General features: G+C 57.8%; 109 protein-coding genes, 1 tRNA gene, 1 pseudogene and 1 riboswitch (1 of these 112 cut by a window edge). Of the genes and pseudogenes, 48 read left to right on the top strand and 63 right to left on the bottom strand.

Annotated elements, in window-relative coordinates; genetic code table 11:
• The 4 genes in view from nrdF to nrdH are tightly spaced (at most 7 nt apart) and all read right to left on the bottom strand, a layout consistent with a single transcriptional unit that may run on beyond the window.
• Positions 1-379: the start of a class 1b ribonucleoside-diphosphate reductase subunit beta gene (gene nrdF, locus C8N42_RS14335; protein ID WP_107817258.1), read on the bottom strand. The gene continues 593 nt to the left of window position 1, outside the view; the window shows 379 of its 972 coding nt (coding positions 1-379); its start codon is at positions 377-379; its stop codon lies off the left edge, out of view.
• A gap of 7 nt (positions 380-386) precedes the next feature.
• Entirely contained in the window at positions 387-2,510 is a 2,124-nt protein-coding gene (gene nrdE / locus C8N42_RS14330) for a class 1b ribonucleoside-diphosphate reductase subunit alpha (protein WP_107817257.1), read from the bottom strand.
• Complete coding sequence (nrdI, locus tag C8N42_RS14325; RefSeq protein ID WP_107817256.1) at positions 2,492-2,947, bottom strand: class Ib ribonucleoside-diphosphate reductase assembly flavoprotein NrdI; 456 nt, start codon at positions 2,945-2,947, stop codon at positions 2,492-2,494. Before nrdI ends, nrdE begins: the two co-directional genes overlap by 19 nt.
• A 4-nt stretch (positions 2,948-2,951) precedes the next feature.
• Positions 2,952-3,173, bottom strand: a complete 222-nt coding sequence (gene nrdH / locus C8N42_RS14320; protein WP_107817255.1) for a glutaredoxin-like protein NrdH — start codon at positions 3,171-3,173, stop codon at positions 2,952-2,954.
• Between the two features lie 83 nt (positions 3,174-3,256).
• Positions 3,257-3,447, bottom strand: a riboswitch (cobalamin riboswitch).
• 139 nt (positions 3,448-3,586) lie between these two features.
• Between nrdH and C8N42_RS14315 the strand changes: the two genes are divergently transcribed.
• The 7 genes from C8N42_RS14315 (at position 3,587) to C8N42_RS14285 (ending at position 8,378) form a co-directional block, all read left to right on the top strand.
• Positions 3,587-4,198: a ribonuclease D gene (locus C8N42_RS14315; RefSeq protein ID WP_107817254.1), complete on the top strand. Its 612-nt coding sequence runs from the start codon at positions 3,587-3,589 to the stop codon at positions 4,196-4,198.
• A 27-nt stretch (positions 4,199-4,225) separates the two neighbouring features.
• Positions 4,226-5,188 carry a KpsF/GutQ family sugar-phosphate isomerase gene (locus tag C8N42_RS14310; RefSeq protein WP_107817253.1) on the top strand — a complete coding sequence of 321 codons (963 nt, stop codon included), beginning with the start codon at positions 4,226-4,228 and terminating at the stop codon, positions 5,186-5,188.
• 9 nt (positions 5,189-5,197) lie between these two features.
• Complete coding sequence (gene lptC / locus C8N42_RS14305; protein WP_107817252.1) at positions 5,198-5,797, top strand: LPS export ABC transporter periplasmic protein LptC; 600 nt, start codon at positions 5,198-5,200, stop codon at positions 5,795-5,797.
• A gap of 17 nt (positions 5,798-5,814) precedes the next feature.
• On the top strand, positions 5,815-6,321 hold the full coding sequence (gene lptA / locus C8N42_RS14300) for a lipopolysaccharide transport periplasmic protein LptA (protein WP_107817251.1): 507 nt from the start codon (positions 5,815-5,817) through the stop codon (positions 6,319-6,321).
• Positions 6,318-7,049, top strand: coding sequence for an LPS export ABC transporter ATP-binding protein (gene lptB / locus C8N42_RS14295; protein ID WP_107817250.1), 732 nt, complete (start codon positions 6,318-6,320; stop codon positions 7,047-7,049). Before lptA ends, lptB begins: the two co-directional genes overlap by 4 nt.
• A 246-nt stretch (positions 7,050-7,295) precedes the next feature.
• On the top strand, positions 7,296-7,871 hold the full coding sequence (hpf, locus tag C8N42_RS14290; protein ID WP_107817249.1) for a ribosome hibernation-promoting factor, HPF/YfiA family: 576 nt from the start codon (positions 7,296-7,298) through the stop codon (positions 7,869-7,871).
• A 42-nt stretch (positions 7,872-7,913) separates the two neighbouring features.
• Positions 7,914-8,378 carry a PTS sugar transporter subunit IIA gene (locus C8N42_RS14285; RefSeq protein WP_107817248.1) on the top strand — a complete coding sequence of 155 codons (465 nt, stop codon included), beginning with the start codon at positions 7,914-7,916 and terminating at the stop codon, positions 8,376-8,378.
• A 9-nt stretch (positions 8,379-8,387) separates the two neighbouring features.
• Here the strand turns inward: C8N42_RS14285 and C8N42_RS14280 are convergent, their stop codons facing one another.
• The 8 genes from C8N42_RS14280 to cysQ all read right to left on the bottom strand — a co-directional run bounded on the left by C8N42_RS14280 (position 8,388) and on the right by cysQ (position 17,481).
• On the bottom strand, positions 8,388-9,812 hold the full coding sequence (locus C8N42_RS14280; protein ID WP_107817247.1) for a nodulation protein NodH: 1,425 nt from the start codon (positions 9,810-9,812) through the stop codon (positions 8,388-8,390).
• Positions 9,813-9,830: 18 nt separating this feature from the next.
• Entirely contained in the window at positions 9,831-11,528 is a 1,698-nt protein-coding gene (locus C8N42_RS14275) for a DUF5927 domain-containing protein (protein WP_107817246.1), read from the bottom strand.
• Positions 11,525-12,511: a glycosyltransferase family 2 protein gene (locus tag C8N42_RS14270; RefSeq protein WP_107817245.1), complete on the bottom strand. Its 987-nt coding sequence runs from the start codon at positions 12,509-12,511 to the stop codon at positions 11,525-11,527. The genes C8N42_RS14275 and C8N42_RS14270 overlap by 4 nt, the downstream gene beginning before the upstream one ends.
• A 164-nt stretch (positions 12,512-12,675) precedes the next feature.
• Positions 12,676-13,602 carry a glycosyltransferase family 2 protein gene (locus C8N42_RS14265; protein WP_342747974.1) on the bottom strand — a complete coding sequence of 309 codons (927 nt, stop codon included), beginning with the start codon at positions 13,600-13,602 and terminating at the stop codon, positions 12,676-12,678.
• Between the two features lie 186 nt (positions 13,603-13,788).
• The gene (galE, locus tag C8N42_RS14260; RefSeq protein ID WP_107817243.1) at positions 13,789-14,775 is read right to left on the bottom strand and encodes a UDP-glucose 4-epimerase GalE; all 987 of its coding nucleotides are present in this window, start codon (positions 14,773-14,775) and stop codon (positions 13,789-13,791) included.
• Positions 14,776-14,784: 9 nt separating this feature from the next.
• Complete coding sequence (gene galU / locus C8N42_RS14255) at positions 14,785-15,681, bottom strand: UTP--glucose-1-phosphate uridylyltransferase GalU (protein WP_107817242.1); 897 nt, start codon at positions 15,679-15,681, stop codon at positions 14,785-14,787.
• 201 nt (positions 15,682-15,882) lie between these two features.
• Positions 15,883-16,683 (bottom strand): 3-deoxy-manno-octulosonate cytidylyltransferase, encoded by an 801-nt coding sequence (locus tag C8N42_RS14250; RefSeq protein WP_107817241.1) that lies wholly within the window; start codon positions 16,681-16,683, stop codon positions 15,883-15,885.
• On the bottom strand, positions 16,684-17,481 hold the full coding sequence (cysQ, locus tag C8N42_RS14245) for a 3'(2'),5'-bisphosphate nucleotidase CysQ (RefSeq protein ID WP_107817240.1): 798 nt from the start codon (positions 17,479-17,481) through the stop codon (positions 16,684-16,686).
• A 129-nt stretch (positions 17,482-17,610) separates the two neighbouring features.
• Between cysQ and C8N42_RS14240 the strand changes: the two genes are divergently transcribed.
• A complete protein-coding gene (locus tag C8N42_RS14240) occupies positions 17,611-18,426 on the top strand; it encodes an ABC transporter permease (protein WP_107817239.1) in 816 nt (271 codons plus the stop codon).
• A 6-nt stretch (positions 18,427-18,432) separates the two neighbouring features.
• Here the strand turns inward: C8N42_RS14240 and C8N42_RS14235 are convergent, their stop codons facing one another.
• The gene (locus tag C8N42_RS14235) at positions 18,433-19,011 is read right to left on the bottom strand and encodes an alpha-ketoglutarate-dependent dioxygenase AlkB family protein (RefSeq protein WP_425430527.1); all 579 of its coding nucleotides are present in this window, start codon (positions 19,009-19,011) and stop codon (positions 18,433-18,435) included.
• A gap of 256 nt (positions 19,012-19,267) precedes the next feature.
• On the opposite strand from C8N42_RS14235, the gene dnaK reads away from it, so the two are divergent.
• The 3 genes from dnaK to radC all read left to right on the top strand — a co-directional run bounded on the left by dnaK (position 19,268) and on the right by radC (position 23,270).
• Positions 19,268-21,193 (top strand): molecular chaperone DnaK, encoded by a 1,926-nt coding sequence (gene dnaK, locus C8N42_RS14230; protein WP_107817237.1) that lies wholly within the window; start codon positions 19,268-19,270, stop codon positions 21,191-21,193.
• Positions 21,194-21,266: 73 nt separating this feature from the next.
• On the top strand, positions 21,267-22,421 hold the full coding sequence (gene dnaJ, locus C8N42_RS14225) for a molecular chaperone DnaJ (RefSeq protein ID WP_107817236.1): 1,155 nt from the start codon (positions 21,267-21,269) through the stop codon (positions 22,419-22,421).
• Between the two features lie 81 nt (positions 22,422-22,502).
• Entirely contained in the window at positions 22,503-23,270 is a 768-nt protein-coding gene (radC, locus tag C8N42_RS14220) for a RadC family protein (protein ID WP_107817271.1), read from the top strand.
• Here the strand turns inward: radC and C8N42_RS14215 are convergent.
• Together C8N42_RS14215 and secA are read right to left on the bottom strand one after the other, a co-directional pair.
• Positions 23,261-24,826 (bottom strand): phosphate ABC transporter substrate-binding/OmpA family protein, encoded by a 1,566-nt coding sequence (locus C8N42_RS14215; RefSeq protein WP_107817235.1) that lies wholly within the window; start codon positions 24,824-24,826, stop codon positions 23,261-23,263. The two genes, radC and C8N42_RS14215, sit on opposite strands and share 10 nt — an antisense overlap.
• Before the next feature lie 107 nt (positions 24,827-24,933).
• Positions 24,934-27,636 carry a preprotein translocase subunit SecA gene (gene secA, locus C8N42_RS14210; RefSeq protein ID WP_107817234.1) on the bottom strand — a complete coding sequence of 901 codons (2,703 nt, stop codon included), beginning with the start codon at positions 27,634-27,636 and terminating at the stop codon, positions 24,934-24,936.
• Between the two features lie 180 nt (positions 27,637-27,816).
• On the opposite strand from secA, the gene C8N42_RS14205 reads away from it, so the two are divergent.
• The 4 genes from C8N42_RS14205 to C8N42_RS21640 all read left to right on the top strand — a co-directional run bounded on the left by C8N42_RS14205 (position 27,817) and on the right by C8N42_RS21640 (position 30,619).
• Complete coding sequence (locus C8N42_RS14205; protein ID WP_107817233.1) at positions 27,817-28,659, top strand: peptidylprolyl isomerase; 843 nt, start codon at positions 27,817-27,819, stop codon at positions 28,657-28,659.
• A gap of 23 nt (positions 28,660-28,682) precedes the next feature.
• A complete protein-coding gene (gene argJ, locus C8N42_RS14200) occupies positions 28,683-29,930 on the top strand; it encodes a bifunctional glutamate N-acetyltransferase/amino-acid acetyltransferase ArgJ (RefSeq protein ID WP_107817232.1) in 1,248 nt (415 codons plus the stop codon).
• Entirely contained in the window at positions 29,927-30,325 is a 399-nt protein-coding gene (mutT, locus tag C8N42_RS14195; protein WP_107817231.1) for an 8-oxo-dGTP diphosphatase MutT, read from the top strand. The genes argJ and mutT overlap by 4 nt, the downstream gene beginning before the upstream one ends.
• A gap of 153 nt (positions 30,326-30,478) precedes the next feature.
• Complete coding sequence (locus C8N42_RS21640) at positions 30,479-30,619, top strand: hypothetical protein (protein WP_170109308.1); 141 nt, start codon at positions 30,479-30,481, stop codon at positions 30,617-30,619.
• A 90-nt stretch (positions 30,620-30,709) separates the two neighbouring features.
• On the opposite strand, the gene infB is transcribed toward C8N42_RS21640, so the two are convergent.
• From infB to pip, 5 genes are all read right to left on the bottom strand, one after another.
• The gene (gene infB / locus C8N42_RS14190; protein ID WP_107817230.1) at positions 30,710-33,241 is read right to left on the bottom strand and encodes a translation initiation factor IF-2; all 2,532 of its coding nucleotides are present in this window, start codon (positions 33,239-33,241) and stop codon (positions 30,710-30,712) included.
• The gene (locus tag C8N42_RS14185; RefSeq protein ID WP_107817229.1) at positions 33,238-33,870 is read right to left on the bottom strand and encodes an RNA-binding protein; all 633 of its coding nucleotides are present in this window, start codon (positions 33,868-33,870) and stop codon (positions 33,238-33,240) included. Before C8N42_RS14185 ends, infB begins: the two co-directional genes overlap by 4 nt.
• A 28-nt stretch (positions 33,871-33,898) precedes the next feature.
• Complete coding sequence (gene nusA / locus C8N42_RS14180; RefSeq protein ID WP_107817228.1) at positions 33,899-35,509, bottom strand: transcription termination factor NusA; 1,611 nt, start codon at positions 35,507-35,509, stop codon at positions 33,899-33,901.
• Positions 35,510-35,522: 13 nt separating this feature from the next.
• Entirely contained in the window at positions 35,523-36,110 is a 588-nt protein-coding gene (gene rimP, locus C8N42_RS14175) for a ribosome maturation factor RimP (protein WP_107817227.1), read from the bottom strand.
• Between the two features lie 155 nt (positions 36,111-36,265).
• Positions 36,266-37,234, bottom strand: a complete 969-nt coding sequence (gene pip / locus C8N42_RS14170) for a prolyl aminopeptidase (RefSeq protein ID WP_107817226.1) — start codon at positions 37,232-37,234, stop codon at positions 36,266-36,268.
• Positions 37,235-37,303: 69 nt separating this feature from the next.
• Between pip and ubiG the strand changes: the two genes are divergently transcribed.
• Positions 37,304-38,038: a bifunctional 2-polyprenyl-6-hydroxyphenol methylase/3-demethylubiquinol 3-O-methyltransferase UbiG gene (gene ubiG / locus C8N42_RS14165; protein ID WP_107817270.1), complete on the top strand. Its 735-nt coding sequence runs from the start codon at positions 37,304-37,306 to the stop codon at positions 38,036-38,038.
• 3 nt (positions 38,039-38,041) lie between these two features.
• Here ubiG and C8N42_RS14160 read toward each other — a convergent pair whose 3' ends face one another.
• From C8N42_RS14160 to C8N42_RS14140, 5 genes are read right to left on the bottom strand one after another with little or no spacing between them, the layout of a single operon-like run.
• Positions 38,042-38,839 (bottom strand): GNAT family N-acetyltransferase, encoded by a 798-nt coding sequence (locus tag C8N42_RS14160; RefSeq protein ID WP_107817225.1) that lies wholly within the window; start codon positions 38,837-38,839, stop codon positions 38,042-38,044.
• Positions 38,826-39,278 (bottom strand): MarR family winged helix-turn-helix transcriptional regulator, encoded by a 453-nt coding sequence (locus C8N42_RS14155; protein WP_066703388.1) that lies wholly within the window; start codon positions 39,276-39,278, stop codon positions 38,826-38,828. The genes C8N42_RS14160 and C8N42_RS14155 overlap by 14 nt, the downstream gene beginning before the upstream one ends.
• Positions 39,275-40,111 carry a carbon-nitrogen hydrolase family protein gene (locus tag C8N42_RS14150; RefSeq protein WP_107817224.1) on the bottom strand — a complete coding sequence of 279 codons (837 nt, stop codon included), beginning with the start codon at positions 40,109-40,111 and terminating at the stop codon, positions 39,275-39,277. Before C8N42_RS14150 ends, C8N42_RS14155 begins: the two co-directional genes overlap by 4 nt.
• A gap of 3 nt (positions 40,112-40,114) precedes the next feature.
• Positions 40,115-40,372 (bottom strand): glutaredoxin 3, encoded by a 258-nt coding sequence (gene grxC, locus C8N42_RS14145; protein WP_107817223.1) that lies wholly within the window; start codon positions 40,370-40,372, stop codon positions 40,115-40,117.
• A gap of 38 nt (positions 40,373-40,410) precedes the next feature.
• Positions 40,411-41,124 (bottom strand): ComF family protein, encoded by a 714-nt coding sequence (locus tag C8N42_RS14140; protein ID WP_107817222.1) that lies wholly within the window; start codon positions 41,122-41,124, stop codon positions 40,411-40,413.
• A gap of 55 nt (positions 41,125-41,179) precedes the next feature.
• Between C8N42_RS14140 and C8N42_RS14135 the strand changes: the two genes are divergently transcribed.
• On the top strand, positions 41,180-42,004 hold the full coding sequence (locus C8N42_RS14135) for a methyltransferase domain-containing protein (protein WP_107817221.1): 825 nt from the start codon (positions 41,180-41,182) through the stop codon (positions 42,002-42,004).
• A gap of 58 nt (positions 42,005-42,062) precedes the next feature.
• Positions 42,063-43,148: a ferrochelatase gene (gene hemH / locus C8N42_RS14130; RefSeq protein ID WP_245890149.1), complete on the top strand. Its 1,086-nt coding sequence runs from the start codon at positions 42,063-42,065 to the stop codon at positions 43,146-43,148.
• A gap of 134 nt (positions 43,149-43,282) precedes the next feature.
• Here the strand turns inward: hemH and C8N42_RS14125 are convergent, their stop codons facing one another.
• Positions 43,283-43,468, bottom strand: coding sequence for a hypothetical protein (locus C8N42_RS14125; RefSeq protein ID WP_066703401.1), 186 nt, complete (start codon positions 43,466-43,468; stop codon positions 43,283-43,285).
• 123 nt (positions 43,469-43,591) lie between these two features.
• Positions 43,592-44,185: a L,D-transpeptidase gene (locus C8N42_RS14120; RefSeq protein ID WP_107817220.1), complete on the bottom strand. Its 594-nt coding sequence runs from the start codon at positions 44,183-44,185 to the stop codon at positions 43,592-43,594.
• A gap of 166 nt (positions 44,186-44,351) precedes the next feature.
• On the opposite strand from C8N42_RS14120, the gene dalA reads away from it, so the two are divergent.
• Complete coding sequence (gene dalA / locus C8N42_RS14115; protein ID WP_170109307.1) at positions 44,352-44,888, top strand: divisome-associated lipoprotein DalA; 537 nt, start codon at positions 44,352-44,354, stop codon at positions 44,886-44,888.
• 34 nt (positions 44,889-44,922) lie between these two features.
• Here the strand turns inward: dalA and C8N42_RS14110 are convergent, their stop codons facing one another.
• From C8N42_RS14110 to hslO, 5 genes are all read right to left on the bottom strand, one after another.
• Positions 44,923-45,423 (bottom strand): L,D-transpeptidase family protein, encoded by a 501-nt coding sequence (locus C8N42_RS14110; RefSeq protein WP_107817219.1) that lies wholly within the window; start codon positions 45,421-45,423, stop codon positions 44,923-44,925.
• 72 nt (positions 45,424-45,495) lie between these two features.
• Entirely contained in the window at positions 45,496-46,713 is a 1,218-nt protein-coding gene (locus C8N42_RS14105) for a class I SAM-dependent RNA methyltransferase (RefSeq protein WP_107817218.1), read from the bottom strand.
• The gene (locus tag C8N42_RS14100; protein WP_107817217.1) at positions 46,713-47,864 is read right to left on the bottom strand and encodes a CCA tRNA nucleotidyltransferase; all 1,152 of its coding nucleotides are present in this window, start codon (positions 47,862-47,864) and stop codon (positions 46,713-46,715) included. The genes C8N42_RS14105 and C8N42_RS14100 overlap by 1 nt, the downstream gene beginning before the upstream one ends.
• The gene (locus C8N42_RS14095) at positions 47,861-48,466 is read right to left on the bottom strand and encodes a CoA pyrophosphatase (RefSeq protein WP_107817267.1); all 606 of its coding nucleotides are present in this window, start codon (positions 48,464-48,466) and stop codon (positions 47,861-47,863) included. The genes C8N42_RS14100 and C8N42_RS14095 overlap by 4 nt, the downstream gene beginning before the upstream one ends.
• Complete coding sequence (gene hslO, locus C8N42_RS14090) at positions 48,450-49,448, bottom strand: Hsp33 family molecular chaperone HslO (RefSeq protein ID WP_107817216.1); 999 nt, start codon at positions 49,446-49,448, stop codon at positions 48,450-48,452. The genes C8N42_RS14095 and hslO overlap by 17 nt, the downstream gene beginning before the upstream one ends.
• Positions 49,449-49,527: 79 nt before the next feature.
• On the opposite strand from hslO, the gene C8N42_RS14085 reads away from it, so the two are divergent.
• Positions 49,528-49,959, top strand: a complete 432-nt coding sequence (locus C8N42_RS14085) for an NUDIX hydrolase (RefSeq protein ID WP_107817215.1) — start codon at positions 49,528-49,530, stop codon at positions 49,957-49,959.
• On the opposite strand, the gene C8N42_RS14080 is transcribed toward C8N42_RS14085, so the two are convergent.
• Positions 49,944-51,200: a PP2C family protein-serine/threonine phosphatase gene (locus C8N42_RS14080; RefSeq protein WP_245890146.1), complete on the bottom strand. Its 1,257-nt coding sequence runs from the start codon at positions 51,198-51,200 to the stop codon at positions 49,944-49,946. The genes C8N42_RS14085 and C8N42_RS14080 overlap by 16 nt on opposite strands.
• Before the next feature lie 175 nt (positions 51,201-51,375).
• Between C8N42_RS14080 and C8N42_RS14075 the strand changes: the two genes are divergently transcribed.
• On the top strand, positions 51,376-51,696 hold the full coding sequence (locus C8N42_RS14075) for an Hpt domain-containing protein (protein ID WP_107817213.1): 321 nt from the start codon (positions 51,376-51,378) through the stop codon (positions 51,694-51,696).
• A gap of 9 nt (positions 51,697-51,705) precedes the next feature.
• Here the strand turns inward: C8N42_RS14075 and ilvA are convergent, their stop codons facing one another.
• Positions 51,706-52,956 carry a threonine ammonia-lyase IlvA gene (gene ilvA / locus C8N42_RS14070; protein WP_107817212.1) on the bottom strand — a complete coding sequence of 417 codons (1,251 nt, stop codon included), beginning with the start codon at positions 52,954-52,956 and terminating at the stop codon, positions 51,706-51,708.
• The gene (locus C8N42_RS14065; protein ID WP_107817211.1) at positions 52,949-53,701 is read right to left on the bottom strand and encodes a hypothetical protein; all 753 of its coding nucleotides are present in this window, start codon (positions 53,699-53,701) and stop codon (positions 52,949-52,951) included. The genes ilvA and C8N42_RS14065 overlap by 8 nt, the downstream gene beginning before the upstream one ends.
• 136 nt (positions 53,702-53,837) lie before the next feature.
• On the opposite strand from C8N42_RS14065, the gene C8N42_RS14060 reads away from it, so the two are divergent.
• Positions 53,838-55,061: an argininosuccinate synthase gene (locus C8N42_RS14060; RefSeq protein WP_107817210.1), complete on the top strand. Its 1,224-nt coding sequence runs from the start codon at positions 53,838-53,840 to the stop codon at positions 55,059-55,061.
• A gap of 47 nt (positions 55,062-55,108) precedes the next feature.
• Here the strand turns inward: C8N42_RS14060 and C8N42_RS14055 are convergent, their stop codons facing one another.
• The 3 genes from C8N42_RS14055 to C8N42_RS14045 all read right to left on the bottom strand — a co-directional run bounded on the left by C8N42_RS14055 (position 55,109) and on the right by C8N42_RS14045 (position 58,730).
• Complete coding sequence (locus C8N42_RS14055) at positions 55,109-55,288, bottom strand: YegP family protein (RefSeq protein WP_107817209.1); 180 nt, start codon at positions 55,286-55,288, stop codon at positions 55,109-55,111.
• Between the two features lie 267 nt (positions 55,289-55,555).
• Positions 55,556-56,431, bottom strand: coding sequence for a ribokinase (locus tag C8N42_RS14050; protein WP_107817208.1), 876 nt, complete (start codon positions 56,429-56,431; stop codon positions 55,556-55,558).
• Between the two features lie 34 nt (positions 56,432-56,465).
• Positions 56,466-58,730 carry an NADP-dependent malic enzyme gene (locus C8N42_RS14045; RefSeq protein ID WP_107817207.1) on the bottom strand — a complete coding sequence of 755 codons (2,265 nt, stop codon included), beginning with the start codon at positions 58,728-58,730 and terminating at the stop codon, positions 56,466-56,468.
• A 129-nt stretch (positions 58,731-58,859) separates the two neighbouring features.
• Between C8N42_RS14045 and mutS the strand changes: the two genes are divergently transcribed.
• A complete protein-coding gene (gene mutS / locus C8N42_RS14040; protein ID WP_245890144.1) occupies positions 58,860-61,517 on the top strand; it encodes a DNA mismatch repair protein MutS in 2,658 nt (885 codons plus the stop codon).
• Here the strand turns inward: mutS and C8N42_RS14035 are convergent.
• Together C8N42_RS14035 and hrcA are read right to left on the bottom strand one after the other, a co-directional pair.
• On the bottom strand, positions 61,514-62,089 hold the full coding sequence (locus C8N42_RS14035) for a nucleotide exchange factor GrpE (protein WP_107817206.1): 576 nt from the start codon (positions 62,087-62,089) through the stop codon (positions 61,514-61,516). The genes mutS and C8N42_RS14035 overlap by 4 nt on opposite strands.
• Before the next feature lie 11 nt (positions 62,090-62,100).
• Entirely contained in the window at positions 62,101-63,165 is a 1,065-nt protein-coding gene (gene hrcA, locus C8N42_RS14030) for a heat-inducible transcriptional repressor HrcA (RefSeq protein WP_107817205.1), read from the bottom strand.
• A 121-nt stretch (positions 63,166-63,286) separates the two neighbouring features.
• Between hrcA and rph the strand changes: the two genes are divergently transcribed.
• Genes rph through hemW form a run of 4 tightly spaced genes read left to right on the top strand, consistent with a single transcriptional unit; the run spans position 63,287 to position 66,160 of the window.
• Positions 63,287-64,000, top strand: coding sequence for a ribonuclease PH (rph, locus tag C8N42_RS14025; protein ID WP_107817204.1), 714 nt, complete (start codon positions 63,287-63,289; stop codon positions 63,998-64,000).
• Positions 64,000-64,620 (top strand): RdgB/HAM1 family non-canonical purine NTP pyrophosphatase, encoded by a 621-nt coding sequence (rdgB, locus tag C8N42_RS14020; RefSeq protein ID WP_107817203.1) that lies wholly within the window; start codon positions 64,000-64,002, stop codon positions 64,618-64,620. Before rph ends, rdgB begins: the two co-directional genes overlap by 1 nt.
• A complete protein-coding gene (locus tag C8N42_RS14015; protein WP_107817202.1) occupies positions 64,617-65,000 on the top strand; it encodes a RidA family protein in 384 nt (127 codons plus the stop codon). The genes rdgB and C8N42_RS14015 overlap by 4 nt, the downstream gene beginning before the upstream one ends.
• Before the next feature lie 2 nt (positions 65,001-65,002).
• Positions 65,003-66,160 carry a radical SAM family heme chaperone HemW gene (gene hemW / locus C8N42_RS14010; RefSeq protein ID WP_107817201.1) on the top strand — a complete coding sequence of 386 codons (1,158 nt, stop codon included), beginning with the start codon at positions 65,003-65,005 and terminating at the stop codon, positions 66,158-66,160.
• Here hemW and C8N42_RS14005 read toward each other — a convergent pair.
• From C8N42_RS14005 to hemJ, 7 genes are all read right to left on the bottom strand, one after another.
• Positions 66,157-67,065: a ParB/RepB/Spo0J family partition protein gene (locus C8N42_RS14005; RefSeq protein WP_107817200.1), complete on the bottom strand. Its 909-nt coding sequence runs from the start codon at positions 67,063-67,065 to the stop codon at positions 66,157-66,159. The two genes, hemW and C8N42_RS14005, sit on opposite strands and share 4 nt — an antisense overlap.
• Positions 67,066-67,068: 3 nt before the next feature.
• Entirely contained in the window at positions 67,069-67,869 is an 801-nt protein-coding gene (locus C8N42_RS14000) for a ParA family protein (RefSeq protein WP_107817199.1), read from the bottom strand.
• Positions 67,862-68,479 carry a 16S rRNA (guanine(527)-N(7))-methyltransferase RsmG gene (rsmG, locus tag C8N42_RS13995; protein ID WP_107817198.1) on the bottom strand — a complete coding sequence of 206 codons (618 nt, stop codon included), beginning with the start codon at positions 68,477-68,479 and terminating at the stop codon, positions 67,862-67,864. Before rsmG ends, C8N42_RS14000 begins: the two co-directional genes overlap by 8 nt.
• Entirely contained in the window at positions 68,479-70,347 is a 1,869-nt protein-coding gene (gene mnmG / locus C8N42_RS13990; protein ID WP_107817265.1) for a tRNA uridine-5-carboxymethylaminomethyl(34) synthesis enzyme MnmG, read from the bottom strand. Before mnmG ends, rsmG begins: the two co-directional genes overlap by 1 nt.
• A gap of 16 nt (positions 70,348-70,363) precedes the next feature.
• Positions 70,364-71,659, bottom strand: a complete 1,296-nt coding sequence (gene mnmE / locus C8N42_RS13985) for a tRNA uridine-5-carboxymethylaminomethyl(34) synthesis GTPase MnmE (protein WP_107817197.1) — start codon at positions 71,657-71,659, stop codon at positions 70,364-70,366.
• Positions 71,660-71,686: 27 nt separating this feature from the next.
• Complete coding sequence (gene rho / locus C8N42_RS13980; protein WP_107817196.1) at positions 71,687-72,958, bottom strand: transcription termination factor Rho; 1,272 nt, start codon at positions 72,956-72,958, stop codon at positions 71,687-71,689.
• A gap of 128 nt (positions 72,959-73,086) precedes the next feature.
• Positions 73,087-73,539, bottom strand: coding sequence for a protoporphyrinogen oxidase HemJ (gene hemJ / locus C8N42_RS13975; protein ID WP_107817195.1), 453 nt, complete (start codon positions 73,537-73,539; stop codon positions 73,087-73,089).
• Positions 73,540-73,935: 396 nt separating this feature from the next.
• On the opposite strand from hemJ, the gene C8N42_RS13970 reads away from it, so the two are divergent.
• From C8N42_RS13970 to dnaQ, 4 genes are read left to right on the top strand one after another with little or no spacing between them, the layout of a single operon-like run.
• Positions 73,936-74,541 (top strand): Maf family protein, encoded by a 606-nt coding sequence (locus C8N42_RS13970; RefSeq protein WP_211309196.1) that lies wholly within the window; start codon positions 73,936-73,938, stop codon positions 74,539-74,541.
• Positions 74,538-75,368, top strand: coding sequence for a shikimate dehydrogenase (locus C8N42_RS13965; RefSeq protein WP_107817194.1), 831 nt, complete (start codon positions 74,538-74,540; stop codon positions 75,366-75,368). The genes C8N42_RS13970 and C8N42_RS13965 overlap by 4 nt, the downstream gene beginning before the upstream one ends.
• On the top strand, positions 75,365-75,964 hold the full coding sequence (gene coaE, locus C8N42_RS13960) for a dephospho-CoA kinase (protein WP_107817193.1): 600 nt from the start codon (positions 75,365-75,367) through the stop codon (positions 75,962-75,964). The genes C8N42_RS13965 and coaE overlap by 4 nt, the downstream gene beginning before the upstream one ends.
• A complete protein-coding gene (dnaQ, locus tag C8N42_RS13955; protein WP_107817192.1) occupies positions 75,957-76,697 on the top strand; it encodes a DNA polymerase III subunit epsilon in 741 nt (246 codons plus the stop codon). The genes coaE and dnaQ overlap by 8 nt, the downstream gene beginning before the upstream one ends.
• A 9-nt stretch (positions 76,698-76,706) precedes the next feature.
• Here the strand turns inward: dnaQ and secB are convergent, their stop codons facing one another.
• Together secB and C8N42_RS13945 are read right to left on the bottom strand one after the other, a co-directional pair.
• Positions 76,707-77,222 carry a protein-export chaperone SecB gene (secB, locus tag C8N42_RS13950; RefSeq protein WP_107817191.1) on the bottom strand — a complete coding sequence of 172 codons (516 nt, stop codon included), beginning with the start codon at positions 77,220-77,222 and terminating at the stop codon, positions 76,707-76,709.
• A 57-nt stretch (positions 77,223-77,279) separates the two neighbouring features.
• Positions 77,280-77,780 carry an FxsA family protein gene (locus C8N42_RS13945; protein ID WP_107817190.1) on the bottom strand — a complete coding sequence of 167 codons (501 nt, stop codon included), beginning with the start codon at positions 77,778-77,780 and terminating at the stop codon, positions 77,280-77,282.
• 107 nt (positions 77,781-77,887) lie between these two features.
• On the opposite strand from C8N42_RS13945, the gene C8N42_RS13940 reads away from it, so the two are divergent.
• From C8N42_RS13940 to C8N42_RS13930, 3 genes are read left to right on the top strand one after another with little or no spacing between them, the layout of a single operon-like run.
• Complete coding sequence (locus C8N42_RS13940) at positions 77,888-78,553, top strand: Tim44/TimA family putative adaptor protein (protein ID WP_107817189.1); 666 nt, start codon at positions 77,888-77,890, stop codon at positions 78,551-78,553.
• Positions 78,553-79,593, top strand: coding sequence for a murein transglycosylase A (gene mltA, locus C8N42_RS13935; RefSeq protein WP_107817188.1), 1,041 nt, complete (start codon positions 78,553-78,555; stop codon positions 79,591-79,593). The genes C8N42_RS13940 and mltA overlap by 1 nt, the downstream gene beginning before the upstream one ends.
• Positions 79,590-80,189 carry a Smr/MutS family protein gene (locus C8N42_RS13930; RefSeq protein WP_107817187.1) on the top strand — a complete coding sequence of 200 codons (600 nt, stop codon included), beginning with the start codon at positions 79,590-79,592 and terminating at the stop codon, positions 80,187-80,189. Before mltA ends, C8N42_RS13930 begins: the two co-directional genes overlap by 4 nt.
• Positions 80,190-80,207: 18 nt before the next feature.
• On the opposite strand, the gene hslU is transcribed toward C8N42_RS13930, so the two are convergent.
• The 9 genes from hslU to regB all read right to left on the bottom strand — a co-directional run bounded on the left by hslU (position 80,208) and on the right by regB (position 93,733).
• Positions 80,208-81,509, bottom strand: a complete 1,302-nt coding sequence (hslU, locus tag C8N42_RS13925) for an ATP-dependent protease ATPase subunit HslU (protein WP_107817186.1) — start codon at positions 81,507-81,509, stop codon at positions 80,208-80,210.
• Complete coding sequence (hslV, locus tag C8N42_RS13920; RefSeq protein WP_107817185.1) at positions 81,506-82,063, bottom strand: ATP-dependent protease subunit HslV; 558 nt, start codon at positions 82,061-82,063, stop codon at positions 81,506-81,508. The genes hslU and hslV overlap by 4 nt, the downstream gene beginning before the upstream one ends.
• Positions 82,064-82,188: 125 nt before the next feature.
• The gene (trxA, locus tag C8N42_RS13915; protein ID WP_107817184.1) at positions 82,189-82,509 is read right to left on the bottom strand and encodes a thioredoxin; all 321 of its coding nucleotides are present in this window, start codon (positions 82,507-82,509) and stop codon (positions 82,189-82,191) included.
• A 56-nt stretch (positions 82,510-82,565) separates the two neighbouring features.
• A complete protein-coding gene (gene addA, locus C8N42_RS13910; RefSeq protein WP_107817183.1) occupies positions 82,566-85,946 on the bottom strand; it encodes a double-strand break repair helicase AddA in 3,381 nt (1,126 codons plus the stop codon).
• Entirely contained in the window at positions 85,939-88,911 is a 2,973-nt protein-coding gene (gene addB / locus C8N42_RS13905) for a double-strand break repair protein AddB (RefSeq protein ID WP_107817182.1), read from the bottom strand. The genes addA and addB overlap by 8 nt, the downstream gene beginning before the upstream one ends.
• Positions 88,911-89,534, bottom strand: a complete 624-nt coding sequence (locus C8N42_RS13900) for a nucleotidyltransferase family protein (RefSeq protein WP_342747973.1) — start codon at positions 89,532-89,534, stop codon at positions 88,911-88,913. The genes addB and C8N42_RS13900 overlap by 1 nt, the downstream gene beginning before the upstream one ends.
• A gap of 26 nt (positions 89,535-89,560) precedes the next feature.
• Positions 89,561-90,595 carry an aminoglycoside phosphotransferase family protein gene (locus tag C8N42_RS13895; protein ID WP_107817180.1) on the bottom strand — a complete coding sequence of 345 codons (1,035 nt, stop codon included), beginning with the start codon at positions 90,593-90,595 and terminating at the stop codon, positions 89,561-89,563.
• Between the two features lie 72 nt (positions 90,596-90,667).
• Positions 90,668-92,257, bottom strand: a complete 1,590-nt coding sequence (locus C8N42_RS13890) for a PAS-domain containing protein (protein ID WP_107817179.1) — start codon at positions 92,255-92,257, stop codon at positions 90,668-90,670.
• An 81-nt stretch (positions 92,258-92,338) separates the two neighbouring features.
• Entirely contained in the window at positions 92,339-93,733 is a 1,395-nt protein-coding gene (regB, locus tag C8N42_RS13885; protein ID WP_107817178.1) for a sensor histidine kinase RegB, read from the bottom strand.
• A gap of 91 nt (positions 93,734-93,824) precedes the next feature.
• Between regB and C8N42_RS13880 the strand changes: the two genes are divergently transcribed.
• The gene (locus C8N42_RS13880) at positions 93,825-94,454 is read left to right on the top strand and encodes an SCO family protein (protein ID WP_107817177.1); all 630 of its coding nucleotides are present in this window, start codon (positions 93,825-93,827) and stop codon (positions 94,452-94,454) included.
• A 76-nt stretch (positions 94,455-94,530) separates the two neighbouring features.
• Positions 94,531-95,085, top strand: coding sequence for an ActR/PrrA/RegA family redox response regulator transcription factor (locus tag C8N42_RS13875; RefSeq protein WP_107817176.1), 555 nt, complete (start codon positions 94,531-94,533; stop codon positions 95,083-95,085).
• On the opposite strand, the gene C8N42_RS13870 is transcribed toward C8N42_RS13875, so the two are convergent.
• On the bottom strand, positions 95,082-95,975 hold the full coding sequence (locus tag C8N42_RS13870; RefSeq protein ID WP_107817175.1) for a LysR family transcriptional regulator: 894 nt from the start codon (positions 95,973-95,975) through the stop codon (positions 95,082-95,084). The two genes, C8N42_RS13875 and C8N42_RS13870, sit on opposite strands and share 4 nt — an antisense overlap.
• Before the next feature lie 279 nt (positions 95,976-96,254).
• Positions 96,255-96,845: an HD domain-containing protein gene (locus C8N42_RS13865; RefSeq protein WP_107817174.1), complete on the bottom strand. Its 591-nt coding sequence runs from the start codon at positions 96,843-96,845 to the stop codon at positions 96,255-96,257.
• A gap of 156 nt (positions 96,846-97,001) precedes the next feature.
• Between C8N42_RS13865 and ahcY the strand changes: the two genes are divergently transcribed.
• Together ahcY and C8N42_RS13855 are read left to right on the top strand one after the other, a co-directional pair.
• A complete protein-coding gene (gene ahcY / locus C8N42_RS13860) occupies positions 97,002-98,396 on the top strand; it encodes an adenosylhomocysteinase (RefSeq protein ID WP_107817173.1) in 1,395 nt (464 codons plus the stop codon).
• Between the two features lie 161 nt (positions 98,397-98,557).
• Positions 98,558-98,899, top strand: a complete 342-nt coding sequence (locus C8N42_RS13855) for a DUF2853 family protein (protein WP_107817172.1) — start codon at positions 98,558-98,560, stop codon at positions 98,897-98,899.
• 267 nt (positions 98,900-99,166) lie between these two features.
• Here C8N42_RS13855 and C8N42_RS13850 read toward each other — a convergent pair whose 3' ends face one another.
• The 3 genes from C8N42_RS13850 to C8N42_RS13840 are packed head-to-tail and all read right to left on the bottom strand — an operon-like array spanning position 99,167 to position 100,833.
• A complete protein-coding gene (locus C8N42_RS13850) occupies positions 99,167-99,589 on the bottom strand; it encodes an EVE domain-containing protein (protein WP_107817171.1) in 423 nt (140 codons plus the stop codon).
• Positions 99,589-99,861, bottom strand: coding sequence for a YciI family protein (locus C8N42_RS13845; protein ID WP_107817170.1), 273 nt, complete (start codon positions 99,859-99,861; stop codon positions 99,589-99,591). The genes C8N42_RS13850 and C8N42_RS13845 overlap by 1 nt, the downstream gene beginning before the upstream one ends.
• Positions 99,862-99,864: 3 nt before the next feature.
• Positions 99,865-100,833: an NAD(P)H-dependent glycerol-3-phosphate dehydrogenase gene (locus C8N42_RS13840; protein WP_107817169.1), complete on the bottom strand. Its 969-nt coding sequence runs from the start codon at positions 100,831-100,833 to the stop codon at positions 99,865-99,867.
• A 100-nt stretch (positions 100,834-100,933) separates the two neighbouring features.
• Between C8N42_RS13840 and C8N42_RS13835 the strand changes: the two genes are divergently transcribed.
• The 10 genes and pseudogenes from C8N42_RS13835 to C8N42_RS13790 form a co-directional block, all read left to right on the top strand.
• Positions 100,934-101,617: a uroporphyrinogen-III synthase gene (locus C8N42_RS13835; RefSeq protein ID WP_170109306.1), complete on the top strand. Its 684-nt coding sequence runs from the start codon at positions 100,934-100,936 to the stop codon at positions 101,615-101,617.
• An 82-nt stretch (positions 101,618-101,699) separates the two neighbouring features.
• Positions 101,700-102,878 (top strand): COG4223 family protein, encoded by a 1,179-nt coding sequence (locus C8N42_RS13830; protein WP_107817167.1) that lies wholly within the window; start codon positions 101,700-101,702, stop codon positions 102,876-102,878.
• Between the two features lie 12 nt (positions 102,879-102,890).
• The gene (locus C8N42_RS13825; protein WP_107817166.1) at positions 102,891-104,381 is read left to right on the top strand and encodes a heme biosynthesis protein HemY; all 1,491 of its coding nucleotides are present in this window, start codon (positions 102,891-102,893) and stop codon (positions 104,379-104,381) included.
• Between the two features lie 73 nt (positions 104,382-104,454).
• Positions 104,455-104,530: transfer RNA gene (locus C8N42_RS13820), tRNA-Thr, on the top strand.
• Between the two features lie 237 nt (positions 104,531-104,767).
• Positions 104,768-109,000 carry an ExeM/NucH family extracellular endonuclease gene (locus C8N42_RS13815; RefSeq protein ID WP_211309195.1) on the top strand — a complete coding sequence of 1,411 codons (4,233 nt, stop codon included), beginning with the start codon at positions 104,768-104,770 and terminating at the stop codon, positions 108,998-109,000.
• 153 nt (positions 109,001-109,153) lie between these two features.
• Positions 109,154-110,002 (top strand): flagellar motor protein MotB, encoded by an 849-nt coding sequence (locus tag C8N42_RS13810; RefSeq protein ID WP_107817165.1) that lies wholly within the window; start codon positions 109,154-109,156, stop codon positions 110,000-110,002.
• A gap of 91 nt (positions 110,003-110,093) precedes the next feature.
• Positions 110,094-111,389 carry a flagellar hook protein FlgE gene (locus tag C8N42_RS13805; RefSeq protein WP_107817164.1) on the top strand — a complete coding sequence of 432 codons (1,296 nt, stop codon included), beginning with the start codon at positions 110,094-110,096 and terminating at the stop codon, positions 111,387-111,389.
• 34 nt (positions 111,390-111,423) lie between these two features.
• Positions 111,424-112,881 (top strand): flagellar hook-associated protein FlgK, encoded by a 1,458-nt coding sequence (flgK, locus tag C8N42_RS13800; RefSeq protein WP_107817163.1) that lies wholly within the window; start codon positions 111,424-111,426, stop codon positions 112,879-112,881.
• Between the two features lie 2 nt (positions 112,882-112,883).
• Positions 112,884-113,891: a flagellin gene (locus C8N42_RS13795; RefSeq protein ID WP_107817162.1), complete on the top strand. Its 1,008-nt coding sequence runs from the start codon at positions 112,884-112,886 to the stop codon at positions 113,889-113,891.
• Positions 113,891-114,277: pseudogene (locus tag C8N42_RS13790) on the top strand (flagellar basal body P-ring protein FlgI); the annotation flags it as partial. The gene C8N42_RS13795 and the pseudogene C8N42_RS13790, both read left to right, overlap by 1 nt.
• Positions 114,278-114,373: the final 96 nt, after the last annotated feature.

Here is a 114,373-nt window from a genome sequence, read left to right as displayed (position 1 = left end):
GGAAGGCCTCGTCCACCTCTTTCATCGAGCAGAGCGTCGAGAAGATCGAACTGTAGCTGCGCGCATGCACCGCCTCCATGAAAGCGATGTTCGTAAGCACCGCCTCCTCATGCGGTGTCACCGCATCGGGCATCAGAGAGGGCGCGCCAACGGTGTTCTGGATCGTGTCCAGAAGCGTCAGCCCGGTGAACACGCGGATGGTCAGGCGTTGCTCCTCCTCGGTCAGGGTCGACCAGCTCGGAATGTCGTTCGAGAGCGGCACTTTCTCCGGCAGCCAGAAGTTCACCGTCAGACGGTTCCAGACCTCAAGGTCCTTGTCGTCCTGAACCCGGTTCCAGTTGATCGCGCGCGGGATGCGGATGTCGGTCATGTCTTTCATCGGGGCCTCACAATGTGCAGGAAACGCAGCCCTGCACCTCGGTCCCTTCAAGGGCCGCTTGGCGCAGACGCACATAATAGATGGTTTTGATGCCTTTCTTCCACGCGTAAATCTGCGCGCGGTTGATGTCGCGCGTGGTGGCCTCCGCCGGGAAGAAAAGCGTCAGGGACAGCCCCTGATCCACATGCTCGGTCGCCGCCGCATAGGTGTCGATCAGGGCTTCCGGCCCAATCTCATAGGCATCGCGATAGTATTCGAGATTGTCGTTGTTCATGAAGGCGGCCGGATAATAGACACGACCGATCTTGCCCTCTTTGCGTATCTCGATCTTCGACACGATCGGGTGGATCGAAGAGGTCGAGTTGTTGATATAGCTGATCGACCCGGTGGGCGGCACGGCTTGCAGGTTGCGGTTGTAAAGCCCCTCCTGCATCACTGCTTCTTTGAGCACGGCCCAATCGTCACGGGTCGGCAGGTCTATTCCCTCGAATAGCGCCTTGACCCGCTCGCTTTCCGGCAACCAATCGCGGTCGGTGTATTTGTCGAAGAAGGCGCCATTGGCATAGTCGGAGGTCTCGAATCCTTTGAAACTTTCGCCATGTTCGCGGGCCAGAGCATTGCTTTCCCGGATCGCATGATAGGCAACGGCGGCGAAATAGACGGAGGTGAACTCGATACCTTCCGGGGAACCATAATGAATATGTTCGCGCGCCAGAAACCCGTGCAGGTTCATCTGGCCGAGACCGATGGCGTGGCTTTCGTCATTGCCGCGACGGATCGACGGCACCGAGTCAATCGCCGACATTTCCGACACGGCGGTCAGCGCCCGAACCGCCGTTCCGACCGTCTGACCAATATCCTTGCCGTCCATTGTTTTCGCGATATTCAGCGAGCCGAGGTTACAGGAAATATCCGTGCCGAGATGGCGATAGGACAGATCGTCGTTGAACTCGGACGCCTCGTTGACCTGCAAAATCTCGGAACACAGGTTCGACATGTTGATGCGCCCCGCAATCGGGTTCATCCGGTTCACCGTGTCCTCGAACATGATGTAGGGATAACCGGACTCGAACTGAATCTCCGCAAGTGTCTGGAAGAACGCACGGGCGTTGATCTTTTTCTTGCGGATGCGTTTGTCGTCCACCATCTCCTCGTACTTCTCGGTGACCGAAATCTCGGAAAAGGGCACACCATAGACTTTCTCGACGTCATGTGGGGAGAACAGGTACATTTCATCATTGCGCTTGGCGAGTTCGAACGTGATGTCCGGGATCACCACACCGAGCGACAGGGTCTTGATGCGGATTTTCTCGTCGGCGTTTTCGCGTTTGGTATCGAGGAAGCGCAGAATATCCGGATGGTGGGCATTCAGGTAAACCGCACCCGCGCCCTGACGCGCGCCAAGTTGGTTGGCGTAGGAAAAGCTGTCTTCCAGAAGCTTCATCACCGGGATCACGCCCGAAGACTGGTTCTCGATGCCTTTGATCGGTGCGCCATGTTCGCGGATGTTGGTGAGCAACAGGGCCACGCCACCGCCGCGTTTCGACAGTTGCAGCGCGGAGTTGATCCCCCGCCCGATGCTTTCCATGTTGTCCTCAAGCCGCAGCAGGAAACAGGAAATCAGCTCGCCACGGGACTTCTTGCCGGCGTTCAGGAAGGTCGGCGTCGCGGGTTGGAACCTCCCCGAAAGCATCTCTTCCATGAAGGACATGGCAAGCGCCTCATCACCTCGCGCAAGCGCCAGCGCACACATGACAACGCGGTCTTCGTAACGCTCCAGATACCGCTGCCCGTCGCGGGTTTTCAGCGTGTAGGACGTGTAATATTTGAACGCACCGAGGAAGGTCGGAAACCGGAACTTCCTAGCATAGGCTGCGTCCCAGATCTTGCGCATGAAGTTCTTGGAATACTGGTCCAGAACCTCCGCCTCGTAATAGCCTTCCTCCACGAGATAGCCGAGCTTTTCGTCGAGTGAGTGAAAGAACACGGTGTTCTGGTTCACATGCTGTAGAAAATACTGACGCGCGGCCATGCGGTCGGCCTCGAACCGGATATGTCCATCCGCGTCATAGAGGTTCAGCATGGCGTTCAACGCGTGATAATCGAGACCGTTCAGGTCGCTGTCGAGCATGGCTCCATCCCCAATTTTTCCAATCCCGCACGCACACGGGCGATGTCCCTGTCAAATCCCGCCAACTCGAATTTATAGAGCAGCGGGACATTGCATTTGCGGGCGATGATGTCACCCGACATGGCAAACAACGTGCCGAAATTCCGGTTGCCCGTTCCGATCACACCCAAAAGCTGTGCCCGGTTCGCCGCATTGTTGAGAAAACGGATCACCTGTTTCGGCACAGCCCCGCGCCCCTCCCCGTCCGCGTAGGTCGGACAGATCAGAACGAAAGGCCTCTCAATCCCGGGCATCGCCTCCTTGGGGGAAATCGGAATGCGTTTGGCGGAGAGACCAAGCCGCTCCACGAACCGCACCGTGTTGCCCGAGGCGGATGAGTAGTAAACGATGTCCGGGACGCTCTCTGGGGCGCCAGGCGCAAATGCCTCCGCACCCATCGGATCAGGACAGGCGCGCGATCATATCCGGGCGGAAACCGGACCAATGAGCCTCGCCCGCGACCACCACCGGCGCCTGACGATAACCGAGGCCCGTGACATGGCTCATCGCATCGTCATCCTGCGTCAGGTCGATGATGTCATAGGAAATGCCCTTCGCGTCGAGCGCGCGGGTCGTTGCGGTACATTGCACACAAGCCGGTTTGGAATAGACGGTGATGCTCATTTTGTCCTCTCGCTTTTTTAAATTCAGCCGAGGACGCGCAGGGGCAAAAGCCGCTTGTCACGCCCCCGAACCCTCCGTTCGTGGTCATTGTCATGCTTGCGGCAGGTCTCCTGACTTTGCGGGTCGCAGCTCTGGCTGGCCTTCCCGGACAGGCGCCCAGTGGCACGTTCAGCCTTGCTCACCGCTTACAGTTGCGGGGGCAGCGCCGGATTTTCACCGGCTTCCCTCTTAGCCTTCGAGGCGACTCGAAAGAACCGAAGCAACATCATATAGATGCCCTTGGGGTTTTGCTGTCAATATATTGAATGCACTTGACAGGGCTTTCATGACCCTCATCGCCTTCCCTTGCCCCGGCACGTTGGAAGGCTTATGCACACTCGCACAGTCGGATTTCAACGCGAAGGGCCGCAACCATGGCGAATTTTCTGTATCAAAACGACCTCCCCGACGATCTCGATCTCGGGCCTGTGGTGGCGATTGATTGCGAAACCATGGGGCTGAACCCGCATCGCGACCGGCTCTGTCTTGTGCAAATGTCCGGCGGCGACGGTAACGCGCATCTGGTACAGGTGGCGCGCGGCCAGACCGAAGCCCCGAACCTCTGCAAAATGCTGACCGACCCGAATGTGCTGAAACTCTTCCACTTCGGTCGTTTTGACATCGCAGCGATGTATCACACCTTCGGCACGTTGGCCCAACCGGTCTATTGCACCAAGATCGCCTCGAAACTCGTGCGGACCTTCACCGACCGTCACGGGCTGAAGAACCTGCTTGAACAATTGCTCAAGGTCGACATTTCCAAATACCAGCAGATGAGCGACTGGGGCGCCGAGGAACTGACCCCGGCCCAACTCGATTACGCCGCTTCCGATGTGCTCTACCTGCACCAGTTGCGCGACAAGCTGAACGCCATGCTCGAACGCGAGGGCCGGATGGAGATTGCGCAATCCTGCTTCGATTTCCTGCCGACACGCGCGCAACTCGATCTCGAAGGCTGGCCCGAAATCGACATCTTCTCCCACTGACATTTTCTCTGACCGGAGCGGCGCAATATGACAGAGCCCGTCACTTTCCTTGACACAGCCCGCCGTGTGATCCGGCAGGAGGCCGACGCACTCAGACTTCTGACCGACAGCCTCGGTGCGGAATTCACCGAAGCTGTGGAGGTGATTCTCGCCGCCAAGGGCCGTACCATCGTCACAGGCATGGGCAAATCCGGCCATATCGCGCGCAAGATCACGGCCACCTTAGCCTCCACCGGCACGCCCGCGCATTTCGTCCATCCGGCGGAAGCGAGCCACGGCGATCTCGGCATGATCGGCGATGGGGACGTGTGCCTCGTACTGTCGAATTCCGGGGAAACGCCGGAACTGGCGGACGTGATCGCCTACACCCGCCGCTTCAAAATCCCGATGATCGGGGTCGCCTCGAACCCCGAAAGCTCGCTCATTCGCGCCTGCGATGTGGCTCTGATCCTGCCGAAAGCGCCGGAGGCCTGCGGTCATGGCATCGTTCCGACCACATCGACCACGATGACGCTGGCGCTCGGTGACGCCATTGCCATCGCGCTCATGAAGCACCGCGCTTTCACCGCCGACAATTTCCGGGTGCTGCATCCGGGCGGCAAGCTTGGCGCGCGCCTCACGAAAGTGCGGGCATTGATGCACACCGACATGCCGCTCGTGACGGCCGAAACACCGATGCGCGAGGCACTTTCCGTGATTTCGGAGAAAGGTTTCGGCGTGGTCGGTGTGGTGGACGCAGACGGGCAGTTGATCGGGATCATCACCGACGGCGACCTGCGCCGCCATATCGACGGGCTTCTGGACAAGACCGCCGGAGACATCATGACCAAAGGGCCGATGACCATCGCCGCCGATGCGCTGGCCGAAAAGGCAGTGGCACGGATGGACGAGCGTGCAATTACCTGTCTCTTTGTGCGGGAAACTGCCGATGACGGGCGTCCTTGCGGCATTCTGAAAATTCAGGACTGTCTTCGCGCCGGGGTCGTGTAAGACGTCTCCATGGCGCGGTTCGACAACACCTATTCCAAATTCGTGGCCTTTGCGAAGGTCGCCTTGCCGCTGGCGAGCCTTGCGCTTTTGGCGACGCTCTTTCTGTTTGCCCGCGGCAAGGAGATTGGCCTGTCGATCCCCTATGCGGAGGTGGATCTGGAAACGCTGGCCCGCGAACAACGTATCGAGGCGCCCTCCTTTGCGACCGTCACCCGCGACGGAGCGGAGCTTGAAATTTCCGCCGATATCGTGCGTCCCGATCTCTCAACCCCGGATGTGGTCAATTCCACCATCGTGCACGGCGCGCTCAGAATGCCCGGCAACGGCTCCGTCACACTCAAGGCCGATGACGGCGTGATCGACGGCCCCGCTCAGATCGCCGAGCTGTCCGGCCATGTGGAGATCGAAACCTCCACCGGCTATACGATCACCTCCGACCGGGTCGCCACACTTCTCGATGTGTCGAAGATCGAAAGCCCCGGAACCGTCGAGGCGGACGGGCCTGCGGGCGAATTGACCGCAGGCGCCATGGAAATTTCACAGGATCCGGACACGAACGCCTACCTTCTGGTTTTCAAGAACGGGGTGAAGCTGATATATCAGCCCTGATTTTCGAGGATTTGCACGTGTCCATCATCCGTACCCTTTCGCTCAGTTGCGCTCTGGCCTTTGCGCTTTCCCTTCCCAGCCTGCCCGTGATGGCGCAGGGCACGCAGATTGCCTTCGGCGGCCTCAAGCACGACAGCGCCCTGCCCGTCGAGATCACTTCCGATCAGCTCAGCGTCGACCAGAACACCGGCAAGGCGATCTTCACCGGCAACGTCGTGATCGGCCAGGGCACGATGCGGCTCGCGGCGAAAACCGTCGAGGTGATCTATGGCAGCGACACCAGCCAGATCGCCCGGCTTCTGGCCTCCGGCGGAGTGACGATCACCAACGCCGGCGAAGCGGCTGAGGCCCAGAACGCCGAATACAACCTCGAATCAGGCACCGTAACCCTGACCGGCAATGTGCTTTTGACCCAAGGCAACAGCGTGATGTCAGGCGAACGCATGGTGATCGACCTGAACACCGGCACCGGTCGCATGGACGGACGGGTCAAGACCATCCTGCAATCCGGGAAGGATCAATGAGTGACACCACCGGGCTGAAGGTCCGTAATCTGCGCAAGGGCTATCGCAAACGGACCGTGATCCGGGACGTGTCGCTCGATCTCGAACGCGGCGAAGTGGTCGCGCTTCTGGGGCCGAACGGGTCGGGGAAAACCACCTGTTTCTATTCCATCGCCGGACTTGTGATGCCCGAGGGCGGAGATGTCACGGTGGACGGGCGCAACATCACGCTTTTGCCGATGTATCGCCGCGCCAAGCTCGGCATCGGCTACCTGCCACAAGAGGCTTCGGTGTTCCGCGGTCTCTGCGTCGAGGACAACATTCTCGCCATCCTTGAAGTCTCCGAAAAGGACCCTCTGCTGCGACGGGAAAAGCTCGAAGATCTTCTGTCGGAGTTCTCCATCGCCCATCTGCGGCGCGCGCCCGCTCTGTCGCTTTCGGGCGGGGAACGGCGCCGAGTCGAAATCGCCCGCTGCCTCGCTTCCGATCCCTCCTATGTGCTGCTCGACGAACCCTTCGCAGGCGTCGATCCGATTGCGGTGGCGGAAATTCGCGGGCTGGTTTCCGATCTCAAGACGCGCGGCATCGGCGTTCTGATCACGGACCATAACGTACAGGAAACATTGGGAATTATCGACCGCGCCTATATCCTCCACGATGGTCATGTGCTGATGTCCGGAACCAAGGAAGATATTGTCGCCGACGAGACAGTCAGGCGCGTTTACCTCGGCGACAATTTCCGGATCTGAGGGCGGGTTTCGATTGACATTCACCCGCTTTCTGACGCCTTATAAGTATCCAATGCGTGACCTGAGGATAAGAGTCTGGGCCATGGCACCAAAGAGCCACAGAGCGCCGGAAAAACACCCCGACAAATTGTCCGGGTTCCTCATCCTTGCCATGCATTGTATTCCCGCTTTTAACAAAAACCCAGGACCTCGCATCCACGCCGGAGGAGGCGTTCAGGCGTAGGTCAAACAAAGAAGGAGGTATCTATGCGGTACCAAATCAGCGGAAAACAAATCGACATCGGTGAATCGCTTCAAACGCATGTGAAAACCGAGCTTGGCGCCGTTCTGGACAAATACGGTCAACGTCCGACCGACGCGAATGTCGTGTTTTCCAAATCTGGGGCGGAATATGTTTGCGAGGCCGTGGTGCACCTGTCCTCCGGCCTGAACGCACAAGCCAGCGCAAAGGCTCATGAAATCTATGCCGCCTTCGACGCCTGTGCGGAGAAAATGGACAAGCAGCTGCGTCGTTATAAACGCCGCCTGAAAGATCACCACAAGGAGCGCACCGAGCCTGTTGAACTTTTCGGCGCTTCTCAGTATATCCTCGCCGCGTCGGAACACGATGAGGATAAGGAACCGGAAACCCTGCAACCGATGATCATCGCAGAGATGGAAACCAAAATTCCGACTCTGACGGTGGGCGAAGCGGTGATGCAGATGGAGCTTGCCGGAGCACCTGTTCTTGTGTTCCACAAAGAAGGTAAAAACGGTGTAAACGTGGTCTACCGCCGTGCCGATGGCAACATCGGTTGGGTCGACCCTGACAACGCGAAATAATGAAACCGGCCCGCCTCGACGGGTCGGGGCGGGTAGTTTCAAATGGATATCGCAAAGATCTTGGATCCGCAGGCCATCAAGGTTGTGGGTAAGATGACGAGCAAAAAACGTCTGTTTCAGGATCTCGGCGAGATCGCTGCAAGCGCGTATGGTCTGTCGGAAAACGGCACGATCGACGCGCTTCAGGCCCGCGAAAGCCTTGGCCCCACCGGTGTGGGCCATGGCGTCGCGCTTCCTCACGCCCGTATCGAAGGATTGGACCGCGTCGTCGGTGCCTTCATGCGTCTGGAAAGTGCGATGGATTTCGATGCGGTGGATCGCCAACCCGTCGATCTGGTCTTTGCCCTGTTCGCCCCCGCCGAATCCGGCGTCGATCACCTCAAGGCGCTGGCGCTTGTCTCCCGCACGATGCGTGACACCGACATCTGTGCCAAGCTGCGCGCCAATAACGATCCGGCAACGCTACACGCCATTCTGACCGAAGGCCCGGCGATCAAGGCCGCCTGATCGCCCGCATCAGCCCCAAGGTTTGAACCCGAACATCATGTAATCGCGCTGATAGGCCGTGCGCACGGCCTCCTCGACCTCTTCGTTGTAAATCTCGGCGAGGGTGATCGGCGAATCCTGCGGCTCCTCCTCGACCAGAGGCGGCAGCTTACCCAGCGCACCGGCGAGATGCGTGAGGTCTTCGGCAAGACTCTCTTCGCGCAACACCATGTCCGGCAAGGAGAAATCGGCGAAGCCCTTGATCACCTCGGATTGCGAAGCCCATGTGCCATCGACGCGGATCGAGGTCTGACCGTTCAGGTTGCCGCGCACGAAATCCGCGAATTTGATGAAAGCCTCACGATGCTGATCCCGGTCGTAGCCTGCATCCGGGCCACTGATCGGCAAAGGCAGCTTGTAGGTCGCCCGTAGGGTTTCGCGAATATCACCATAGGTCTGGCTACTGAGGTTCAGGATATACTGGCAAAACGTCCGGTGCAGCCGTTGCACCGGGTGCGAAATCACCGTGAAACTGCGGTGCCCCTTGTTCTGCCGCTTCCATTGACGCAGGGATTTCTGCGTGAACCCTTGCGTCAGTTCCTCAGGCGTCACCTTGTCGAGCGCGGCCATCCAGGCCTTCACCGCCGTCTCCGGCCCGCTGCGTACCGGCATGTAGAGCACGGGCGCCGCCTGCCCCGCCACATAGGTCGGCACCGCCGGATGCCGACGCGGCTCAAAATTCGGCGTGTTCGACAGGTTGAAATGGTCGATGTTCGACAGATCGGAGACCATTTCGGCGTAGTTCACCACCTTGTCTTCAAGCCGCGCGGGATTCTGAACCTTGGTCTTCTGATTGGTCTTCGCCCGCTCTTCGGTCACCCCAAGGAAACGCGCCAGACCATTCAGAACCTCGATGTCCTGAATATCCTCGTAATTGATGTAAAAGGCCGTCTGCCCCGTGGTCTGCAATGTGCGTTGCAAAAAAATCTGAAATTCCTTCAGTGCGTCGAGCATTTCCTGGAACTCGCGCCGCTCGAAACGTACCTTCGCCGATTTCGCATCTTTCAGATCGCCAAGCCGCCATTGCCCGGTCGCTCCGGCGATTTTACGCGACACATAACTCTCCAGTGGATTGCGCGTGAGAATGATCTTGGCGCAACGCGGGTCTTTCAGCACATGGGACAGGATGCGCGGATCGTGATCGTGGAAGAACCGAAAACCGGCAAGTCCCTCGGTCTCCGCACGCATCTTGCCCAGCAACACGGTCGGATCCGCCTCCCGCATCGCCATGGTGAAACCCAGCATTTCCTGTTGTTTCGACTGGCCGATGAAGGCCGGGTTGAACACCTCGCCCCAGCATTTCAGACCCGGATAGGAGTTGACGTTTTCCTCCAGAAAATTGGACCCGGTCCGCATCTCGGCGAAAATCACGAAATAGTCGAAAGGCTTGGCCATGTGTTTGTTTTACCAACGTTACTTTACAAGATAGGGCCGTTTATGTTCCCGCGTCCGCATGTCGGGTTCATTGCTCATTGGAAAATCGCCCATGAGATGCGGCTTCATCCCCTGGTTCTTGAGATTTTGCAGGAATTGCCCGAAGCCCGTCAGATCCCGCATTCGCGGCGCCTCCGTCAAACGACGGACATTGCGGGGACCGATCTCGTCGATGATCGCCTGCAAGGGCTCCATCTGGCTTTCGATGAAATCCGCCATGGTCCATATCCGCACCCGCGCTTTGATATGCTGAGATCGCAGAATCTCGATATGCTTGGCCTCGATCCTCTGCAGGCGCGCCGCTTCGCGACGAATCTCGGAAAAGCTCTTGTCCGAGCGGAACAGAGTGACCGCCCAGGCGCCGGAAATCACGGAAATCTGCGCATTGGGATCTGTGGCAATGAGCCAGTTGATCGCCTGATTGTCACGCGGACCGTACATGAAACATTGTCGCTCGCCCCGCGTATTCCAGATTAGCGAGGTGAGAAAACCACAGGGATTATAGTCGCGCAGAGCTGCGTGATTGGAAAGCGCGCCGGAAAAGACCTTTTGCCCGCCGGAAAACTCCACCTCATCCGGCGCGAAAAGATGGCCATGGACACGCGCACCTACGGCCCGCGACAGCCATTCGTCGAAATTCTCGAACAGGTCCGAGAAGCCTTCGAAAACCGAATAAGGCGCGCTGGTCTTGCCGTGTCCCTTGCCTTGGCCGGGCATCCGACTTTGCATGTAAAGCCCTTCGCGCCCCATGACACGCCGCTCCACCGCCTTTGAGAAAATCCGGTCGATCTTGCCCGGATTGGGCTCAGTCCCCTTCATCGGATTGCTGTCCAGATTGAGAAAGGTCGCATAAAGCCGTTCCGCCTTTGGCCAGATTTTGCGCGCCACAAAACAGTCGGAGCGCCGCAGAAGCTGCAAATGATCGTCGTAGAAAATATGCGGCTTGCCCTGATAATCGAATTTCGACAGCGTCAGAGAGCGGCTTTCGATATTGTTCGAGTAGAGCCGCACAAGGGTCTGGTAATAACTTTCGTCCGGAATCCAGACCCTTTTGAAATAGCCATCGTAGAGTTTGCGATCCGGGTCTTCGAGGATGGCGGACAGGGTCTGACGCGTCAGGCACCACCATTGCGATCCAAGATGCGGCACCAGGCCGTCGGGGATCTTGCGCTTGTAGCCGAGTGTGCGCTGGAGTGATACGTAGCGGTCGAACAACCGCCGTTGCTTTTTCCAGGAGAACGGAAAACGCAGGGTGAAGCGTTCGGCATCGAGCCCTCCAACGGTCCAGGGCACGTCCTCTGTTGTCACGCTTTCGATGAAATTCGTCATCGGCCGCGCGGCGAGGTAGCGTTTCAGGTCCTCAACCGGACGCAGCGGCAGGCAGGCACCGGACGACAGATAGACGTGACGCGCTTCCGGAAAGCGAGACAGCATCAATTCCGATGCATCCTGAGACGCCGCCACCAGAGACCACGTCCCCCATTCACAGGCATGACGTTTCGAAAACACCACATTGTCGAGATCGGAAAGACTGTCGACAAAAGGTTGATAAACCTCTTTCTTCACCCGCCGGTCGACATGGATCACCACCGGACAACCATGCGTCGCCCAGTGGCGTGCCACCTGTTCGGCCCGGTGCAACGCGGTATGAACCAACATCACGAACCCGACCGTCATGCCCAGTTCCCCTTGGACATGAGGCCCAGAATTTCAAGCTGACGCCAGTTGATGTATTTCTCGGACCAATTACACCAAAGCTCCGGATCGTCCTTGATCCGGTTGTGATAAGCGAGATATTCGCGAGACCCCGCGTAATGCTGGCGGCGTTTCAATTCCTCTTCGGTCTTCTGAACGAAGGTGTTGAGGAACTTCGCATGTAAAAGCGCACCAGAGGCCTTTTCCCCACCTTCCGTCTCATAGACGAAATTGAGCCCGCGTGGCAAAAGCATATGGGTCGAATGCATATAGGCATAATTGCGATGCCATTTGACCAACGGAATCTTGTTCAGCGACGGTGCGTTGAACGGATCGTCATTGAAGAACAGCCGCGCCCGCGGCCCGCCCTGAATCCAGAGATTGTGATACTCCGGGTTGGTCGAGATCATGTAATTACCGCTGTCGAACCATTCCGCGATCTCAAAAGGATTCTGCCCCTCGCGATAGGGCTGCGCGTCGATCGGTCCCTTCGGGTACATGTCGATCAGCATCGCGGAGAAACTGCGGAGGCCGGAATTGTCGAGCCAGTCCGTAAGCGCCGGAATCGGGCGGGTGTCGCAGAAGGGAAAGACGAGAAACTCGTCCACATCCACGGTCAGCGTCCAGTGGTCATGACAGTATTTCCGCGCAAGCCAGTTCATCCAATGCACACCGAACAGCGATTTGCGATAGCTCGCGGTGGTGTGCCAGATCGAAACGTCGTCTTGCCCGATAAGGAAATCGCGCGACCCGTCATCGCTGTCATTGTCGACGAACAGGAAATGGCTAACCCCCATACTCCTGTAATATTTGAGAAAATACGGAAGCCGGATGCGTTCGTTGCGCAGGGTGCATATGACGAGAATATCGTCCGGGCGAATACGGGACGTGTTGTTCTGAACAAGCGTTAGCTCCCGGCGCGCCCGAAAAGCTCGCCAGAGCGCCTGTTTGCGCCTTAGCCGCATCCTATATTGCAACAGCCTGCTCACCGATCAGCCTTAAATTTCCCGAGATCGACTATGACATGCGCCGATGATTTGACACGGTCTTAATCGTGTATTTTACGATCCAATCTACGGGTTTACGCCGAAAACGTAAACAATTCATACTGAATGGCAAAACTGTCTTTTTAGACTTTCCAATCGCCGCGGCTCATCAACCCCAACATTTCAAGTTGCCGCCAACCCTCATAGGCCACTGAAGATTCATGCCAAAGTGTAGGACCGGCAATCAGTTCATCGTAATATGCGCTGAACAAGTCGGGATCACTGAAATGTTGTCGCCGCTGCTTTTCTTCAGCAGATTTCTCCACCACGATCGACAGGAATTTCGTATGCAGAAGGACGCCCGACAAATGGACCTGCCCCGGGCCGTCGTAAGCCAGATTCAACTTCTGCGGCAGCATCGCATGGGTTGAATTGACGTAGGCGTAGCGCCAATGCCACTTCACAAGAGGCAGCTTGTTGAGTGTGGGCCCACGCCGACGATTACGGGCAAAGAAAACACGCTCCCGGACGCCCCCCTGAACCCACAGATTGTTTTTCGGCTTCTGTCGCTCACTTCGATAAGGGCCTGAATCGAAATAGCGCAAGATCTCAAGAGGATTCTGACCCGGCGCATATTCAACCTGATTGATGCCTTCTTTCGGGTAAAGTTCGAGCATCAAGGCCCCCATGGCCCGAACATTGATATCATCCAGAAATCGGGTCAGATCGCGCAGAGATTGAGTCTCATGGTGCGGATAAATCAGCAATTCATCGGCATCGAGAGTCAAACACCATTTTCCATGCGCGTAACGCATTTGCAGCCATGTGGTCCAATCGAGACCGAAACGCGCTTCCTTGTAGCTGGCCGACGTGGACCAGAGCGACACATCCGGTTGGTCGGCGAGCAGCTCCGATGTTGCGTCCGTGCTGTCGTTATCCACAAACAGGAAATGGCTCACTCCCAGACGACGGTAATGATCAAGGAAATACGGCAAGCGCACCGCCTCGTTACGGACAGTCGCGACACAGAGGATCGCATCCGATCCGATGGATGCGGTGCGATTCGCCACAACACGCAGCTCGTGTCGGGCACGAAACGCCCGCCACAGCAAATGCCGCCGCAACACACGCAACTTGTATCTCTGCCAAACCCGGCTCAAAATCGTCCCTTCCCCGAGGTTAAAAGCAAATTACGCGCTTTACCGGAAAACCGGAAACCCGGATGTACAAAAAGGGCCAAATGGCCCCTTTGTGTGTCATTTTTCGTAATGTCCGTTCTGATGCCATCGCCAGGCATCGCCGATCATTTGTGCCAGGTTCGACCTGTCCGGTCGCCAGCCCAGTTCCGTAATCGCGCGCTCAGAGCCCGACACCAGTTTCGTACAATCGCCGGGGCGCCGGCCGCCCTCGACATAGGGCACCTCCTGATTGGTCACCGCCCGCGAATGGTCGATCACCTCGCGCACGGAAAACCCCTTGCCGGTGCCGAGGTTGAATACCCGGCTGCCCTTGCCGTCCTCAAGCCATTTCAGCCCGAGAACATGCGCATCCACCAAATCGCAAACATGGACGTAATCGCGGATACAGGTGCCGTCCGGCGTGTCGTAATCCGTGCCGAAAATCGTCAGAGCCGCCCGTTTGCCGGAAATCGCGTCAAGCATCAGCGGGATGAGATGCGTTTCGGGCTGGTGGAACTCGCCCACCTCGGCCTCGGGATCGCCTCCCGCAACATTGAAATACCGGAAGATCACCGAATTGAGACCGTAGGCCTGTTCGAAATTCTCAAGGATGTCCTCGATCGCACGTTTCGAGGCGCCATAGGAGTTGATCGGCAACTGTACGGAGTCCTCGTCCAGCACCACATTGTCCTGATCGCCATAGGTCGCACAGGTCGAGGAAAACACGAAATTCATGCACCCCGCCGCCACCGCCGCTTCGATCAGCGTCAGAGACCCTATGACATTGTTGCGCCAATACTTGCCAGGATCCTTCATGCTTTCACCGACCTGCGAGAAAGCGGCGAAATGCATCACGGCAACGGGTTGGTATTTGGCAAACACCTGATCGAGACGGACGCGGTCCAGAAGATCGCCCTGCTCAAAGGGACCGAACTTCACCGCGTCTTCCCAACCCGTCGACAAATTGTCGAATGTCACGGGAACATAACCGGCGGCCCGCAGCGCCTTACAGGCGTGCGAACCGATATAACCGGCTCCGCCGGTCACGATCACGTTTCTGGTCATGTAAAACCCTTACTGTGCAGCCGCCCGGACTGCCGACAACTCGTCGAGATATTCCTGAAGCTCATCGCGCAGATCGTCGCGCGACAGGCCAAAGGCAATCGTCGCCTGCAAGAAACCGGCCTTGGACCCGCAATCGAAACGCTGACCGGAGAAGCGATACCCATAAACGCCGCGTTCGGTCTCGATCTCGTCCGCAATTGCGTCGGTAAGCTGAATCTCCCCGCCAGCACCGGATTTCATCTGGTTCAGGTTCTTCATCACTGCCGGGTCAAGGATGTAACGACCGATCACCGCCAGGTTGGACGGTTCTGTCCCCGGCGCGGGCTTTTCGACCATACCTTTGACCGACACGGTATCGCCCATGTCTTCCTTGACGTCGAGCACACCGTAAGCAGACACCTTGTCCGCCGGCACTTCCATTGCAGCAACCATCGAGCCGCCGAGATTCTCATAGGCTTCGACCATCTGTTGCAGACAGGGTTTCTCCGCCGCGATCACGTCGTCGGGCAGGATGACCGCAAAAGGCTCTTTCGGGTCGAGCAAACGACGCGCGCACCATACGGCATGGCCCAGACCCAGTGCCTTGTGCTGACGGATATAGGCAATTGCCCCGCTGTCCATGTTGGTGGACTTCAAAGATTCGAGCAGCTTGTCCTTGCCCTTCTTGCGCAATTCCTGCTCCAGAATCGGAGCGTGATCGAAATAGTCCTCAAGCGCGCCTTTGCCGCGCGAGGTGACGAAGATGAATTCCTTGATCCCGGCCGCACGCGCCTCGTCAATCGCATATTGAATCAAAGGACGATCGACCAAGGTCATGATTTCCTTCGGGATTGATTTGGTCGCCGGCAAAAACCGCGTCCCAAGACCAGCCACCGGGAAAATCGCTTTGGTCACTTTCCGTGTCATCTTCTCTCCTTTGGCTCTTACGCGCGAGCCATTCAAATTTCTTACACACGCCCTGACCTTAAGCCCTGAAATGCCAAAGGTCAGCACCATGCGTCAGCATTCACACAGGAATACTACAGATTTGCAACCCCGCCCGCTTTCCCCGAAAGGGGTGATGAATTTTTGAGCAAATTATTGCCCGTTACATGTGTCAGGACACTGTCAGGCAACCTTCATCTCTGCCAGCATCGTCTCAATACGGGGCACATCCTCGGGGTTATTCAACTCCCAGAACTGCCGCCCCCGTGCCTCGACCTCGACACAGAGCACAGGGCGTTCCTGCTCAAGGAAACGTAACTGTTCCAGCCCTTCGAGACGTTCCAGAGGGCCCATTGGCCATTTCGGATAGGCACCCAGCGCAGAGGGGCGATAGGCATAGACCCCCACATGGTGAAACACCGGGGTCGCGTCCGTATCCGCATAGCTCTCGGAGGTGTAGGGAATCACCTCCTTCGAGAAATAGAGCGCCTTGTGATCCGATCCGAACACAGCGGTGGTGCCACCGACCCGGCCCGCGCGGCGGTCCTCAAGAAAGCCGTTCAGCGCCCGCCCGTCGCAGCGCAGCACAGGTGTCGCCACCTCGGCAGTCGGATGTGCGCAGAGCCCCGCAACCAAATCCTCGATAAACCATGCAGGCGTCAGCGGCGCGTCGCCCTGTAGGTTGACGATGATGTCGTAACCGCCGCCGAGGTTTTCCAGCGCTTCCGCACAGCGCTCCGTACCGTTGGCGCAGGTCTCGGAGGTCATCACCACCTCGGCCCCGAAAGCCTCGGACGCCGCCTGAATGCGCGCGTCATCGGTTGCAACCACAACCCGGTCCACACCTTTGGCGGCCACTGCGGCCTCCCAACTGCGCCGGATCAAGGATTTTTTCTCCCCGGTTGCCCCGGTCAGCTCGACAAGCGGCTTTCCAGGATAGCGGGTGGAAGCGAAACGGGCGGGGATAACGATGAGAACGGACATTCAGGCGTCTTTCAGCTCAACGCCCGGCGCATAGGCGATGAAGAACGGGTTGGCATAATCCGGTTTGCCATAAGTCAGCGGCGTGTGATCGTCGAACCGCACGACATCGCCGCCCGCGCCAAGCAACACGGCATGACCAGCGGCGGTGTCCCATTCCATGGTGCGCCCGACACGCGGATAGAGATCGGCCTCGCCGGTCGCGACAAGACAGAACTTGAGCGAAGACCCTGCGGATTTGCTGTCCTTCGCCTTGTATTTAGCAAGGTAATCCTCGGTCGCCTGATCCCGGTGAGATTTCGAGGCCACGATCATCAGCGCCTCATTGTCCGGTGTCGAGACAGAGATTTTTTTCATCTCGCCGGGCGTGTCAGGAACAAACGGCCCGATTTCCTCATAGGATTGACCGGACGCATCCGTGATGAACAGACGGTCGCGGGCCGGTGCATAAACCACACCTCGCAGGGGGACGCCTTTTTCGACATAGGCGATATTCACGGTGAAATCGCCCCGGCGCTTGATGAATTCCTTGGTGCCGTCGAGCGGGTCGACAATCAGGAACGTATCCGCTTTGAGATTATGCGAGGCGGCTTGTTCTTCCGTGATCAGCGCCACATCGGGAAAGACGGCGCGCAAACCGGCTGAAATCAGTGCATCGGCAGCCTCGTCGGCCTCGGTCACGGGGCTTTCATCGGATTTGGTTTTGACCTCGAAATCGTCCGCATTGTAGATTTCCATGATCTTTTCGCCGGCCTCGATAGCCAGCCGGCGCATCACCGGGACGAGTTTGTCGAGATCCATATCCTGCTCCTGTCTGACATCACACTCGTTTTCGTTGAAAGAAAACGGCAAGAACCTTATGCTATGCACTTATGGGAACGGCAAGAATTCCCTGCTAGGCGGGCATGATTCCAACACAGGACCCTACCGATGTTTCACTATTCCAAACGCCAAAGCGGGTTTTCCGCCGCCCTGACGGTTCTGCGGCTGATTTTTGTGAATACGGTGCGCCATGTCCGCAAGACCAATGGTAATCCCTTGATCGGTCTGTTGCTGAGTGTGTCTCAGGCCATGGTCCTCGTGCTCGTGTTCACTTTCATGTACTCGATCCTCGGAGTCCGTGGCGTAGCGATCCGGGGGGATTTCATCCTCTACATCATGTCCGGGATATTTCTCTTCCTAACACATAACAAGGCCCTGATGGCCGTCGCAGGGTCCGAGACCGCAACCTCTCCGATGATGCAGCACGCGCCGATGAACACCGCCATCGCGATTTTCTCCGCGGCTCTGAGCGTGCTCTACATTCAGGTGCTCTCGGTCACTGTCATCTTGTTCGGATATTCCCTTGGCTGGGGCACCGTAACCTTTGAAAACATAGCCGGGGCATTCAGCATGTTGCTTCTGGCATGGGCCTCGGGCGCCGCAATCGGCATGGTCTTTCTGGCCGCAAAACCCTGGGCGCCAGGCCTCATCCAGATCGTTCAACAGATTTACACCCGCGCCAACATGTTCACCTCGGGCAAGATGTTCGTGGCCAACCAGACGCCCAATTACATGCTCGCCATGTTCACTTGGAACCCGCTGTTTCACTCCATCGATCAGGCACGCGGCTTTACCTTCGTCAATTACAATCCGCACAAAAGCTCTGTCGTCTACCCGATCGTCTTTACCCTGGTTTTCCTGACCATCGGACTTCTGGCCGAATTCTTCACCCGCAAACGCGTTTCGTTGAGCTGGGGGCGCTAAAGCGCCTCACGTCACCACTCGGAGCGTCAGGTTGATCCGCCCTCCACGGGGCAAAAGCATACTGCTTCCTGCTTTGATCCTGTCGACCCCGTGATACAGCAGGCGCGCCTCAGCCCCCATTACAAGCACATCACCCGAACTGAGCCAGACGCTTTCCGTCCTGCCCCCACGGGTCAGATTGCCAACACGGAACAATGCCTCGTCCCCAAGCGAAATTGACACCACCGGCTGATCGAAATCTGCCTCGTCGCGGTCCTGATGCATCCCCATCTTCGCTCCCGCATCATAGAAGTTGATCAGACAGCATTCGGGCATCCGCTCCGTCCCCGACACCATACGCCAAACCTCAAGCGCGATCTCCGGGATCGCGGGCCAGGGAATACCAGCCGGATGCGTTTCGCTGTAGCGATAGCCTTGGCGATCGGACACCCAGCCGAATCGCCCCGCCGAGGTCATCCGTACCGACATCTGTTTTCCGGACGATGTGACCGGGTGAAACAGGGGCGCTGCCCGCACCACATCACGCAGCCCCTCGACCAGATGCCGTTGTTCCTCCGGTCCGATCAGACCGCGAAACAACTTCATCCCCCGCAAATCCAATGGCTGCTGCACCTGCATCCCCGCCTTCCCTCGCCCTTCCTCCGGTAATGATTCGATTTTTCCACACCTGAACCCCTTTGCACAACTTGCAGGCACGAAAACCCATCCTTATATACGCCCAGAAGCCTTGATCGGACTGGTCATCAGACCTGATTGTCAGCCCGGTCAAAATCACTGGGATCGACGGCGGACGCCGCAATGGGTCCAACGTCACAACATCGCCTAAGAGAGGATTTTGAGCATGGCCAAAGTCATCGGTATCGACCTCGGGACCACCAACTCCTGCGTTGCCATCATGGATGGTTCGCAGCCGCGTGTGATCGAGAACTCCGAAGGGGCGCGTACCACGCCCTCCATCGTCGGTTTCACCGACAGTGAACGCCTCGTCGGCCAAGCGGCCAAACGTCAGGCTGTCACCAACCCCGAAAACACGATTTTCGCGGTTAAACGCCTGATCGGCCGTCGCATGGGCGACGAAGCCGTCGAAAAAGACAAGAAACTCGTCCCCTACGCCATTGTCGATGGCGGCAATGGCGATGCATGGGTGGAAGTGCGCGGCGAGAAATATTCGCCCTCGCAAATCTCCGCCTTCATTCTCGGCAAGATGAAAGAGACCGCCGAGTCCTACCTCGGTGAGGAAGTGACGCAGGCCGTCATCACCGTTCCGGCCTATTTCAACGACGCTCAGCGTCAGGCCACCAAGGACGCCGGCAAGATCGCGGGCCTCGAAGTGCTCCGCATCATCAACGAGCCGACCGCAGCCGCGCTGGCCTATGGTCTCGATAAGGAAGACACCAAAACCATCGCCGTTTATGACCTCGGCGGCGGCACCTTCGACGTGACCATCCTCGAACTGGGTGACGGCGTGTTCGAAGTGCAGGCCACCAACGGCGACACCTTCCTCGGTGGGGAAGACTTCGACATGCGCATCGTGCACTACCTTGCAGAGGAGTTCAAAAAAGAGCATGGCGTCGACCTGACTAAGGACAAGATGGCACTTCAGCGTCTGAAAGAGGCTGCCGAGAAAGCGAAAATCGAGCTGTCTTCTTCGTCGCAGACCGAGATCAACCAGCCGTTCATCTCGATGGACCCGAACTCCGGCACTCCGCTTCACCTCGTGGTCAAACTGACCCGGGCGAAACTTGAAAGCCTCGTGTCCGATCTGATCAAACGCTCTATGGATCCGTGCAAAGCGGCTCTGAAAGACGCGGGCCTCACCACCTCCGACATCGACGAAGTCGTGCTCGTCGGTGGTATGACCCGTATGCCGAAAGTCATCGAAGAGGTGACCAAGTTCTTCGGCAAGGAGCCGCACAAGGGTGTGAACCCGGACGAAGTTGTGGCCATGGGCGCCGCCATTCAGGCCGGTGTTCTGCAAGGTGACGTGAAAGACGTTCTGCTGCTCGACGTGACCCCGCTCAGCCTTGGCATCGAAACGCTCGGTGGCGTGTTTACCCGTCTGATCGACCGCAACACGACCATCCCGACCAAGAAGTCGCAGATTTTCTCCACGGCTGAGGACAACCAGTCCGCCGTGACGCTTCGCGTCTTCCAGGGTGAGCGTGAAATGGCTGCAGACAACAAGCTGCTCGGCCAGTTCAACCTCGAAGGCATCCCGCCGGCACCGCGTGGCATGCCGCAGATCGAGGTGACCTTCGACATCAACGCCGACGGTATCGTCGAAGTGGGTGCGAAGGACAAAGGCACCGGCAAGGAGCAGAAGATCACGATCCAGGCCTCCGGCGGTCTCTCTGACGAGGACATCGAAAAGATGGTCAAGGACGCCGAGGCGAATGCCGAAGCCGACAAGGCCCGCAAGGAACTGGTCGAAGCGAAGAACCAGGCCGAGAGCCTCATCCACTCGACCGAGAAATCCATCGAGGAGCATGGCGACAAGGTGGACCCGACCACCATCGAAGCCATCGAACTGGCAATCGCCGCGCTCAAGGATCAGCTCGAAACCGAGAATCCGGACAAAATCCGCTCCGGCATCCAGAACGTGACCGACGCGGCCATGAAACTCGGCGAGGCCATCTACAAGGCCGAGCAGGAGAAAGCCGGAAACGGCGAATCCGACATGGATGATGTCGATGCCGGTCCGTCTTCCGTCGATGACGACATTGTCGATGCCGACTTCGAAGACCTCGACAACGACAAACGTTCGTAAACCGTAATCGCGGACACGATCGACCGGTCCGGCACCCCGGGCCGGTCATCGCGTTCCAAAAGGAGTAAAATCCATGGCAAAACGCGATTATTACGAGGTACTTGGCGTTAGCAAAGGTGCCGATGCCGCGGAACTCAAGAAAGCCTATCGCAAGAAAGCGATGGAATTTCACCCCGACCGCAACAAGGACAACCCCGATGCGGAAGCCAAGTTCAAGGAAGTGAACGAGGCCTACGACACGCTCAAGGATCCCGACAAGAAAGCCGCCTATGACCGCTTCGGTCACGCGGCCTTCGAGCAGGGTGGCATGGGCGGTGGGCGCCCCGGTGGCGGTTTCGGCGGCGGTCAGGGCGATTTCGCCTCGGCTTTCTCCGACGTGTTCGACGACCTGTTCGGCGATTTCATGGGGGGACCGCGCGGTGGCGGTGCCCGGTCGCGCGCACAACGCGGCTCGGACCTGCGCTACGACATGCGTGTCACCCTGGAAGAGGCCTATAAGGGCGCGCAAAAGACCATCAACGTGCCCACCTCCGTAGCCTGTGACAGTTGTCACGGCACCGGGGCAGCGAATGGTGCGGAGCCGCAAACCTGTCCGTCCTGTTCGGGCATGGGCAAGGTCCGCGCACAGCAGGGTTTCTTCACGGTCGAACGCACCTGCCCGGCCTGTGGCGGTTTGGGACAGATCATCAAGGATCCCTGCCCCGATTGTCACGGCGCGGGTCGTGTGGAGAAAGAGCGCTCCCTGTCGGTGAATATTCCGGCAGGCGTCGAAACCGGCACGCGCATTCGTCTTGCCGGAGAAGGCGAAGCGGGGCTGCGCGGCGGTCCAACGGGCGATCTCTACATCTTTATCGAGGTGCGTCCGCATCCGATCTTCGAGCGTGAAGGCATAAACTTGCATTGCACCGTGCCGGTCTCCATGGCCACGGCGGCGCTTGGCGGCGACATCGAGGTTCCGACCATCGACGGCGGGCGGTCGCGGGTGAAAATCCCGGCTGGCAGCCAATCGGGCCGCCAGATGCGCCTGCGTGGCAAGGGCATGCCTGCGCTGCGTGGCGGTGGACAGGGTGACATGTTCATCGAGCTTGCGGTCGAAACGCCCGTGAACCTCACCTCGAAGCAGAAAGAACTGCTTCAGGAGTTCGAGAAACTCGCCGAGGACAACAACCCGGAAAGCTCGTCCTTCTTCAAGAAGGTCAAGAATTTCTGGGACGATATGACCAGTTAAGATCATGAGACAGGGCGCTTCGGCGCCCTTTCTTAATGCCCATTAACTTCTTTTTCAGCGAATCGGGGCATGGATTCTCTCATGACCACACCCGTAGCCCCTTCCGCATTTCGGGAAATGCCCGACTGGCTCTTCGATCTCGAAGAGGCCCGGCCGGTTGCGCTTCCCTCGCGCCCGCCCAGCTATTTGCGCAATCACCGCAAGCATTTGCAGGAGCGTTTCTTCGAGGGTGGCGCTCAGGCAATGCCGGATTACGAGCTTCTGGAGCTCATTCTCTACCGCGCCCTGCCCCGCGCCGATGTCAAACCCATCGCCAGCGCGCTCATCGAGCACTTCGGCGATTACAACCGCGTCATCTCCGCCCCGATCCCGCGTCTCATTGAGCTCGAAGGCGTCGATCTCTCGGTCGCACAGGAGCTTAAAATCGTCGAAGCCGCAGCTCATCGGCTGGCCCGCGCCCGCGTCATGCAACGTCCGGTGATTTCAAGCTGGGATGCGGTCATCGACTATTGCCACACCACCATGGCACATCGTGAAACCGAACAGTTCCGCATACTCTATCTGGATCGCAAGAACATCCTGATCGCCGATGAGGAACAGGCCCGTGGCACGGTCGATCACGTCCCGGTCTATCCGCGCGAGGTGGTGAAACGGGCGCTGGAATTGAACGCCTCCGCACTGATCCTTGTCCACAATCACCCGTCCGGCGATCCGACACCGTCGGATGCGGACATCAGCATGACAAACCAGATCCGCGATGCGGCGGAGGCGCTGGACATTCAACTCCACGATCATCTGATCATCGGTAAATCTGTCGAACTGAGCTTTCGCGGCTCCGGTTATCTCTGATCCCGCACCCAGACCTCGACACGACGGTTGAGCGAGCGCCCCCAGCCAATGTCGTCACAGGCCAGAGGCATGGCTTCACCATACCCTTCCGCCACCATCAGCATCCGCTCGGGCTCGTACGCTTCGCCCAGCGCCTGACGCACGGCGCGCAAGACCGTTTCCGCACGACGTTTCGAGAGCGTCCGGTTCACGTCAGCCGCCCCCTGCCCATCGGAAAATCCGGCAAAAATCAATGATCGCCCCTCAAAGACACCGGCCTCCAGAAGTTCGGCCAGAAGATGCACGTTGGACCGCGATTGCGCATCCAACGTCGTTGATCCACCCTCGAAGCGGAACCCGAGTGTGAGCCGTTTTGCGCCCTGCAAGCTCCGGGTCACATCCTGCAAATCCTTGAGAGTAACCTCCTCACCGGCATGGGTGATGGCATTGGCAAAGCGACGTCCCTGATCGCGGAAAAACAGCTCATCGACCCCTTGGTCGACGAAATCTGTGCGAGCCACCACGATCTGAGCGGCAGGCGAGCGCGCGAAGGCCAGAAACTCACGCGCCAGCACCGGAAGACGATGCGCAGGCGTATAGAGAAAGACCGGGCGGGTCAGGGGATAATCCTCCGTCTTGATGTCCGCTGGCGCGGCCTCCGCCTCGAAACCACAAGCACCGCTGAGCCCGAGTGCTTTCACCGCACCCCCCTCTGACATACGCCCGAGACCAATCGCATAAGGGTCCTGCTCCACCGCACTCACGAGGCTGTCGTAGCTGTCGTGCAATTTCACCAAACCCTCGGGCACATCCACCCCATGACCAAGGATCAACCGCCGAAACTCGCTGCCTTCGCGCAGATCGTCACGCATCAGATGCGGCACGACCGGCGCGTCTCCGCCGCCCAGCTCCTGCCAATTGGTGATGTTGCCCGTGAAAATCCCGGCCAGATCGGCAAGCGAGAGACGCCCGATGCGGTTGGATCGCGACACCACCGGGATCAGCGCATCCAGGGCCACCACCCGGGCACGCAACGGGTCGGACAGATCGCCGACACCGGCGTCAAAGGCCAACACCATTTCGCTTGGCGTGACCTTGTGCAGAGAGAGGACAATATCCGTGTTTTCCGCCACCAGATCGGCAAAGCCTTCGGAACTGGAAGTCTCCGACAGAAGAAACTCCCCAACGATCAGATCGTTTTCCACATCGCTCAGCACAATGGAGGTCAGCCCAGCCTCGGGGGTGCTGGTGGCCACGGTATAACCATTGCGCATGGCGAAAGCTGTCACCAGAGCAGGCAAAAGCGTGTGCATACCCTGAGCGTCGCCGGACATCCGAACCTGCGCATAATAGCCATCGAGATCGGGACAGCCCGGCCCTTCGCAGCGCACACCGGAACTATCGACGGTCAATACACCAAGATCGGTGTCCACCCGATAGAATTCACCATCGAAACTCAGGAACATGCCACTGATTGCAATCGACCCGTCTCGGGACAGGAGATTGACATCCTGCGCCACGGCGGGACGCGTGAGCGAAAAACACGCAAGCAGGCCGAGCGCGGCAAATTTCAACATGGGCGAGCCTCTGCGCTTTGAACCGGTGGGAAAAACTACCGCGCTCCAAGATGTTCAACAAGCAATGAAAAAGGCCCGCACTTTCGCGCGGGCCAGTATTTTCAGGATCAAACAGCACCGTGGCAATGTTTGAATTTCTTGCCGGAACCGCAAGGACAGAGATCGTTGCGCCCCGGATTGCCCCAGGTCGAAGGATCGTTTTCGTCGAACCCCGGAACGGCATTCGGATGCCCTTCTTCCGGCTCATCCACCGGCTGTGGCATCGCGCCGGCGGCCAGCGCCGCCTGTTGTTCCATAAGCTGTTGCAGCATGGCGTTACGCTCTTCCTCCGTCATCGGACGCACACGGGAAAGCTTTTGCGTCACTTCGCTGCGCAGACTGTCGAGCATGCTTTCAAACAACTGGAAGCTCTCGTTCTTGTACTCGTTGAGCGGATCACGCTGTGCATAGCCACGGAACCCGACCACGGAGCGCAGATGTTCGAGCGTCAGAAGGTGTTCGCGCCATTTGCTGTCAATCGTGTTCAGCAGGAACTGTTTCTCGATCTGACGCATCTGCTCCGGACCGAAAGCCGCCTCCTTCTCCGCCATCATCTTGTCGGAGGTCTCGGAAATTCGCTCAATGATCACCTCGTCATCGACACCCTCTTCCTCGGCCCAGTCCTTGATCGGCAGATCCATGTTGAGCATTTCGACGACGCTGTTGTGCAACCGCTCGACGTCCCACTGATCCGGATAGGATTTCGGCGGGATTGCGGCCTCCACCAGATCCTCGATCACCTCGTGACGCATGTCCTCGACGATTTCGTTGACGTTCTCCGATTCCATGATGTCACGCCGCTGGGAGAAGACCACCTTGCGCTGATCGTTCATCACGTCGTCGAATTTCAGGAGCTGTTTACGGATATCGAAGTTGCGGCCTTCGACCTTCGCCTGCGCCTTTTCCAGCGATTTGTTGACCCAAGGGTGAACGATGGCCTCGCCCTCTTTCATCCCAAGCGACGACAGCATCTTGTCGAGCCGTTCGGAACCGAAAATCCGCATCAGGTCATCTTCCAGAGACAGGAAGAACAGGGAACGTCCCGGATCGCCCTGACGGCCGGAACGACCGCGCAACTGGTTGTCGATACGTCGGCTCTCGTGACGTTCGGTGGCCAGAACGTAGAGGCCGCCCGCCTCAAGCACACGTTTCTCTTCCTCGGCATGTTCTGCCTCAATCCGCGCCCGAATCTCATCGGGCTCGGCCTCGGGATTGGCGGCAATGGCTTCCATGACCTTCATCTCGACATTGCCGCCGAGTTTGATGTCAGTGCCGCGCCCGGCCATGTTCGTGGCGATGGTCACCGCGCCGAATTTGCCGGCGTCGGCGACGATCTGGGCCTCCTGTTCGTGGTGACGGGCGTTGAGCACATTGTGCTTGACGCCTTCACGGGTGAGGAGTTGCGATAATTGCTCGGATTTCTCGATGGATGTGGTGCCGACCAGAACCGGTTGGCCTTTTTCATGGGCTTCCTTGATCGACTCGACAACGGCGGCGAGTTTCTCTGCCTCTGTCCGATAAACGCGATCATGTTCGTCGATCCGCGCAATCGGACGGTTGGTCGGCACTTCGACCACACCCAGCTTGTAGATCTCCATGAATTCCTCGGCCTCTGTGGCCGCCGTACCGGTCATACCGGAGAGTTTTTCATAGAGGCGGAAATAGTTCTGAAAAGTCACCGAGGCCATGGTGATATTCTCAGGCTTGATCTCAAGCCCTTCCTTGGCCTCGATCGCCTGGTGCAGACCCTCAGAGAGACGACGGCCCGACATCATCCGGCCGGTGAATTCGTCGATCAGCATCGCCTCGCCGTTGCGCACGATGTAATGCACGCCGTTCTGGAACAGCTTGTGCGCGCGCAGGCCCTGGTTGACATGGTGCACGATGGTGGTGCTTTCCGGGTCGTAAAGCGTCTGCCCCTCGGGCAGGAACCCCGCCTCGTGCAGACGTTTTTCGAGATATTCATTGCCCTCTTCGGTGAAAGTCACCTGTCGGGTTTTCTCGTCGATCTCGTAATGATCTTCAGTCAGTTCCGGGATCAACTTGTCAATGGCCATGTAAAGCTCGGACCGGTCGTCCGACGGGCCCGAGATGATCAGCGGCGTGCGCGCCTCGTCGATCAGGATAGAGTCCACCTCGTCGACGATGGCGAAATGATGCCCGCGCTGGACCATGTCCTTGAGCTCGGATTTCATGTTGTCGCGCAGGTAATCGAAGCCCAGCTCGTTGTTCGTCGCATAGGTCACGTCACAGGCATAGGCCGCGCGTTTCTCATCCTCAGGCTGCTGGCTGTAGATCGAGGAACAGGTCATGCCCAGTGCCTCGAACACATTGGTCATCCAGTCGGCGTCGCGTTTGGCAAGGTATTCGTTGACCGTCACCACATGGACGCCCTTCCCGGTCAGGGCGTTCAGATAGGACGGAAAAGTCGCAACGAGCGTCTTGCCCTCACCGGTTTTCATTTCGGCGATATTGCCCTGATGCAAAAAGATACCGCCCATGAGCTGCGTATCAAACGCCCTCAGGCCAAGAGCACGACGCGCTGCCTCACGACAGTTGGCGAAGGCTTCGGGCAGAAGCGCATCGAGGCTTTCGCCCTCGGCCACCCGTTTCCTGAATTCTTCCGTTTTTGCGATCAGACCCGCGTCGTCGAGTTTCTCGAACTCCGGCTCCAGCGCGTTGATCTTGGCCACGAGAGGTCGGGTCGCCTTGATCTTGCGATCGTTGGGGGTCCCGAAAACCTTTTTCGCGAGTGTACCGATGCCCAGCATATTTTCTCCGCTCGATGCGTCCTGACAGGATCGTGTGAGAGGAGGGATTGCCCCGTTGCCTCACAACCCATAGAAACAGGCGCAAAGGCTCCTCTTCAGTGACCTATCGCGATGTAAGGGGCCATATCATGAGTGTCAACGTCGCGCCCCGGAATGGCGCCGACAGGAAGGATTTTCTCGATGAAATACCGCATTTCCGCTACCGCAGCCCTGTTTTCGCTGGCAATGGCCGCAACAGCCCCTACATTTGCCGAAGATATGACCGCAAACACCGTGGTTGCGCGTGTCAACGGGGTGGAGATCACCCTCGGCAACCTGATCGCCGCCCGCCAATCCCTGCCGGAACAGTACCAAAGCCTGCCCGACGCACAGCTTTTTGATGGCATCGTGAACCAGATCGTGCAGCAGGAGCTGCTGAAACAATCCGCAGGCGACATTACCGACGCGCTGAAATATCAACTCGCCAATGAAGAACGCGTTTTGATCGCCGGTCATGCGCTTGAGACCATCGCCAATGCGGCGGTGACGGACGAAGCGCTCAAGGAAGCCTATGACGCCAAGTTCGCGGATTTCGAACCGGGCCGTGAATATCACGCCGCGCATATTCTCGTCGAAACCGAGGACGAGGCGAAAGAGATCATCGCCGCTCTGGAAGACGGCGCAGATTTCGGCGATCTCGCGCGTGAGAAATCCACCGGCCCGTCGGGTCCCAACGGTGGCGATCTCGGTTGGTTCGGCAAGGGTATGATGGTCGCTCCCTTCGAGGAAGCCGTGGTGGACATGGAAGAGGGCGCGATTTCCGAACCGGTTCAGACCCAGTTCGGCTGGCACGTCATCAAACTGATGGAAACCCGTCTGGCCGAAGTGCCGCCGCTCGAAGACGTGCAGGACGAATTGACCGCCGATATTCAGGAACAAGCCATCCGCGCAAAACTCGACTCGCTCGAATCCGAGGGCAATGTGGAGATGGTCGAAGGCATCGAGCCCTCCGCCCTGCGGATGGACGATCTGATCGCGAACTGACATCACGCCAAAGGACGCCAAGCATGGCCAAGATTGATCACGTTTCCCCCCTCGCCCCGAAAGAGGGATTTCCCGAACTGCCTGTGATCGAAGGGGTGCGCTTTGCCGCCCTTGAGGCCGGGGTGCGTTACGCGGGTCGTACCGACGTCATGCTGGCCGAGCTTTGCGAAGGCAGCGCCATCGCCGGTGTCTTTACCCGTTCGACCACCCGCTCCGCCGCAGTGATCGACTGTCAGGACAAGATCGGGCTCGATCTTCCCGGCAAGGCGGCGATCCTCGTGAATTCCGGCAACTCCAATGCCTTCACCGGCAAAAGCGGTTTTGATTCGGTGGCGAAAATCACCGCCGCCGTGGCCAAGGAAATGGGGATCGAGCAAAACCGCGTCTTCACCTCCTCGACCGGCGTGATTGGCGAACCGATCAAATGGGAACGGATCACCGCCAAGATCGGTGAACTGAACGCAGCTCTCGATGTGAACGCGATGGAAATGGCCGCCCGCGCGATCATGACCACCGACACCTTTCCGAAAGGCGCGACGCAGGCCCTCACGCTCGACGGTGTCGAAGTCAAGATCGCCGGGTTTGCCAAAGGTTCCGGTATGATCGCTCCCGATATGGCGACCATGCTCTGCTACATCTTCACCGATGCGGCGATCACACGTGATGTGCTTCAGCAATGTCTCTGGCTTGAAAACGCCAAAACGTTCAACTGCGTCACCGTCGATGGCGACACCTCGACCTCCGACACGGTTCTGGTCGCCGCAACGGGCAAATCGGGGATGGAGACGATCACCGACTTCGCCGATCCGCGCGTTCGTCCCTTCCGCGAAGCATTGCATGCGGTGATGAAGGATCTCGCGATCCAGATCGCCCGCGATGGCGAAGGCGCGACCAAACTGATCGAGGTGCAGGTCACCGGCGCCAATGCCAGCGGCCCCGCGCATCGCGTCGCCATGGCCATTGCCAATTCGCCGCTGGTGAAAACCGCCGTCGCAGGCGAAGATCCGAACTGGGGCCGTATCGTCATGGCCGTCGGAAAATCCGGCGAACGTGCCGAACGGGATCGTCTGACCATTTGGTTCGGCGATATTCTTGTGGCGGAAAACGGCTGGGTTGCTCCCTCTTATTCAGAAGAGGCCGGTGCCGCCTATATGAAAAACGACGAGATTGTCATTCGTGTCGATCTTGGCCTCGACAACGGCAGCGCCACTGTCTGGACCTGCGATCTGACCCATGGCTACATCACGATCAATGCGGATTATCGCTCGTGAAACTGGTTCTTGTTTCTGCCGTGGCCCTCATCGACATTGAGGGCCGCGTACTTCTCGCGCAGCGCCCCGAGGGTAAATCCATGGCTGGTCTGTGGGAATTCCCGGGCGGCAAGGTCGAACCGGAAGAAACGCCGGAAGCGGCATTGGTTCGGGAATTGCACGAGGAACTCGGCATCGAGACCTGGAATTCCTGTCTCTCCCCACTGACCTTTGCCTCGCACAGCTACGACGATTTCCATCTAATGATGCCGCTATTTGCCTGCCGCAAATGGAACGGCATTCCCCAGCCCCGCGAAGGACAGGTTTTGAAATGGGCGAAAGCTTCGGAGTTGCGCGATTATCCCATGCCGCCCGCAGACATCCCCCTGATTCCAATTTTGCGTGATCTTTTGTGAGTTTCAACCAAGATGAAACATTATTTTCTTTCGATAAATCACATAATTGCACAATATTTGTGCTTAAATGCGTAAGTTGTCTTAAATTTGTAAATGATTTTTGACAGTATTTGTGTAAATCTCGGATAACGTCATTCAACCGGGGATAAAGCAATGATGCGTTCAATCATTCTTGGAAAGTACATTTCCGTTCAGGGCCACTATGTTGGCGAGACCGGAAACGGGAAGATTCAGGTGCGTGTTGGCGAAAAGACGTTTGTCGGCAAGCCGGTGTCCTACACGAAAGCCGCCTGAGACCCTTAGCTCTCGTAATCAGTTCAGTTCCACGAAAAAGGCGCGCTCCATGGCGCGCCTTTTGCTTTGGTCTCAAAAGGGTCGCACAGCTCAATCGAGCTGACGTTCCACTTCCTCGCGTTCGAAAATCTCGATGACATCGTTCGGACGGATATCGTCGTAATTCTCGAAGGCCATCCCGCATTCCTGACCGGAAATGACCTCTTTGACTTCGTCCTTGAAGCGCTTCAGCGTTTTGAGCGTGCCTTCGTGGATCACCACATCGTCACGCAGCAGGCGCACACCGGCAGAGCGGCGCGCCACCCCTTCGGTAACGAGACAGCCGGCAACCTTGCCCACACCGGAGACCTTGAAGACCTCTTTGATCTGCGCATAACCGATGAAGTTTTCGCGAATCTCGGCGGACAGAAGACCGGAAGCCGCCGCTTTCACATCATCCACGAGATCGTAGATCACGGAATAATAGCGGATTTCCACGCCCTTCTGGTTTGCGGCGTTGCGTGCGGGCGCATTGGCACGGACGTTGAAGCCGATGACCGGCGCACCGGAAGCTTCGGCCAGACCGATGTCGGTTTCGGTGATCGCACCCACACCATAGTGCAGCACGCGCACACGCACCTCTTCGTTGCCGATTTTCTCCATCGCCTGAACGATGGCTTCGGCAGACCCCTGCACGTCGGCTTTCACCAGGATCGGCAGTTCCTTGACGTTCTCGTCGGCCTTGGCTTTCGCCAAAAGCTGATCGAGGGTCGTCGCGGCACCGGCGGCAGCGCGTTTGTCCTTCGCAGCCTGTTCGCGGTATTCGGCGATCTCACGGGCCTGTGCCTCCGTCTCGACGACGTTGAGCACGTCACCGGCTTCCGGCGTTCCGTTGAGACCAAGCACCTCGACCGGCACGGACGGTCCGGCCTCATCGACGCGGTCACCCTTGTCATTCACGAGCGCACGGACCTTGCCCCATTGCTCACCCACGACGAAAATGTCGCCGCGTTTGAGCGTGCCTTTCTGCACCAAAACGGTCGCAACCGGACCACGGCCCACGTCAAGCTGGGCTTCGATCACCGCACCTTCTGCGGCACGATCCGGATTGGCCTTAAGTTCGAGAATCTCGGCCTGAAGCGCGATGGCTTCGAGCAGATTGTCGAGACCCATGCCAGTTTTGGCAGACACTTCAACGTCCTGCACCTCGCCGGACATTTCCTCCACGATCACCTCGTGCTGGAGAAGTTCGGTGCGCACTTTCATCGGATCGGCGTCCGGTTTGTCGCATTTGTTGATCGCCACGATCATCGGCACACCCGCCGCTTTCGCGTGAGCAATGGCCTCGATGGTTTGCGGCATGACCGAGTCATCGGCGGCCACGACCAGAACCACGATGTCCGTCACCTGCGCCCCACGGGAGCGCATGGAGGTAAAGGCGGCGTGACCAGGCGTATCGAGGAAGGTCAGCACGGAGCCCGATTCCGTTTTCACCTGATAGGCACCGATATGCTGGGTGATGCCGCCAGCCTCACCTGAGGTCACGTTGGCATGACGGATCGCGTCGAGCAGAGAGGTTTTCCCGTGGTCGACGTGGCCCATGATGGTGATCACCGGCGGACGCGGTTTCAGATCTTCGGCTTTGTCCTCAACGGACTGAATCACATCCTCGACGTCGGCATCGGACACACGCTGAATGCGGTGGCCGAATTCTTCGACGATCAGTTCGGCGGTATCGGCGTCGATCGACTGGTTCTGTGTGACCATCATGCCCATTTTCATGAGCGATTTCACGACATCGGCGACGCGCTCTGCCATCCGGTTGGCGAGTTCGGAGACCACGATGGTTTCCGGCACCTGCACGTCCCGCACGATCTTTTCACGCGATTCGCCGCCACCCATCGCCTTTTGGCGCATGCGTTCCTGTTTGCGTTTCATCGCGGCCATCGAGCGTTGACGCCCACCTTCGCCACCGTCGAGCGCTTGCTTGATGGTCAGCTTGCCGGAACGACGGTTGTCATCGCCACCTTTGCCACGGTTGCTGCGGTTGTCTTCTTCGCGAGTGTCGCGCCCGCGCGTCGGCGTGGCCACACGACCGCCGCGTTCCTGTTTCTGCATTGCGGCCTGAGCCGCAGCCGGATCGTCGGTCTTCTCGGCAGGGGCAGCCGCGGCCGGTTTCTTTGCGGCGGATTTCGCCGCAGCTTCGCGTTTCTTGGCTTCTTCCGCCTCACGCGCCGCACGGGCGTCTTCCTCTTCTTTGGCTTTCAGCGCGGCTTCGCGCTCCGCCTCTTCGCGGGCCTTTTCCTCGGCCTCGCGACGGCGGCGCTCGCGCTCTTCCTCACGGGCTTTCTCTTCTTCGACGCGTTTTTTCGCCTCTTCGGCCTCCGCCGCCTTAGCAGCGGCGAGCGCCTTCATCCGGCGCTCCATTTCCGCATCGGAAATGCCAGCCGGACGTTTCGACGGGTCGCCCAGCGCAGGGTTGCCCGAGCCCGACGACTTGGAAGCACCCGGCTTCGGCACCACAACACGTTTGCGTTTGGTTTCCACCACGACATTCTTCGTGCGCCCGTGCGAGAAGCTCTGCTTCACCGAACCGGAACCGCCACGAATGCCGAGGGTTTTCTTGCCGTCTGTATCGCTCATTTCGTCGTCTTACCCTTCCCGGCGGAGCCCTCTCCACCGATTGTCTCGCGCACGCCCATCAGGCGGTTGGCATCCTCTACAACACGTGTTGCGAGTCCGCCACCAGAGAGCGCGCCATGTATCACACTTTCACGGCCAAAAGCCAAACCCAATTCGGCACTGGTCAAATGCCCGAACCAACGCCCGCCTTCGGGCGTCCAAAGCTTGCCCTTGCCGCGTTCCGAGCCGTCGGAGGCCTGAAGCAGCACTTTCGCGTGCCCATCGGCCAGCCAGCCCTTCACCTTTTCAAATCCACACACCGCCTGTCCGGCCTTACGTGCGAGTGAAATCAAATGCACCACCCGATCTGCCAAACCCGCTTCGAGCAGATCGACCAAATCCTCCGGCACCGTCACCGGCTGACGCGCGGCCTTGGCAAAGAGGTTCTTTTTCACCGCTTCTTCCAGAGCGGCGCGGTCCGCGCTCACCCAGATGCCACGGCCCGGCAGTTTTTCGGCCAGATCGGGAACGATGAGCCCGTCGGGCGCCACCACGAACCGGATGAGACCACGCCGCGGCTCCGCCGCACGCGTGACGATGCAGCGCCGCTCCGCCTCATCCCTGACTTTCGTGTGTCCGCCTCTGCTCATCGCTCACCTTCTTACAAACGAGGCCCGATCAGGCCTCGTTCTCCTCTTCGGTTTCTTCAACCTCTTCCTCGGATTCGAGATCGGCCGGGTCCACCCAGCCAAGCTGAATGCGCGCGGTCATCACGAGGTTCTGGGCTTCTTCGAGGGAAACGTCGAACTTTTCGAGGACACCGTCATCCTTCACACGTTCGCCGTTCACGGTGGTCCAGCCACCGGCAAGTTCCCAGTCGGCGCAGGTCGCGAAATCTTCGAGCGACTTCACGCCGTCCTCGGCCAGTGCCTCAATCATCTGGGGTGTCAGGCCCTCGAAATCAACCAAGCTGTCTTCCACACCCAGCTCACGGGCATGTTCCATCGCCTTGCGGTTGGCTTCTTCGAGCACGTCACGGGCGCGGGCCTGAAGCTCGTTTGCCGTATCTTCGTCCACACCGTCGATCACCAGAAGCTCGTCGACGTCGACATAAGCGACTTCTTCGAGGTTGGTGAAGCCTTCAGACACCAGAAGCTGGGCGAAGAATTCGTCGAGATCGAGACTGTCCATGAAGAGCTGCGTGCGGGCCGCGAACTCTTTCTGACGACGCTCGGATTCCTCGGCCTCGGTCAGAATGTCGATGTCCAGCCCGGTGAGCTGGGACGCCAGACGCACGTTCTGACCGCGACGACCGATGGCGAGCGACAGTTGCTCGTCCGGCACCACGACTTCGATCTTGCCAGCGTCCTCATCGAGCACAACTTTCGACACTTCGGCCGGTTGCAGCGCGTTCACGAGGAAAGTCGGCGCATCGTCATTCCACGGAATGATGTCGATTTTCTCGCCCTGAAGCTCGTTCACCACGGCCTGCACACGCGATCCGCGCATACCGACACAGGCACCAACCGGGTCGATGGAATTGTCGTAGGAGATCACGGCAATCTTCGCGCGCGAGCCCGGATCGCGGGCCACAGCCTTGATCTCGATGATCCCGTCGTAAATCTCCGGCACTTCCATCTTGAACAGTTCGGCCATGAATTCCGGTGCGGTGCGGCTCAAAAACACCTGGGGACCGCGCACTTCGCGGCGCACATCCTTGATGTAGCAGCGGATGCGGTCATTCGGACGGTAGGTCTCACGGCCGATCTTCTCATTGCGGCGCAGGATACCTTCGCCACGACCGATGTCGACGATCACGTTGCCGTATTCCTCGCGTTTCACCACACCGTTGATGATGGTGCCCACGCGATCCTTGAATTCGTCATACTGACGATCCCGCTCGGCTTCGCGCACCTTTTGCAGGATGACCTGTTTCGCGGATTGCGCCGCGATCCGGCCAAGCTCCACCGGCGGAACCTCGTCCTTGATCTCATCGCCGATCTGCGGGTCGGCCATGTATTGTTTGGCCTGCTCAACGGTCAACTCGGCCTGGTAGTTCTCAAGCTCTTCATCCTCAACGACCGTGCGCACACGGGTAAAGGTGGCGCGGCCGGTCTTGCGGTCGATGTGGACGCGGATGTCCATCTCCGAGCCGTAGCGCGATTTCGCGGCACGGGCGAGGGACTCTTCCATCGCTTCGACCACGAGGTTCGGGTCGATCATCTTCTCGCGGGCCACGGCCTCGGCGGTTTGCAACAGCTCAAGCTGGTTTGCAGAGGTGATTGCCATATTCAGTCCTCTCTCAATCCTCTGTAGACCCGTCGTCGGTCTCGATATCGTCAAATTGGGTTTCGTCGATTGCGCCGGACGCTTTGCGTTGACGCAGCATTTCGCGGATCAGTTCATCGGTCAGCACGAGTTTCGCGTCCGACAGCCAGTCGAAATTCAGACCGATGGTGACGTCTTCACCATTCTCGTCGAGCGTGATCAGCACTTCATCGCCTTCGACACCGGCCAACACGCCTTTGAAGCGGCGGCGACCGTCAATCATCTCGGTCGTCTCGATCTTGGCCTCATACCCTTCGAAGGTCGCAAAATCCTTCAAACGGGTCAGCGGGCGGTCGATCCCAGGGCTCGACACTTCGAGCGTATATTCGTCTTCGATCGGATCTTCGACGTCGAGAATAGCAGAAACCGCTGTGGAAATCTCGGCACATTCGTCCACTTCGATGCCACCTTCGGGACGCTCGGCCATGATTTGCAGGGTCTTCGATTTGGTCGAGGACATCAGACGCACACGCACAAGCTCGAACCCCATCCCTTCGATGACGGGGCCGACGATTTCCGCCATCCGGCGGTCGATCGCGGTCTTGGCAATCAGTTCGGACATGTCTTGCCTTTCAGAACTGGCAAAGCCCTCACATGAGGGCACAAAAAAACGGGCGCGCGGCCCGTCGATCTTTCCCGGTGGAGCTTCGGGAACTCCCGACAGCGCCGCTGTTGTGGGGGTCTATACGCGCACCGGGACGAATCTGCAAGCCCTGATCAGCGCCCCAACCGATCCATGGTCATCACCAGCGCCTCCGTGATCCCCGGCTCGGACAGAGCATGCCCCGCCTGCCCCACCATGATCAATCGCGATTTCGGCCAGATCTTGTGCAGATCATAAGCCGTCTGAGGTGGACAGATCATATCGAACCGCCCCTGCACGATGGTGCCGGGCACCTCCGCGAGCCGGTTGATGTCGTTCAAAAGCTGTCCATCATGGTCGAGAAACGCACCATTGATGAAGTAATGGTTCTCGATTCGGGCAAAAGTCCGGGCATATTCCGGTCCGGGATCGCCCACGACACCATCCGAGCCCAAGGACGCCAGAGCGTTTTCCCAACGCGACCAGATCCGGCCATAGGTCACTTCCTGCCGGTGATCGCCACTGAACAGACGCCGGTGATAGGCCGCGATCAGATCGCCCTGTTCCTCTGCCGGGATGACATCGCGAAACTCCGCCCAGTGATCCGGCCAGAACCGCCCCGCGCCCCCGGCATAGAACCAGTCGAGTTCACTTTTGCGTGCAAGGAACACACCGCGCAGCACCAGATGGATCACGCGCTCCGGATGCGCTTCGGCATAGGCCACACCCAAAGTCGCGCCCCAGCTTCCGCCGAACACCATCCAGCGCTCAATCCCGAGGGCTTCGCGAATTCGCTCGATATCCGCCACGAGATGCCATGTGGTGTTCGCCTCAACCGAGGCAAAAGGCCGGGATTTGCCACAGCCGCGTTGATCGAACAGAATGATACGATAGATCGACGGATCGAAATAGCGCCGCATATAAGGGCTGCACCCGCCACCCGGCCCGCCATGCAGAACAACAACCGGTATCCCCACGGGATTGCCGCTTTGTTCCACATAAAGCTTGTGCCCGTCGCCCACATCCAGCATGCGGTGGTCATACACCGCGATTTGCGGATAAAGATAACTGTATGCGCTCTTTTGGCCTGAGACCTTGTCCATGGGTTTCCTATATAGAACGGGCACAAGCGGATGTCCCGACGGATCGAGTTGAACATGAAGGAGGCGATCATGCAAACCACCATTGACCCCGATGAGGTCGCGAAATTCGAGGCCATGGCCGCCGAATGGTGGGACCCGACCGGCAAGTTCAAGCCTTTGCACATGATGAACCCGGTCCGGCTCGATTACATCACCACGCAAATCGCCGCGGAGTTCGGGCGCGATCTCTCCACCGACAAGCCCTTTGAGGGTCTTCGTCTGCTGGACATCGGCTGCGGTGGCGGGCTTTTGTCCGAACCGATGGCGCGGCTTGGGGCCACTGTGATCGGCGCCGATGCCGCCGAACGCAACCTGCCCGTCGCACGTCTTCATGCCGAACAATCCGGGCTTGAGATCGACTATCGTCACACCACCGCCGAAGCACTGGCCGAAGCCGGTGAGAAATTCGATGTGGTACTGAACATGGAAGTGGTCGAGCACGTCGCCGATCCGCTTGCCTATCTTACTGCCTGTCAGGCGCTTCTGAAACACGGCGGGTTGATGATCTGCTCGACGCTGAACCGTAATCCAAAAAGCTATGCCATGGCGATTTTCGGCGCAGAAGTGGTGATGCGCTGGCTGCCCAAGGGCACGCATGAGTGGAAGAAATTCATCACACCCGATGAGTTGTTCGATCTGATCACAAAGGCGGGTCTCGAACCGGTGGATCGCAAGGGCTTCGTCTTCAACCCGGTGCTCTGGAAATGGTCGATCTCCGCGCGCGATCTTTCAGTCAATTACGTGACAGCCTCGATCAAGAAATAGACCCTATTTCGGCGTTCGTGACGCAGACACCACCCGCTCGACCGGCACGAATCCCGCGCGCTGATACAGCCGCGCTGCGGTGGTGCCGTCTTCCGCCACGATAACCTGTCGCGCGCCGGGGTGACGTTCGGACGCATAAGCACTGACCTCCCCAAGAAGTGCCGCGCACAGACCCCGGCGACGATGGCTTTCGCGGGTTTCAACGGATTGATACCGCACCAGTTCCGGCGACCAAACCAAGCCCATATCAGCCACAAGCAAGTCATCGTCGTACAAACCGAACCAACCGCCTCGCCCGGACTCACTTACGGAACGCCGACGCGCAAAGCTCTTGTGAATATAGCTTTCGGCTGTGTCCGGATCGTACCCATCGCCCAGCATACCCGCGAGTTGCAACTCGATCACAGCCTCCCAGGCTGCATCCGAGGTGATTTCCCGAAACGATATGCCTCCCGGCAAACCCGGTCGCACCGCCAGATCGCCCGCAAGCGTAATCCCGGTCTCGATCTCATAGCCTGCCGCCTCGAACGGCTCTGTAAAGGGCTTTGTATCTACATCCGGCACATCCCAGAAAATGACGGAGAAATCCACGCCGGGATGATCACGAAGCGCGATGGAAATCTGTGCCTCAACCTCCTCCGCATCTTTGGGAAGGGATTTAAAAATCGTGCGATTGCCGAACCAGAAATCCGGTTGCTCAGGCGTCCTCTGCACGAAGCGATCCGGATAGTTCGTCAGTTCGGATTGCTCTCCCATGACGAGAATATCCGTTGCAAGCTCAAGCGTCTTAAGACCCGTCATCTTCCAACCGTATTCGCATTTCGCGTAGCACCGGCAAAGCGGCCTTCACCCGTTCCGTACCGATAGCCTCGACGATATCCGAGAGGATCGGTGCAATCGCCGCCAGAGCCGCATCGCGCGCCGCACGTCCGGCGGGTGAAATCGACACGAATTTGCGCCGCGCATCGTCCCAGTCGGGCCGCACATGAATGTAGCCCGCCCATTCCAGCTTGTTGATCGTGTTGGTCATCGCACCGCGTGTGACATGAAACGCACGAGCAAGCTGGGCCGGGGAACGTTCGTCCCCCAACCGTGCCAGATGGTTGAGAAGCGAGAAATGGCTAATCTCCATGCCTTTCGGCAAGGCTTTGGTCAGCCGGTTTCGCGCCAGCTGATCGGCCATGAAAATCTCGGAAAACAGCGCGACCGAGAGGGCGTCGTTGTTGGAAGACCCGCTCATGTCTCGACCCTGAACTCCCGATCATGCAACAGCGCCGGAATGCGTTTGCGCGCCTTGGTCACCTCCGCCAGATCAATCTCGACAAGACCCCAACCCGGCTCAATACCACCGTCATAAATGACTTCGCCCCAAGGCGAGACCGCCAGGGAATGCCCATAGGTGCGACGGTTCACATCCACCTTTTCGCGGTGATGCCCGGTCTGTGCGGGCGCCAGAATGAAACATCCGGTCTCGATCGCACGGGCGCGCAGCAGGCTATGCCAATGGGCGGCGCCAGTCACAGCGGTAAAAGCCGCAGGTTGGGTGATGATCTCAGCGTCAGCCTTTGCCAGCGTGCGATGCAGATACGGAAACCGCAGATCGTAACAGATGGTCATCCCGATCTTGGCAAATGGCGTGGTCGCAACCACCGCTCTTTCACCGGGACGATAACCATCGGATTCGCGATAGCGCTCGGTTTCGCTCACATCCACGTCGAACATGTGAATCTTGTCGTAGCGCGCGGCGATCTCCCCATCGGGCGAGATCAGAAAAGACCGGTTGGCAAAACGCCCGTCCGGGTCGTCGGTTTTCAACCCCAGAGAGCCGATCAGGACCCAAATCCCGCGCAAACGTGCCGTTTCACGCAGCGCGGCCAGCGTCGGGTCCTCAGCCTCGTGACAGAGCACCTCTTTCTGATGCGCGCGCGAGGAAGACACGCAATTCGTAACCTCCGGCGTCATCACGATCTGCGCCCCCGCATCGGCGGCGGCATTCACATAACCCTGCGTAATCGGCAGGTTCGCGAGCGGATCGTCGCTCGAATTCAGGGTGATCAGACCGACGCGGAGCATGGATCACCCCGCCAAAAGCGGATCGAGCTTGCCCGCGCGCTCAAGGGCATGCAGATCGTCGCAGCCCCCAACATGCGTCTCACCGATGAAAATCTGCGGCACGGTGTAGCTGCCCGGCGCGCGTTGCATCATTTCCTGACGCAGCGCGGGATTAGCCATGACGTCGATGTCGGTGTATTCGACGCCTTTGCTGTCGAGCAAACGCTTGGCGGCGATGCAATAGGGGCAAATGGGCGTTGTATAGAGCGTAACGGGCTGCATGAGAGGAAATCCTTTTGTCTTGCGGTGACTATAAGGATTTAGGCCTCCCTGTCCACGCGCGCCAGTACCGCGACATTGACCGATGTGGCTCCGGCCTTGCGACAGGCCTGTGCACATTCGCCCAAGGTCGCGCCGGTCGTCAGCACATCGTCGATCAGGAGTACAGGTCGGCCTTTGATCCGTCCCTCCCGCGCGCCGTTGACCCGAATGGTCCCCGCCACGGTATCGCGGCGCTGTTCCGCCGTCATTCCGTCGAGCTTGCGCGTGGCGGAGGGGCGTTTCAACAGATCCGGAGTATAGTCTAATCCATGGAGTTTCGCGACACGCTGCGCCAGAAGGGCCGATTGATTGTAACGCCGCCGGAGCAGCCGAAACCAGTGCAGAGGCACCGGAGCGACCACCGTGTCGCGCGTAATCAAAGAGGCTGCGGCGTCCGCGAGCCAGGTCCCCATCGGATGCGCCAGATCGGTGCGATCACCATGTTTGAACCGCAACACCATGGATCGTGCATTGCCGCCGTACAGCATCACCGCCCGGCCGCGATCCCAGGCCTTTGGCCGGCTGCGGCAATCGTCACACAGATCGCCTTCTTCGGCATCGCCCATCAAAGGACGCCCGCAGCAGTCGCAAGGATGATCGACAATGAACGGCGTGTCGGACCAGCATTTCGGGCACAGACCACGCTCCGCCTCGATCATTTCGTCGCAGGTCAGACATTGTGCCGGATAGATCAGTTTGGCCAGTCTTTGCATTTCCCGTCCGACTACCTAAATTGTCGCCCGCAGACCCATCATCAGGACGAAACCCATGTCTCAGCCCCCTCTTCTTGTGGATCGGGATCAACTTTCCCGAAACCGGCAGCGCGCGCTACGCATGGGAGGCGATTTTTTCCTGCACGAAGAGGCCCGCTTCGAGATCGAAGATCGGGTAGATATGGTTAATAAATCGTTTACGTCCCCCGCCGTGATCACGGGTTTTCCAGAACTGTGGTCCGGATACTTTCCCAAAGCCAAGGTGGTTCCCGATGACGATATTCTCGCCTTGGAGGAAGGTGCGCATGATCTCGTGATCCACGCCATGAGCCTGCACTGGGCGAACGATCCGGTCGGACAACTCATCCAGTGCAATCGCGCCCTCAAGCCCGACGGGCTTATGATTGCTGCGTTTTTCGGAGATCAGACCCTCAACGAGTTGCGCGCCTGTCTCGGTCAGGCGGAAACCATGGTCAGTGGCGGGTTGTCTCCGCGCGTGCTTCCCATGGGGGAATTGCGCGATCTCGGTGCCTTGCTGCAACGCGCCTCTTTTGCCCTGCCGGTAGCGGACAAAACCGTGCGCAAAGTGACCTACTCATCTCTGTCGCGCATGGTCGAAGACCTGCGCGCGATGGGCGAGGGCAACGCCCTGACGGCCCGCCTCCGAAGCCCAAGTCCGGCGCGGTTGTTCGAAACCGCGGAACAGCTATACAAGGACCATTTCTCTGAGGACGGGCGGCTGATCGCCACATTCGATATGGTATTTCTCACCGGTTGGGCGCCGGATGAGAGCCAACCCAAACCTCTTATGCCCGGTTCCGCAAAAATGCGGCTGGCCGATGCGCTTCATACCGAAGAATTCAGGCTCCCGGAAGGTTAAGCTTGACCGATCCCCGAAGCGACCTATGCCTAAAACAAACAAAAATCAGGAAGATCACATGGGACTCATGAAGCCTTCGAGGCTCAATACCAATGCGCCGGATGCCACCTGCCCAATGCATGCGCCGAAAGACCATCCGAAAGTACCGAAGGAAAAGATCGGTGTTCTGCTTGCCAATCTCGGCACACCGGACAACACGGATTACTGGTCGATGCGGCGCTATCTGAGCGAGTTCCTGTCGGACAAACGGGTGATCGACTACCCGTGGTGGAAATGGCAACCGATCCTTCAGGGTATTGTTCTGACATTCCGACCGTCAAAATCCGGGGCAGCGTATAAGTCGATCTGGAACAACGAAGCCGATGAAAGTCCACTGATGACGATCACCAAGGAACAGGTGACGGCCATAAAAGCCGCTCTGGAGCCGGAATATGGAGATCGCATCATGGTCGATTTTTGCATGCGTTACGGCAATCCTTCAACCAAATCGAAAGTCGAGAAACTGGTCTCCGAAGGCTGTACAAAAATCCTGTTTTTCCCGCTCTACCCGCAATATGCGGGGGCGACGACGGCAACGGCGAACGATCAGTTTTTCCGCGCCCTGATGGAGGAAAACTGGCAACCCGCGTCACGCACGGTTGCGCCCTATTTTGATGATCCGGCCTATATCGAAGCGCTCGCGACCTCCGTCGAACGCGCTTATGCGGCATCGGAGCGTAAACCCGATATTCTGATCTGTTCCTATCACGGGCTGCCGGAGCGCTATCTGAAAGAGGGCGGCGATCCCTATCATTGCCAATGCCAGAAAACGACTCGGCTCCTGAAAGAGCGTCTCGGATGGGACGACACACAGATCATGACGACGTTTCAGTCGAAATTCGGACCCGAAGAATGGCTTCAGCCCTACACGGTCGAAGAAGTGGCGCGTCAGGCCGAGAAGGGCAACAAAAGCATTGCCGTCTGTGCCCCGGCCTTTTCCGCCGATTGCATCGAGACGCTTGAAGAGATCAACGAAGAGATCAAGGAAAGCTTCGAGCACGCAGGCGGAGAGGCATTTCACTATATTCCATGCCTCAACGCGGACTCGTTGCACATCGAAGCTTTGGTTGGTCAGATTCGCAAAAACCTTGCCGGATGGGTGTAACCCTTCCGGCGGATCATTAAAGCGTTCCGCCTTTATCTGATAGCTCAGGTTAAATGCGTGACACTTTAAACGATACAAATAAAAAGGGCGGCTCAAACGAGCCGCCCTTTCAATTCTGTATTGTCTGGCGACGATTAGTCGGCAGCAACAGCAGCAGCCACGAGAGCCAGGATCAGAAGCGGCACAACGTAGCCACCAGCGGAAGAAGAAGAGGTTTCTTCAACAACAACCGGAGCTTCGATGACCGGCTCAGAGTAACCGCCAGCGAAAGAAGCGGTGCCAGCCAGAGCGAAAACGGCAGCAACAGCGAGTTTTTTCATAGTCAATCCTCCTTGAACCCCACGACAGAGGGCAGGTTTGTTTCACACACTCAGCTATATGAGCGAAACGTGAGCAAAATCAATTGCTCCTTCGAGCCAACCTTATTTTCCGCACCCTTGTCGTCAAATTAGCAACACTTGTGTGCCAACTTTGGCGAGTTGAAACAGCTCCGCAATGTGCTCATTGTACAAACCGATACACCCGTTCGAGGACCTGCGCCCGATCTTGCGCGTGTCGTGGGTGCCGTGAATACGATAATATTGCCAGCTCAGATAGAGTGCATGGGTGCCCAGAGGATTGTTCGGGCCTGGCCCGACAAAATCCGGCCATTCGGGATTGCGCTCTTTCATCGACGGCGTCGGTGCCCAACTCGGACCTTCCACCTTGCGGATCACCTCGGTTCGCCCGCGCCGTGTCAAATCCTCGCTCAGGGGTACGGATGTCGGATAGAGTTTGTAGATGCCCTGATCCTCACTCCAGAAATGCAGCGCCCGCGAGGTCGTATCCACGAGAATCGCTCCATTGTGCAGGTTGCTGAAATAAGGCCGCCAGTCCAGCGAGCGAAAACTCGAAATATTACGACGCACTACAGTGGAGAGATCATTCTCCATCTCTGTCGTCCCTTCCGACTGCGCGAAAGCCGGTGCGCTCAACAACGCGGCACTTCCCGCCACGAAATTGCGTCGGGAAAACTTGAAAACGGGGGTCTTACTCATGGGAGTTCGCCATTTCGTGATGTGATCTTGATCGCCGTGAGTTATATGGCGCGTTTGTCGCAGTCGCAAATCAAACAATCGTTCATGGCAGAAACACGCGAACAGGATTTGATCCCGACACCCAAAGCGATTAATTCATGCCGGTAAAATTCATGGAGTATCCGGAATGTCGCGCATCGTCGCCATCCTCATGTTGGCCCTGATCGGTTTGACCGCTTGTGAAACACCCAGCGAACGTCTTGGCCCTGATGGAAAGCCCCTGCCCCGCGTATACCGCATCCACGCCAAGGACGAGGCAACGGTTCAGTACCGCATGCTCGATTCGATCAATGCCCTGCGCTCCGCTGCGGGTGTGCCTCCGGTGCAGCTCAACGCCAACCTGAACGCCGCCGCCGCGACTCATTCGCGTGACATGCATGTTCAGAATCGCCCCTGGCATTTCGGTTCAGATGGATCTTCCCCTCTCGACCGGGTCACGCGCTCCGGCTACCGTGGCCTGATGCTTGGCGAAAACATTTCCGAAACCTACGAGACCGAGCTCGAAACTCTCTCCGCATGGATGGAACAACCGGACACACGCGACGTCATTCTCGACAGCCGCGCGACCGATATCGGCTTTGCCTGGTATCAGGAACAGAGCGGCAAGCTCTGGTGGACGTTGCTGATCGGGAGCCAGATGGTCGAGGTTTTCCCGAACAACTGACATCCACACGCCACATCGCACAAAGTCTTTCGCATTAAGGGAAAATATCGACCTGGGTGCCGTTCTGCACCATCATGTAGATTTTCTCGATGTGGCGATCCTTGACGGCGATGCAACCCGCCGTCCAATCCTTACCTTTGCCACGGTTTTCGCCGGCCCGGCCATGGATGAAAATATCGCCCCCCGGACGCCGCCCCATTGCCTCGGCATAGGCCATGTCTTCCGCGTTCGGATAGGAAATCCCGAGAGACAGATGATAGGACGACTTCGGGTTGCGGCGGTCGATGATATAGCTGCCTTCGGGCGTCTTGCCATCACCTTCGAATCGTTTCGGACCGATCGGGTTACCCCCCAAACCGATCTTGTACTCTTTCATCACCTCAGCGCCATGCAAGAGATAGAGCCTGCGGCGTTCTTTATAAATCACCACTCTGGTGATCTCCGGCCCCGTATAGGGCTTCAGTTCGCGCGCAAACACAGCTTTGGAAAACGACAGCGCCGAAGCCGCTGACACAAGAAATACCCGCCGTTTCATGATCACTACCCGATCTTAGTTTTTCCTCTCCATACACCGGATCGGCAAATCAGGCCAAATCAATTTCTCGGATCAGGAGCGCCGAAAACAGGCGGCGATTTCGACGTGGGGCGACCAGCGGAACTGATCGACGGGCACGATCCACTGCATATCAAACCCGGCTTCGATGAGGTGTCTGGCGTCACGTGCAAAGGTGATCGGGTTGCAAGACACGAATCCCACGCGTTTCAGATCGCTTTTGGCGATCTCTTCGCATTGCGCCTGCGCGCCCGCGCGCGGCGGGTCGATCACCGCAGCCTCGAATCGGTTCAGCTCATCGCTGCGCACAGGTTGGCGAAAGAGATCGCGGGTCTCGACCGACACACGTTTGAGCCCCGCCGCCTGACGCCAGCCTTTCATCAACGCCTCCAGCATATCGGAAGCGCCCTCAACAGCATGGACCTCCGCCCCCTCGGCTAGCGGCAGAGAAAAAGTTCCGCAGCCCGCAAAGAGGTCGACGACACGCTCAGCATCCCCAACCGCGCGACGCATCAGAGCCACCAAAGCGGCCTGACCCTCAGCCGTCGCCTGAAGGAATGCGCCCGGCGGCGGAACGACCCGGGCCTTGCCGAAACTCAGGAACGGAAGTGTTTCACCCGCAAGATCCTCGCCATTCCAGGACAGACGAGACAGACCCGAATTCTGCACAAATTGCCCCAATTCGATCCGCATTTCGAGATCGAGAGATTTGCCGTTCTGGACCGAGACATCCAAACCGCTGTCGGCGGCAATCACGGTGATATCCATCTCCCCGCGTCGCGATGCACCCAGTTCGACCAGACGTTCCAGATCGGTGTAATGCGCCATGATTTCCGGCACCATGAGAATGCAGTCCGGCACCGGCACCAGACTGTCGGACGCCCGGGCATGCAAACCGAGCATCACACCCTTTTTCGTCCGTCTTCCATGGAACACGGCACGCCGACGACTGCGTGGCGGCGATGTCAAAATCGACTCTAATCCAGCTAAAATCCCCTGATGACGCAATGCGGTGGCGACAAATTCGCTTTTCCACCGCGCCACGAAATCGTCCGAGGCATGTTGCAAAGCACAGCCCCCACAGGCCTTGGCATGACGGCAGTCAGGTTTCACCCGATCCGGCGAGGGGGTAACAATCCTGGCGGTTGCAATGCGACCGTCGACGGGCACACCCTCAATCACTTCCCCCGGCAGGGCGTTCGGCACGAAGATGCCTTCTGCGGTGATGCCATCGCCTTTGTGGCCCAAACGCTGAATTTCGAATTGCTCCATCAGCCTCTCTCCGACCGTCGCAACAACGCATCTTTCGAAAGCTCGAAACCGCTGTCGATCCAGTCCTGCTCAAGCCGCTTCAAAGCTTCGCCCAGCGCCTTTCCCGAGAATTTCCCCATCAGGTCCCGCGCCGAAACGGGAAACGACGCCATGGCACCTTTGTGAATGTCTTGCGCCAGCATGTCCGGCAGAGGTTGCTCCAGAAAAGCCGCGCGCAGGGTCATAGCACCTCGCGCAATCGCCTCACCCTCGCGATAGGCAATCTCGGCGGCAGGTCGCATACCAAGCGCCGCATCCCGCAACGCCCGATACTGCCTGATCTGGCTCTTCGACAGGCGCAAAAGCTCCGCCACGTCGAAATCTCCCAAAGCCGCAAGGCGCAGGATCGGATCGGGTGTCTGTTCCAGAGAGGTCAGGACAAAAAAAGCCTTTGTCGAGGCTCCGGGCAACAAGGCGTTCAACACCCCGGTCTGATCCATCGCGCCCAGCGCCAACTCAGGGTCTGCGGCGGACAGAAGTTTTATCATCTCATGCCCGATCCGCTCGCGAGACAGACGCGCAAGACCGTCGATATGAGCGGCACAAGCCGCAAGCCCGTCAGGATCAAGCCCTGCGTCGTCGTCACCATACCACGCATGGAAGCGGAAAAATCTCAGGATGCGCAGGTAATCTTCGCGAATCCTTTGCACCGGATCGTCAATGAACCGCACCCACCGCGCCTGAATGTCCGAAAGACCGCCGAGAGGATCGACGATGCTGCCGTCCGCCTTGGCATAAAGCGCATTCATCGTGAAATCACGCCGATGCGCATCCTCTTCAAGCGTCTCGGCAAAGGCGACAACGGCACGGCGCCCATCGGTCTCCACATCCTTGCGAAAAGTGGTGATCTCAAAGGGCTCGCCATCGACCACAACCGTGATCGTGCCATGATCTATGCCGGTTGGAATAGCCTTGAATCCGGAGGCTTTGGCAAGCTCAACAGTGCGCTCAGGCCGCACGGAGGTGGAAATATCGAGATCGCTGACCGGAACACCCAACAAGCTGTTGCGCACACAGCCGCCCACGAAATAGGCCTCTTCTCCGGCGCGAGAAAACATCGCCATGATGTGCTGCGCCGGAGCGCTTTCGATCCAGTCGGCTGAGAGTTTCATGATCCGCTCACCCGTTCTGCAAGAACCCGCAAAATCCGCGCCGTCGCACCCCAGATGTAATAGGGGCCATATGGCACGGTGTAAAATGAGCGCATCTGCCCCCGCCAGCGCCGGGATTGAATCGCGAAATTATTCGGATCGAGAACGTGAGACAGGGGCACATCGAAAACTTCCGACACCTCCCCTTCTTCGGGAACCGGTGTGAAATCATCGCTGATCCAGCCCAGTACCGGAAACATTTCGAATTGCGTCACGGTTTCATGTGTCGGAAGCCCGCCCAGAACCTCGACCAACGCACGCGGGAGGCCGATCTCTTCGGTCGCTTCCCGCAAAGCGGCATCGACCGGATCACGATCCGTGGGATCGACACGCCCACCGGGAAAGGCGATTTGACCCGGATGATGTTTCAGCGCGGACGAGCGCTTCGTCAGGATCAATCGTAAGCCTTGCGGCGTTTCCCGGATCGGAACCAATACCCCGGCCGGGCGCAATTTCGCCTTTACGGAGGGACGCAAGCCACGATTCAGATCGAAATCCGAAGAGGACGCACCGGGATCGCGTAACAGTGCCCTTAGGGCGTCCCGATCAATCGGCATCACCATCGGGACTTTCCTCTGCCTCGAACCCGACCGTTTTCGGATCGAGCACATAATGCGCGCCACAGAACTGACAATCCGCCGTCACGACCCCCTCGTCGGTGGTCATGCGCACAATATCCTTGGCCGAATAGATCGACAGGCTCTGACGCACCTTGTCCTCCGAACAATTGCAGCCGAAATGCACGGGCTGCGGATCGAACACGCGGGGGCGTTCCTCGTGAAACAGGCGTACCAGAAGTTCCGTGGGTTGCACATGCGGCCCGACGAGTTCCATATCCTCGACCGTATCGAGCAGGATATTGGCACGGTTCCAGTCTTCGAAATCGTCGTCGTTCAGGATGTCGGAAGCTTGCAGGAGGCCGTCACCGTCCTCATCGCTCTGTGCCGCGAAGGGGGAGGCCTTCGGCATTTTCTGGAGCATGATGCCCCCGGCACGCCAATGCTCTTCGCCACCGGGCAGACGGGAGGTGCCGAATGTCGTGGAGAAACGGGTCGGCAATTGTTCAGACTGCGCAAAATAGGTCTCGGCACAGGCCGACAAGGAGCCGCCTGAGATCGGTGTGATCCCCTGATAGGGCACCATGCCCTTTCCCTGGTCGATCAGAATCGCGAAGTAACCCTTGCCGATCTGGGAAAACGGATCGACGCGCGGCAGGAGCCGGTTGGCGTCGAATGAGGCATAGGCCCGGATGCGCGCAGGTTCGCCCTCGTCGGTGGGCGCGTAATAATCGGTGGCGATCAGGCGCGCCGGACCGTCACCGCGCACCTGAAGAGAAAGTTTCCAGCGCAGTTTCATCGTCTGGCCGATCATCGCGGTCAAAAGCGCCATTTCCGCGACCAGAGCTTCGATTTCCGGCGGGTAGGCATGCTGCGCAAGGATGCGATTCAACACCCCGTCGAGACGCGCCACACGCCCGCGGATGTCCGACGCATCCAGTTGGAAAGGCAGGACCGTATCGTCCCAGGCAATTTTCGATCCGAGCATTTGTGCTTCCCCTCAGGTTCGGCGCTGGAATATCCTGTTCATATAGGCGGAACAACCACCGAAGAAAGGCAGGTCAGGCATGCGGCGCTACGGAGAACCCAGGCTTCCGGGAAAATCTTATCGAGCCCGGCCCGGTGTTTATGCCATTCTGCCAAGAGGTGGACAGGTTCTCCTGACCTATCAGGCCGGCATTCATCACGAATTCCAACTGCCCGGAGGCGGTATTGATCCGGGAGAAAGCCCCGTCACGGCACTGCATCGCGAGGTCTTTGAGGAAACCGGCTGGCGGATCGCAAAGCCGCGTCTTCTGGGGGCTTTCCGGCGCTTTGTGTTCATGCCCGAATACGATCTCTGGGCCGAAAAGATTTGCCACATTTATCAGGCCCATCCGGTGCGCAAACTGGCCGAACCGCCTGAGGAAGACCACTCGGTTCATTGGGCCAGCCCGGAACAGGCCGCGATTAGCCTTGGAAATCCCGGTGACCGGGCTTTTCTTCAAAGCCTGTTCTGACCGGAATATTCCAGCAAAATCGCCGATATATCGTCGGGAAAATCCTTCTCTTTGTTGTAATCGTTGAGATCCCACAGGAAGGTGTCGAAAAACGCGTTTCCGGTCTCCTTGGCCATTTTCCGGCACATCTCCACAAGCCCCTCTTCCCCAAGCATGCCATCGCCGCCATCAGGGCATTCCGTCACCCCGTCGGAAAAAATCAGAATACGCTCCCCCGGTGAGAGGGTCAGGCGCACATCCTCGTACTGCGCATTCGGGATCAGGCCCACGGGCATGCCCCCGCCCCCAAAGAATGTCACCCCCCCCTCTTTGGACTGAAACACCGGGTTCGGGTGACCGCATTGCGCCATCACGAACTCCCCGTTCAGTCGATCGAAATGCCCCAAAATCATGGTGAAATAGAGATCCGTCTCCATCTCTTCGAGCATCAACCGGTTGAGCGCAGCCGCCACCTTCGATGGATCAGTGGGGTAGAAATTCCCCTGGGCATCGCTGCGAATTGCCAGATTCTGTTCCGGCGTGGACCCAGTGAGATAGGCGGCAAGCCGCGCTGTCATCAGCGCCGAAGCAACACCATGTCCCGACACATCGAGAGCGAAGATGCCGAACTGATGCTCATTGATCGGGAAGAAACCGACAAGATCGCCACCGACATGGCCACTGGGCCGCAACAGTAGTGAAACCTGAGCGGTCTGAAAGTCCCGGAATCGCTCGCGCACGAGTGATTGCTGCATCTTCCGGGCCTCGACCAGATCGCGGTCAAGCGAGTCATAGAGCTCCGATATTTCTGCCAGAGTCGAACTGACCAGACGGTTCTTCTCCGTCAGTTCTCGCTCCATCCGTAATATCCGCTCTCCCGCGCGAATCCGAGCCAAAAGCTCATCGCCGGCCACCGGTTTCGTCAGGAAATCGTCTGCCCCGACATCCAGCCCCAGCGCCACTTCCGCCTTGTCGGATTTCGAGGTCAGCAGAATAAAATAACCGTAATGCGCCCGGTCAAGCTGCCGAAACGCCTGACAAAATTCCAGACCGCTCATGCCCGGCATCATCCAATCGGACACCACGAGATCAATATGTTCGCGCTGACAAATCTCCATGGCCTCTTCACCGGACCCCGCCTCGAAAACCGCATAGCCCCAGCGCCCGAGATAGGAGGACAAAATCCGGCACTGCGCACGGGAATCGTCCACCACCAGCACGTTATGCACGACGCCACGGTCAGGCACGGCCCGTAAATACACTTGATTTTCCTGAGCGATGAGCAAAACGAAACACCCTAACCTTAAACATGTTCCGCACATCATCAGGCGGAGGATTTAATGTCGCCTTAAATCTAAAACTTTCGAGAAAATCGGTGGCACGCTTACATTTGCGTAACCTTCTTGCCCTCTTATTGGCCCCGGATAGGAGACTGCCATGATTGACTGGAACAGGGTCACGGAATTGCGTGACGAAGTCGGCGCAGAGGATTTTCGTGAGGTTGTGGAGCTGTTTCTCGAAGAGGTCGACGAGGCAATTGAACGCATGAAATCCACTCCGGACACCTCATGTCTCGAACAGGATCTCCATTTTCTCAAGGGAAGCTCCCTCAACCTCGGTTTTGCGGCCTTTTCGGCCCTGTGTCGGGACGGAGAAAAGGCGGCAAGAGGTGGCCATGCCGACGTGATCGACATGGCCGGACTTTTCGAAAGCTATGCGCAATCGAGATCAGAATTCCTTAGCAAGAATGTCACCTGACAGCCCTGTTCAGAGCACGAATTCCGCCAGATCACGATCATTGGTAATATCGCGATAGACAAGCCCTGCTTCGTTCATCTTCTCGAACAAATGCGCGAAATTCGCCGGATCGTCGGTTTCGATGCCGATCAGAACCGACCCAAAGTTACGCGCGGATTTCTTGAGGTATTCGAACCGGGCAATGTCATCATTCGGGCCCAACATATCAAGAAAATCGCGCAAAGCGCCGGGGCGCTGCGGCATACGCAGAATGAAATATTTCTTGAGTTCCCGGAACCTCTGTGCCCGCTCCTTGACCTCCGGCAGGCGTTCGAAATCGAAATTACCGCCCGAAGTCACACACAGCACGCGTTTGCCCCGAATCTCTTCCCGAATGTCCTGAAGCGCATCAATCGACAACGCCCCGGCGGGTTCCAGAACGATCCCCTCAACATTCAGCATGTCGAGCATGGTCGAACAAATACGATCCTCGGGACAGGCGAGAATATGATCGGTTGGAATATCCTTTAGAATTTCGAAGGGAAGCGCACCGATCCGTGCCACGGCAGCACCGTCCACGAAACTGTCCACATCGCTCAGGGTGACGGGTTCACCCGCAGCAACCGCTGCTTCAAGCGAACGCCCCCCCATCGGCTCCACGAAATAGACTTCGGCCGCAGGCGCAACCTCGCGCAAATAAGACAACACACCCGCCGAAAGCCCCCCACCGCCCACAGGCAAGACAACCACATCCGGAACCATCTGGGACATGAACTCGACGGCGACGGTTGCCTGCCCCTCAATCACATCCATGTCGTCGAAAGGCGCGAGGAAATGCCCGTCCTGCTCGGCGCAATAGCTCTGTGCCGCTTCAAGCGTGTTGTCGAAATAGTCACCCACCAAGCGAATCTCGATATTCTCCCCGCCGAACACCTTGGTCTTGTCGATCTTTTGCTGCGGCGTCGTGACTGGCATGAAGATCACGCCTTTCACCCCGAACTGCCGACAGGCGAACGCCACACCCTGCGCATGGTTGCCAGCGGAGGCGCAAACGAAAAGCCCGATGTTCGGGTCTTTTTCCCGCGCCTTCATCATCGCATTCCAAGCCCCACGCAACTTGTAGGAACGCACCGGCGTGAGGTCTTCGCGTTTTAGCCAGACATCGCAGTCATAGGCTTTGGAAAGATGGTCGTTGCGCAGGCAAGGCGTCGGCTCGAACAGGCGCCGGACAAGCGTTTCGGCCGCACGGGCGCGTTTGGTGAAAGGCCCCGCTTCAGTCATCGAGCTCTCCCCGCATGGCCAGTTCGTAGATGGAAGACAACAGGCTCACATTGACCATCAACAGGAACCACCCGGCCAGCAATTCATAAAGCAATCCCAGAAGCCCACCTCCGAAAATCGGCGCAATGAACTGGATCACGATGAACAGGGCGATGGACAGGATCGCAGCCTGCAAGATGACGGCGGAGTGCGGTTTTGTGGCCTGCCATGCCTGTGCGAAAGTCATTTTCTGGCCCAGCGCCACGGCAGGAAGGGTCGGGGAAATACGGAAGAAAACGAACACGGCAGGCAAGCCGATCACCACCATGACGAAGAGGCCGCCCAATGCCTGAGCCAACACTCCGCCAAACATCGCCAGAATAACACCGGCCAGAACACCGATCGTCAGGCCAATCAGCAATCCAATGAGGATCGACAGGATGAGATACCCCCAGACACGAGAACCGCTCCAGGACGGGAAGGCCGAGGTGGGGCGTTTGCCCTCCAAAACGTAACGATGCCACTCCACAGCGATCCAGCAGGAGCCCACTGCCATCACCACATTCGACAGAAGAATGAGCCAGAGACCGCTACCCGACATCGCTTCCGGATCGCCGGAGGTCAATGCCTCCATGTCGACCATGCCGAAGGTGAGAATCTGGACAATCAGAATGCCAATCCAGATCAGTCCTGAAACCGCCAAGGCCTCGTCCAGATGCCGGATGACCCGCAAAACCGCGTTTTGAAATAGAATGAAACCCGTCATGACGACCCTTCTCAAAGCTTCTGAGCGAAGGTTTAGTGCTTTTGCCGGGAGAGCTAAAGCAATCTTGGGCGCAAACCTTGCTCTCAGCCCAAAAAACCGATAATCGCGCCTGCGAACTCCGAAAAAGGATTGTCCCATGTCTGCGCCTAAAAAAGTGGTTCTCGCCTATTCCGGCGGCCTCGATACCTCGATCATCCTGAAATGGCTTCAGACCGAATACGGTTGTGAGGTCGTGACCTTCACTGCCGATCTCGGTCAGGGCGAGGAACTGGAACCCGCGCGCAAGAAGGCCGAAATGCTCGGCATCAAGCCGGAGAACATCTACATCGAAGACGTGCGCGAAGAGTTCGTGCGCGATTTCGTCTTCCCGATGTTCCGCGCCAATGCGCTTTACGAAGGCGAATACCTTCTGGGCACCTCGATTGCCCGCCCCCTGATCTCCAAGCGTCTTGTCGAGATCGCCGAGGCCACCGGAGCCGACGCCGTGGCGCATGGTGCGACCGGCAAGGGCAACGATCAGGTGCGGTTCGAGCTTTCCGCCTATGCGCTAAACCCCGACATCAAGGTGATCGCACCCTGGCGCATCTGGGATCTGTCGTCACGCACGAAACTTATTGATTTTGCTGAGAAAAACCAAATTCCAATCGCCAAGAACAAACGCGGTGAAGCACCGTTCTCGGTCGATGCCAACCTGCTTCATACCTCCTCTGAAGGTCGCGTTCTTGAGAACCCGGCGGAGGAAGCGCCCGATTACGTGCTGCAACGCACCGTACCGGTGGAACAGGCGCCGAACGAGCCGGAATACATCGAGGTCACCTTTGAAAAAGGTGATGCGGTTGCGGTCAATGGCGAGGCGATGTCACCCGCAACGCTCCTCACCAAGCTCAACGAACTGGGCGGCAAACATGGGATCGGGGTGCTCGATCTGGTGGAAAACCGTTTCGTCGGCATGAAATCCCGCGGCATCTACGAGACGCCGGGCGGCACCATCCTTCTGGCCGCGCACCGGGGGATTGAGCAAATCACACTCGACAGCGGCGCGGGTCATCTGAAAGACAGCCTCATGCCGCGCTATGCGGAGCTGATCTACAACGGGTTCTGGTTCTCGCCAGAGCGTGAAATGTTGCAGGCCGCCATCGACAAGTCGCAAGAGCATGTGTCGGGCACGGTGCGTCTGAAACTCTACAAAGGTGCTGCGCATACCGTGGGTCGCTGGTCCGAGGCCTCGCTTTACTCCGAGAAACACGTGACCTTCGAGGACGACGCCGGTGCCTACGACCAGAAAGACGCGGCGGGCTTCATCCAGCTCAACGCCCTGCGTCTGAAACTTCTGGCGGCGCGGAACCGTCGCTTGAAATAAAGATCAATTGGTCTGGGCGAAATTGGTTCCCGCCCAGACCAAAGTTTTCATGCAGATTCACGCTCATACACCGGAGCATTATAGGCAGATTTGGTAAGCTGAATTCCATATTCAGCATCAGCCTTGCGCACATAGCTTTCAGATGAAACTGCGATTGCTTCATGATTTGAGGCCTTGAGCGTCCAGCGCCAAAAGCCAACCCTGTCTTTGTATAGCACAAAGTACATTTCTTTTTCCTTTAAGATTACAGACGAACCCTCGCCAAATCATTCGCCGAGAGAAAGGCCACTTGACGGAAGCGGTGCAATCTTGAAGAATCCAAGTGTGTTTAAAGCACTGCGTCCTAGCGACGTAAGAGCGCTCTCCAGTTGCAGCTGGGGGGCGTTCATGTCTTTAGGACTCCACGATTCGCTCAATGAGTCGAGTCTTTTCTTACAAAATATAGCATGTGATTATAACAAAACCACTCAGTAAAGTGTTAGTCTCAATATGCATTACATCCCAAAGGCCGCCTTTACATCCGCTGCCGAGGGAATGGCGTCCGCCGTACCCGGGCGGGTGACTTTCAGGGCTGCCGCCTGCACCGCCCATTCCATCGCCGTGCGGATCGGCATCCCGAAATCGAGCCCCGCCGCCACATAGCCGACAAAGGTGTCTCCCGCTCCAGTGCTGTCAACGGCGGTGACTTTCGGCGAGGTTACCTCGATCACTTCACCGGTCTCGTTCGACCGCCACATCGCGCCCTTCGCGCCCAGCGTGACGAGAACCTGCGGCACCGGGAGCTGATCAAGAGACGTACCCATTTCGGAACAGAGCTGCGATGCCTCGACCGCGTTCATCACCGCCATGGACACATCCGGAATCACCGCACGCACCGCTTCGACGGAGAAAGGTGCTGCGGAATAGATCACGCGCATCCCCTTCACGAGGGCAAAGGTCGCAGCAGGGGCCTGAAGGTTGGTTTCGTTCTGCAACAAAAGCGTGTCGCCCGCTTTCGCCTGATCAATCGCCTGAATGACGAATTCACTGTCCTGCTGCACATTCGCACCCGGATCAATGACAATCATGTTCTCCCCATCGGGGCCGACATAAATCACCGCATGGCCAGTGGGCTCATCCACCTCGCGCAGGAATTTGCAATTTGCCCCGTAGCTCTCGATCCGCTGACGGACCCAAGGGTCGGTCTTGCCGATGGCGCCGATATGATAGACCTCCGCCCCGGCTTTCGCGGCCGCAACGGATTGGTTGGCCCCCTTGCCCCCCAACCCGATCTTGTGCCCTGTGGCACTTAGCGTTTCGCCGGGTCCGGGAAAGCGAGGCAGTGTATAAAAGCGGTCGATATTGACTGAACCGAGATTGAAAATCGCCATTTATACACTCCCCTCATTGATTGGCCCGCAAAGGTTATTTCGTCTGGCCCACCTTGCAGGCCGCGAGTACGGCCATGTTCAGAATATCGTTTACCGTCGAAACGGTTGAACAAATCTGAATAGGTTTATCGACGCCGGTCAAGATCGGGCCAATCACCGTCGCACCGGCCATTTCCTGCATCAGCTTGACGGAGATGGAGGCGGAGTGACGTGCGGGCACGACGAGGATATTGGCCGGACCGGAAAGGCGACAGAACGGGTAAGCCGCCATGGCCTCCGGGTTCAGCGCCACGTCCACTGTCATCTCGCCATCGTATTCAAAATCCGCGCCGCGGGCATCGAGCACTTCGGAGGCCACGTGCATCTTATGGGATCGCTCGGACACGGGGTAACCGAAGGTCGAGAAGGACGCAAAGGCGACACGCGGCTCAATCCCCATGGACCGCGCGACACGCGCAGCGGCCATAGCGATATCGGCCAGATCTTCTTCGACCGGCCATTCATGCACCAGCGTATCGGCGATGAAAATGATCCGGCCCTTGTGCAAAAGCGCCGTGACACCGACCGCCCCATCTTTCGCGGTCGCGTCGAACACGGAATTAATCCGGTCGAGCACATGGGCGGATTTGCGCGTCGCGCCGGTAACAAGACCGTCGGCATGGCCATGGGCCAACATCAGAGCGGAAAACGCGTGACGATCGCGTGCAGCGAGACGGTGAATGTCTTTCTGATCGAATCCTCTGCGTTGCAGGCGTTTGTAGAGGAAATCCTTGTAGTCCTGCAGGTGCGAGGTATTCGCGGCGTTGATGATTTCGATCTCCGAAATCGCTTCGCCGAGCCCCTCTTCCTGCAACTTGCGGCTCACCTCATCGGTACGTCCGACCACAAGCGCACGCCCGAAACCGCCCCGGTGATAGGCCACTGCAGCGCGCAGCACACGCGGATCGTCACCCTCGGCAAAGATCATCGTGGCCTGCTCCTGACGGGCGCGGGCATAGAGGCGTTGCAGCAGATGCGCGGTCGGGTCCATACGGGCCTGAAGGTCCTGCGCATAGCCTTCCATGTCGATGATCGGACGACGGGCGACACCGGTATCCATCCCGGCCTGCGCCACGGCGGGCGGAATGGTATAGATCAGACGCGGATCAAACGGTGTCGGGATGATATAATCGCGACCGAAGGACAGTTTCTGACCATAGGCAAGGGCCACCTCGTCCGGCACGTCTTCGCGAGCGAGCGCGGCAAGCGCCTCGGCACAGGCGATTTTCATCTCGTCGTTGATCGCACGCGCATGGATGTCGAGCGCGCCGCGGAACAGATAGGGAAAGCCCAGAACGTTGTTCACCTGATTGGGATAGTCGGAACGCCCGGTCGCGACGATCACGTCATCGCGCACGGCATGGGCGTCTTCGGGCGTGATCTCCGGGTCCGGGTTTGCCATCGCGAAGATCACGGCATTGGGCGCCATGGATTTCACCATGTCCTGCGTCACGGCGCCTTTGGCAGAGACGCCGAGGAACACGTCCGCCCCCTCCATTGCCTCCGCCAGCGTCCGAGCATCGGTCACGGCGGCATGGGCCGATTTCCACTGGTTCATGCCCTCGGTGCGGCCTTGGTATATCACGCCCTTGGTGTCGCACATGATGCAATTGTCATGACGCGCCCCCATGGCCTTGACCAATTCAAGACAGGCGATCCCGGCAGCACCGGCACCGTTCAGCACGATTTTACAGTCTTCGATTTTCTTACCGGAGATATGCAGCGCATTAATCAGCCCGGCGGCACAAATCACAGCCGTGCCATGTTGGTCGTCATGGAAGACAGGAATGTCCATCTCTTCCTTGAGCTTCTGCTCGATAATGAAACATTCGGGCGCCTTGATGTCTTCGAGGTTGATGCCGCCAAAGGTCGGGCCCATCAGGCGCACGGCACGGATGATTTCCTCCGGGTCCTCGGTATCGAGTTCGATGTCGATGGAGTTCACATCGGCGAAGCGTTTGAACAGAACCGCCTTGCCTTCCATCACCGGCTTGGAGGCCAGCGCACCGAGATTGCCGAGACCCAGAACGGCGGTACCGTTGGAAATCACCGCAACGAGGTTGCCCTTGTTCGTATAGTCATAGGCGGTCTCGGGCAATTGTGCGATCGCCTCGCAAGGCACAGCTACACCCGGAGAATAGGCCAGCGACAGATCGCGCTGAGTGGACATCGGCACACTCGGCGTCACGTCGAACTTGCCGGGGCGCGGTTTCATGTGAAACGTCAGCGCTTCTTCTCGGGTTTGCTTGGTTTTGGACATGCGCGCGTGCCTCCTCGTCGTCAGTCGGTCCTACTTACCCACAGCCCGGAGGATGCTCAACAAAAAGAACGCGATCTGGCCCTTTACCTCCCCTATCGGAGCGATAAGTTGGTCCGAAATCAAAACCGGATGCCAACAGTGACCTCACAAACGCCCGCCGCCACGCCTATGATGGCGCAATATCTCGAAATCAAGTCGCGGCATCGCGATGCGCTCCTGTTTTACCGCATGGGCGATTTCTACGAGATGTTCTTTGACGACGCGATAGCCGCCTCCGAAGCACTCGATATCGCGCTGACGAAACGTGGCAAACATGCAGGCGACGATATTCCGATGTGCGGCGTACCGGTACACGCAGCGGAAACCTATTTGCTCAACCTTATTCGCAAGGGCTTCAAAGTCGCCGTTTGCGAACAGCTCGAAGACCCATCCGAAGCGAAAAAGCGCGGGTCCAAATCGGTAGTGAAACGCGATGTGGTGCGCCTCGTTACCCCTGGCACACTGACCGAAGACAGCCTTCTGGATGCGCGGCGTCACAATTTCCTCGCGGCTTATGCGGAAATCCGCGAAGAGGGCGCGCTTGCCTGGGTCGATATTTCCACGGGGGCCTTTCATGTCATGCCCTGCCCGCTTGTCGGACTTGGGCCCGAACTGGCGCGACTGAACCCGTCCGAAATCGTGGTGTCCGAGGCTCATGACGCGAACTGGGCTGAATTCGTGCCTGATTTTCATGATCGCATGACCGACCTGTCGCGGTCGTCTTTTGACAGCACCTCAGCGCAAACCCGCCTGACGGAGCTTTTCAAAGTTTCGTCGATGGATGCCTTCGGACAGTTCACCCTGCCCGAGATTTCCGCGATGGGTGCGATCATCGACTATCTGGACATCACGCAGAAAGGCAAACTGCCGCTGGTGCGGCGGCCCGTGCGGGAATCCTTGCGTGGCGCGATGCAGATCGACGCCTCGACCCGGCGCAATCTTGAGATTTCGCATTCGCTCTCCGGATCGCGCGAAGGCTCTCTGATCGCAACCATGGACCGCACGGTCACGGCAGCGGGCGGGCGGCTTCTGGAACGCCGTCTGGCCAGCCCCTCGCGTGATGTGGCGGTGATTACCGACCGGCTCGATGCAATCACTTTCGCGATTGAAAACACACGAACGGCTCAGTCCCTGCGCGAAGCGTTGCGCAAGGTTCCGGATATGGAGCGTTCCTTGTCCCGGCTCGGTCTCGACCGTGGCGGACCGCGTGATCTTGCCGCAATACGTAACGGACTCACGCAAGCTGAGAGCATTCGAGATATCCTCGTAGATGCTCCGGTTTCGACCCTGATCCAGCAGAAAATGGCGTTTCTGACCGATCATGCCGAACTCATAGACCTTCTGGATGCGGCTCTGGTCGCGGAACCTCCGCTCCTGTCTCGCGACGGTGGGTTCATTGCCCCAGATTACGACGCGGAACTCGACGAATGCCGCACATTGCGCGATGAAGGACGCGGCGTCATTGCCTCCCTGCAAAAGAAATACGCCGAAATGACCGGCGTGCAGTCGCTCAAGGTCAAGCATAACAATGTGCTCGGCTATTTCATCGAAACCACCTCGACCCATGCGGAAAAAATGCTCTCCGCACCGCTGTCGGAGACCTTTATCCATCGTCAGACCACCGCCAATCAGGTGCGCTTTACGACGCTGGAGTTGTCCGAACTTGAAACCAAAATCCATAACGCGGGCGGGCGGGCGCTTGAGATCGAAAAACGTCTCTTTGAAGTGCTTCGCATGGCCATTCTGGAACGTGCCCCGGCGATCAACGATGCCTCTGGAGCACTTGCAGAACTGGACCTGATCACAGCGCTTGCCGATCTGGCGCAAAACGAGGGTTGGACGCGCCCTCAGGTGGATTTGGGTCGCGAATTCCTTGTCACAGGCGGGCGTCACCCGGTTGTGGAACGCGCACTACGCAAACAGGGCGGAGAAAAATTCGTTGCCAACGATTGCGCTCTGTCCGACGGGCACGACGGTGCTGCGATCTGGCTTTTGACCGGGCCGAACATGGCCGGTAAATCGACCTTTCTGCGGCAAAACGCGCTGATCGCGCTGATCGCACAGGCCGGCTCCTATGTCCCGGCGGAACGGGCGCATATCGGGGTGGTATCTCAGCTTTTCTCCCGCGTCGGTGCGTCGGACGATCTGGCGCGTGGGCGCTCGACCTTCATGGTCGAAATGGTCGAAACTGCCGCGATCCTCAATCAGGCAGATGACCGGGCCTTGGTCATCCTCGATGAAATCGGACGTGGTACGGCAACCTATGACGGGTTATCGATTGCCTGGGCGACGCTCGAACATCTGCACGATGTCAACAAATGCCGAGCACTGTTTGCGACGCATTACCATGAAATGACATCGCTCTCCGACAAACTGCCCGGCGCGGACAATGCGACTGTGGCGGTAAAGGAATGGGAGGGTGAAGTGATTTTCCTCCATGAGGTGATCAAGGGGAAGGCGGATCGTTCCTACGGGGTTCAGGTGGCGCGGCTCGCCGGCCTGCCGGATGCGGTGGTGGCGCGTGCGAAATCCGTTCTGGAGACTCTGGAGAAGGGTCAGGCGGAAAGTGCCGCAAACCCGAAAGCGATCATCGACGATCTGCCGTTGTTCGCCGCCATTCCTCCCGCACCGCCGCCCGCCGCCCCAAAAGAGAGCAAGGTCGAGAAAAAGCTCGCCGAGGTTTCCCCCGACGAGCTGTCTCCGAGAGAAGCGTTGCAGCTTCTCTATGATCTCAAAGCGATGATTTAAGCGGGCGTCGAGGACACGCCGACCTGCGCCGGACGCAGCAGACGGTCGTGGATCATGAAACCGACGTTCATCACCTGAATGATGTCGCCCGCTTTTGTGTTCGGGACCGGGGCCTCGAACATGGCTTCGTGCTGGTTCGGATCGAACTTGTCGCCCACTTCGGGAGCAATGATCTGAATCCCATGCTTGCCGAAAACGTTCAGCAACTCGCGCATGGTCAACTCGATGCCCTCGATCAGCGCAGCCTGCTGTTCGCGCTGTTCTTCGGTGATCGTATCGACCGCCCGTTTCATGTTGTCGAACACCGGCAACATATCGCGCGCCAGTTTCGAGCCACCGTAGTTTTCCGCCTCGCGACGGTCACGATCTGCGCGTTTGCGGGAGTTTTCCGCATCGGCCACCGCGCGCATGAAGCGGTCACGGAATTCGTCGCGCTCGGCACGGAGCTGTTCCAGCTCGGCCATCACATCATCCTCATCCGGGCCTTCGAGAGCCTCCTCGGAAGTGATATCGATGATTTCGTCGATCTCGGTTTCGATCTCTTCAGACATGTCTTTTTTCGGATCCGTCATGTTCCACCTTTTCACGCCTTGCCGGACAAAATCCGCCCCACAAGCTGGGCCGTGTAGTCGACGATCGGAACGATCCGCCCATAATTGAGACGGGTCGGTCCGATGACGCCCACGGCACCGATAATTTTTCGTTCAGCGTTCATATATGGAGAAACCACCAAAGAGGAACCCGAAAGAGAGAAAAGTTTGTTCTCAGAGCCGATGAAAATGCGCACCCCCTCGCCATCCTCGGTCAATTCGAGAAATTCGGCGATGTCACGCTTCTTTTCGAGATCGTCGAACAGGGTCCTGATCCGGTCGAGTTCATCGGCCTCCGCACTTTCGCCCAGAAGATTTGCACGCCCGCGCACGATGAGACGCTCATAGGAGGATCCCTCGCCCTCCCAAAAGGCCGAACCGTTTTCGATCAATTCGGCGGCAAGGCTGTCGAGTTCCTGACGGCGCATCCTGATCTCACGCTCAACGACAGCCCGCAATTCGGCAAGGGTTTTGCCCTCAGCCAGTGCGTTGAGAAAATTCGCAGCCTCACGCAAGGAAGAGGGGGTTTGCCCGATGGGCGGCGCGAAGACGCGATTTTCCACCTGCCCGTCGGCAAAAACCAGAATGACCAGAGCACGATCCGGTGCGAGGCTGACGAATTCCACATGTTTCACAGGGGCTTCGTGTTTCGGCGCAAGCACAAGGCTTGCACCTTGCGTGAGCCCCGAAAGCGCCGATCCGACCCGGTCCAGCATACCACCAACATCGCTGCTTTCATTGCGGACAGTGTGCTCCATCTTGGCACGCACGTCATCTGTGACGGTACCGACCTCCAGCAGACCATCGACAAAAAGCCGCAGCCCGAGCTGGGTCGGAACCCGGCCAGCGGAGACATGCGGGCTGTCGAGAAGTCCGAGATATTCGAGATCCTGCATCACGTTACGGATCGTCGCGGCGGAGACCTTTTCGCTCATCGTCCGCGTCAGTGTACGCGAACCGACGGGACCGCCACTGTCGAGATAGCCTTCGACCACACGCCGAAACACCTCCCGCGAGCGGTCGTTCATTTCAGCAATCATATTGGCTCGTTCGGTCATTTTTCCTGCGTCTTTATAGACCTCATGCAATTAAAAGACATCGGGCACGGGGGTCAATGAGGCTTGCGTGTCCGAGCCCCTCTTCGCTATGTCTGCCGCAACACATGCGGAAGGATTTATCATGCGACCCTCGGGTAGAAATTTAGACGAGATGCGGCCGATTTCAATCGAGACCGGTGTGACAAAACATGCCGAAGGGTCTTGTCTGATCCGCTGCGGTGACACTCATGTGCTTTGCACCGCCACGATTGAGGAGCGCGTGCCGCCGTTCATGCGCAATTCCGGTCAGGGCTGGGTCACCGCCGAATATGGCATGCTGCCGCGCTCGACCTCATCGCGGATGCGGCGTGAAGCGTCTCAGGGCAAACAAGGCGGGCGCACAGTAGAAATTCAGCGCCTGATCGGGCGTTCCCTGCGCGCCGGTGTGGATCGCGTGGCTCTTGGCGAACGTCAGATCACCGTGGACTGCGATGTGATCCAAGCCGATGGCGGCACCCGCTGCGCCTCCATCACAGGTGGTTGGGTTGCGCTGCGTCTCGCCGTCAACAAACTGATCAAGGCGGGCGATCTCATTTCCGATCCACTGATGTCGAATGTCGCGGCCGTGTCCTGTGGCATCTATGCTGGCCAGCCGGTGCTCGATCTCGATTATCCCGAGGATTCCGAGGCCGGCGTTGACGGGAACTTCATCATGATGGCGAATGGTCAACTGATCGAAACCCAGATGAGCGCCGAAGGGGCCACCTATTCCCGTGCGCAGATGAATGAGCTTCTCGATCTCGCCGAAAAAGGCGTGGCGGAACTTGTCGCCGCACAAAACGCGGCGGTCGCGTGATGCGCAGCTTCGACGGCAACAAACTGGTCCTCGCCTCTCATAACAAAGGCAAGCTTCGTGAAATCGCGGAGCTTATGGAACCTTTCGGGATCGAAGTCATCTCCGCTGGTGAGCTTGGCTTCGAAGAACCAGAAGAGACCGAAGACACATTTGCCGGAAACGCGCGGATCAAGGCGCATTTTGCCGCCAAGTCCAGCGGCCTCCCTGCCCTCTCCGATGACAGCGGTCTTGCGATTGATGGGCTTGGGGGCGCACCCGGTGTGTATTCCGCGGACTGGGCCGAAACGCCCAATGGCCGCGATTTTGCAATGGCTATGCAAAAAGTCTGGGACCGCCTCGAAGAGACAAACGCAGCCGAACCTCGCACCGCGCGCTTTTGTTGCACACTCTGCCTCGCCTGGCCCGATGGTCATGACGAGATTTTCGAAGGCACCGTCGAAGGCCGAATTGTTTGGCCCGCACGCGGTCTGCATGGCTTCGGCTACGACCCGATGTTCCTTCCCGACGGTGAATCTGAAACGTTCGGGGAAATGGACCACGCACGGAAACAGGCCATGAGCCACCGTGCAGATGCGTTTCGTAAACTGGTCTCCGGACCCTTCAAGGATCTCAACACATGAGTACCCGCAAACTGATCTCTTCCGGCTCTGATTTCGAGAAAGTCATGGGCTACTCCCGAGCCGTGGTGCAGGGTGACTGGTGTTTCGTGTCCGGTACCACGGGTTACGATTACGCCACGATGACCATGCCGGAGAGCATCGCCGATCAGGCACGCAACGCGTTCAAAACCATCTCCAGCGTACTGGAGGGTGAGGATTTCTCGCTCAAGGATACGGTACGTGTGCAATACACGATCACCGATGCCGCCCTAGTGGACGAAGTTGTCTCGGCACTTGGCGAGTTTCTTGCCGATATTCGCCCGGCGGCCACCATGGTCGTTGCTGATCTCATCAAACCCGAGATGAAGATCGAAATCGAAATCACGGCTTTCAAAGGCTGACAATGGAAGACTGGCAAAACGGTGGCTTTGGCCTCTATATCCATTGGCCGTTTTGCCAGTCGAAATGCCCCTATTGCGATTTCAACTCCCATGTTGCCGCGTCGATTGATCAGTCGGCATGGGAACGCGCCTATCTGTCCGAGATCGAACGTGTTTCACGGGAAACATCGGGACGAGTTCTGAACACAGTATTTTTCGGAGGCGGCACGCCCTCTCTAATGGACCCCGAGCTTGTAAATGCCATTTTAGGCAAGGTTCGAGACTGTTGGAGACTTGCGAACGATGTGGAAATCACGCTTGAAGCCAATCCCACTTCTGTCGAAGCGGGTCGTTTTCAGGGCTATCGCGACGCCGGCGTCAATCGCGTTTCGATGGGGATTCAATCTCTGCATGACGAGGATCTCAGACGACTTGGTCGGCTACATTCGGTTTCCGAGGCGCAGAAAGCCTTTGAAATTGCCCGAAACACCTTTGATCGCGTGAGTTTCGATCTGATTTACGCCCGCCAGGGCCAGACGAAGGACGCTTGGCGCAAGGAATTGCGCGAAGCTCTGTCCATGGCGGTCGATCATTTGTCGCTTTACCAGCTGACGATCGAGCAAGGCACAGCCTTCGGAGATCGTTACAATCGCGGTCAGCTTCGCAATTTACCTACGGATGATGACGCAGCAGACATGTATTTCATCACTCAGGAAGAGTGTGAAAAGGCGGGTATGCCCGCCTATGAAGTGTCTAATCACGCCCAAAAGGGCTCTGAAAGCCACCATAATCTGATCTACTGGCGCTATGGCGATTATGCCGGGATCGGACCCGGTGCACATGCGCGGCTGACATTTGGCGGACAGAAATACGCCATCGACACCCCCCTGTCGCCGCAACTCTGGCTCGCCTCGGTCGAGCAAAACGGCCATGGGGAAAATCCTCGCGAAGCGCTCAGTGGTTACGATCAGGCCGTTGAATACCTCATGATGGGGCTAAGAATTACCGAAGGCGTCGAGATTGAGCGGCTCTCGGCCCTTTTGGGACAAGAATTTTCAATTGAAAGCAATTACTTAATTGATGATGGTTTTGTGAAAAAGGAAAAGGGCCGCCTTTCCGTATCGGAAAAAGGTCGGCCCCTGCTGAATGCAATCATCCGGGATTTGATCCCGGACGCTTAAGCACCCCGCGACAAGATCGCGCAAAGCGTGTCCAGTTCATCCAGACTTTCATAAGAAATCGTCACAGTTCCCTGCTCCGTACCATCTTTATGTGTGATACTCACCTTCATGCGAATTGCTGCCGAGAGATCGCCTTCGAGCGCCCTCGTATCCGCATCTTTCTCAGCGGAGCTAGACGTTTTGGGGCTTTTAGGCTGGGTTGGGGTCTTTTCTCCCTTCACCAGCTTTTCAGTTTCACGGACGGAAAGCCCTTTATGAATAATCTCGCGCGCCAATTCAGATGGATTGTCGGCCGTCACGAGCGCCCGCGCGTGCCCAGCGGAAAGCTGGCCTTCAATCACATAATCCCGAACATCAGACGGAAGCTGCAAAAGACGCATCAGGTTGGCAATGTGACTCCGGCTTTTCCCCAAAGCTTCAGATAGTTTTTCCTGGGTATGGCCGAAGCGCTCCATAAGCTGTTTGTAACCAGCCGCCTCCTCAATCGCGTTCAGATCGGAACGCTGAATGTTCTCAATAATCGCGACTTCGAGCACTTCCGTGTCGGAATAATCGCGCACCAGAACCGGAAGTTCGTGCAAACGCGCCAATTGCGAGGCCCGCCAGCGCCGTTCACCGGCCACAATCTCATACTCACCCGCCTTACGCGGATTTTCTCGCACGATCAGAGGCTGAATCACCCCTTTTTCGCGAATTGATTCGGCCAGCTCATCCAACGCAGACTGATCAAAAGTGCGACGCGGCTGATCTGGATTAGGCTCAATCTTCTCAATCGGAACCATCATATCGGCACGACGAGGCTCAGTCGCAGCTTCAGGGGACACAGTATCCTGCGTGACATCCGCCATTAATGCTGACAATCCGCGCCCCAGACCTCTGTTCTTTGTTCTGCCCGATTGCGACATGTTTTATCGTCCTTTTTTTGCCAAAACTTCGAGGGCGAGCGCCTGATACGCCTGACTCCCTTTCGAAGCCGGATCATAATCCAGAACTGGAAGTGCAAAAGACGGCGCCTCGCTGATCCGGACATTGCGTGGAATGACCGTCTGAAACACCAGATCCCCGAGGTTATCACGTGCGTCCTGTTCCACTTGCCGGGACAAGTTGTTGCGTTGATCATACATCGTCAACACAACACCTTCGATTCTTAATTTTGAATTGGCGGTTTGCCGCACTTCGCGGACAGTCAACATGAGCTGCGACAGCCCCTCAAGCGCGAAAAACTCGCTTTGCAGAGGAACAAGCACGGAATCGGCGGCAACCATTGCGTTGACGGTCAGCAGGCTGAGCGAAGGCGGGCAATCGATGAGGATAAAATCAAAGAGAAAATCGTCAATTGCGGGCTGGCGCAGCGCATCGTGCAAGAGATAGCTGCGTTTTTCATTGGCAACCATTTCAATATCGGCGGAGCTTAAATCCACCGTTGCAGGAGAGATCCAAAGTCCTTCGAATTCCGTGGTCTGAATCACGTCGTGAAGATCGACATCTCCAAGCACAAGATCATAGGTGGTATAATTCCGGTTTTCCGGATCAATCCCCAAGCCGGTTGACGCGTTGCCTTGAGGATCAAGATCGACAACCAGCACTCGACACCCGGTTTTCACCAGCGCCGCAGCGAGATTGATCGAAGTCGTCGTTTTTCCAACCCCGCCCTTCTGGTTCGCCACCGCAATAATTTTCGGACTGTTGGGTTTGGAAAGGTCAGACACGCTCAATATCTCCGATAAGAAGGATGACGGATTCGGGATCCGTGACGCTCGGGTATTCTTCGTAGCTGAAGCGCCAGCTTTCAAGGGATTCGGAGATCTCTTCACGGAAAGAAATCCCTTTCATGAAAATGGCGTGTCCTCCCTGCCCCATATGCCTTTCGGCGAAACCCAGAAGTTTGGATAAGCTGGCCAAGGCACGTGCAGATATGAGATCGGCGTGAAGTGGCGCAACCTGTTCGATACGTTGTGACCGAACATCGACATCGAGTTCCAACTTACGCGCCACAGTTCGGAGAAATGTCGCTTTGCGTTGATCCGATTCTATGAGCGTGAAGCGGATTTCAGGTGACAATTCCTTGGCCAGAACCGCACAGACAAGACCAGGAAAACCACCGCCACTTCCGAAATCAGCCCAATGACGAAGGCCTTTGGGGGCTATGGAGAAAATCTGAACCGAATCGACAAAGTGACGCTGCCACGCTTGTTCCAACGTCGATTTAGAAACCAGATTGATCACCGGATTCCATTTTTTCAAAAGCGCCAGATAACTTTCAAGGCGCTCCAATGTTTCACGTGAAACATCGAGACCCGCTATTTTTTCGATTTGCATCAGGAAGCCTTCTGACGCTGAACCTGACGTAGGCGCGCCAAGATCAAGGTTACTGCCGCTGGCGTCATCCCTTCCACGCGTCCGGCCTGAGCAATGGTTTGAGGCCGTGCTTTGGTTAGCTTTGTCCGCAATTCGTTCGAAAGTCCGCTCAACGCAGAATAATCGAAATCATCCGGAATGATGTTTTCTTCATCCCGTTTCAGCGCCTCAACATCCCGCTTTTGACGTTCGATGTAATTCGCATAAAGCGCATCGCGTGCAAGCTGTTCCTGTATTTCAGGCGCAATATCCGCGAGAGCGGGTTCAAGAGAAATCACGTGTTCAAACGTCACATCCGGAAATGCGAGAACCTGATAAGCATTGCGTCGCGCGCCATCAGAACTCACAGAAATACCGACTGCGCCCAATTGACGAGGCGTATAGCTGGTGCTTTCAAGCTGTTCCCGAGCTTTATGCAGAACTTCCATTTTTTCCCTGAAAGCAATCTTGCGCCCTTCCCCCACAAGGCCAAGCTCAAGACCTTTTTCAGTGAGACGTTGGTCAGCGTTGTCTGCGCGCAGGGATAAACGAAATTCCGCGCGAGAGGTAAACATGCGATAGGGCTCGCTCACACCTCGGGTCACCAAATCGTCGATCATAACTCCGATATAACTGTCGGAACGGGTGAAGGTCACACCCTCCTGCCCCATAGATTTACGGGCAGCATTCATACCAGCTACAAGACCTTGTGCGGCCGCTTCTTCATAGCCCGTTGTGCCGTTGATCTGTCCCGCCAAGAAAAGTCCAGGCACATCGCGCAACTCAAGCGTCAGGCGCAACGCGCGCGGATCCACGTAATCGTATTCAATGGCGTAACCCGGTTGAAGAATTTCGACCTCTTCGAGACCACGAATCGAACGCACGTAATCGTCCTGAACTTCGACAGGCAAAGAGGTTGAGATTCCGTTCGGATAGACGGTGTCGTCATCAATCCCCTCGGGTTCAAGGAAAATCTGATGTGAGGTTTTGTCGGCAAAGCGCACGATCTTGTCTTCGATCGACGGACAATAGCGCGGACCAACACCCTCTATATGACCGCCGTACATCGCGGATCGGGACAGGTTACCCCGAATAATGTCATGGGTTTTCTCGTTCGTGTGGGTAATCCCGCAGGACACCTGACGCGCAAAAGGTTTGCGATTCAGGAAGGAAAACACCACAGGATCTTCATCCCCAGGCTGTTCTTCAAGAATATCCCAGTTGATCGTTTTGCCATTGAGACGAGGGGGTGTGCCGGTTTTCAACCGTCCGATGGGCAGATCAAACCCATAAAGACGATCTGCCAAAGCAATCGAGGGCTTATCCCCCATACGCCCTCCCGGACGTTTGACGTCTCCGATATGGATCAAACCATTCAGGAAAGTGCCAGTCGTAAGAACCACACTACCGGATTTCACTTCCGAACCGTCTCCCAAAACAACGCCTGCAACGGCTTCGCCAGCCATCAGGAGATCAGTCACTTCGGCTTCGATGATCGTCAGATTTGGTGTCGCCTCAAGTTCCGCAAGCATTTCAGTGCGGTAAATCTTACGATCCGCCTGCGCACGCGGTCCTTGCACGGCTGGGCCTTTGCGGCGATTCAAAAGACGGAACTGTATCCCCGCCTTATCTGCAATCCGCCCCATCACACCGTCGAGCGCATCGACTTCGCGCACAAGATGACCTTTACCAAGACCACCGATTGCAGGGTTACAGGACATCACCCCGATGTTCTCGCGCTTCAGCGTCACAAGTGCGGTGTGCGCACCCATTCGCGCCGCTGCCGCTGCCGCATCGCATCCTGCATGGCCGCCACCCACGACGACAACATCGAAGTCGGTATGTTTCACGTGAAACACTCCTTGCTCATTTACCGATGCAGAAACTGGAGAAAATCTCACCAAGCACAGCTTCCACATCAATTCGCCCGACCAGACAATCCAGCGCATGAATCGCCCGCCGCAGCTCTTCGGCAGCAAGCTCGGTCCGGTCAGGCCCGTTCAATACCTCATTTCGCGCCGATTCCATAGAGGCCAGCGCTGCTTTCATAGCCACACGATGCCTTTCCCGGATCGCGGTCGAGGCAGAACTTGCGCGCATGCTCAGGGTTTCGGCGATCCCCGCCACCATGAGATCGACGCCACGCCCCGTCTTACCCGAAACGGAGAGCATCTTTCCAGAATATTCACCCGCGTCATCTTTTCCGATCACCACGAGATCCCCTTCTTCGGGTTCGATCTCCGGCTTGGCATCGGGCGATGGAATCAGAATCACACGCAGATCGGCATGCCGGGCCCGCTCGCGCGCCCTCTCGATGCCGATAGCTTCGACGACATCTTCGGTCTCCCGAAGTCCTGCCGTATCGAGAAGCGTGACAGGCAGACCTTTCAACTCCATCCGCACTTCGATAACATCGCGCGTCGTGCCCGCAACTTCGGACGTGATCGCCGCTTCGCGCCCGGCAAGCATATTGAGCAAGGTGGACTTACCCACATTCGGAGGGCCGACGATGGCAACTTCAAACCCATCTCGGATGCGTTCGGCCATTTTTGCGCCCGCGACTTCGGCTTCCAGTTCGATCATCACCTCCGCGATCAGAACCAGAACTTCGGGCGAAACGTCGGTAGGAACCTCTTCATCGGCGAAATCAATCGTAGCTTCCAGCAGAGCCGCGGACCGCAAAAGCGCGCGACGCCAGCGTTCGGTTTTCTCCCCCAGAGCCCCGGAAAACACTTTCAAGGCCTGACGTCTTTGAACTTCGGTTTCCGCCTCGATTAAATCGGCAAGCCCTTCGACCTGTGCCAGGTCGAGACGCTCATTTTCCAATGCACGCCGCGTAAACTCCCCGGCTTCAGCCAGACGCAGACCGTCAATTTCCGAAAGGGATTTCAACACTGCATTCACAATGGCAATCGAACCATGAAGCTGCAATTCCGCGCTTTGTTCGCCAGTGAAGGACGCGCCTTCCTCAAAGCAAATTACCAAAGCTTCATCGAGTACAATCCCATCGCGATCCTTGAGCTGCCGCAGCGCCGTGCGCTTCGGCGCAGGCACATCACCAGCCAGCATTTCGACAACCCAAAACGCAAGCGGCCCGGAAATCCGGACCACTGCGACACCCGCCTTGCCACGAGCCGTTGCTAGGGCGTAAATCGTATCCATAGGTTTAACCTATTGATATCCTTTGATTTAAGCGTTCATCGAGTCGAAGAACTCTGAGTTTGTTTTGGTCTGCTTGAGCTTGGAAATCAAGAACTCAATCGCATCCGTGGTGCCCATCGGGTTCAGGATACGGCGCAGCACATAGGTTTTCTGGAGATCTTTCGCATCCACCAGAAGATCCTCTTTCCGGGTGCCCGATTTGAGGATGTCCATGGCCGGGAAGACGCGCTTGTCAGCGACCTTGCGATCCAGAACGATTTCCGAGTTACCCGTGCCTTTGAATTCCTCAAAAATCACCTCATCCATCCGCGAACCGGTGTCGATGAGCGCGGTGGCGATGATGGTGAGCGAACCACCCTCTTCGATGTTCCGTGCGGCACCGAAGAAGCGTTTCGGACGTTGCAGAGCATTGGCATCGACACCGCCGGTCAGAACCTTGCCCGACGACGGCACGACAGTGTTGAAGGCCCGGCCCAGACGGGTGATCGAGTCGAGCAGAATCACGACATCCCGCTTGTGTTCAACGAGACGTTTGGCTTTCTCGATCACCATCTCGGAAACGGCAACGTGACGGGTGGCAGGTTCATCGAAGGTGGAGGACACGACCTCCCCTTTCACGGAGCGCTGCATGTCTGTCACCTCTTCCGGACGTTCGTCGATCAGAAGCACGATGAGATAGCATTCAGGATGGTTGGTCTCGATCGAATGCGCGATGTTTTGCAGCAGGACGGTCTTACCCGTGCGCGGCGGCGCAACGATCAGCGCACGCTGGCCTTTCCCGATCGGCGCCACCAGGTCGATGATCCGGGCCGAGCGATCCTTGATCGTCGGGTCTTCGATCTCCATTTTCAGGCGCTCGTCGGGATAGAGCGGCGTCAGGTTGTCGAAAGCAATCTTGTGACGCGCCTTTTCCGGCTCCTCGAAGTTGATTTGCGTCACCTTGGTGATCGCGAAATAGCGCTCGTTCTCGTTCGGCGCCTGCATCACGCCCTCAACGGTGTCACCCGTGCGCAGACCGTATTGGCGGATCACCTCCGGGGAGACATAAATGTCATCGGGACCCGGAAGATAGTTGGCTTCGGGTGAGCGCAGAAAGCCGAAACCGTCCTGCAATACCTCAAGCACACCATCACCGGAGATTTCCCAGCCCTCGTCCGCACGCTCACGCAAGATCTGGAACATAATCTCGCCCTTGCGCATGGTGGAGGCGTTTTCGATCTCCAGCTCCTCAGCCATTGCCAGGAGGGTTTTGGGGCTCTTGGCTTTCAGATCGGCCAGATTGAGTTTTTCTTCAGTCATGGAAATCCATCATGACCAACGCATTCCGCGCGGGTCTTTTTCTCTCAAATATCACAGGAGAATCCTCTTGGCCGGACGACCGGGATTTGCGCCTAAGTAAGAGCAGAAAGAGATGAAGTCAATCTTTCTCAGAATGGCTTCACAATAATCATGATGACGATAACTATCATCAGGAGCGTCGGGAACTCGTTCATCATGCGGTAATGGCGCCCGGAGCGGGTATTCGTCCCGGCCACGAAATCCTTGCGACGGACGGCGAGCCACATGTGAAACCATGTCATTGCAAGAATGCAGATCGCTTTCACCCAGGGCCAACCATCGGACCAGACGATGATGCCGGGTGTCATGACAAGGCAGAGACCGAATAACCAGCTCGAAATCATCGCTGGGTTCATGATCATTTTCAGGAGCTTCATTTCCATGTCCTGAAAGAGAAGATCGGTCTCGGACCCCTGCTCCACGCTTTCGGTATGCCGTACGTAAAGCCGTGGCAGGTAAAAAATCCCGGCCATCCAGGCGATAATCGAAATCACATGAAGCGATTTCGTCCAAGGATAAACGCTTGCCAGAAAATCGCCCATGTCCGTCCTTTCGCAGTTTCCTTCTAAATAAAATATAAAAAGAAAAAAGAAAGATGATGATTTAGTAGAGCCTGTGGATAGTCTGGATTATTGTCTTATCCCCAGTCTCGTCCAGAGGTTTAAAAGTCTTTTATTTCTTATCCACACTTGCGGATATATGAAGAGAATTCATTTAATTTCAATGTATTGTTAAAAGATAAAACTGGAACACATGGGGAGAAAACGCTCCCTGACCGGGAGTTTTACAGTTATGCAAAGAGGGACGATTTGTCTTACCCACGCATATAAGATGCGGAGCAAATGAGGCTGGACTGCGTATTTATCCCCCGTGAAAATGACAGGTAAAGATATGACCGGAATGGTCAACGCGGTCACACAGGAGTTTTCAACAGAATTATGAACATCCCGGGACAACTCATCCTCGCCTCCGGCTCTGAAATTCGTCAAACGCTCCTGCGCAATGCGGGTGTGCCGTTCGAGGTCATCGTCGGTCGTATAGATGAAGAAACTGTAAAGGATGCGCTCGTGGCCGAGGGCGCAACGCCGCGCGACATCGCGGATGCGCTGGCCGAAGGTAAAGCACGCAAGGTGTCGATGAAACACCCGGAAGCGATGGTGATCGGGTGCGATCAAACGTTGTCGTTCAAAGGACAGCTCCTGTCGAAAGCGCAGGACAAGGGTGAGGCGCGGGAACAGTTGCAAGCGATGCGCGGGGAGAGGCACAAGCTTTTGTCCGCGGTCGTGATCTATGAAAACGGCGAACCGAAATGGCGTCATGTCGGGGAAGTGCGTTTGGAAATGAACCGCTTTTCAGACAGCTATCTTGATGCCTATCTGGACCGCAACTGGGATCAGATTCGCCATTGTGTCGGCTCCTATATGTTGGAGGCAGAAGGTGTGCGCCTGTTTTCCCGGGTTGACGGCGATTACTTCACCGTCCTGGGTTTGCCCCTGCTGCCGCTTCTGGCATATCTGTCGGAAAGAGGGGTGATTGCATCATGAGTGAACATATTCCATTGGCCGGCGTAATTGGTGCGCCGGTCGCCCATAGCAAGTCTCCGGCGCTGCATGGGTATTGGCTCAAGCGCTACGGCATTGCGGGGCATTATGTGCACCTGCATGTGGAACAGGTCGATCTCGAAGAAGTGCTGCGCGCCATGCCGAAAATGGGGTTTGTCGGCGCGAATGTGACCATTCCGCACAAGGAGCATGTTCTGGCGATTGCCGATGTCGTCACGGACCGTGCTGCGCTGATCGGAGCCGCGAATACTTTGATCTTCCGGGCGGATGGCAAGCTTCATGCCGACAATACGGACGGTTATGGCTTTGTCGAAAACCTGCGGATGAATGCAGATTGGGACCCGAAGGCGGGGCCTGCGGTGGTGTTGGGCGCTGGCGGCGCGGCGCGCGCAGTGATTGCTTCTCTTCTCGAAGTCGGTGTGCCGGAAATCCGCCTGTCTAATCGCACGCGCACGCGTGCCGATGCCTTGCGCGAAGAATTCGGAGCGAAAATCTCCGTGGTCGAATGGGTCAATGCAGGCGATATGATGAAAGGTGCGGCAACCGTGGTGAATACCACCTCTCTCGGGATGCAGGGGCAGCCGGAGTTGAAAGTGCCACTCGATCTTCTGAGTTCCGACGCCGTGGTGACTGACATCGTTTACACGCCCTTGCGCACGGCCTTTCTCGAACAGGCGACGCAAAAAGGCTGTCAGACGGTCGATGGGCTTGGCATGTTGCTTTATCAGGCTGCGCCCGGGTTCGAACGCTGGTTCGGTCAGCGCCCCGAGGTGGACGCGGCCACACGCGATTTCATTCTTTCCGTATGACCCGGCCTTTCCTCATCGGTCTCACCGGCTCTATAGGCATGGGAAAAAGCACCACGGCAAAGCTGTTTGCCGAGGAAGGCGTGCCAGTTTGGGACGCGGATGCGACCGTGGCGCGGCTCTATGAAAAGGGCGGCGCGGCGGTTCAGGCTATATCGGAGGCGTTTCCCGAGGCAATTGTAGAGGGTGCAGTGTCGAAAGAACGGCTGAAAGAGATTATTGCCGAGGACGCGACAGCGCTCAAAACCATCGAGCAGATCGTGCATCCGCTCGTCGCAAAGGATCGTTCTGATTTCATTGATCATTCCGATGCACCGATCCTTTTGATCGACATTCCCTTGCTTTTTGAGACGCAGGCAGAAAAGTCCATGGATGCGGTCGTCGTCGTTTCCGTAGATGCGGAAACACAGGCTGAGCGTGTCCTTGCCCGTCCCGGTATGACCAGAGAACATTTTCAGGCCATACTCGCAAAACAACTGCCCGACGCGGAAAAGCGCGCCCGCGCGGATTTCGTGATCGAGAGTACAAGCCTTGAAGCCGCCCGCGCACAGGTGCAGGATGTGCTCTCCCAAATCAGGAGCCGTTTATCCCATGCGTGAGATCGTACTCGATACCGAAACCACCGGGTTCGACCCGTTCAGCGGAGATCGTCTTGTGGAAATCGGAGCGATCGAGCTTGAGAATCACATGCCGTCGGGGCGAACCTATCACCAGTACATCCACCCGGATCGCGATATGCCGGACGAGGCCTTTGGTGTGCATGGCATCGGACCGGATTTGCTTCGAAATCCGCGCCCGCCAAAGGATGGCGAGGTCATTCTCAAGGACAAGCCGTTTTTCCGGGAGATCGGTCGGGCTTTCCTCGATTTCATAGGTACGGATTCGAAACTCGTGATCCACAACGCGGCGTTCGACATGAAATTCCTGAATGCCGAGCTGAAATGGATCGGTTTGCCGGAGATTGCCTATGAACGTGCAATCGACACTCTGCCGATGGCACGCAAGAAATTTCCCGGCGCGCCCGCGACGCTTGATGCGCTGTGTCGCCGGTTCGGGATCGACAACTCGTCGCGGACGTTGCACGGCGCGCTTCTCGACTCCGAAATTCTGGCGGAAGTTTATCTTGAGTTGATCGGCGGGCGTCAGCCCGATCTTGTGCTTGCGCCGGTCCGCAAGAAATCTTCCAGCGCCGATACGGGCCCGCAGGAAGCATGGCGTCCGACCCGGCGCCCTGTACCTTTGCCTCCTCGCATCACAGACGAAGAAGCCGCCGCCCATGCTGCCTTTGTCGAGCAGTTGGGCGACGGCGCACTTTGGAAGAAATTCAGCTAAGCTAGCGACTTAGTTGACCGGAGCAGAGGCAGCCTCTTGCTGGGCGGCGGCACGACGTTGCATGTCTTGACGGTAGAGCTGAACGAAGTCGATGTTATCGAGGTTCAGTGGCGGGAAGCCACCGTCGCGGGTGATGTCATGGGTCACGCGGCGCAGGAACGGGAAGAGCATACGCGGGCATTCGATCATCAGGAAGGGATGCATCTGCTCGTCCGGCACATTTTCGATGTGGAATACACCGGCGTAATCCAGCTCGAGGATGAACAGGGTCTGATCGCCGCTTTCGGTCTTGGATTCAATCTTCACCTTGGTGGCGACTTCGAATTGATGCTCTTCTTCGCGTTTTTTCGCATCGAGCGCGACCTGAACGGAGATCGCCGGGCGGCCTTCGACCTTCAGGCCTTTCTGAGCCAGAATGTTTTCAAACGACATGTCCCGGATGAACTGACCCAGAATCTGCATTTTGACCGGCGCGGGTTGAGCGGCGGCCTCGGGTTGCGGAGCGGTAGTGCCGTTTTCGGCCATCTTCTCTGTCCTCGAAAAATGAAATTCGCGGATTTGTATCAGGTCGGCGGCAATGCCTCAATGGCGAGTCCAGCCAGACGGCCCCTGATTTTTCGGTTTGTCTGTGTCCAGCTCTTCCCATTCTCCGTCGATCACACCCGGATCATGCGGATTTTGCCGATTGGCGGTGTTCTGCGTGAAACTCGCCTGTTGTCCCATGACAAAGCTCTGCACCTTCACCCGTTTACGAAGCTCCTTGAGCACAAAGGTGCGAAACGCCGGGATAAGCAGCAGAAATCCCATTGTATCGGTGAAAAAACCGGGCGTAAGCAGGAGCGCACCGGAGAGAAGGATCATCGCGCCATGTGCAAGAGGCTCTGCCGGATCGTTCAGTTCGGCAAAGGACTGTCGCAGTTGTGACATGGCCAAAGCGCCCTGTTGCCGCACGAGCGCGGTGCCCAGAACAGCCGTCACGACGACGATCAAAAGCGTGGGCCAGAGCCCGATCAGACCGCCGACCTGAATGAACAGGGCGATCTCAATGATCGGAACAGCGACAAAAAGCGCGAAAAGCCACATGGAAAGTCCTCTCTTATCTCCGCCCCGCAGGTAGACTTGGCGGGGTGCGTCACCTACATAAGGTCGGAACACAGTTATTTCCACGTTTGAACGGAGATCGAACGCCGATGGGGAATTCCCTTCTGTCCATTCTCGTCCTCGCGGGCATTGCCATTTTCCTCATCCTGCGTCTGCGCAGCGTTCTGGGTACGCGGGAAGGATTTGAAAAACCCCGTGCCGAGTTTCCGGACCCGGAGCAGACCGGGCGCGTGCGTCGCGATTTCGAAGTCATCGACGGGGGTGTCGATCACGACATCGTCGACAATGTCGAAGCGGGTAGCCGAGCGGCGGAAAATCTGGCGGCGATCAAGCGTGTGGAACCCTCGTTCAGCGTGACGGAATTCCTTTCCGGCGCGCGCGGAGCCTATGAGATGATCCTCATGGCCTTCGAACACGACGATCTCGACAGCATCAAACCTTTCCTTTCCGAAGACGTGTACGAGGCCTTTGCCTCCGTTGTGGCGGACCGTCAGGCCAAGGGGCTGACCATCGACAGCCAGTTTGTCGGTCTGCGTGAAATTCAGATCATCGACGCCGATCTTGACCGGGCAACGGACGAGGCGGAGATCAAGATCCGCTTCGTGGGCGAGACCACCTCCGTCGTGCGCAATGCCGAAGGCGAGGTGGTCGAAGGCGATCCCAAGGCGGTCAAGCGTCAGAAAGACATCTGGACCTTTGCCCGCCATCTGGGGAGTGCCGATCCGAACTGGCAGCTTGTCGCGACCGGTGCCTGATGTGGGCGAGGGTGGCCAAGGCTGCCTTTGCGGCATGGCTCGCCCTGAGCGCGCCAGCATCCTTTGCGGAGGATTTCATGGTGCGGGTTCTTTCCTTTGACGATTTGAACGAATGGGCCGCAGACGATCATGCTGCGGCCCTCTCGGTTTTTCGCAACACTTGCGATCTGATTGATGGGCCGGAATGGCCGCAGCTTTGCGAACTCGCCGCCCGTGTGCCCGACGCCCGCGCCTTTTTCGAATTGTTTTTCCGCCCGGTCCTGATCGAGGACGGCGAAACCCCTCTTTTCACCGGTTATTTCGAACCGGAACTGCGCGGGTCTCGCCATCAGACGTCGCGCTACAGTTACCCCGTCTATCGTTTGCCCCCCGATGTCGTCTCAGGCGCGCCCTATCTGACCCGTCGGGACATTACCGACGGGGCGCTGGCCGGGCGCGGGCTTGAGATTGCCTGGGTCGACGATCCGGTGGAGTTGTTTTTCCTCCAGGTGCAGGGATCGGGGCGCATTCGTCTCGACAATGGGTCCGTGATCCGCATCGGTTACGCGGGTCACAACGGGCGCGATTATCGCTCCGTTGGGCAGGAACTGATCCGACGTGGCGTCTACGATGCACATCAGGTCTCGGCCAAGGTCATTCAGAACTGGGTACGACGCAATCCCGATGAGGGGACGGAGCTTTTGAATTTCAACCCGTCCTATGTGTTCTTCCGAGAGCTGCCGCGTTTGCCCGCGGAAAAGGGACCGATCGGCGCGATGCATCGCTCGATCACGACCATGCGTTCCATCGCGGTCGATCCGAAATTCGTCACCTTGGGGGCGCCGGTCTGGATTGAGAAGGAGGGAGAAACCCCGCTCCACCGCCTGATGATTGCGCAAGATACCGGATCGGCGATCAAGGGCGCGCAGCGGGCCGATATCTTTTTTGGCACGGGCGATTTGGCAGGTGACCAAGCCGGGAAAATCCGTGATCCGGGACGAATGATCGTCCTCATGCCGATTCAGCTTGCCTATGCGCTTGAAGAGAGGGCGGAGGGGTGAGCCGTCGCAAGAAATCGCTGACGGAAGAGGACAAGACGCTCTGGAACGCGGTGCGCAAGACCGCGACGCCTCTTCATGTCGAGCGGATGCCCGATCCCCTGCCCCGCCTCGAACCTACGAAGACTCCTGCGCCAAAAGTCCCGCGCGAGATGGAGGCCTTTGAGATCGAGATCGGCAAATACGCTGAGAAAACCGCGTTGGGTCACGACTTGGCACCGACGATTTCCGAGCGCCTGTCGCAATCACCGCTACGTATGGATCGCAAGAAATTCGGCAAAATGCGTAAGGGGAAGATACTGCCCGAGGCCCGTATCGACCTTCACGGCATGACCCTGGCGCAGGCGCATCCTGCGCTCATGCGGTTTATCCTCAATTCCTGGGCGATGGAGCGGCGGCTTGTTTTGGTGATCACCGGTAAGGGAAAGCATCGTGACGACGACGGGCCGATTCCGGTGCGCAGAGGTGTGCTGAAACATCAGGTGCCGCATTGGCTGCACACATCGCCCCTGCGCGAGGCGGTGTTGCAGGTCTCGGAGGCGCATCTGAAACACGGCGGCACAGGCGCGTATTACGTCTACCTGCGCCGCCCGAAGTGACGGGTTTCATGTGAAACGTCAGAGCATGTAACGGCTGACATCCGCCGCCTTCGCCATTTCGTCTACATGGGCGTGGACATAGGCGGCATCGACCGTGATCTTTTCGCCGGGCTTGTCGGGAGCGACAAAAGACAGCTCCTCGAACACCCGCTCCATGATCGTGTAAAGTCGCCGCGCGCCGATGTTTTCCACCGTCGTGTTCACATCGGCGGCAAGTTTGGCGATGGCTGCGATCCCGTCGTCGGTGAAGGTCACTTCGACCTCTTCGGTCTCCATCAGCGCCTTGTATTGCAGCGTCAGCGCATTGTCGGTTTCGGTCAGGATGCGGACGAAATCGCCCTCTTCCAGTGCACGTAATTCCACCCGGATCGGCAAACGCCCCTGCAATTCCGGCAACAAATCCGAAGGTTTGGCGATGTGGAACGCACCCGATGCTATGAACAGGATATGGTCGGTTTTCACCGGCCCGTATTTGGTCGAAACCGTCGTGCCCTCGATCAGCGGCAGGAGATCCCGCTGTACCCCTTCACGCGACACATCGCCTCCACGGGTTTCCTGACGCGCGCAAACCTTGTCGATCTCGTCGATGAAGACGATGCCGTTTTCCTGGACGGCTTCAAGCGCCACGCGGGTCACAATTTCATCGTCCAGAAGTTTGTCGGCTTCTTCACCGATCAGAACATCATAGCTTTCTGCGACGGTCAGGCGTTTCTTGACAGTGCGCCCGCCGAGGCCCTTGAGCAGATCGCCGAGATTCATCATGCCGCCCATCTGCGGTTGACCGGGGATTTCGAACATGCCCATCGGCGTACCCGTGTCCTGAAGCTCAAGCTCAATCACCGTGTCGTCCAACTCACCGCTTCGCAGTTTCTTGCGGAACATGTCGCGGGTCTGTTCGCGGGCGTCTTTCCCGGCGATGGCTTCGATCACACGATCTTCGGCGGCACCCTGTGCCTTGGCTTTCACATCCTCGCGCATCTGCTCGCGGGTTTGGGAAATCGCCGCATCGACGAGATCGCGCACGATCTGTTCCACATCACGGCCGACATAGCCGACCTCGGTAAATTTCGTGGCTTCGACTTTGACGAAAGGCGCTTTGGCGAGTTTTGCCAGACGTCGGGAAATCTCCGTCTTGCCGACGCCGGTCGGGCCTATCATCAGGATATTCTTGGGATAAACCTCTTCACGCAGGTCATCGGACAACTGTTTGCGCCGCCACCGGTTACGCAGCGCCACAGCGACGGCGCGTTTGGCGTCATTCTGGCCGATGATATAGCGGTCCAGCTCGGACACGATCTCGCGGGGGGTCAGGTCAGTCATTTGGAAATCTTCTCAACGGTCAGGTTGCCATTGGTATACACGCAGATGTCGGAAGCGATCGCCATCGCCTTGCGTGCGATGGTCTCGGCGTCGTGCTCGGTTTCCATCAATCCGCGGGCCGCAGCGAGGGCGAAATTGCCACCCGATCCAATCGCTGCAATGTCATGTTCTGGCTCAAGCACGTCGCCCGCACCGGTCACGACCAGAAGCGTCTCACCATCGGTGACGATCAGCATAGCTTCAAGCTTCGAGAGGTATTTGTCGGTGCGCCAGTCCTTCGCCAGTTCGACGCAGGCGCGAGCCAGTTGGCCGGGCGTGGCCTCCAGCTTGCTTTCTAGCCGCTCCAGAAGTGTAAACGCGTCGGCGGTCGATCCGGCAAAGCCGCAAACCACATCATGCCCGCCGGGCTTCAACCGCCGCACCTTGCGTGCCGTGCCCTTGATCACCGTCTGACCGAGGCTCACCTGCCCGTCACCGGCCACGACCACCTCACCACCGCGCCGCACGCCGATGATCGTCGTGCCGTGCCAACCGGGAAATTCTTCTTTCGACATTCGGAGTTCCTTTCGCTTGGCTCTCTATATGTGACTGTGAACCGCAGGGTGCAACCGGGGCCTGAAATCCGGCATGAAAAAGGGCGCCACGATGGGCGCCCGAATTCGCATTATATCCGTAAGGATCAGGCTTCTTCCGAGATCCAGTTGGCCAGAGCCGCTTTCGGAGCGGCGCCGATTTTCGCGGAGGCCACTTCGCCGCCTTTGAACATGAAGAGCGCGGGGATCGAGCGCACGCCGAATTGCGCAGGTGCGTTCGGGTTTTCGTCCACGTTCACTTTGACGATTTTGACCTTTCCGTCGAGTTCCTCGGACAGTTCTTCGAGGGACGGGCCGATCTGTTTGCAGGGGCCGCACCATTCCGCCCAGAAATCGACAACCACCGGGATGTCGGATTCAAGGACTTCGGATGCGAAAGTGTCGTCGCTGACTTTTACGGTCGCCATGGGGCTTCTCCTGAATTTTGAACTTGGCAAAAATCTAGGTCGGCACCTCTTGATGGTCAAGATGTGGCGGTGCGACCGAGGGCATCCATCACGATATCGAGAGGCACGGGGCAAAGCGTTGCCGTTTTCGTCCACAAAAGCGCAACTTCGATTTCGCGACCCGGATAAATCTCTCCCACGGCCTGCGCATAGGCGCCGAGCTGGCGCAGCAAGCCTTCCGGAATGTCTTCGATACAATCCGGGATTACCGTGTTGGATTTATAGTCCACGATCCGGATGCGGTCCGGGGTGACGATCAGCCTGTCGATGATGCCGTGAATGATCCGTTCACCCATCCGACCGGTGTAAGGTACTTCCGCAAGCGAATTGGGACCGAAAATATCCCAGTCATACTGGCCGCGAATGACATTCAGAGCTTCGGCCATCAACTCCGGGATTTCCGTGTCGAGCGCAGTTTCTTCGCCGATTGAGAGGACAAAGCGTGCGACAGCTTCGTGATTCTCGTGGGCAACATCGGGCAGAACTTCTATCAGGCGATGAAGTTGACTGCCGCGCCGCATGGCGGTTTCCTTGTCGAAAATCCCATCCTCGCCGGGCAACGCCTTGGCGCCGCCGAGATCGGAAGGCGAAATGACGGTGGTCTTCACATCCGGTTGAGAGGCAGGTTTCAGGGCCCAGTTCGGCAGACTGTGGGATGTCCTGTGTCGATCACCGATGTTGTTTGCAGTTTCCGGCCAAGCCCCATGCGCATAACGCGTTCCCGTCCGTCCGGCCAGTTCACAGGTTTCGGTGGCAAGACCGGAAAGCCCCCGTTTCACAAGTTCATACCAAGTTTCGGGTTTTTCTTCACCGGCCCCGCAGACAGTCAACCATTTTTCCGCACGGGTCATCGCCACGTACAAAAGACGTCTGTCCTCCTCAAGATCGGCCATTTTGAGCCGGTTTAGGGTCTGTTTTACCTGATCTGAGCGTTGGGTCGCCGCACCCTTCCAGACCAGTTGCCCGGTTTCCGGTTCGATGAATTCTTCCCGCGTTTCACGCAGGGTTTTCAACGTATCCGGCAGGATCACGATAGGGGCTTCCAGACCTTTCGAGCCATGTGCCGTCATCACACGCACGAGGTTGGAATTTTCATCGAGCACGCGTTTGAGCTGAATGTCCTGAGATTCGAGCCATGCGATGAACCCTGTCAGGCTGGGTGTCTCTGCGGTTTCATAGCTGCGTGCCTGATGCAAAAGCGCGTCGAGCCCGTCTTCGGCCTCCTTGCCCAGTCGGGCAATGAACTTGCGCCGCCCGTCATGGCGGATCAAAACGCGTTCGATCAGATCGTAAGGCCGCAGAAAGTCGGAGACCTGCCTCAGGTCTTCGAGGATGGCATAGGTCTCTGTCCAGTCCGCGCGGCGTTCGTAGAGCTGACGCCAAAGCGTGATGGTCGTACGCCCGTGCGCAAGGCGATACAGATCGCGTTCGGACCAGTTGAACAGAGGCGATTTTAAGACTTCGGCGAGGGCCAGATCGTCATCCTGCAAGGACAGAAAAGCCAGAAGAGAGCGCATGTCCTTGACGGCCATTTCCTCGCCCAATGTCATCCGGTCTGCCCCGGCGACGGGAATGCCCGCTGGATGGGATTTCAGGGTGCGGAGCATCCGTCCGAACAATTCGGACCGGCTGCGCACGAGGATCAGGATATCGCCGGGTTGAACCGGCCTGCCCTTGCCACCCTTATCGGGAATTGAACCGGATGTGAGAAGTTCGGCAACGAAATCCGCCACCCGCGTCGCCAGCCGGGCGCTGTGGTGTTCGGGGCGGATGATATCGACCGGGTCTTCCCAGTTTTCATCCTCTTCTTCGGATTTCTCCGGTTCCTCCAGAGACCAGAGATCGACGCGACCCGGAATATCGTCGAAAAACGCGATATGTTCGGGGGGGCCTCCGACTCCTTCGCCTCCGCTTGCGGCAAAAACTGCATCGGTCGCGGTCAAAATCGCCGGTGACGAGCGAAAGGAATATTGCAGAGCCAGATCCTGAAGCGGTTGGCCGACGGCGTTCAGCCTCTCGCCGAAATGCGCCTTCATCTGGTCGAAGGCTTCGGGCGCTGCGCCTTGGAAGGAATAGATCGACTGTTTGTGATCGCCGACGACAAAGATCGTGCGGGTCACATCGGCACGCGCCCCTTCGCCCGAGGTGAATTCTCCGGCAAGCAATTGCACCACGCGCCACTGGTCGGGGCTTGTGTCCTGAGCCTCATCGACAAGAATGTGGTCGATCCCGCCATCGAGCCGATATAGCACCCATTGCGACACGTTCGAGATCGACAGGAGATCGCGCGCGCGCCGGATCATGTCGTCGAAGTCGAGAAGCCCAAGCCGGGCCTTGTGCTCCAGGTAAGGCGGCAGGATCGTTTGGGCAAAATGGTGCAGAGCCAAGGTGCGCTTGGCATCGTAAAGCGCGAAAAGACGCGGGCGGACGGCCTCCACCCGTTTCATCAGCTCTTCAAGGCGATCAAACCCGCCGGGATGGGCGTCGATCAGTTTGCGCGTCGGCAGGCTCGAATGTTGCGCATAGAATTTCGATTGCAGGGGTGTTTTGGTGTTTTCACCTGAGAGCAGCTTACCGCAAAGCTGTTCTACAAGGCTCATACTCGGCTCTAATCCAGCCCAATGGCGGAAAAATAGCGCGATTTTCTGATCGGCGGCGCTTGAGCCTTCCATCAAGGCGGCACAGGACGCAAATATCTCCTGTTCACCTCCGAGGAACACCTCGCCCAAAAGCGCGTTCTCGTCATAGCCCTCGGGCAAATCGAACCAGGACCAGATGTCCTTAGCCTGCTTTGCGGGCAAAAAACCGTCGCGTTTTGCCACGATTTTGAGCGCGAGTTCCGTCAGATCGAGATCGCTGACATGCAATGCCACGGCGTCGAGCACATCGCGCTCAGGCCCCAGAGCCAACTCTTCGAGAATATCCGCGATCATGCGTCGGGATTGTCGCTCATCCATCTCCTTGAATTGCGGTGAAACCCCCGCTTCGAGCGGGAATCGTCTCAAAAGCGCACTACAGAAGGAGTGGATGGTCTGAATTTTCAACCCGCCCGGCGTCTCAATGGCCCGAGCGAACAAGGTGCGAGCATGGCGCAACACGTCGCTGTCCAGATCCTTGTCGGGGGCCAGTGCGCGCAGTTCTTCTGTCAGCTTAGGGTTGGGCAACATGGCCCAGTCGCCCAGCCGCTTGAACAGCCGGTTCTGCATCTCGGCGGCGGCGGCCTTGGTGTAGGTGAGGCAGAGGATGTGTTGCGGCGGCGTGCCATCGAGCAACAGCCGCGCTACGCGATCGGTGAGCACCTTTGTCTTGCCCGAGCCCGCATTGGCCGAAAGCCATGTGGACATGTCGGGACGGGCAGCCATGATCTGACGCCGGGTGGCCTCGTTCATCTCAGTCATCGAGGTCCTCCGGCGTGGGGCTGTCGGAAATCGACCATTCGCCAAATCGTGCGAGATGTTCGAAATCGGTCTTGTATTGCACGGTCTCCATCATCCGGCGGGAGGTGTATCCCAGTTCGGGATCGTCATAGGCGGCGATGAGTTTGACAAGGCGCTCACGCACTTCCGCGATGTCATGGGGTTCCAGTGGCAGCACCGTCTGTTTCAAAGCGGCATTGAGCCCGAGATAAGCAACTTCGGAGACGCGACCCTTTGGCACGCCTTCGAATTTTCCCGCTTCCATCATCATCGCCTCCAGCAAAAGCTGAATGCTGAATTTCCGGGTTTGTTTTTCGCTTGGCGGCGTGCCGGATTTGTAATCGTAGATCACAAATGTATCGTCCGCTTTCCGGTCGATCCGGTCGGCCTTGCAGGTCAGGGAAAAATCCACCTCGGGCAGATGCATCGCGCCTTTGGCTTCAATGCCGCAAGGTACGCCTTTCTCAAGTCTTTCCCGTTCGTCGCGCACCAGTTGATCGGCAATCCGACGGACGCGGGCAAGCCAGACTCGCCGCGCAGATGGCCAGGCCACCTCGCTTTCCAGAACCTCTTCCGCAACGGTCAGAAACCGCGCCACCGCCGCCTTATGGCTGTCATCGCCCATCTGTGCGAGATAGCGTTCCATGATCGCATGCAGCGCCGTGCCGCGTTCGCGAATATCCGGATCGCGGGACAGAGGGTCGAGTCTGCTCAGGCGCAAGATGCGGCTGGCGTAAATGTCGTAAGGATCGCGAATCAACGTTTCGATTCGTGTGACCGAAAGTTGCCGGGGCCGGGCATGTGCGGGCGGGCGCGGGCTTGGTCGTTTTGCGGGTGGAAGGATGAAATCCGGTTCGTCCAATGCTTCGGCGAGTCCCATCCATTCCGCGCCGCGCTCACGCATCTTTTCAAGCGCCGCGCGTCCTTCGTCCGACATGCCCGCCATAAGGTTGGTCAGCCGGATCAGCCAGCGCGAGGCGACCGTTTCCGCCTCCGCATCGCGTTTCGCACGGGTCAGGACAACCTCAGGTGCGGCAATCGCCTGTTGAAAATCATGTGCGGATAGACCGATGGATTGCTCTGGAGAAATCAGCCCTGCTTGTCGCCGCATATCGCGGCTGAACCACGGGTCCTGCCCGACGGCTTGGGGCCAGATGCCTTCGTTCAGCCCGGCAAGGATCACAAGATCGGCCTGAAGGGATCGCGCCTCAAGCGTTCCCCAGATCATCACTTTCGGATGTTTGGGAGAGGGATCACGGACTTGTCCACGCCCCAGAATGGCGCGGAATAGATCGGCGAATTCATGGATGTTCAGGGATCCGCCATATTCCGCTTCGCGTTGCAGATCCTCGACAAGTCGCCGTGTTTCCCGACCGGCATTCTGTGCCCAAAGTTCGCTGTCATCTTCGCCGACCGGCCCTTTGACAAGAGCCGAGGCCAGCGCAACAAGCACATTCAGATGCTCGGACAGATGACCTTCGGGCGCGATGCGCAGTTGTTCCAGAAGATCGGAAATCCAGCCTGCCCAATGTTTGCGACCGTCTTTGTCTTTTTTGTCTTCGCCGGAACTGACAGCCCATTTCAGGATATCGTCGCGCGCGGGAAAGGCCGGTCCTGTGCGGCGCAGATGTACTTCGAGTTCGCGCGTCCAGAGCAGGTGATACCCGCGCCCCTCGTCGCCCTGTGATCCCCGTGCACAGAGCGGGTGTTTCAGCAAGACAAGCAGATCTTCCGCGGAAATGTTCCGCCCCATGAAGCCGACAAGGTGGCGCAACAAGCGACCGGGGGGTGTTTGATTGAGCGGAATCCCCGCACTGTCGTCCGGCACAATGTTCCAGCGATCCAGCAAAGCCGTCACGCGCCGGGCCAGATCGCGATCCGGTGTGACCAGGGCGGCGGTTTTGTCATCATCCGTAGCCTGACGCAAAATGAGAGAGATGGCATTCGATTCGATGCGCATGTCCGGCGCTTCGATCAGGGTCATCTTTTGTGTGGCCAGTGCGACGCCCTTGAAGGCGGGCCCCTCCTCCATCCATTGATCGGTCACGGGCGCGGGACGTAGAGCAAGGGACACCAACCGGTTTCGCGCCGGGTTTGAAGGCTCTTTCGTGTCCCAATGTTCAATTTGTTTCGGACGAAGTCCGAGGCGCTCGGCCATACGGGCGCTCCGCTCTTGGGGATGTTCGAAAGCCGCGCGCTCGGCATTCCGGATTTGCGACCAGACCGGCTCCGGCATATCGAAATCCACGCCGGGCAGAATGACGGCCCCCATCGGCAAGTTCGCGACGATAGACATGAAACGCGCCGTCATGCCGCGTGAGCCCGTCGAACCCGCGACAAGGATCGGATGATCCGGTGGTGTCTCGCGCCATTGTCGTTCCAACCGGTCGATGACCAGTTTCATGCGGGCTTCTGAACCTGGATCGGTGGAAGTATCGGGGCCGAAGAAGTCGAAAATGATGGACAGGAATTGCAGGGATTTCTGCCAGTGGCCGGAGGAATCCTGAACCTTGAGGGCACGAATATCATCCGGGCTGACGCCCTCGTCCTGCATCTCGCTGAGCAATTGCGCGAGACTGTCGGAGAGGTCGAAAATCGACGCGCGGGTGGCGAATTGGGGTTCCTGTCGCAGAAAATGTGCAACCAGTTGCGAAAGCTCCAACCGCCTGCGCAAACTGTTCACGGGAACCGGGAGATCGAGGAACTGATATTCGGTGCCGAGTTCGGACAAAAGGCGTATTCTGGGCAGGAATCGGGTCGATCCATTATCGAATGCCCCCTGAATATCTTTGCGCATCCGCGAGGTGTTGACGAAGATTTCGGTGCGCGCCAACAGTTCGGGGGGAGTGTCTTTCAGGCGGTTCAGAAGCCCGTTTTTGATCGCAAGAGGGTAATTCGCACCGCAGGGCACGCCAAACAGACCTGGTTTCCCTCCTTCGACGAACATCACACTCCCTTCAAAAGTTTTTCTGCAATGGCAATGCCATCGGGATGGCCGACATCGCACCAATGCCCCTCATATTCCACCCCATAAATCCGTCCGGCCTCAAACAGACCCTCCCAAACGCGATTGAGTGAAAAATGCCTGTCTTCGATTGCCGAGACTGGTTCAGTTTTCAAAATCTGAACGCCTGTGTAAACGGTTTGAGTGCCGCGGCGCAGTTGGCTGTCTTGGGACAGGTCGAAATCGCCCTGCCCCAGATGGCCGTGAGTACGGGATTGGGGGACGACCAGTAAAAGCGCGTCCATTTTGTCGGGTTGCCAATGCGCGGCGAGGACTTCGGACGCACGCGGACCTTGCCAGACCGCATCGGTGTTCATCGTGAATATGGCATCTTCACGAAACAGCGGCAGGGCGTTTTTCAGACCGCCTCCGGTTTCGAGGAGTTCTTCCTCATGAATTGTCTCAACACCAGCATTCCCGAGATGCTTTTCAAGCTTATCAGGCAGGTAATGCAGGTTTGCGACCCGATGATGCACCCCTTCCAGTTGCTCAAGAGCATGATCGACCAAGGGTCGTCCGGCCACCTCGATCAGGGGCTTCGGGCGGTCGATGGTCAGTTCTTTCATGCGGGTGCCGCGCCCCGCGCAAAAGATCATTGCAGAGTCGGGATTGTGCCGCATTTTGCTTTCAATGTCTTGAGTGCGTTTTCATCGGGTTCGGGAAGGGTTTTGCGAAGCAGTTCCGCCAAGCCCGCAAGGTCCGGGTGTTGCAGGTCCTGTTGCAAATAGCGCCAGACGCGCGGGATCAGGTCGACATAATGCGGGCGCCCGAAATGCAGAGACATGCGTCCGAAGACCATCAGAATGCGTAGGTTGCGTTGCACGGAACAGATCGCTGCCTGACGTGATAAATCGACCCGATTCTGGCCCAAACCATCACAAAACTGGTCGATGCAGCGGGTTTGAATGGTGTCGGGTACATCGCGCCGGGCATCGGTCGTAAGCGAGATCAGATCGTAGGCCGGATGACCCAGCATGGCGTCCTGGAAATCAAGTAAGCCGACCCGCGCCGTTCCACACCGCTCTGGCAGCCAAAGCAGGTTTTGGGCGTGATAATCGCGCAAAATTGTGACGCTGCCCGGACCGAGATCGTCGATCAGCGGAGACAGGGATGCGCGAACGGCATCGCTCTCTTCGGAGAGATCGCGCTCAAGGATCGGTTCCGCGTACCAGCGATAGCAGGACAGGGCGAGGTCAGTCATTTTCGGGCCGTAATCTTCGAGCCCTTCCATTGGAGGGGCGCCGCAAATCCGGATCAGAACATCCACGGCAGCGTCGTAAAGCTCGGGTTCTGAACCGGGATTTTGCAGGCAAACCTGATCGTAAAGATCTTCGCCGAAATCTTCGAGGATCAGGAACCCCTGCTCCTCATCTGCGGCATAGATTTCCGGGGCGGAAAGCCCGAGTTCACGCAAATAGGACGCCACTTTCAGGAAGGGCCGGACATCTTCGCCCGCTTCCGGTGGGGCATCCATGACGATGGCCTGACGCCCGGCGATGTCATCGAACAAACGATGGTAACGGCGGCGGGAAGCATCGCCCGCCAAGGCGAGAGAACGCGTCGTGGACCAGTCGCTTGTCTGTAGAAATGCCGCAAGTTTTTGGGTGCGGTCGGAGGGTTGGGTCACGAGAAGGGCCTTTTGCGTCGGACATGTGTCGCCCGACTTTAGGCCCCGCTGCGGGGGACACAAGGGTTGGCTTTACATCTCGGCGAAATGCGTAGTGCTGGCCTGCGGGCGCAAGGTCGGGCGCAGAGTGTTGATGCGCCCCTCGGGTGTGAAGCCCACAAGCGTCTGCCCGGAGGGCAAGGGGACAAAACGGCAATTCAGACGGCGGCCATCCCAGAGCCGGGTCTGGCCAATCCAGTCGCTGCGCTCTTCGGTTTGTGTCACAAACTCGCGAATATCGCCCCAAAGCGGAGAGGGGGCGCATTTGGCATGCCAGATCCGTGTGGCATCCGTAATGCTGGTTTCGACGATCCCCTCCAGTTGGTCGAGGCCCCAGAGATTTGTGTAGGCACTGTTCGCCATGACCAGCATGCCTTCGCTGGAAAACACTGCAATCGCTTCCGACAGGGTGTCGAGTACGGCCTGCCCGGTTTCGATCTCGGCACGAAATCGCCGGGTGAGCGACATTTCGGCCGAGATGTCTTCGAACAGGAAGGCGATGGCGCCATCCGGATGGGGACGCCCGGAAATCCGGTAGGTCATGCCGCCGGGCAAGGTCCAGACCTCTTCGTAAGTCCCGTCTTCGGCGGCATTTTCCAAGGCTGTCATTTCCTGACGCCAGGATTTGTAATCCTTGGGCTCGGGCATCATCTGATTGTCGCGCAGGCGATCGAGAAAAGTGGTGAGGGCCGGACGGGTGATCAGAAATTCTGCAGGCAGAGCGGTGAGATCGGTCAGCGCCGGGTTGAACAGGGCGAGGCGCCGATTGCGGTCGAACACGGCCAGACCGATGGTCAGATGCGAAAAGGTTTTTGTCAGCGTCTGGGTGAATTCGCGCAGGGTCTCCTCGGCCTTGACCGTGCGATCCGCCGAACTGCCCGCAAAAAGCGCATCGTTTCCGATGGCGAATCGATAGATGTCAAACCAATGTGGGGTGCCGTCCCTGTCCTTGAAACTCAAACGCCGCGCCTCGTTCGGTCCGGCTTGTGCCAGAAGCTTGGTGTCGAACAGGGCGGCTGGCGGCCAGCTTGTGTTTTCGCCTGTTTCGGACAGGCTGTCGGCGAGAGTGAGATATGCGGTGTTAGCCCAGGTGATCGTGCCGTTCTCAACCTCGCGCCAGACCAGAAACGGGACGTTTTGCGTGGTTGCGCGCAGGGTTTCCAGCTCCTGTTCCATCGCCATGAGAGAATGGCGATCCATATCAACATGGGCCTGTTCGGTTTCCCGGTCGAAGAGCGTGATGCGCGCCAGACCGTTGCGCCATTCGCATTTCAGAACGGCGTTCCCGTCACGGGATTCAAGCGCCATGCTGCCCCGGTCCGCCAGTTCGGAAATTTCGTGCTGAAGGGTCGGGAATTTCGAAATCATGACGGACAACAGCCGCGACCAATCCGATCCGACATCGGCAGCGGCGGCAAGAACGCTCTGCGCGGCGGGAGTCGCGTTCACCAGCTTTTCGTCGTCGAACAGAAAGACGATATCGTTGTCCTGAGAGGCCAGAGTAATGGCGTCCAGCCGCTCCCGATGTGCGGCGAGCTGAGCCAGCCCGTAGAGCACGAGAAAGGCGATGCCGAAACTTCCGACAACCAGAGAAATAAAGGTGAACAGGATATTCGGTGACATGTGATTCCCATCCTACACTGCGCATATGCGACGGATGCAGTGTCGGGAATGATGGTTAACGCGTGGTTAAAGCGCGGGACTTCACGATGTCAGAAGAGTATTTTCTCCCAGTGCCTTGTTTTGTTCTCCTTCGGGAACGCTGATCATATGCCTTTGCCAGGACAATTCCACGATTGCGCCCGACCGACGGCCGGCATGCAAATGCAGATCGTGCGGGTCCGACCCGTTCGAAAATGCTATCTCCGCTCCGGTGCGCTCCAGCAGGGTTTTGGCAATAAAAAGGCCCAACCCCATGCCCTGATAGCCGGGGCGTTTCTCGAATTCCTTGTCGGCGCGTCGCCCGTGCATAAAAGGATCGCCGATCCGTCCGATCACCGACGCGGGAAACCCTGCGCCATCGTCGATGATCCGAAGACGAATATCATCCGCGCTCCAGGCGATGTCGATCCAGACGGTTGTTTCGCAGAAATCCACCGCATTCTGAACCAGGTTGCGCAGCCCGTGGATGATCTCGGGGCGTCGATAGACATAGGGTTGTGCGCTTTCGTCCTCGGAGCCCAGAACATCGAGGGTGACGGATTTGCCGCGCGCCATATGGGGTTGTGCCGCTTCTTCGACCACCGCCTGAAGTGGGGCGAAGCGCATGTGGAGGTCGTCTTTTCCCGCCTGCCCCATCGAATGCAGAATGTCGCGACACCGATCCGCCTGTTCGTTGATCAAACGGGCGTCGTCGCGCAACTCTTCCTGACCTTCGAGATCGTCGACCAACTCGCTCGACACAAGTTTAATCGTTGCCAGAGGGGTTCCCAGCTCATGCGCGGCGGCGGCGACGACACCGCCGATATCGGTCAGCTTCTGTTCGCGGGTAAGCGCCATCTGGGTGGCCAGAAGCGCCTCCGACATGGTGTGAATTTCCGAAGCGACTTTCCAGGAGAAGACGCCGAGAAAGACCACACCGATGACGATCCCCGCCCAAGTCCCGAAGAGAAACAGCCCCGGCACGGTCAGGATTTGTCCATCCCCGGTCTGCAAGGGTAAATAATAGAGCGCCAGAACACTGACCAAAGCAATGGCGACGGCACCGGTGAGGATCGAGGATTTCGGACGCAGGGCAGAGGCGGAAATCGACACGGGCGCGAGAATGAGCATGGAGAACGGATTGTTCAGTCCGCCGGAGAAATAGAGAAGTGCCGACAGTTGGAGGATGTCGAACAACAGCATCAGCGTCGCACCGCGTTCGCTCAGCCGGGTGTTTTCCGGATAAATGAAGCTGGATACGATGTTGAGGATGATCGAGGCTCCGATCACCAGTGCGAAAGCGCCGTAGTCGAACCGCAGATCGAGGGTGAGCATGGCGACCAGAATCGTGCCGATCTGACCGGCGATTGCGATCCAGCGCACGGCAACCAGAGTGCGCAACCGCACCCAATCGGATCGCCGTTCTCCGGCCATGACACCGTTTCCGTTTTCAATCATTGACGCTCTTTTTACCTCGCTGCGGCATTAAAACCCTTGTTAGTGCCTGCGTTTCTCTCGATCAATGCGTGGCAACGAGAGGAGAGCAAAGATGTCCACGAAAACCATTGCCGTTGCGGCTGTTGCCCTTGTTGTCGCGGGTCTTGGAGCCGGCTTATGGTTTGTCAGCCGCCCTGCCGCCGACGATCCCTTTGCCCAATGTCGCGTGTCCTCTGTGGGGGGCGGAGCTTCCGCGATAGGCGGGCCGTTCGAGCTTGTGAACGAAGACGGTGTGACGGTGACCGACAAGGATGTCTTTACAAAACCGACAATCCTCTATTTCGGCTATACCTTCTGCCCCGATGTCTGCCCGCTCGACAATATGCGCAATGCCGATGCCCTGCGCATTCTCGATGAGCGCGGATATGATGCACAGGCGGCGTTCATTTCCATCGACCCGGAACGCGACACGCCGGAGATCGTCAAGGAATTCACCTCGCTGTTCCATGACAACATGATCGGTCTTACCGGCACCCCGGAACAGGTCAAGGCCGCCTCGATGGCTTACAAGACCTATTACAAGAAACAGGAAGACGGCGATCCAGAATATTACCTCGTAGATCACTCGACCTTCGCCTACCTCGTCTTCCCGGAAATCGGTTTTGTCGATTTCTTCAAGCGTGAGGATACGCCCGAGCAAATGGCCGACCGGGTGGCCTGTTTCATCGACGCCGCAGGGTAAAAATTGACCCTCCCTTAGACACGTTCTAAAACCTATCTGAAATTATCAGATTATGCCGATGGCGGGAGGGTCCGGGATGGACGCGGACGAGACACTGGAACTGGGCGAAGACAAGTCGCTGCTTTTGGTCGATGACGACGAACCGTTTCTGCGGCGCCTTGCGCGTGCGATGGAAAAACGCGGTTTCGATGTCGAAATGGCCGGTTCCGTCGCTGCCGGTCGTGCAATCGCCACGGCGCGCCCGCCAGCCTATGCGGTCGTCGATTTGCGACTTGAAGATGGTAACGGTCTCGATGTGGTCGAAGTGTTGCGCGAAAAACGCCCGGACAGCCGGATCGTGGTTCTGACCGGCTATGGAGCCATTGCCACCGCCGTAGCCGCCGTGAAGATCGGCGCGACGGATTATCTCTCGAAGCCCGCTGACGCGAATGACATCGTGCATGCGCTTCTGGCCACGAGCGACGAGCTTCCGCCGCCGCCGGAAAACCCAATGTCCGCTGATCGTGTGCGTTGGGAGCATATCCAGCGGGTCTATGAGCTTTGCGACCGCAACGTCTCGGAAACCGCGCGCCGTCTCAACATGCACCGCCGGACACTTCAGCGCATTTTGGCGAAACGCTCCCCGCGTTAAGATGCTTCAGGCGCAAGCGTCTTCAACCAGTCGATAAACAACCGGGTGGAAGGGTGCTCCACCCCTTTAGGGGTGGCGGCGAAATAGGTGAAGCCCTGCCCGAGATCGTAGGGCAAGTGCACCAACCCCCCGCTTTTCAGATCGTCGCTCACCGCGATTTCCGACACGAACGTCATGCCGACGCCACGCACAACGGCCTGTACGCTTTCCGATTGTCCCTCAATGAAGATTGCCGACACTTTGTTTTCGTCCACCCCGCATTTTCGCATCAACTCAATGTCGTCCAGCTGTGCCCGCGACCGTATCCAAGGCATGTTTTGCAGCGGCAGAGCCGCCACATCCCCGCCGTGTTTGCCGATCAGGATCGGACTGGCGACAAGGATGATCCGCGTCCTCCACAGGGGCTCGACATCGACACCGGGCCAGTTGCCGCTGCCGGTGCGAATGCCGAGATCGAATTGCCGCCGTTTCAGGTCGTCAACCGAACCGGAGGGCGTCAGGGAAACGGGAATGTCGGGGTGATCGTCCCAGAATTGTCCGAGCCGCGGAATGATGAAGGCATAGGACAGCGCGGGGGTGCAGGTCACCCGAAGCCCGCGCGATCTTGGCCCGTTGCGTGCCTCTGCAATCCCGTCGGAAATTGTGGCAAAACCTTCGGACAGCGCCTCCGCCAATTGCCGTCCGGCTTCGGTAAGCGCCATCCCCCTGCCCTCCCGCTGCACCAATGTCAGCCCGAGGTCCTTTTCCAGCGCGCGGACTTGCTGTGTGATCGCAGCATGGGTGACGTTTAGCGCCCGACCCGCGGCTGTGAACGAACCAAGACGTGCGGTTGCCTCAAAGGCGCGCAGGGTTGAGAGGGAAGGCATATGACGCCAGTCGATGTCGGGCATATGTAAATTTTACTTACAGTTTCAAAAAATCCCTGAGTGGAACGATTTCATCATAGGTAATAGATAAAGCCAATGTCGAGCTTTTCAGGAGTAAACCCATGTTACAGATAATCGCAAACGAAATGATGCGCGGGCCGGATATGACCTCCCCGGAGGTGCAGCATCGCCGCGAGATTCTGGCGCGCCGGCGCAAGACAGGCCAATTCGTCCGCGCCGCATGGGTTCAGCATCTTCGGGTGTTTCCCGGAAAGCTCGGCCTTTTTTCTGTGCGACACGAGATCAAAGCGCAGCCATCAGTTCCGCATGCCGCCGCGTGAACGCATTGCGTGTCTCGACCGGCGGGCGCAGATGGATGCGCAGATCGCGGACCAGGTCGGGGTTCATCCGACCAAAGAACCTGTTGCTTTCCGCTTCTGAAAACCCGGCGATCTGAGTGGCTTCCAGCCAGGCGGAGACCTTGTCCGCCTTTTTGATCTTCTTCTTGATCGTCGCCGGAATTTTTGCGGGTAAGCCGAACCGGATATGAATTGCGGCGGTGAGGCGTTCGTCCAGTGCACCGTAATCCGGGCCGATTGCGGCCTTTACCGGGGAAATCATATCGCCGATGACATATTCCGGCGCATCGTGCAAAAGCGCTGCCAATTGCCATTTGATCGGCTCTTTCGGGTAGAGACGGCGGAAAATCTCTTCGACCAGAATGGAATGTTCGGCGACGGAATAGGCATAATCGCCCCGCGTCTGCCCGTTCCAGCGCGCCACAAAAGCGAGCCCGTGGGCGATGTCCTCGATCTCGATATCCATCGGCGTCGGGTCGAGCAGATCGAGCCTGCGTCCCGACAGCATCCTTTGCCATGCGCGCGTCTGAGCCATGTCACCCTCTTCTGTGTCACGCTTTAGGTATCTCCGTCCCCATTCGGTTTCTATGATTTTTCTCGGCTTAACCGGAAATCAATGGCTCTGCGTTGTAAGCAGAGGGCCAAGCTGCTAACCAGCCTCCAAACTCTCATGTTCAAGCAGGAGCCACCGATGGGCACCGATTATATCGTCAAAGACATCTCTCTCGCGGAATTCGGGCGCAAGGAGCTCGATATTGCCGAAACCGAAATGCCGGGGCTGATGGCTCTGCGGGATGAGTACGGTGAAAGCAAACCGCTCAAGGGCGCACGCATTGCGGGCTCCCTGCACATGACGATTCAGACTGCGGTTCTGATCGAAACGCTGGTGGCGTTGGGTGCGGATGTGCGCTGGGCGTCGTGCAACATCTTCTCGACGCAGGACCATGCCGCAGCGGCGATTGCGGCGGCTGGTATTCCAGTCTTTGCGACCAAGGGCGAAACCCTTGAGGAATATTGGGATTATGCGGATAAAATCTTCCAGTTCGAGGAAGGCGCCTGCAACATGATCCTCGATGACGGTGGCGATGCGACGCTTTACATCCTTCTGGGGGCCCGCGTCGAAGCCGGTGAAACAGATTTGATCGAAGTGCCGACTTCGGAAGAAGAAGTGGCCCTGTTCAACCAGATCAGGAAACGCCTGAAGGACAGCCCCGGCTGGTTCACCAAACAGCGCGATGCGATCAAGGGTGTGTCGGAAGAAACCACGACCGGCGTGCACCGTCTCTATGAGTTGGTGAAAAAGGGCCTCCTGCCCTTCCCGGCGATCAACGTGAACGATTCCGTGACCAAATCGAAATTCGACAACAAATACGGCTGCAAGGAATCGCTCGTCGATGGCATTCGCCGCGCGACCGATGTGATGATGGCGGGCAAAGTCGCTGTGGTCTGCGGTTATGGCGATGTGGGCAAAGGCTCCGCCGCCTCCCTGCGGGGTGCCGGTGCGCGCGTGAAAGTGACGGAGGTCGATCCGATCTGTGCGCTTCAGGCGGCGATGGACGGATTCGAGGTCGTTCTGCTCGAAGATGTGGTGAAGGACGCCGACATCTTCATCACCACCACCGGCAACAAGGACATCATCCGCATCGAGCATATGCGCGAGATGAAGAACATGGCCATCGTCGGCAATATCGGCCATTTCGACAATGAAATTCAGGTCGCAGCGCTCAAGAACCACAAATGGACCAACGTCAAGGATCAGGTGGACATGATCGAAATGCCTTCGGGCAACAAGATCATCCTTCTCTCCGAAGGCCGCCTTCTCAACCTCGGGAACGCCACCGGCCACCCGTCCTTCGTGATGTCTGCCTCCTTCACCAATCAGGTGCTGGCGCAGATCGAGCTTTGGACCAATGGCGACACATACGAGAACGATGTCTACATCCTGCCGAAGCACCTCGACGAGAAAGTGGCACGTCTGCACCTTGAGCGGATCGGAGTCAAACTGACGCAACTGTCGAAAGAGCAGGCGGACTACATCGGTGTGACTCAGGACGGTCCGTTCAAACCGGAGCATTACCGCTACTGATTCTGTGCTTTCAGGATGAGGCCCTCTCGTGACGCTACGAGGGGGCCTTTTTCATGAAAATTTTCCCTTTGTATTGGGCTGGCTTCCTTCTAGGCTCACTTCGAGCCTGAAAAACGGCTTTTATGATAAGCCTGAAACTCTTTGATGGTGGGAGAACGACTATGGGAAAACGTGACGACCTGATCGCGAAATATGCCGAAGATCTGAAATCCAAATGCGGTATGGAACCGGATATGGATCTCTTGACGAAAGTGACCATCGGCTGCGGTCCGGCGATCTACAATGACGATGCCTCCACCGTGGCGGCGTCTCAGGAGAGCGAACTTGAGACCGTCAAGAACAACTTCCTCATCAAGAAACTTGGCCTTGCTGATGGTCCGGAACTGATGGACGGGATCAACGCGGCGATCGAAACCTACGGCCAGTCCGAGCGCAACAAATACCGCGCGGTTTTCTACTATCTTCTGGTCAAGCATTTCGGCAAGGAAGCTGTCTACGCCTGATCTTGATCGCGCATTACTAACAGGGCCGCTCCTTTTGGGGCGGCTTTGTCATGTCCGGGGGCTTTGCGGGTTAAGCAGAGGTTTCGAATTCATATCCAACCTGAATTACTTCGGGTTTGCACGGAATCGGCAAAAACCCTAGGTTGAATACACGGACCAGGACGGCCCGGACCCTTTGAAATTCGAACACGTGTGGTGCTTGGGAGCACGTGGGGTGGTGGAGGGTTCCGGGGGCTCGGAACCCTCCTTTTTCATGACATCATCGGGTCAGGACGGATCGGTTTCACCGAGTTCGCAGACGATCTTCCACTCTTCGTCCGTGACCGGCTGAACCGACAGGCGGCTGTTGTTCACCAGAACCATATCCTTGAGCCGCGGATCTTCCTTGCACATGGCAAGCGTCACCGGTTTTTTGAAAGGACGCACGGCCTTGATGTCCACGCATTCCCAGCGCGGATCATTTGCCTTGCTGTCCGGGTGCGCCTCGGCGCAGACCTCGACGATGCCGACGATCTCCGTTTCCTTGCGCGAATGATAAAAGAACCCGCGTTCGCCAAGCTTCATCGCCCGCATGTTGTTGCGTGCCTGATAGTTGCGCACGCCGTCCCATTCCTCGCCAGCCTCGCCTTTGGCAACCTGCTGATCCCATGACCAGACTTCCGCTTCGGATTTGAAAAGCCAGTGTGCCATCAGCCGATCACCTGTTTCCACGCTTCGATACGAACATCCGCGAAAAGTCCCGCCTTGGCGTAGGGATCGTTCGCCGCCCAGTCTTTTGCGGCCTCAAGGTCATCGACCTCGATGATCACGAGAGAACCGGACATGTTACCCTCGGCATCGAGAAACGGCCCGGCCCGCTCGACCACACCACAGGATTTCAAATATTCGACATGATCCGGGCGCGTGTCGAGCCGGATTTGCAGCCCGCCGGGTTTGTCGGTGCAAATGACCGCGTATTTCATGGATTACTCCCTTTTCAATGGGCGGGCGAGAAGGACCTCCGCCGCCTCGGATATGGATATCTGGCCGTTCAGGATTTGTGTCACGGCTGTTGTGATCGGCATATCAATCCCGAGCCCTTGAGACAAATGCGTAACCGCCTGCGCCGTTGCGACACCTTCGACCGTCACAGCCGGGTCAATGGCGACGTCGGACCCGATTTTGAGCCCGTGCGAATAGTTGCGGGATTTCTTCGAGGTACAGGTCAACACCAGATCACCAAATCCGGACAGGCCCGAAAGCGTCGCCGGATCGGCCCCGAGCCGCAGCGCAAGACGCTGCATCTCGGCAAATCCACGCGTCATCAGTGCGGCGCGCGCGCTTTCTCCTAGGCCCGCGCCGATGGCGAGCCCACAGGCGATGGCGATAACATTCTTGAGCGCCCCACCAAACTCGACGCCGAGGGGGTCGAGGCTGGAATAGAGGCGAATATTGTTGGTCGTGAGCAGGGCCTGAAGCCGGTCCACAGTGTCCTGGTGACGCCCGGCCAATGTCAGCGCCGTGGGCAAACCATCGGCAATATCGACCGCGAAAGACGGGCCCGAAAGAATGGCGATATCGGCCTCCGGCAGGGTGTCTTCGAGTACCGCCAGAGGCCCGCGTTCGGATTTGAGATCGACCCCTTTGCAGCAACATACAAGCGTTTTGTGCTGGATCAGGGTCTTGTTTGTCGCGCAGAATTCGGCAAGCTGTTGCATCGGGACCGTGAGCAATAGCACAGGTGCTTCACAAGCCATGCGCAGATCAGCGGTGGCTGTGATGCTCTCGGGAAAAGCTTTGCCGGGGAGACGTCGCTCATTTTCCCGCGTCACTTGCATTGCATCCGCCGCCTCGCTGGATCGTGCCCAGAGGGTAATGTTGCGACCCGAGCGCGCCAGTGAAATGGCCAGTGCGGTTCCGAAAGCGCCTGCGCCGAGGACGGAAATCTGACTCACGACCTATCTCTCCCCTGTGCCTCTGCGGTTCTGCAAGATTGTTTAACGGCTCATTGGGAGGTATCACCGGGAGAGAAGTCAGACAATCCCGAGACCGATTTTGCCGCTACCGCTCCTGATCACGCGCCCGAAGGACGATGCCGAACGGCTGGCGGAGGAGTTGCGGGCACTTGTCCCAGAGCTTTCCGTGATCCTCGCGCCGGTGCTGGAAATCCGCCCCCTGCCCTTTGATCTGCCGGATGAGCCCTTTGATCTGGTGTTGATCAGTTCGCAGCATGCGATTCCGGCGGCGTTGAATTGCGGTAATCTGCCCGTGGTCTGCGTCGGCGCCGCCACGGCACGCAAGGCCGAAGTGGCGGGATTGACGGTTCGGGCGGTTTTCCCGACGGCGGATGATCTGGTGCGTGGTCTGGCGGATCAAAAAGGCAGTCGGGCGCTGCATCTTCATGGGTACCATACGCGCGGAAATGTTGCCGAAAGGCTCATTTCCTCTGGATTAGAGACGAATGAGCGTGTCGTTTACGATCAGATTGCGCGATCTTGGACCACCGCGGAGCAGTGCGAGATTTTCCATCAGCCCCACCTCCTGGTGCCGCTTTATTCACCGCGTTCGGCGCAAATCCTGTCTGAAAATCTTGCCGGTTATACGGGCGAATTGACGCTTGTCGCGATTTCCGAGGCCTGTCGGGAAGCTTGGTCAGGCCCGGTCGTAAAGTCCATTTGCGTCGCGGAGCATCCGGATGGTGAAACAATGAAACAGGTAATTGCATCAAAGCTTTCCTGATCGCGGCTTGAGGGCGCAGGCCTCAGGGTCTAAGTTTCCTGTACGATCGTAAAATTGGTTCTGGAATCGAAAGGTTAGTCTCATGCCAGGTGATAAAGAAACCCCGCTGGACGCCGTGAAAAACGACGAGAAAGATGTTCAGGATCAAGAGGTTGTGGCAGAGGAAGGGGCATCCGAAGCCGAGCCAGAGGATGAATCACCGAAGGTTTCCGACGAGGATATAGGGGCTGAGGAGAATTCCGAGTCGTCCGATGAGGACACTGCTGAGCCAGAACCGGTTTTGGAAGAGAAACAACCAGAGACGGTCCCCGCCCCTACGGTCGTCAAACGCGGCGGCTTCGTGCCGATGGTGCTGGGTGGGGTGATTTGTGTCGCTCTGGGTTATGGCGCTGCGAATTTCTTGAAACCGGAGGGCTGGCCCTTCCCCGGTACGAATACCGAAGAGTTGGTGCAGGAGATTACTGCTCTGAAAGCGCAACTGGCCGAGATGCAAAGCGCAAGCGAAGCGCAGGCGAAGGCACAAGCCGCGTCGCAGGATGCGTTGCGCAGCGTGCTTGAGCAAAAAATTTCCGAGATGGACAAGAGTGCGGAGATTGCATCCCTGTCGGATCGGTTGAAGGGCTTCGAGGACCGCGTGACGCAGATCGAAGCGCGCCCTGTGGCGGAGGCTATCGTCTCGCCAGAAGCAACGGCTGCCTATGAGCGGCAACTGGCGCAGATGCAGGACCTGCTCAACAGTGAAATCGCCCGGCTCGAAGAGGCCAAGGACAAGGCCGTCGCCGAGGAAAACGCAGCCCGTGCGGCAACCGCAAAAGCGCGGCTGCAAACGCTGGTCGATGCCGGCGAACCCTTTGCGGAAGCTTTGACGGATATCGGCGGCGATGTGCCGCAGGCTCTGCAAGACGCGGCGCAAACGGGCATTCCAAGTGTCACGGAGTTGCAGGAAAGCTATGCTGAGGCCGCGCGCAAAGCTCTCGTTGCGGCTTCGCGTGTAGCTTATGAAGCCGGGGAGGAAAGCTGGTTCCAGACGGTTTTGCGCACGCAGATCGGGTTGCGGTCGACCAAGCCGAAAGAGGGCGATGACGCGGATGCGATTCTGTCTCGTGCCGAACAATCGGTGCGCGACGGCATGTTCGCCAAGGCCATCGAAACGCTTGGGGCACTGCCGGAGGCGGGCAAGGCCGAAATGCAGCCCTGGATCGCAGAGGCGCAAAAACGGGTGGATGCAATGACTGCCCTTGATGAAGTTCTTGGTCAGTAAGGGAGGTTCAACATGCTCTGGTCCCTCGTCAAAATCGTTCTTTTCGTTCTGATCGTTGCAGCACTTGCCTACGGCGGCATGGTGCTCATGGACATGGAGGGCGGTGCACAGATTGCCTTTGGTTCTGTGGAGATCAGCCTGACCCCGCTCAAGGTTGTTCTGGCGCTGATTGCCTTGGTGGTTGTGATTTATGTCGTCTTGAAACTACTCGGGCTTCTGGTGGCTGTGATGAAATTCCTGCTCGGTGATGAAACCGCGATCTCGCGTTATTTCGACCGAAACCGGGAGAAAAAGGGCATCGAAGCTGTGACCGAGGGCATGATGGCGCTGGCCTCTGGTGATGGGAGGCAGGCGCTGGCCAAGGCGGCAAAAGCGGAGAAATACCTGCAAAAACCCGAACTGACCAATCTTTTGAAGGCTCAGGCAGCGGTGATGAATGGCGACAAGCTGACCGCAGAGCGCGCCTTCAAGCAACTTGTGGCCGATGAGCGCACGCGGTTCGTGGGTGTTCAGGGCATCATGAAGCAAAAGCTCGAAGAGGGCGATACGGATACGGCGCTGAAACTGGCGGAAAAAGCCTTTGCGCTGAAACCGAAACATGTTGAAACGCAGGATATCCTGCTGCGTCTTCAGGCGGAGAAAGGCGATTGGTCTGCCGCGCGTGGCACGTTGTCGGCCAAGCTGAAACACGGAGCGATTCCGCGGGACGTTCACAAACGGCGCGATGCGGTTCTGGCCCTGTCGCAGGCCAAGGGTGTGTTCGAAAAAGGTGCGAGCATTGAGGCGCGCGAAGCAGCGATTGAGGCCAATAAAAAATCCCCGGATCTGATCCCGGCGGCGGTCATGGCCTCCGACGAATATGTTACGGAGGGCAAGGGGCGGCAGGCCGCGCGGGTGCTCAAAAAGGCTTGGGAGGCCCAGCCGCATCCCGATCTGGCCGCCGCTTTCGCGCGCATCGAACCGAAGGAAACCCCGGAGCAACGCCTCAAACGGTTTGGAGCTCTGACCAAGATTCACCCGGAGGACCCTGAGACGAAAATGCTTCTGGCGGAGCTTTACATTGCCGCCGAAGATTTCCCGGCGGCGCGGCGTGCGCTGGGCGATCTGGCAGAGATCAACCCGACCGCCCGCAGCCTGACGATTCTGGCGGCGATCGAGCGCGGCGAAGGTTCCGACGATGTCGTGGTGCGTGGCTGGTTGACCCGGGCATTGACCGCGCCGCGCGGCCCGCAATGGGTCTGCGACAAATGCCAGACGATCCACGCGGAATGGACGCCGGTCTGTGAGAATTGCGGTGGGTTCGACACGCTGAGCTGGCGCAAACCGACGCATTCCGAGGTGGCGATGCCGGCTGGCACCGAAATGCTTCCGATGATCGTGGGCGCCACACCGGAACCGGAGAGCGAGGAGGCGGAAATCCTTGAGGAAGACGGGAACGACATGCCCTCAATGGTCGATGTGACCCCTGCCGAGCCGGAGGAAAAGACCAAGGTTGAAAATTAGGGCTACACACCTTTGAAAGAGGGTGTTAAAGACCCGTTCACGCCGGAAGCGCGGTCTTCCGGCAAAGGAAAGTGCCGGTGTAGCTCAGCTGGTAGAGCACGTCATTCGTAATGATGGGGTCGGGGGTTCGAGTCCCTTCACCGGCACCACTTTCCAAAAGAGAAATCATCTCAAAGCAGCAGGTTGTACCGGGCGTTTCCCCGAAGGTCGGGTTGTACATGGTGTTACGCTGTTGTTTTCTGGCGCTTTCCTTGGTCAATTTCTGATTAATTGATAAAAAAATATGCGCTGTCCGAAATTTTTTCCCTCACCATGTCATGTGGCTGTGATCTGATTCTGACATCCGATTAGCCTGATTGGGTCTGTTACATGTGAGGGCTTCTCTGATGAATAAGCGATTTGGTTATGCGGGCGGTAGCGCCCATAAATTTGCCCGTGGGCATCATGACAGAGGGGCGCATCACCGTGTCGAGCCTGTGATCGGCTCCCGGTTTAACGATATGCTCGAAGGCGGCGATGGCAAGGATCTGATCAAGGGCCTGAGCGGCAACGACACGCTCTATGGCGGGGCGGGTAATGATGTCCTCGATGGGGGCAGAGGTTTCGATACCGCGGTCTATGACGGGTCGATTTTCGATTATGATATTCGGGCGTACGGGCATCGCTGTTTCTCTGCACCGCTGGCGTTGACCATCGCGTCGGTTGGCGATGTGGCGGACCGGGGCCGAGACATCCTGACGGGGATCGAAGCGCTTTATTTCAAAGCGGACGATTACACGCTTTACCTCAACGGGAGGAACAACGCGGTTCTGGCAGGTGACGATGCGGTGGAAACCACCGAGAACGCTGTGCTTGTGATCGACGCCGAAGCGCTTCTGGCCAATGATGCGGAATTCGATGGTGACGAGATGGTAATTGCCGCCGTGTCCGCGATCTCTGAGCTTGGTGCCTCTGTGACGTTGATCGGCGGGCAGATCAGCTACGATCCGGGCACGTTGTTCGATGCGCTTGCCGAGGGCGAAACGATTACCGATACCTTCACCTATACGGTCGACGACGGGTTCGGCGGCAGCGATACGGCAACCGTGACCGTGACCATCACTGGTAAAAACGATGCGCCGGTTCTGAGCATCGCGACAGTCGAAATTTCCGCGGAAGAGAACAGCACTGCCGTTGTGTTCGATCTCTCTGCCTCCGATGTCGATGCAGGCGCAGTGCTGAGCTACTCGCTCGAAGGGGCCGATGCCGCGCTGTTTCTCATCGACGCCGAAACGGGTGAGATTACTTTCGCTACGGCCCCCGATTACGAGGCCCCGACCGATGCCGATGGTGACAACATCTATGAGCTGAGCGTGGTCGTGACCGACGAATACGGCGCTTCCGACAGTGTCGTGGTGAGTGTCGCCGTCGAAAACCTCTGGGATCCGATCCAGATCACACAGAGCTTTGAAACCGAAGCGGCGGGTGGCTCCTACACGGTCGCGGAAACCGACGGTTCCCTGACGGAACTTGGCACGATTATCGACGTTGAAAACGACGGTACGGCCACGGTCGACAGCACCGAGGCCTCCGATGGCTATCTCGGTTTCGATTTGAGCTGGGAAAACACCCGTGGCGATACCGGGCTTTCGGATGGCGATTACGTCGGTGTGACGGATTATTCCAGCACCGTCGGGAGTTTCAGTGACGGTATTCAGGGCTATGAGCTTCAGGACGCCGACGGGCTTTTGCGCCTAACCTTCGACACGGTCGATATGTCCACGCTGAACGCCAACACCGTGGTGAAATTCTCCATCGACGCCATCTTGCAGGAAACCGGATGGGAAGCCGACGATCTGGTGAAGATCTACATCCAGACCGATCAGGGTGTGGTGACGTTGCTCGACAGCACCGGGCAGGACATCGACGATATGGGCATCGAGGGCGAATGGCTGTCGCTCTCTGCGACGCTTGGCGCCGATGTGACCGAGGCGACGCTGATTGTTGAACTCGACAGCAATTCCAGTTCGGAAACTCTCTATATCGACAACGTGGCGGTCGAGGAGATTTTCCAGCTCACCCAAAGCTTTGAGACCGAAGCGGCCGGGTCGCAATATGTTTTTGCCGAGGCCGATGGCAGCCTTGTCGAAGATGGCGCGACGGTCGATCTGGTCAATGTGGACGGCTTGGCCTCTGTCGACAGCACCGAGGCTTCGAATGGCTATTGGGGTTATGATTTGAGCTGGACCGACACGCGCGACGATGTCGGCATCTCGGACGGCGATTATATCGGGGTGCAAGACTACACCGGTGCCGTGGGCAGTTTCACCGATGGTGTTCAGGGTTATGAACTGTCCGATAGTGACGGGCTTCTGACCATGACCTTCGATGAGCTGAACCTGTCCGGGATGGGCGAGGTGACCGTTTCTCTGGATACCTTCCTGCAATCGACCGGATGGGAAGCCGACGATCTGGTGAACATCTACATCCAGACCGATCTTGGCATTGTGACGCTGCTCGACAGCACCGGGCAGGACATTGATGACATGAACATCGAGGGCTCCTGGATGACGCTGACGGCCACGCTGTCTGCGGATGTTTCCACGGCAAGCCTGATTGTCGAGTTCGACAGCAACGCTGCCAGCGAAGCGCTCTATATCGACAATGTTTTCGTAACCTCCGGCCCGGAGGCGTCCGTGCCCGGCGGTGATGACGAACCGGCTGAAATCACGCTGATCTCGGAAATTCAGGGCGAGGGTGAAAGCTCCGGTTTCGTGGGGCAGGGAGTCACCGTATCGGCGGTTGTGACCTATGTCACCGATGACGGGTTTTACATTCAGGAAGAGGATGCCGACAGCGACGGCAATGCGCTGACCTCCGAGGCGATCTATGTCTATACCGGCGGCGGCTATGCCGTCAGCCTTGGCGATCTGGTCGAGGTTTCCGGGTCCGTGACCGAATATTACGGGCTGACCGAGATCACTTCCGTGACCGGGGTCGAGATTATTTCCTCGGATAATATCCTGCCGGAACGGGTTACCATTGCGCTGTCCCCAGACACGGCACAGAATTACGAGGCCATCGAGGGTATGCTGGTTTCCGTGACCACCGGAACCGCCGATCCGCTGACCGTGATCGAGAATTACAATCTCGATTACTATGGCACGATCAGCATTTCCGCCGGTACACAGACCACGCCGACGCAGATTTATGACGCTCAGACACAGGCAGATGAAATCGCGGCGCTGGTCGAGGCCAATGAGAATGCGTCCCTCGTGCTCGATGACGGCTCTTCGGAAAGCAACCCGACCGAGATTTCCTATCTTCCGGGCGGGGCGGGCGACGATGGCGACGGTGTGCTCGACAGCGGCGACGATTTCTCCGACGACGGCACCACCGTGCGTCTGGGCGCCGAGATCGTCGATAGCGTCGAAGGGGTTCTGACCTTCTCCTATGACGAATGGACGGTGAACGTCTCCGACACGATCGTGTTCGATGAGAGCACCAACGTCGGCGCACGTGAGGACAGCCCCGAAGAAGTCGGTGGCACGCTTCAGGTCGCTTCCTACAACGTGCTCAACTTCTTCACGAGTTTCGGGGAACGCGGTGCGGACAATCAGGAAGAATTCGACCGCCAGTCCTCGAAAATCGTCGAGGGCATCATTGGCACGGGGGCCGAGGTTTTGGCGCTCCAGGAGATCGAGAACAACGGCACCGCGATTGCCACGCTGGTCGATCTGTTGAACGCCGAAGGGACAGACGCGACTTACGCCTATGTCGATCCGACCGGTACAGGCGGTGAGATCGGGACGGATGCCATCACCACAGGGATCATTTACGACAGTTCGGCGGTGACCCTGCTCTACACCGATTATCTCGTGTACGACGAAAGCTCCGCCGCTGTGACCTATGGCATCGCTTCTGCGCTTGCCGATCTCGTGGGTACGAGCTTCAAAGATTATCAGCGCAACCGTCCTTCTGTTGCCGCAACCTTCATGGACAATGAAAGCGGCGAAACCTTCACCGTGGTCTCCTCGCATTTCAAATCGAAAGGCGACAGCGATCTTCAGGATGTGGCCGATGCAGCCGAAAGTTGGTTGACCTCCAATGCAGGGTCTGCGGATTACGACACCGTGGCCGACCTTCTGGCTCAGCTCTACGCTGACGAGAACTTTGACCAAGGCGATGGTCAGGGCTTCTGGAACGGTGTGCGTCTCGACGCAGCCGAAGAACTCACTGAATGGATTGCCACGGAATACGGCGAGGACGGCACGGGGGTGAGCAATTATCTGCTTCTGGGCGATATGAACTCTTATGCCGAAGAAGACGCGGTCCAATATCTCGATGACGAGGCGGGTCTCGTGGATCTGATCGACGAATTCATTGGCCAGGAGAACGCCTATTCCTATGTCTACGACGGGCAGCAGGGTACGCTGGATCAGGGTCTCGCCGACAGCGAACTGGCTGATAACGTGACCGGCGTCACCGAATGGCATATCAATGCCGATGAGCCGGACCTGATCGGTTATGACACGGATTACAACGATCCAGATTTCTACAACGACGGTGTCTATGCTTCCTCTGACCACGATCCGCTGATCATCGGTCTGGATTTTGGTGACACGCCGCTGGTTGCCTGATCTCCAGACGGCAGCACGAAACAGGAAAAAGCGCGGGTTTCGCGCTTTTTCTTTGTCCAATCGGAATGTGCAGAATCCCTTCAATTTTATGGGTTAAGCCCGTGTTCATTCCTCTCTGATATTTCTCGCTTCGGGTGAATATGAGGTGGTGGTATGAGCGGGAAGGGTAACGCTCCGATTATCATCAAGAGGAAAAAGGTCATTCAGGGCGGCGGCCATCACGGCGGGGCCTGGAAGGTTGCCTATGCGGACTTCGTGACGGCAATGATGGCTTTCTTCCTCCTGATGTGGTTGCTCAATGCGACAACGGAAAAACAGCGCAAGGGTCTGGCGGATTATTTCAATCCGACCATTCCGGTGAACCGTGTTTCCGGTGGTGGCGATGGCTCCTTCGGCGGTGATTCCGTGTTTACCGAGGAAACCCTGTCGCAAAACGGTACGGGTGCTTCGAGTGCTCATGCCGCAAGCGACAGCGGGGCGGCCAAAAATGATACCTCCGCCGAGCAGGATGCGGCAAAGGCCATGGAGGCCAAGTCTTTCGCCGAGGCGCAGGAACTTCTCACCGCCTATAGCGGGGAAAGCATGGCGGCGGACAAGGCCCTGCGTCATATCGTGACCCGTGTCACCGACGAGGGGTTGATCATCGAACTTTACGATCTGGAGGGAGAGCCGCTTTTTACCCCCGGAACGGCGGAACCCGAGGAGGTTCTCGTGGTTTTGGTCGGCATGTTGTCCGAAGTGTTCAAGATCGTGCGCAATGACATCGCGATCACAGGCCATGTGCGGTCCGAACCTCTGGTCGTGGCGGAGAACCCTGTCTGGGATTTGTCGACCCGGCGCGCCGACCGGATTCGTCTATTGCTGGAGGCGGGTGGCACCCTGTCGATACGCATGCAACGCGTGACCGGTTCTGCGGATCGAAAGCCGGTGGTCGGCAATCCCATGGCGCCGCGTAACAACCGGGTCGAGATCGTTTTGCTGCGCAATCAGATCAGGAAATAGATCGCATTTTAGACGTTAGGGGGGCGTTAAGGCGCGCCGTGCATGCTGGGATCAGTTCTTCGGGTTTCAGCAGCAGAAAGGCGCTATCCCCATGTCTATTTCTTCCTCACTCAACGCGGGTGTGGCCGGGCTTGCCGCCAATGCCACCCGTCTTGGGACCATCTCTGACAATATCGCGAATTCCGGGACCTATGGTTACAAACGGGCGGAGACGGAATTCGAATCCTTTGTCATCAGTGGTTCGACGAATTCCGGGACTTATTCGGCCGGTGGTGTGCGTGCCAGCAGCTCGCGTCTGATCGGGGAACAGGGCGCACTCGTGTCCACCTCCAATGCCACCGACATTGCGGTTTCCGGCAATGGTTTCATCCCGGTCACGACCGAGGTTTCTCTGGATGGCACAATGGGCGATCAACCCCTGATGATGACCACCACGGGTTCATTTTACACCGATGCCGACGGAATTCTGAAAACCGACTCGGGTCTTGTGCTTCTTGGCTGGCCAGCGGAGGCGGATGGCTCGATCGCCACTTATGCGCGTGACACGATGACCGGGCTCGAACCTGTGGTCATCAATTCGAACCAGACCGCTGGCGATCCGACGACGGAAATCAACCTAGGCGTCAACCTTCCGGCTGAGGATGCCGATTCCGCCTTGCCGCTTTCCGTGGAATATTTCGGCAACCTTGGCACGTCTGAATCGCTCGACATCACCTTCACGCCGGACACCTCGACGGAAAACACCTGGACGATGACGATCACCGATTCCGCTTCGGGTGGGGCGATCATCGGGGAATACACGCTTGTGTTCGATGACTCCCGGGGTTCCGGAGGGACCTTGTCCTCCGTGACGCCGACGGCGAACAACCCGGTGGGGGCCGATTACGACTCCACGGATGGCACGCTGGCTTTGACGGTCGATGGCGGCCCGATCGAAATGACCATCGGCAAGCCAGGGGACACCAACGGCCTCACCCAGCTGTCCGACAGTTTCGCACCGACCTCGATCACCAAGGACGGTTCGCCTGTTGGGAACCTCACCTCGGTAGAGATTGACGATGGTGGCTATATCACCGCGACCTACGACACCGGCTTTACCCGTGTGATCTATCAGATTCCGCTCGTGGACGTTCCGAATGCCAATGGTCTCACCGCTTTGGGCAACCAGACCTATCAAGTGTCGCCGAATTCCGGTTCCTTCTTCCTGTGGGATGCTGGCGACGGACCGACGGGCACCATCGAAGGTTACGCACGTGAAAGCTCCACCACGGATGTCGCGGCTGAACTGACCGACCTTATCCAGACACAGCGTGCCTATTCGTCGAATGCGAAGGTCATCCAGACGGTCGATGAAATGTTGCAGGAGACCACCAACATCAAACGCTAACGTTGAAAGACCTTCGGGGGCAGGAGGATAGACGATGAGTATTGGAAATGCTCTGGCAAATGCGCTGACGGGTTTGAATGCCGTGTCTCGTGCAGCCGATGTGGTGTCCTCGAATGTCGCCAATGCCATGACCGAAGGTTATGGCAAGCGCGAGATCGAATTGATGTCGCAACAGGTCGGCAAGACCGGCTCGGGTGTCTCCGTCGTCGGCGTCAATCGGTACTATGATCCGGTGACGACGGGCGAGCGCCGCTACGCGGATGCGGAGGTCGCGCTCGAAGATACGCGTGCGGGTTTCTACGACACCTATGCCGACGCGATGGGGCAGGTGGACGAGGAAGATTCGATTGCCGGCCGGATCACCGGCCTCGAAACAGCCCTGATCGAAGCCGCCAGCCGTCCGGATTCGGAAGCGCGGCTGGCCACGGTCCTCGATGCGGCACAGGATCTTGTAAAACAGATCAACGATGCTTCTGACGCGATCTCTGACATTAGAATGGCCGCCGACAAGGAAATCGGCCAGACCGTCGATTTCCTCAATTCCGCTTTGCAACAAGTCGTCGATCTCAACGTCGCCATTCAGAAGCAGATCACCCAAGGTTATGACGCCAATGCCCTTATGGATCAGCGGCAGACTCTTGTGGATCAGATTTCCGAACTTATACCGATCAACGAGATCCAGAAAGACAACGGGATGATCTCGCTCTACACCTCCGGTGGTGCCTTTCTGGTCGACTCGAAAGCGGCCACTTTGGAGTTCACCGCAACCCCGACGATCTCGGCTGATATGACGATTGAAAACGGGGCGCTTTCGGGGCTGACGATCAATGGGGTTTCTGTGTCGACCGATGCGGAAAAGGGCGCGATTGCGGGTGGCAAGCTGGCCGGGCTTTTTGAGGTGCGCGACGAACTTGCTCCACAGGCCCAGGTCGAGCTTGACGCACTTGCACGCGATCTCATCGAACGGTTTCAAACGATGGATGCCGATACAACCTTGGTCGCGGGTGCGGCTGGCCTGTTTACCGATGGGGGTGCCGCTTTCGACGCTGTCGATGAAGAGGGGCTTGCGGGACGTATTTCGGTCAACGCTCTGGTCGATCCCGATCAGGGCGGTGACCTTTGGAAACTTCGCGATGGTCTTGGAGCTTCGGTCGAGGGCGATCAGGGCGACGCAACCATTCTGAATTCCCTGACCGAAGCCTTGCAAAATTCCCGTGTTGCCTCTTCGGGCGGTCTGACGGGAATTGAACGGTCCGCGCTGGGCTTTGCCTCCGATATCTATTCTCTGGCGGAAACCAGCCAGCTCAATGCCGAAGCGGATCTGAGCTACGCTTCGGCGCGGCAGGAGTCTCTGGAGGAGATCGAATTGGCGAACGGGGTCGATACCGACTACGAAATGCAACAGCTTCTGGTGATCGAACAAGCCTATGCGGCCAACGCAAAGGTGATCGAAACGATCCAGACGCTCATGGATCAACTGATGGAGATTTGACGGTGAGCGCGATTTCTTTCGGGGATATGGCGTCTTCTTTGCGCAACATGCGGATGACGGCTCAGGTGAAACAGGATCTCGATCGGTACAATTACGAGGTAGCAAGCGGCGAGAAATATGATCTTGCCAAGGCTGTCTCCGGTAATTTCACGCCTTTGGCCTCCATCGAACGGGCCCTGCGAACCCTGAGTTCCTACGACACGGCAATTCAGGAGGCCGGTTTGTTCACGACTGCGATGCAGACCAGTTTTGAGTCGGTGTCCACCCATGTCGAGGAATTGTCCTCAACCCTCCTGACCGCTTCGACCAATGCGGATGCGACGAGCATTTCCGTTACTGCGACCGACGCGAGAACCCGTTTTGATGCTGTGGTTTCGACCCTGAACACGCGTATTGGGGATCGGTCGCTGCTCAGTGGGACTGCCACGGGAAAAACCTCCCTGATTTCCGCAGACGATATGATGGCAGAACTGATGGCTGCCGTTTCCGGTGCGACCACCGTCGAAGATGTCGAAACCATCGTGGAAGACTGGTTCATGTCCTCAGGTGGTGGTTATGAAACCATCGCCTATCAGGGGTCCGCCAACGCGCTTTCTCCCTTCTCGCTCGGCCAGGATGAATCAGTACGTCTTGAAATCACGGCGCTGGACGATTCTGTTCGCGAAACCTTGAAGGGCCTAGCGCTGGCTTCGCTCGTCGATGAAGGCGTTTTCGAGAACGATGTAAGTGCCCAGGCATCCTTGCTGCGAAGCTCCGGGGAATGGCTCATGGGGGCGCAGGCTGGGTTGGCCGATCTTCAGGCGCGTGTCGGCAGTGTCGAAGCCCGGATCGAGGAGGCCAACCTGTCGAACTCTGCCATGACCTATTCCTACGAGACGGCCAAATCCGAAATCATTTCGGCGGACGCGTATGAGTCGGCTTCGTTGCTCAAGCAAACGGAAACGCAGCTTGAACTGATTTACACCCTGACCGCTCGCATGTCGCAACTCAGCCTCGCGGATTATCTCTGATGTTCAAAACGCTTTTCTCCCTGATGCTCACCATCTGTTTTGCCCTGCCAACCATGGCGAACCCCATCCGGATCAAGGACCTCGTGGAATTCGATGGCGTGCGTGGCAATGATCTTGTCGGTTATGGTCTGGTGGTCGGTTTGAACGGTACCGGAGACGGCATCCGCAACGCCCCGTTCACGGAAGAGATCATGTCCAGCATCCTAGAACGTCTCGGGGTCAATGTGACCGGGGAACAATTCCGACCGAAGAATGTGGCCGCAGTGTTTGTAACGGCCGATTTTCCGCCTTTCTCGCGGGCAGGCAGCAAGATCGACGTGACCGTCTCCGCGATCGGCGATGCCAAGAGCCTGTTGGGCGGCACCCTGATCATGACGCCTTTGAATGTGTCAACGGCGGAGTAAAAACCTACCAAAGGGCGGCGCAAAAGTAGACCACTTGTGGGTTTAGCGTGACGGGCGCACAGAGCGCTGGCGGCCAGT

This window comes from Celeribacter persicus (assembly GCF_003050785.1).
Classification (GTDB): Bacteria; Pseudomonadota; Alphaproteobacteria; order Rhodobacterales; family Rhodobacteraceae; genus Celeribacter; species Celeribacter persicus.
This window is presented reverse-complemented; position numbering and strand designations above follow the sequence as displayed.

Coding starts and splice junctions, on each gene's coding strand:
- C8N42_RS14160 (WP_107817225.1), bottom strand. CDS start 38,839: ATGACGGGTCTTAAGACGCTTGAGCTTGCAACGGATATTCTCGTCATG.
- C8N42_RS14060 (WP_107817210.1), top strand. CDS start 53,838: ATGTCTGCGCCTAAAAAAGTGGTTCTCGCCTATTCCGGCGGCCTCGAT.
- grxC (WP_107817223.1), bottom strand. CDS start 40,372: ATGCAGCCCGTTACGCTCTATACAACGCCCATTTGCCCCTATTGCATC.
- C8N42_RS14205 (WP_107817233.1), top strand. CDS start 27,817: ATGAAATACCGCATTTCCGCTACCGCAGCCCTGTTTTCGCTGGCAATG.
- regB (WP_107817178.1), bottom strand. CDS start 93,733: ATGATTGAAAACGGAAACGGTGTCATGGCCGGAGAACGGCGATCCGAT.
- C8N42_RS14275 (WP_107817246.1), bottom strand. CDS start 11,528: ATGACGGTCGGGTTCGTGATGTTGGTTCATACCGCGTTGCACCGGGCC.
- addB (WP_107817182.1), bottom strand. CDS start 88,911: ATGTTCGTCGAAGGAGGGAAACCAGGTCTGTTTGGCGTGCCCTGCGGT.
- hpf (WP_107817249.1), top strand. CDS start 7,296: ATGCGGTACCAAATCAGCGGAAAACAAATCGACATCGGTGAATCGCTT.
- C8N42_RS14270 (WP_107817245.1), bottom strand. CDS start 12,511: ATGCGGCTAAGGCGCAAACAGGCGCTCTGGCGAGCTTTTCGGGCGCGC.
- C8N42_RS14125 (WP_066703401.1), bottom strand. CDS start 43,468: ATGAAAAAACTCGCTGTTGCTGCCGTTTTCGCTCTGGCTGGCACCGCT.
- pip (WP_107817226.1), bottom strand. CDS start 37,234: ATGGACAAGGTCTCAGGCCAAAAGAGCGCATACAGTTATCTTTATCCG.
- hrcA (WP_107817205.1), bottom strand. CDS start 63,165: ATGACCGAACGAGCCAATATGATTGCTGAAATGAACGACCGCTCGCGG.
- C8N42_RS13900 (WP_342747973.1), bottom strand. CDS start 89,534: ATGAAAGAACTGACCATCGACCGCCCGAAGCCCCTGATCGAGGTGGCC.
- C8N42_RS14135 (WP_107817221.1), top strand. CDS start 41,180: ATGTCTCAGCCCCCTCTTCTTGTGGATCGGGATCAACTTTCCCGAAAC.
- hemJ (WP_107817195.1), bottom strand. CDS start 73,539: ATGGGCGATTTTCTGGCAAGCGTTTATCCTTGGACGAAATCGCTTCAT.
- C8N42_RS14310 (WP_107817253.1), top strand. CDS start 4,226: ATGACAGAGCCCGTCACTTTCCTTGACACAGCCCGCCGTGTGATCCGG.
- nusA (WP_107817228.1), bottom strand. CDS start 35,509: ATGGCAATCACCTCTGCAAACCAGCTTGAGCTGTTGCAAACCGCCGAG.
- dalA (WP_170109307.1), top strand. CDS start 44,352: ATGTCGCGCATCGTCGCCATCCTCATGTTGGCCCTGATCGGTTTGACC.
- C8N42_RS14015 (WP_107817202.1), top strand. CDS start 64,617: ATGAGTACCCGCAAACTGATCTCTTCCGGCTCTGATTTCGAGAAAGTC.
- C8N42_RS14250 (WP_107817241.1), bottom strand. CDS start 16,683: ATGTCCGTTCTCATCGTTATCCCCGCCCGTTTCGCTTCCACCCGCTAT.
- C8N42_RS13965 (WP_107817194.1), top strand. CDS start 74,538: ATGAGTGAACATATTCCATTGGCCGGCGTAATTGGTGCGCCGGTCGCC.
- C8N42_RS13805 (WP_107817164.1), top strand. CDS start 110,094: ATGTCTATTTCTTCCTCACTCAACGCGGGTGTGGCCGGGCTTGCCGCC.
- rimP (WP_107817227.1), bottom strand. CDS start 36,110: ATGTCCGAACTGATTGCCAAGACCGCGATCGACCGCCGGATGGCGGAA.
- addA (WP_107817183.1), bottom strand. CDS start 85,946: ATGACTGAGATGAACGAGGCCACCCGGCGTCAGATCATGGCTGCCCGT.
- galE (WP_107817243.1), bottom strand. CDS start 14,775: ATGACCAGAAACGTGATCGTGACCGGCGGAGCCGGTTATATCGGTTCG.
- nrdI (WP_107817256.1), bottom strand. CDS start 2,947: ATGGGTGCGGAGGCATTTGCGCCTGGCGCCCCAGAGAGCGTCCCGGAC.
- secB (WP_107817191.1), bottom strand. CDS start 77,222: ATGGCCGAAAACGGCACTACCGCTCCGCAACCCGAGGCCGCCGCTCAA.
- flgK (WP_107817163.1), top strand. CDS start 111,424: ATGAGTATTGGAAATGCTCTGGCAAATGCGCTGACGGGTTTGAATGCC.
- C8N42_RS14235 (WP_425430527.1), bottom strand. CDS start 19,011: ATGAAGTTGTTTCGCGGTCTGATCGGACCGGAGGAACAACGGCATCTG.
- C8N42_RS14045 (WP_107817207.1), bottom strand. CDS start 58,730: ATGTCCAAAACCAAGCAAACCCGAGAAGAAGCGCTGACGTTTCACATG.
- dnaK (WP_107817237.1), top strand. CDS start 19,268: ATGGCCAAAGTCATCGGTATCGACCTCGGGACCACCAACTCCTGCGTT.
- nrdH (WP_107817255.1), bottom strand. CDS start 3,173: ATGAGCATCACCGTCTATTCCAAACCGGCTTGTGTGCAATGTACCGCA.
- rho (WP_107817196.1), bottom strand. CDS start 72,958: ATGACTGAAGAAAAACTCAATCTGGCCGATCTGAAAGCCAAGAGCCCC.
- hemW (WP_107817201.1), top strand. CDS start 65,003: ATGGAAGACTGGCAAAACGGTGGCTTTGGCCTCTATATCCATTGGCCG.
- mutS (WP_245890144.1), top strand. CDS start 58,860: ATGCCAACAGTGACCTCACAAACGCCCGCCGCCACGCCTATGATGGCG.
- C8N42_RS13850 (WP_107817171.1), bottom strand. CDS start 99,589: ATGGCACACTGGCTTTTCAAATCCGAAGCGGAAGTCTGGTCATGGGAT.
- hslO (WP_107817216.1), bottom strand. CDS start 49,448: ATGCTCGGATCGAAAATTGCCTGGGACGATACGGTCCTGCCTTTCCAA.
- C8N42_RS14155 (WP_066703388.1), bottom strand. CDS start 39,278: ATGAGCGGGTCTTCCAACAACGACGCCCTCTCGGTCGCGCTGTTTTCC.
- C8N42_RS14095 (WP_107817267.1), bottom strand. CDS start 48,466: ATGGTGATGCCGATTGATCGGGACGCCCTAAGGGCACTGTTACGCGAT.
- C8N42_RS14085 (WP_107817215.1), top strand. CDS start 49,528: ATGCGGCGCTACGGAGAACCCAGGCTTCCGGGAAAATCTTATCGAGCC.
- radC (WP_107817271.1), top strand. CDS start 22,503: ATGACCACACCCGTAGCCCCTTCCGCATTTCGGGAAATGCCCGACTGG.
- trxA (WP_107817184.1), bottom strand. CDS start 82,509: ATGGCGACCGTAAAAGTCAGCGACGACACTTTCGCATCCGAAGTCCTT.
- C8N42_RS14280 (WP_107817247.1), bottom strand. CDS start 9,812: ATGGCCAAGCCTTTCGACTATTTCGTGATTTTCGCCGAGATGCGGACC.
- C8N42_RS14215 (WP_107817235.1), bottom strand. CDS start 24,826: ATGTTGAAATTTGCCGCGCTCGGCCTGCTTGCGTGTTTTTCGCTCACG.
- C8N42_RS14075 (WP_107817213.1), top strand. CDS start 51,376: ATGATTGACTGGAACAGGGTCACGGAATTGCGTGACGAAGTCGGCGCA.
- C8N42_RS14110 (WP_107817219.1), bottom strand. CDS start 45,423: ATGAAACGGCGGGTATTTCTTGTGTCAGCGGCTTCGGCGCTGTCGTTT.
- C8N42_RS14105 (WP_107817218.1), bottom strand. CDS start 46,713: ATGGAGCAATTCGAAATTCAGCGTTTGGGCCACAAAGGCGATGGCATC.
- infB (WP_107817230.1), bottom strand. CDS start 33,241: ATGAGCGATACAGACGGCAAGAAAACCCTCGGCATTCGTGGCGGTTCC.
- C8N42_RS14285 (WP_107817248.1), top strand. CDS start 7,914: ATGGATATCGCAAAGATCTTGGATCCGCAGGCCATCAAGGTTGTGGGT.
- ahcY (WP_107817173.1), top strand. CDS start 97,002: ATGGGCACCGATTATATCGTCAAAGACATCTCTCTCGCGGAATTCGGG.
- C8N42_RS13845 (WP_107817170.1), bottom strand. CDS start 99,861: ATGAAATACGCGGTCATTTGCACCGACAAACCCGGCGGGCTGCAAATC.
- C8N42_RS13825 (WP_107817166.1), top strand. CDS start 102,891: ATGCTCTGGTCCCTCGTCAAAATCGTTCTTTTCGTTCTGATCGTTGCA.
- C8N42_RS14150 (WP_107817224.1), bottom strand. CDS start 40,111: ATGCTCCGCGTCGGTCTGATCACCCTGAATTCGAGCGACGATCCGCTC.
- rsmG (WP_107817198.1), bottom strand. CDS start 68,479: ATGCAAATCGAAAAAATAGCGGGTCTCGATGTTTCACGTGAAACATTG.
- argJ (WP_107817232.1), top strand. CDS start 28,683: ATGGCCAAGATTGATCACGTTTCCCCCCTCGCCCCGAAAGAGGGATTT.
- C8N42_RS13830 (WP_107817167.1), top strand. CDS start 101,700: ATGCCAGGTGATAAAGAAACCCCGCTGGACGCCGTGAAAAACGACGAG.
- C8N42_RS13810 (WP_107817165.1), top strand. CDS start 109,154: ATGAGCGGGAAGGGTAACGCTCCGATTATCATCAAGAGGAAAAAGGTC.
- C8N42_RS13890 (WP_107817179.1), bottom strand. CDS start 92,257: ATGTCACCGAATATCCTGTTCACCTTTATTTCTCTGGTTGTCGGAAGT.
- rph (WP_107817204.1), top strand. CDS start 63,287: ATGCGACCCTCGGGTAGAAATTTAGACGAGATGCGGCCGATTTCAATC.
- C8N42_RS14035 (WP_107817206.1), bottom strand. CDS start 62,089: ATGACGGATCCGAAAAAAGACATGTCTGAAGAGATCGAAACCGAGATC.
- C8N42_RS14185 (WP_107817229.1), bottom strand. CDS start 33,870: ATGAGCAGAGGCGGACACACGAAAGTCAGGGATGAGGCGGAGCGGCGC.
- C8N42_RS14140 (WP_107817222.1), bottom strand. CDS start 41,124: ATGCAAAGACTGGCCAAACTGATCTATCCGGCACAATGTCTGACCTGC.
- galU (WP_107817242.1), bottom strand. CDS start 15,681: ATGACACGGAAAGTGACCAAAGCGATTTTCCCGGTGGCTGGTCTTGGG.
- secA (WP_107817234.1), bottom strand. CDS start 27,636: ATGCTGGGCATCGGTACACTCGCGAAAAAGGTTTTCGGGACCCCCAAC.
- C8N42_RS13875 (WP_107817176.1), top strand. CDS start 94,531: ATGGACGCGGACGAGACACTGGAACTGGGCGAAGACAAGTCGCTGCTT.
- mltA (WP_107817188.1), top strand. CDS start 78,553: ATGTGGGCGAGGGTGGCCAAGGCTGCCTTTGCGGCATGGCTCGCCCTG.
- dnaJ (WP_107817236.1), top strand. CDS start 21,267: ATGGCAAAACGCGATTATTACGAGGTACTTGGCGTTAGCAAAGGTGCC.
- C8N42_RS14065 (WP_107817211.1), bottom strand. CDS start 53,701: ATGACGGGTTTCATTCTATTTCAAAACGCGGTTTTGCGGGTCATCCGG.
- cysQ (WP_107817240.1), bottom strand. CDS start 17,481: ATGGATCTCGACAAACTCGTCCCGGTGATGCGCCGGCTGGCTATCGAG.
- mnmE (WP_107817197.1), bottom strand. CDS start 71,659: ATGGATACGATTTACGCCCTAGCAACGGCTCGTGGCAAGGCGGGTGTC.
- C8N42_RS13940 (WP_107817189.1), top strand. CDS start 77,888: ATGGGGAATTCCCTTCTGTCCATTCTCGTCCTCGCGGGCATTGCCATT.
- nrdE (WP_107817257.1), bottom strand. CDS start 2,510: ATGCTCGACAGCGACCTGAACGGTCTCGATTATCACGCGTTGAACGCC.
- lptC (WP_107817252.1), top strand. CDS start 5,198: ATGGCGCGGTTCGACAACACCTATTCCAAATTCGTGGCCTTTGCGAAG.
- lptB (WP_107817250.1), top strand. CDS start 6,318: ATGAGTGACACCACCGGGCTGAAGGTCCGTAATCTGCGCAAGGGCTAT.
- C8N42_RS13880 (WP_107817177.1), top strand. CDS start 93,825: ATGTCCACGAAAACCATTGCCGTTGCGGCTGTTGCCCTTGTTGTCGCG.
- C8N42_RS14055 (WP_107817209.1), bottom strand. CDS start 55,288: ATGTACTTTGTGCTATACAAAGACAGGGTTGGCTTTTGGCGCTGGACG.
- coaE (WP_107817193.1), top strand. CDS start 75,365: ATGACCCGGCCTTTCCTCATCGGTCTCACCGGCTCTATAGGCATGGGA.
- C8N42_RS13945 (WP_107817190.1), bottom strand. CDS start 77,780: ATGTGGCTTTTCGCGCTTTTTGTCGCTGTTCCGATCATTGAGATCGCC.
- rdgB (WP_107817203.1), top strand. CDS start 64,000: ATGCGCAGCTTCGACGGCAACAAACTGGTCCTCGCCTCTCATAACAAA.
- hslV (WP_107817185.1), bottom strand. CDS start 82,063: ATGTCGAAAGAAGAATTTCCCGGTTGGCACGGCACGACGATCATCGGC.
- C8N42_RS13855 (WP_107817172.1), top strand. CDS start 98,558: ATGGGAAAACGTGACGACCTGATCGCGAAATATGCCGAAGATCTGAAA.
- C8N42_RS14100 (WP_107817217.1), bottom strand. CDS start 47,864: ATGAAACTCTCAGCCGACTGGATCGAAAGCGCTCCGGCGCAGCACATC.
- dnaQ (WP_107817192.1), top strand. CDS start 75,957: ATGCGTGAGATCGTACTCGATACCGAAACCACCGGGTTCGACCCGTTC.
- C8N42_RS13815 (WP_211309195.1), top strand. CDS start 104,768: ATGAATAAGCGATTTGGTTATGCGGGCGGTAGCGCCCATAAATTTGCC.
- hemH (WP_245890149.1), top strand. CDS start 42,063: ATGGGACTCATGAAGCCTTCGAGGCTCAATACCAATGCGCCGGATGCC.
- C8N42_RS13865 (WP_107817174.1), bottom strand. CDS start 96,845: ATGGCTCAGACGCGCGCATGGCAAAGGATGCTGTCGGGACGCAGGCTC.
- hslU (WP_107817186.1), bottom strand. CDS start 81,509: ATGACTGACCTGACCCCCCGCGAGATCGTGTCCGAGCTGGACCGCTAT.
- C8N42_RS14005 (WP_107817200.1), bottom strand. CDS start 67,065: ATGTCGCAATCGGGCAGAACAAAGAACAGAGGTCTGGGGCGCGGATTG.
- C8N42_RS14120 (WP_107817220.1), bottom strand. CDS start 44,185: ATGAGTAAGACCCCCGTTTTCAAGTTTTCCCGACGCAATTTCGTGGCG.
- ubiG (WP_107817270.1), top strand. CDS start 37,304: ATGCAAACCACCATTGACCCCGATGAGGTCGCGAAATTCGAGGCCATG.
- C8N42_RS13870 (WP_107817175.1), bottom strand. CDS start 95,975: ATGCCCGACATCGACTGGCGTCATATGCCTTCCCTCTCAACCCTGCGC.
- C8N42_RS14315 (WP_107817254.1), top strand. CDS start 3,587: ATGGCGAATTTTCTGTATCAAAACGACCTCCCCGACGATCTCGATCTC.
- ilvA (WP_107817212.1), bottom strand. CDS start 52,956: ATGACTGAAGCGGGGCCTTTCACCAAACGCGCCCGTGCGGCCGAAACG.
- C8N42_RS14050 (WP_107817208.1), bottom strand. CDS start 56,431: ATGGCGATTTTCAATCTCGGTTCAGTCAATATCGACCGCTTTTATACA.
- C8N42_RS13970 (WP_211309196.1), top strand. CDS start 73,936: ATGAACATCCCGGGACAACTCATCCTCGCCTCCGGCTCTGAAATTCGT.
- C8N42_RS21640 (WP_170109308.1), top strand. CDS start 30,479: ATGATGCGTTCAATCATTCTTGGAAAGTACATTTCCGTTCAGGGCCAC.
- C8N42_RS14240 (WP_107817239.1), top strand. CDS start 17,611: ATGTTTCACTATTCCAAACGCCAAAGCGGGTTTTCCGCCGCCCTGACG.